The organism is Sphingobacterium humi (assembly GCF_009768885.1).
In the GTDB taxonomy this organism is placed as follows: Bacteria; Bacteroidota; Bacteroidia; order Sphingobacteriales; family Sphingobacteriaceae; genus Sphingobacterium; species Sphingobacterium humi.
Window position 1 is genome coordinate 57,672 of record NZ_WSQA01000009.1, and the last position, 115,343, is coordinate 173,014.

General features: G+C 43.8%; 94 protein-coding genes (2 of these 94 cut by a window edge). 40 read left to right on the top strand and 54 right to left on the bottom strand.

The annotated features are described in order from the left end of the window. The 5 genes from GQF63_RS12600 to GQF63_RS12620 form a co-directional block, all read right to left on the bottom strand. A protein-coding gene (locus tag GQF63_RS12600; protein WP_160369589.1) for an HIT family protein crosses the window boundary here: on the bottom strand, positions 1-33 show its 5' end (the start). 381 nt of this gene lie to the left of the window's left edge; only the first 33 of its 414 coding nucleotides appear in the window; the start codon lies at positions 31-33; its stop codon lies beyond the left edge, outside the window. 178 nt (positions 34-211) lie between these two features. After that, positions 212-685 (bottom strand): transcription elongation factor GreA, encoded by a 474-nt coding sequence (greA, locus tag GQF63_RS12605; protein ID WP_160369590.1) that lies wholly within the window; start codon positions 683-685, stop codon positions 212-214. A gap of 136 nt (positions 686-821) precedes the next feature. Beyond that, on the bottom strand, positions 822-1,532 hold the full coding sequence (locus tag GQF63_RS12610; protein WP_160369591.1) for a response regulator transcription factor: 711 nt from the start codon (positions 1,530-1,532) through the stop codon (positions 822-824). A gap of 16 nt (positions 1,533-1,548) precedes the next feature. After that, a complete protein-coding gene (locus GQF63_RS12615) occupies positions 1,549-3,207 on the bottom strand; it encodes a sensor histidine kinase (RefSeq protein WP_212592569.1) in 1,659 nt (552 codons plus the stop codon). A 7-nt stretch (positions 3,208-3,214) separates the two neighbouring features. Next, positions 3,215-5,089 carry a S9 family peptidase gene (locus GQF63_RS12620; RefSeq protein WP_246163514.1) on the bottom strand — a complete coding sequence of 625 codons (1,875 nt, stop codon included), beginning with the start codon at positions 5,087-5,089 and terminating at the stop codon, positions 3,215-3,217. Positions 5,090-5,195: 106 nt separating this feature from the next. Between GQF63_RS12620 and GQF63_RS12625 the strand changes: the two genes are divergently transcribed. After that, positions 5,196-5,489 (top strand): DUF4286 family protein, encoded by a 294-nt coding sequence (locus GQF63_RS12625; RefSeq protein WP_160369594.1) that lies wholly within the window; start codon positions 5,196-5,198, stop codon positions 5,487-5,489. Positions 5,490-5,528: 39 nt separating this feature from the next. Here the strand turns inward: GQF63_RS12625 and GQF63_RS12630 are convergent, their stop codons facing one another. The 5 genes from GQF63_RS12630 to GQF63_RS12650 form a co-directional block, all read right to left on the bottom strand. Beyond that, the gene (locus tag GQF63_RS12630) at positions 5,529-5,813 is read right to left on the bottom strand and encodes a hypothetical protein (RefSeq protein ID WP_160369595.1); all 285 of its coding nucleotides are present in this window, start codon (positions 5,811-5,813) and stop codon (positions 5,529-5,531) included. A gap of 31 nt (positions 5,814-5,844) precedes the next feature. Beyond that, positions 5,845-6,549, bottom strand: coding sequence for an RluA family pseudouridine synthase (locus GQF63_RS12635; RefSeq protein ID WP_160369596.1), 705 nt, complete (start codon positions 6,547-6,549; stop codon positions 5,845-5,847). Positions 6,550-6,622: 73 nt separating this feature from the next. Continuing rightward, on the bottom strand, positions 6,623-7,621 hold the full coding sequence (locus tag GQF63_RS12640) for an MlaD family protein (protein ID WP_160369597.1): 999 nt from the start codon (positions 7,619-7,621) through the stop codon (positions 6,623-6,625). An 8-nt stretch (positions 7,622-7,629) separates the two neighbouring features. After that, entirely contained in the window at positions 7,630-8,406 is a 777-nt protein-coding gene (locus GQF63_RS12645; RefSeq protein ID WP_160369598.1) for an ABC transporter ATP-binding protein, read from the bottom strand. A 5-nt stretch (positions 8,407-8,411) separates the two neighbouring features. Continuing rightward, a complete protein-coding gene (locus GQF63_RS12650; protein WP_160369599.1) occupies positions 8,412-9,170 on the bottom strand; it encodes an MlaE family ABC transporter permease in 759 nt (252 codons plus the stop codon). A gap of 218 nt (positions 9,171-9,388) precedes the next feature. Between GQF63_RS12650 and GQF63_RS12655 the strand changes: the two genes are divergently transcribed. From GQF63_RS12655 to GQF63_RS12665, 3 genes are all read left to right on the top strand, one after another. Continuing rightward, positions 9,389-10,903, top strand: a complete 1,515-nt coding sequence (locus GQF63_RS12655; RefSeq protein WP_160369600.1) for a DUF6600 domain-containing protein — start codon at positions 9,389-9,391, stop codon at positions 10,901-10,903. 134 nt (positions 10,904-11,037) lie between these two features. Beyond that, positions 11,038-12,216 (top strand): nicotinate phosphoribosyltransferase, encoded by a 1,179-nt coding sequence (gene pncB / locus GQF63_RS12660; RefSeq protein WP_160369601.1) that lies wholly within the window; start codon positions 11,038-11,040, stop codon positions 12,214-12,216. Beyond that, positions 12,209-12,913: a class I SAM-dependent methyltransferase gene (locus GQF63_RS12665; RefSeq protein ID WP_160369602.1), complete on the top strand. Its 705-nt coding sequence runs from the start codon at positions 12,209-12,211 to the stop codon at positions 12,911-12,913. The genes pncB and GQF63_RS12665 overlap by 8 nt, the downstream gene beginning before the upstream one ends. Before the next feature lie 615 nt (positions 12,914-13,528). Here GQF63_RS12665 and serS read toward each other — a convergent pair. Beyond that, a complete protein-coding gene (serS, locus tag GQF63_RS12670) occupies positions 13,529-14,800 on the bottom strand; it encodes a serine--tRNA ligase (RefSeq protein WP_160369603.1) in 1,272 nt (423 codons plus the stop codon). A 114-nt stretch (positions 14,801-14,914) separates the two neighbouring features. Here serS and GQF63_RS12675 point away from each other — a divergent pair, with 114 nt between their 5' ends. Beyond that, positions 14,915-15,457: a hypothetical protein gene (locus GQF63_RS12675; protein ID WP_160369604.1), complete on the top strand. Its 543-nt coding sequence runs from the start codon at positions 14,915-14,917 to the stop codon at positions 15,455-15,457. On the opposite strand, the gene tamL is transcribed toward GQF63_RS12675, so the two are convergent. Continuing rightward, on the bottom strand, positions 15,454-17,802 hold the full coding sequence (gene tamL, locus GQF63_RS12680; protein WP_160369605.1) for a translocation and assembly module lipoprotein TamL: 2,349 nt from the start codon (positions 17,800-17,802) through the stop codon (positions 15,454-15,456). The two genes, GQF63_RS12675 and tamL, sit on opposite strands and share 4 nt — an antisense overlap. A 7-nt stretch (positions 17,803-17,809) precedes the next feature. Between tamL and GQF63_RS12685 the strand changes: the two genes are divergently transcribed. Genes GQF63_RS12685 through GQF63_RS12695 form a run of 3 tightly spaced genes read left to right on the top strand, consistent with a single transcriptional unit; the run spans position 17,810 to position 20,986 of the window. Next, the gene (locus GQF63_RS12685) at positions 17,810-18,565 is read left to right on the top strand and encodes a TrmH family RNA methyltransferase (protein WP_160369606.1); all 756 of its coding nucleotides are present in this window, start codon (positions 17,810-17,812) and stop codon (positions 18,563-18,565) included. Position 18,566: 1 nt separating this feature from the next. Continuing rightward, complete coding sequence (locus GQF63_RS12690) at positions 18,567-19,754, top strand: MFS transporter (protein ID WP_160369607.1); 1,188 nt, start codon at positions 18,567-18,569, stop codon at positions 19,752-19,754. Between the two features lie 5 nt (positions 19,755-19,759). Then, positions 19,760-20,986, top strand: a complete 1,227-nt coding sequence (locus GQF63_RS12695) for an AI-2E family transporter (RefSeq protein WP_160369608.1) — start codon at positions 19,760-19,762, stop codon at positions 20,984-20,986. A gap of 296 nt (positions 20,987-21,282) precedes the next feature. Here GQF63_RS12695 and GQF63_RS12700 read toward each other — a convergent pair whose 3' ends face one another. The 3 genes from GQF63_RS12700 to GQF63_RS12710 all read right to left on the bottom strand — a co-directional run bounded on the left by GQF63_RS12700 (position 21,283) and on the right by GQF63_RS12710 (position 26,336). After that, positions 21,283-24,222: a DNA polymerase III subunit alpha gene (locus GQF63_RS12700; protein ID WP_160369609.1), complete on the bottom strand. Its 2,940-nt coding sequence runs from the start codon at positions 24,220-24,222 to the stop codon at positions 21,283-21,285. Positions 24,223-24,304: 82 nt separating this feature from the next. Further along, positions 24,305-25,294, bottom strand: coding sequence for an endonuclease/exonuclease/phosphatase family protein (locus GQF63_RS12705; RefSeq protein WP_160369610.1), 990 nt, complete (start codon positions 25,292-25,294; stop codon positions 24,305-24,307). Between the two features lie 49 nt (positions 25,295-25,343). Beyond that, on the bottom strand, positions 25,344-26,336 hold the full coding sequence (locus tag GQF63_RS12710; RefSeq protein ID WP_160369611.1) for an endonuclease/exonuclease/phosphatase family protein: 993 nt from the start codon (positions 26,334-26,336) through the stop codon (positions 25,344-25,346). A 207-nt stretch (positions 26,337-26,543) separates the two neighbouring features. Here GQF63_RS12710 and GQF63_RS12715 point away from each other — a divergent pair, with 207 nt between their 5' ends. The 3 genes from GQF63_RS12715 to GQF63_RS12725 are packed head-to-tail and all read left to right on the top strand — an operon-like array spanning position 26,544 to position 29,918. After that, positions 26,544-27,719: a glycosyltransferase family 4 protein gene (locus tag GQF63_RS12715; RefSeq protein ID WP_160369612.1), complete on the top strand. Its 1,176-nt coding sequence runs from the start codon at positions 26,544-26,546 to the stop codon at positions 27,717-27,719. Next, positions 27,704-28,720 (top strand): flippase-like domain-containing protein, encoded by a 1,017-nt coding sequence (locus GQF63_RS12720; RefSeq protein ID WP_212592570.1) that lies wholly within the window; start codon positions 27,704-27,706, stop codon positions 28,718-28,720. The genes GQF63_RS12715 and GQF63_RS12720 overlap by 16 nt, the downstream gene beginning before the upstream one ends. Beyond that, entirely contained in the window at positions 28,701-29,918 is a 1,218-nt protein-coding gene (locus GQF63_RS12725) for a glycosyltransferase family 4 protein (RefSeq protein ID WP_160369614.1), read from the top strand. The genes GQF63_RS12720 and GQF63_RS12725 overlap by 20 nt, the downstream gene beginning before the upstream one ends. On the opposite strand, the gene dinB is transcribed toward GQF63_RS12725, so the two are convergent. Beyond that, on the bottom strand, positions 29,915-31,096 hold the full coding sequence (gene dinB / locus GQF63_RS12730; protein WP_246163518.1) for a DNA polymerase IV: 1,182 nt from the start codon (positions 31,094-31,096) through the stop codon (positions 29,915-29,917). The genes GQF63_RS12725 and dinB overlap by 4 nt on opposite strands. A 233-nt stretch (positions 31,097-31,329) precedes the next feature. On the opposite strand from dinB, the gene GQF63_RS12735 reads away from it, so the two are divergent. After that, positions 31,330-34,002 (top strand): DNA gyrase/topoisomerase IV subunit A, encoded by a 2,673-nt coding sequence (locus tag GQF63_RS12735; RefSeq protein ID WP_160369616.1) that lies wholly within the window; start codon positions 31,330-31,332, stop codon positions 34,000-34,002. A 577-nt stretch (positions 34,003-34,579) separates the two neighbouring features. Here the strand turns inward: GQF63_RS12735 and GQF63_RS12740 are convergent. After that, positions 34,580-35,623 carry a glycosylasparaginase gene (locus tag GQF63_RS12740; RefSeq protein WP_160369617.1) on the bottom strand — a complete coding sequence of 348 codons (1,044 nt, stop codon included), beginning with the start codon at positions 35,621-35,623 and terminating at the stop codon, positions 34,580-34,582. A gap of 235 nt (positions 35,624-35,858) precedes the next feature. Between GQF63_RS12740 and GQF63_RS12745 the strand changes: the two genes are divergently transcribed. From GQF63_RS12745 to GQF63_RS12760, 4 genes are all read left to right on the top strand, one after another. Then, entirely contained in the window at positions 35,859-37,073 is a 1,215-nt protein-coding gene (locus tag GQF63_RS12745) for a C40 family peptidase (protein WP_160369618.1), read from the top strand. 2 nt (positions 37,074-37,075) lie between these two features. After that, entirely contained in the window at positions 37,076-38,125 is a 1,050-nt protein-coding gene (locus GQF63_RS12750; protein ID WP_160369619.1) for a dipeptide epimerase, read from the top strand. A 138-nt stretch (positions 38,126-38,263) separates the two neighbouring features. Beyond that, positions 38,264-41,440 carry a SusC/RagA family TonB-linked outer membrane protein gene (locus tag GQF63_RS12755; RefSeq protein WP_160369620.1) on the top strand — a complete coding sequence of 1,059 codons (3,177 nt, stop codon included), beginning with the start codon at positions 38,264-38,266 and terminating at the stop codon, positions 41,438-41,440. 20 nt (positions 41,441-41,460) lie between these two features. Continuing rightward, positions 41,461-42,912 carry a RagB/SusD family nutrient uptake outer membrane protein gene (locus GQF63_RS12760; protein ID WP_160369621.1) on the top strand — a complete coding sequence of 484 codons (1,452 nt, stop codon included), beginning with the start codon at positions 41,461-41,463 and terminating at the stop codon, positions 42,910-42,912. Positions 42,913-42,990: 78 nt separating this feature from the next. On the opposite strand, the gene GQF63_RS12765 is transcribed toward GQF63_RS12760, so the two are convergent. The 7 genes from GQF63_RS12765 to GQF63_RS12795 form a co-directional block, all read right to left on the bottom strand. After that, entirely contained in the window at positions 42,991-44,502 is a 1,512-nt protein-coding gene (locus tag GQF63_RS12765; protein ID WP_160369622.1) for a M14 family zinc carboxypeptidase, read from the bottom strand. Position 44,503: 1 nt separating this feature from the next. Further along, complete coding sequence (locus tag GQF63_RS12770; RefSeq protein ID WP_160369623.1) at positions 44,504-45,550, bottom strand: S66 peptidase family protein; 1,047 nt, start codon at positions 45,548-45,550, stop codon at positions 44,504-44,506. A 2-nt stretch (positions 45,551-45,552) separates the two neighbouring features. Next, the gene (locus tag GQF63_RS12775; protein WP_160369624.1) at positions 45,553-46,887 is read right to left on the bottom strand and encodes a dihydroorotase; all 1,335 of its coding nucleotides are present in this window, start codon (positions 46,885-46,887) and stop codon (positions 45,553-45,555) included. Positions 46,888-47,041: 154 nt separating this feature from the next. Continuing rightward, positions 47,042-48,163, bottom strand: a complete 1,122-nt coding sequence (locus GQF63_RS12780) for a hypothetical protein (RefSeq protein ID WP_160369625.1) — start codon at positions 48,161-48,163, stop codon at positions 47,042-47,044. Positions 48,164-48,291: 128 nt separating this feature from the next. Further along, positions 48,292-49,089, bottom strand: coding sequence for an SGNH/GDSL hydrolase family protein (locus tag GQF63_RS12785; RefSeq protein WP_160369626.1), 798 nt, complete (start codon positions 49,087-49,089; stop codon positions 48,292-48,294). 61 nt (positions 49,090-49,150) lie between these two features. Next, positions 49,151-50,434 carry an alpha/beta hydrolase family protein gene (locus GQF63_RS12790; protein ID WP_160369627.1) on the bottom strand — a complete coding sequence of 428 codons (1,284 nt, stop codon included), beginning with the start codon at positions 50,432-50,434 and terminating at the stop codon, positions 49,151-49,153. A gap of 169 nt (positions 50,435-50,603) precedes the next feature. Continuing rightward, positions 50,604-51,287: a phosphoribosylaminoimidazolesuccinocarboxamide synthase gene (locus GQF63_RS12795; protein ID WP_160369628.1), complete on the bottom strand. Its 684-nt coding sequence runs from the start codon at positions 51,285-51,287 to the stop codon at positions 50,604-50,606. Between the two features lie 196 nt (positions 51,288-51,483). Here GQF63_RS12795 and GQF63_RS12800 point away from each other — a divergent pair, with 196 nt between their 5' ends. Continuing rightward, positions 51,484-52,743: an acyloxyacyl hydrolase gene (locus tag GQF63_RS12800; protein ID WP_160369629.1), complete on the top strand. Its 1,260-nt coding sequence runs from the start codon at positions 51,484-51,486 to the stop codon at positions 52,741-52,743. Positions 52,744-52,747: 4 nt separating this feature from the next. Here the strand turns inward: GQF63_RS12800 and GQF63_RS12805 are convergent, their stop codons facing one another. The 4 genes from GQF63_RS12805 to GQF63_RS12820 form a co-directional block, all read right to left on the bottom strand. Then, positions 52,748-53,947 (bottom strand): Ca2+-dependent phosphoinositide-specific phospholipase C, encoded by a 1,200-nt coding sequence (locus GQF63_RS12805; RefSeq protein WP_160369630.1) that lies wholly within the window; start codon positions 53,945-53,947, stop codon positions 52,748-52,750. Positions 53,948-53,969: 22 nt separating this feature from the next. Beyond that, positions 53,970-56,822: a TonB-dependent receptor gene (locus GQF63_RS12810; protein ID WP_160369631.1), complete on the bottom strand. Its 2,853-nt coding sequence runs from the start codon at positions 56,820-56,822 to the stop codon at positions 53,970-53,972. A 170-nt stretch (positions 56,823-56,992) separates the two neighbouring features. After that, positions 56,993-57,913 carry an AraC family transcriptional regulator gene (locus GQF63_RS12815; protein WP_160369632.1) on the bottom strand — a complete coding sequence of 307 codons (921 nt, stop codon included), beginning with the start codon at positions 57,911-57,913 and terminating at the stop codon, positions 56,993-56,995. A 237-nt stretch (positions 57,914-58,150) separates the two neighbouring features. Further along, a complete protein-coding gene (locus GQF63_RS12820) occupies positions 58,151-58,786 on the bottom strand; it encodes a hypothetical protein (protein WP_160369633.1) in 636 nt (211 codons plus the stop codon). A gap of 193 nt (positions 58,787-58,979) precedes the next feature. On the opposite strand from GQF63_RS12820, the gene GQF63_RS12825 reads away from it, so the two are divergent. Continuing rightward, positions 58,980-59,846, top strand: coding sequence for an AraC family transcriptional regulator (locus GQF63_RS12825; RefSeq protein WP_160369634.1), 867 nt, complete (start codon positions 58,980-58,982; stop codon positions 59,844-59,846). Between the two features lie 9 nt (positions 59,847-59,855). On the opposite strand, the gene GQF63_RS12830 is transcribed toward GQF63_RS12825, so the two are convergent. The 18 genes from GQF63_RS12830 to GQF63_RS12915 form a co-directional block, all read right to left on the bottom strand. Further along, complete coding sequence (locus tag GQF63_RS12830; protein ID WP_160369635.1) at positions 59,856-60,632, bottom strand: SDR family oxidoreductase; 777 nt, start codon at positions 60,630-60,632, stop codon at positions 59,856-59,858. A 3-nt stretch (positions 60,633-60,635) separates the two neighbouring features. Then, positions 60,636-61,553 carry a Gfo/Idh/MocA family protein gene (locus GQF63_RS12835; RefSeq protein ID WP_160369636.1) on the bottom strand — a complete coding sequence of 306 codons (918 nt, stop codon included), beginning with the start codon at positions 61,551-61,553 and terminating at the stop codon, positions 60,636-60,638. Continuing rightward, on the bottom strand, positions 61,550-62,503 hold the full coding sequence (locus GQF63_RS12840; RefSeq protein WP_212592571.1) for an aldo/keto reductase: 954 nt from the start codon (positions 62,501-62,503) through the stop codon (positions 61,550-61,552). The genes GQF63_RS12835 and GQF63_RS12840 overlap by 4 nt, the downstream gene beginning before the upstream one ends. A gap of 2 nt (positions 62,504-62,505) precedes the next feature. Next, positions 62,506-63,303, bottom strand: coding sequence for an HpcH/HpaI aldolase family protein (locus GQF63_RS12845; RefSeq protein ID WP_160369637.1), 798 nt, complete (start codon positions 63,301-63,303; stop codon positions 62,506-62,508). A 4-nt stretch (positions 63,304-63,307) separates the two neighbouring features. Then, on the bottom strand, positions 63,308-64,540 hold the full coding sequence (locus GQF63_RS12850; RefSeq protein WP_160369638.1) for an MFS transporter: 1,233 nt from the start codon (positions 64,538-64,540) through the stop codon (positions 63,308-63,310). Between the two features lie 137 nt (positions 64,541-64,677). After that, positions 64,678-65,562, bottom strand: coding sequence for a hypothetical protein (locus GQF63_RS12855; RefSeq protein WP_160369639.1), 885 nt, complete (start codon positions 65,560-65,562; stop codon positions 64,678-64,680). 45 nt (positions 65,563-65,607) lie between these two features. Beyond that, the gene (locus tag GQF63_RS12860) at positions 65,608-66,789 is read right to left on the bottom strand and encodes a sialidase family protein (protein WP_160369640.1); all 1,182 of its coding nucleotides are present in this window, start codon (positions 66,787-66,789) and stop codon (positions 65,608-65,610) included. Next, entirely contained in the window at positions 66,790-67,467 is a 678-nt protein-coding gene (locus GQF63_RS12865) for a GDSL-type esterase/lipase family protein (RefSeq protein ID WP_160369641.1), read from the bottom strand. A gap of 9 nt (positions 67,468-67,476) precedes the next feature. Beyond that, complete coding sequence (locus GQF63_RS12870; protein WP_160369642.1) at positions 67,477-68,640, bottom strand: sialidase family protein; 1,164 nt, start codon at positions 68,638-68,640, stop codon at positions 67,477-67,479. Between the two features lie 13 nt (positions 68,641-68,653). Continuing rightward, complete coding sequence (locus tag GQF63_RS12875; RefSeq protein WP_160369643.1) at positions 68,654-70,111, bottom strand: RagB/SusD family nutrient uptake outer membrane protein; 1,458 nt, start codon at positions 70,109-70,111, stop codon at positions 68,654-68,656. Between the two features lie 24 nt (positions 70,112-70,135). Next, complete coding sequence (locus GQF63_RS12880; RefSeq protein ID WP_160369644.1) at positions 70,136-73,387, bottom strand: SusC/RagA family TonB-linked outer membrane protein; 3,252 nt, start codon at positions 73,385-73,387, stop codon at positions 70,136-70,138. 114 nt (positions 73,388-73,501) lie between these two features. After that, entirely contained in the window at positions 73,502-74,602 is a 1,101-nt protein-coding gene (locus GQF63_RS12885; RefSeq protein WP_160369645.1) for an alanine racemase, read from the bottom strand. A gap of 6 nt (positions 74,603-74,608) precedes the next feature. Then, positions 74,609-75,955: a hypothetical protein gene (locus GQF63_RS12890; RefSeq protein WP_160369646.1), complete on the bottom strand. Its 1,347-nt coding sequence runs from the start codon at positions 75,953-75,955 to the stop codon at positions 74,609-74,611. Positions 75,956-75,959: 4 nt separating this feature from the next. After that, positions 75,960-77,039, bottom strand: a complete 1,080-nt coding sequence (locus GQF63_RS12895) for a dipeptidase (RefSeq protein WP_160369647.1) — start codon at positions 77,037-77,039, stop codon at positions 75,960-75,962. Continuing rightward, positions 77,032-77,883 (bottom strand): 3-hydroxyacyl-CoA dehydrogenase family protein, encoded by an 852-nt coding sequence (locus GQF63_RS12900; RefSeq protein WP_160369648.1) that lies wholly within the window; start codon positions 77,881-77,883, stop codon positions 77,032-77,034. Before GQF63_RS12900 ends, GQF63_RS12895 begins: the two co-directional genes overlap by 8 nt. A gap of 19 nt (positions 77,884-77,902) precedes the next feature. Next, on the bottom strand, positions 77,903-79,207 hold the full coding sequence (locus GQF63_RS12905) for an aspartate aminotransferase family protein (RefSeq protein WP_160369649.1): 1,305 nt from the start codon (positions 79,205-79,207) through the stop codon (positions 77,903-77,905). Then, positions 79,197-80,180 (bottom strand): 3-hydroxyacyl-CoA dehydrogenase family protein, encoded by a 984-nt coding sequence (locus GQF63_RS12910; protein ID WP_160369650.1) that lies wholly within the window; start codon positions 80,178-80,180, stop codon positions 79,197-79,199. The genes GQF63_RS12905 and GQF63_RS12910 overlap by 11 nt, the downstream gene beginning before the upstream one ends. Positions 80,181-80,186: 6 nt before the next feature. After that, a complete protein-coding gene (locus GQF63_RS12915; protein ID WP_160369651.1) occupies positions 80,187-80,573 on the bottom strand; it encodes a RidA family protein in 387 nt (128 codons plus the stop codon). 475 nt (positions 80,574-81,048) lie between these two features. On the opposite strand from GQF63_RS12915, the gene GQF63_RS12920 reads away from it, so the two are divergent. The 4 genes from GQF63_RS12920 (at position 81,049) to GQF63_RS12935 (ending at position 86,442) form a co-directional block, all read left to right on the top strand. After that, the gene (locus GQF63_RS12920) at positions 81,049-81,456 is read left to right on the top strand and encodes a cytochrome c maturation protein CcmE domain-containing protein (protein ID WP_160369652.1); all 408 of its coding nucleotides are present in this window, start codon (positions 81,049-81,051) and stop codon (positions 81,454-81,456) included. 15 nt (positions 81,457-81,471) lie between these two features. Next, positions 81,472-83,940 carry a heme lyase CcmF/NrfE family subunit gene (locus tag GQF63_RS12925; RefSeq protein WP_160369653.1) on the top strand — a complete coding sequence of 823 codons (2,469 nt, stop codon included), beginning with the start codon at positions 81,472-81,474 and terminating at the stop codon, positions 83,938-83,940. Further along, entirely contained in the window at positions 83,940-84,698 is a 759-nt protein-coding gene (locus GQF63_RS12930) for a Rossmann-like and DUF2520 domain-containing protein (protein WP_160369654.1), read from the top strand. The genes GQF63_RS12925 and GQF63_RS12930 overlap by 1 nt, the downstream gene beginning before the upstream one ends. A gap of 190 nt (positions 84,699-84,888) precedes the next feature. Next, positions 84,889-86,442 (top strand): FMN-binding glutamate synthase family protein, encoded by a 1,554-nt coding sequence (locus GQF63_RS12935; protein ID WP_160369655.1) that lies wholly within the window; start codon positions 84,889-84,891, stop codon positions 86,440-86,442. Between the two features lie 14 nt (positions 86,443-86,456). On the opposite strand, the gene GQF63_RS12940 is transcribed toward GQF63_RS12935, so the two are convergent. Then, positions 86,457-86,897 (bottom strand): MarR family winged helix-turn-helix transcriptional regulator, encoded by a 441-nt coding sequence (locus GQF63_RS12940; RefSeq protein ID WP_160369656.1) that lies wholly within the window; start codon positions 86,895-86,897, stop codon positions 86,457-86,459. A gap of 120 nt (positions 86,898-87,017) precedes the next feature. Here GQF63_RS12940 and GQF63_RS12945 point away from each other — a divergent pair, with 120 nt between their 5' ends. After that, on the top strand, positions 87,018-87,422 hold the full coding sequence (locus GQF63_RS12945) for a hypothetical protein (RefSeq protein ID WP_160369657.1): 405 nt from the start codon (positions 87,018-87,020) through the stop codon (positions 87,420-87,422). 7 nt (positions 87,423-87,429) lie between these two features. Here GQF63_RS12945 and GQF63_RS12950 read toward each other — a convergent pair whose 3' ends face one another. Both GQF63_RS12950 and GQF63_RS12955 read right to left on the bottom strand, forming a co-directional pair. Further along, positions 87,430-88,206: an amidohydrolase gene (locus tag GQF63_RS12950; protein WP_160369658.1), complete on the bottom strand. Its 777-nt coding sequence runs from the start codon at positions 88,204-88,206 to the stop codon at positions 87,430-87,432. A gap of 71 nt (positions 88,207-88,277) precedes the next feature. After that, a complete protein-coding gene (locus GQF63_RS12955; protein ID WP_160369659.1) occupies positions 88,278-89,255 on the bottom strand; it encodes a polyprenyl synthetase family protein in 978 nt (325 codons plus the stop codon). Positions 89,256-89,359: 104 nt separating this feature from the next. Here GQF63_RS12955 and GQF63_RS12960 point away from each other — a divergent pair, with 104 nt between their 5' ends. Together GQF63_RS12960 and GQF63_RS12965 are read left to right on the top strand one after the other, a co-directional pair. Continuing rightward, positions 89,360-90,526, top strand: coding sequence for a glycosyltransferase family 4 protein (locus GQF63_RS12960; RefSeq protein WP_160369660.1), 1,167 nt, complete (start codon positions 89,360-89,362; stop codon positions 90,524-90,526). 1 nt (position 90,527) lies between these two features. Beyond that, positions 90,528-90,857: an iron-sulfur cluster assembly protein gene (locus tag GQF63_RS12965; protein ID WP_160369661.1), complete on the top strand. Its 330-nt coding sequence runs from the start codon at positions 90,528-90,530 to the stop codon at positions 90,855-90,857. Here the strand turns inward: GQF63_RS12965 and uvrC are convergent. After that, positions 90,849-92,663, bottom strand: coding sequence for an excinuclease ABC subunit UvrC (uvrC, locus tag GQF63_RS12970; RefSeq protein ID WP_160369662.1), 1,815 nt, complete (start codon positions 92,661-92,663; stop codon positions 90,849-90,851). The two genes, GQF63_RS12965 and uvrC, sit on opposite strands and share 9 nt — an antisense overlap. A 69-nt stretch (positions 92,664-92,732) precedes the next feature. After that, the gene (locus GQF63_RS12975; RefSeq protein WP_160369663.1) at positions 92,733-94,994 is read right to left on the bottom strand and encodes a transglycosylase domain-containing protein; all 2,262 of its coding nucleotides are present in this window, start codon (positions 94,992-94,994) and stop codon (positions 92,733-92,735) included. 199 nt (positions 94,995-95,193) lie between these two features. On the opposite strand from GQF63_RS12975, the gene GQF63_RS12980 reads away from it, so the two are divergent. After that, a complete protein-coding gene (locus tag GQF63_RS12980; RefSeq protein WP_160369664.1) occupies positions 95,194-96,417 on the top strand; it encodes a TCR/Tet family MFS transporter in 1,224 nt (407 codons plus the stop codon). Here GQF63_RS12980 and ispF read toward each other — a convergent pair. Further along, the gene (gene ispF, locus GQF63_RS12985) at positions 96,414-96,896 is read right to left on the bottom strand and encodes a 2-C-methyl-D-erythritol 2,4-cyclodiphosphate synthase (protein WP_160369665.1); all 483 of its coding nucleotides are present in this window, start codon (positions 96,894-96,896) and stop codon (positions 96,414-96,416) included. The two genes, GQF63_RS12980 and ispF, sit on opposite strands and share 4 nt — an antisense overlap. Before the next feature lie 174 nt (positions 96,897-97,070). On the opposite strand from ispF, the gene GQF63_RS12990 reads away from it, so the two are divergent. Then, a complete protein-coding gene (locus tag GQF63_RS12990; protein ID WP_246163520.1) occupies positions 97,071-98,597 on the top strand; it encodes an SUMF1/EgtB/PvdO family nonheme iron enzyme in 1,527 nt (508 codons plus the stop codon). An 80-nt stretch (positions 98,598-98,677) separates the two neighbouring features. On the opposite strand, the gene GQF63_RS12995 is transcribed toward GQF63_RS12990, so the two are convergent. Next, positions 98,678-99,499, bottom strand: a complete 822-nt coding sequence (locus tag GQF63_RS12995) for a glycogen/starch synthase (RefSeq protein ID WP_160369666.1) — start codon at positions 99,497-99,499, stop codon at positions 98,678-98,680. 148 nt (positions 99,500-99,647) lie between these two features. Here GQF63_RS12995 and panC point away from each other — a divergent pair, with 148 nt between their 5' ends. The 6 genes from panC to GQF63_RS13025 all read left to right on the top strand — a co-directional run bounded on the left by panC (position 99,648) and on the right by GQF63_RS13025 (position 104,917). Further along, entirely contained in the window at positions 99,648-100,502 is an 855-nt protein-coding gene (gene panC, locus GQF63_RS13000) for a pantoate--beta-alanine ligase (protein ID WP_160369667.1), read from the top strand. A 50-nt stretch (positions 100,503-100,552) separates the two neighbouring features. Next, complete coding sequence (gene panD / locus GQF63_RS13005) at positions 100,553-100,900, top strand: aspartate 1-decarboxylase (RefSeq protein ID WP_160369668.1); 348 nt, start codon at positions 100,553-100,555, stop codon at positions 100,898-100,900. Positions 100,901-100,960: 60 nt separating this feature from the next. Beyond that, the gene (locus tag GQF63_RS13010; RefSeq protein ID WP_160369669.1) at positions 100,961-101,323 is read left to right on the top strand and encodes a hypothetical protein; all 363 of its coding nucleotides are present in this window, start codon (positions 100,961-100,963) and stop codon (positions 101,321-101,323) included. 97 nt (positions 101,324-101,420) lie between these two features. Further along, positions 101,421-103,763, top strand: a complete 2,343-nt coding sequence (locus GQF63_RS13015; protein ID WP_160369670.1) for a TonB-dependent receptor — start codon at positions 101,421-101,423, stop codon at positions 103,761-103,763. Next, entirely contained in the window at positions 103,763-104,236 is a 474-nt protein-coding gene (locus GQF63_RS13020; protein ID WP_160369671.1) for a thioredoxin family protein, read from the top strand. The genes GQF63_RS13015 and GQF63_RS13020 overlap by 1 nt, the downstream gene beginning before the upstream one ends. Before the next feature lie 75 nt (positions 104,237-104,311). Next, complete coding sequence (locus GQF63_RS13025) at positions 104,312-104,917, top strand: FKBP-type peptidyl-prolyl cis-trans isomerase (RefSeq protein ID WP_160369672.1); 606 nt, start codon at positions 104,312-104,314, stop codon at positions 104,915-104,917. A gap of 524 nt (positions 104,918-105,441) precedes the next feature. On the opposite strand, the gene gldB is transcribed toward GQF63_RS13025, so the two are convergent. Then, entirely contained in the window at positions 105,442-106,470 is a 1,029-nt protein-coding gene (gene gldB, locus GQF63_RS13030) for a gliding motility lipoprotein GldB (protein ID WP_160369673.1), read from the bottom strand. Positions 106,471-106,530: 60 nt separating this feature from the next. On the opposite strand from gldB, the gene GQF63_RS13035 reads away from it, so the two are divergent. The 7 genes from GQF63_RS13035 to GQF63_RS13065 all read left to right on the top strand — a co-directional run. Further along, entirely contained in the window at positions 106,531-108,168 is a 1,638-nt protein-coding gene (locus GQF63_RS13035) for an NAD+ synthase (protein ID WP_160369674.1), read from the top strand. A 141-nt stretch (positions 108,169-108,309) separates the two neighbouring features. Continuing rightward, positions 108,310-108,783, top strand: a complete 474-nt coding sequence (locus GQF63_RS13040) for a DUF4136 domain-containing protein (RefSeq protein WP_343031045.1) — start codon at positions 108,310-108,312, stop codon at positions 108,781-108,783. Between the two features lie 258 nt (positions 108,784-109,041). Then, on the top strand, positions 109,042-109,680 hold the full coding sequence (locus GQF63_RS13045) for a hypothetical protein (protein WP_160369676.1): 639 nt from the start codon (positions 109,042-109,044) through the stop codon (positions 109,678-109,680). Positions 109,681-109,684: 4 nt separating this feature from the next. Beyond that, positions 109,685-112,135, top strand: a complete 2,451-nt coding sequence (locus GQF63_RS13050) for a TonB-dependent hemoglobin/transferrin/lactoferrin family receptor (protein ID WP_160369677.1) — start codon at positions 109,685-109,687, stop codon at positions 112,133-112,135. Between the two features lie 23 nt (positions 112,136-112,158). Further along, positions 112,159-113,154 (top strand): hypothetical protein, encoded by a 996-nt coding sequence (locus GQF63_RS13055; protein WP_160369678.1) that lies wholly within the window; start codon positions 112,159-112,161, stop codon positions 113,152-113,154. A gap of 32 nt (positions 113,155-113,186) precedes the next feature. After that, positions 113,187-114,371, top strand: coding sequence for a hypothetical protein (locus GQF63_RS13060; RefSeq protein ID WP_160369679.1), 1,185 nt, complete (start codon positions 113,187-113,189; stop codon positions 114,369-114,371). A 34-nt stretch (positions 114,372-114,405) separates the two neighbouring features. After that, a protein-coding gene (locus tag GQF63_RS13065; RefSeq protein ID WP_160369680.1) for a hypothetical protein crosses the window boundary here: on the top strand, positions 114,406-115,343 show its 5' portion. Its footprint extends 556 nt past the window's final position; 938 of the gene's 1,494 nt are visible here — the first part of the coding sequence; its start codon is at positions 114,406-114,408; the stop codon falls past the right edge of the window.

Here is a 115,343-nt window from a genome sequence, read left to right on the forward strand (position 1 = left end):
TCCAGCAACTATCTTAGAAAATATGGTAGACATAAACTACTTGTATTTTTCGTGAGAAACAAAGATAATAAAATTCTCCACATTTGCATCTTTGAATAATGTCTAAAAGTGGTCATAATTACCGGAAGTAACGCATAAAAAAAGCCCCAAAAAAGGGGCTATATAAGGTAAGGAGTGCGGTTATGGCATACCGCACATAACCTACAATCGATTATCTTGAAATTTCAAGAACTTCCAATTCCATTTGGCCTGCCGGCACTGCAACCGAAGCTACATCACCAACTTGTAAGCCCAATAGCCCCTGTGCGATAGGCGACTTCACCGAAATTCGACCTGCTTTCAGGTCGGCTTCCGTTTCAGACACCAACTGATAGGTCATCACGGCACCGGTCTTTTTGTTCTTGATTTTTACGAAGGATAACGCAAGCACTTTCGATGTGTCTAGATTAGACTCATCAATTACACGTGCTGATGCTAACACTTCTTCTAGTTTTGCGATTTTAGCCTCATGCAAGCCTTGCGCCTCTTTCGCGGCATCATACTCTGCATTCTCGGATAAATCACCTTTATCGCGTGCCTCGGCAATTGCTTTTGCAATATTGGCACGGCCTTCCGTCTTTAGGTATTGAAGTTCTTCCTTCAATTTTACTAATCCTTCTTCGGTGTAATATGTTACTTCTGCCATAATATTAACCTTTACGCTGTTACTATAATTTTAAATTTATAAACAAAAAAAAAGACAAGACCACACTATCCGCAGGGACAACATGGTCTTGTACTTCTTACGAAGTTAAAAAAATTATTTTAATAAAACAAATTTCTTATGATGCGCTTTCTTCCTCTTCCTCACTGATAAAACGATAGCCTAAGCCACGCACAGTTTGCAGGTAATAAGGCTTATCCGGATTGGTTTCTATCTTTTTACGTAGGCGCACAACGTGCATATCTAAGGTACGCGTATTGACATTGGAGCTATAGCCCCACACCACTTCCATCAGCTCTTCACGGGTGATATCTTTCCCTTTATTTTGGAGGAAATGCAAGAGGATTCTATTTTCCAGAATGGTCAATTCGATTTTCTTGCCATCGCGAATCAAGGAGTGCACATTCGGATGATGTTCTGTGTTTCCGAAGTAATACACTTCATTCTGTATCTTCGGCACGAAGAAGCGTACTTTGTTTTCGATCATGGCCACCAGCACGTCCATATTGAAAGGCTTGGTGATGTAATCGGTGACCCCATAGCTGTACGCATCGATTTTATCGATATCCTGCGACTTGGCGGTCATCATGATAATGATATTCTCGAAACCCGACTTTCGGATCGACTCACACACATCGATTCCTTCCTTGCCCGGCAGCATCCAATCTAATAAAACAATATCTGGAGATTGTTCCAATATAATCTTCTCGGCTTCTACGCCGTCACTACATTGGATCACGTTATAATTTTCGGTTTGAAGCCTATGACTTACCAAAAAACGCAAATTATCGTCGTCTTCAACAACTGCAATCGTTATATCTTTATTCATAGTTAAATCCTAAGGGTTATCTTGGAAAGATTAAGGTAAATACGGTTCCTTCACCTTCGTTACTACTTACTTTAATCTCGCCGCCCATAAACTCCGTAATTTCTTTACAAAAGGCCAATCCTAATCCCACACTCCCACTTTGATTGAATTGGTTTTTTACTCTATAAAACTTTTTAAAAATATTCTTTAATTCTGCCTTATTTATTCCGATTCCTTGGTCAGCGAATTGGATCACAAAGCTTTTTTTATTTTGCTCAACACTAATATCAATAAATTTTCTCGAAACTTCGGAATATTTATACGCATTGTCTATCAAATTTTGAAATACCGAATTTAACAAAATTGGATCGGTATACATACTGCTTTCCACCGCAATACGTGAAGTCAGCTTTAAGTCTGGATATTTAATACGTGTTGCATCAAATATTTCTTCACAAAAACTGTTCAAATCCACGTATTCGCCTTTGTATTTTAATGATTTATTTTCTATCTGCGTGAAAGACAGCAATTTATTCATTAAATTATTTAGCTTATCGGCTTCCTGATCCAGAATGCGGCCATACATATGGCGTTCCTGATCGGAAATCTTCTCTGCAGATTTAATATTATTCCCCGCAATTTTAATCACGCTCACAGGTGTTTTAAATTCGTGGGTCAGGTTATTGATAAAATCATACTGCAATTGAAATAACCTGCTGTTAATCGCGATATTCCGGTATATCAGGTATACGATGCACAAAAGAATCGCATACAGCAAAGACAAACCCAACACCACCGGAAAGAACCGTCTATTAATCTCTCCTTGCAAGAACTGTTCCGATGAATCAAATTGCAGCTTATATTCCGATAATGCCCCCGGCAAAGGCATCTCGGTATGAATGTCGCCCTCCTCTTCCATCACGTTCGGATCGGCCACCGCCAAGATCCGGATATTCTCGAACAAACGCGGCTGTACGTTCTCAATCTTGATTTTCAAGGGGTTAATCTTATAGACAAACAAATCCTGATCATATGCAACCGGCAATAAATCCGGATCTTCCATCAGCGCTTTGTAGGCTTTCAAGGTATTAATCCGCGGAATATTCAAATACGTAATCTTCCCCGGCACTGTATTATAAAATATACGATAGATGTCGTTTTCTGTTAAAGAAGTCGAATCATCCAACACATCCAGGAAGTTCACCATCTTAATGGCCATGTTATTGAAGTCGTCCGATGTTGGTCGGGTTTCATTGGCATCAATACGGCTCCGGTGCAGCTTATTGCTATTATCCAGGCTAAAGGCATAGATCGTTTGCGGAAAGATCAGCAGGTTCTGAAAGCGAACCCCGCGCACCGCACTGCTTTGGTTGGTAAACAGCACATCGTAAAACACCACTTCTTCCACAAAAGGATTCTTCCGCAAAATCTTCTCTGCATAGTTTAAGGCATGCACGGAATCCAGATACCCTTGGTAACTGGAAACCTCCGAGATACTATTGTTAAAGAAGTTATTAAAAGGCTTTAGGGTTGCATCGAACACATCCACCTTGCGGTTATTGAATTCCGACTGCACATAATTGGTCATCATTACCCGGCCCAAAAACACCGCAATAATATAGAGAATGGTCAAAAAGGCCACAAAGGCAATCAACAGCCCAATATTCTTCCGATATTTACTCGCCTTTTTCACCATCAAGGGTCTATTTCAAATACTCGGCCAAAAACTGCTCTATTTCTTGGTAATATTCCACGACGTTTTCTTCATTTCTAAAGCGTTTTCCTTCATCTTTTTTGAAGATATAACGTACTGGGATTTGGTTATTTTTTAATTTACCGACGAATTGATTGGCGTCGGTTACTGATGTAAACTTATCTTTTCCACCCTGGAAATACAAAACCGGAATGCGGACCTTATCGGCATGGAAGATCGGCGATATCGCTTGGAACAACTCCGACTCCTTCGCCGGGTTCCCAATAATGCGGTAATACAGCTGCACATAATGCTTTAAGTGCGGTGGAATCTCCCGGAAATAGGTAAACATATTGCTATAACCCGAAGAGGAAATGGCGCAGCGGTATAGCGTTGAATTGAAGGCCGCCGCATACAAGGCCGAATACCCCCCGAAACCGGCACCCATAATCGCAATCCTATCCTTATCGGCAATCCCTTGATGAATCAGCCAGGCCACCCCATCGGTAATGTCCGATTGAATCTTTCCGCCCCATTCTTTAAATCCTGCCGTCCAGAAATCCTTACCATAGCCTACTGAGCCGCGGTAGTTCACCTGAAATACCGTATAGCCCCGATTGGCCAGGAATTGCACCTCCGGATCAAAACCCCATTCCGTACGTCTGTTAGGCCCATCGTGCACCAGGACCACCACCGGACTGTTCTTCCGCTGTTTACTTGGGTAGGTCACATAAGCATGTATGGTTCGGTTATCACGAGAAAGGTAACTCACCTCCTCCATCGGATACATCGCCAAGTCTTTCAACTTCGGATTATCCGCAATCAAAGGTTTCAGCTCCTTGCTGTTTTTGTTGTAATAATAATATTCACCCGGATGCACATCGCTGTAGGCCCGGATGATAAAACCATTCAGGTTGATATCGTTATCCAAAAAGGTGATTTCCATATCCGGAAACTTCTTTTTCAAAACGGCATATACCTCCTTGAGGGTCGGGTTCAATACATTCTTCTGGTTTCTATTGACGAAGGAAGAGGTGTATAACACTTCCTGACGAATGCTGGAATAGCCTTCGAAATTCAAGTCGCCCAATTTATCCTCGTAAATATTCCGTACTTCCTTTCCATTTGCCGCATCGTATTCTACCAAAGAAAGCTTATCGCGGTTATCGTTAGAAAGCGCATAGATATTGGTGTTCGATCCTTTGACAAATCCCATCGGGATAAAGGCCGTTTCAAAATCATTGCGCATCACCTCCTTAAAAGGCGCAGCTTCCGAAGCCCGGTACAGGATAGACTCCTGCACGCTATCGCTGGTTAGTGCCAGGCGTATTTCCCCATCGGGCGATGCAAACCAATTCACCACATTTCCCGGGTTCTTATAAATCATTTGTGTAGGCCTGCCGTCCATATACACGCGGTAGAGGTCAAACAAAGAAGAGTCACGTTTATTCATCCCCAGCACCAAGCTCCCGTTCTGACTGCGCAGCGGTGCTACCCAACGCAACCTCACCTTGGCCGGATCTACTAGTGGATGACGTTCCTCTGTGCCCACATGAATGCGGAACAGCCTCAAGCTATCTGCCGGCGATTGCGTGTTAGAAAACACCAATTGCTCGTCATCAGCCCAAAAGAACCATTGTACGTTATAGTTAGATTGATAGGTTAATTGTTTGGAAGAATCGGGCCTGGCCAAATCCAGGATAAAAATATTCTTACAATGATCGTGAATCCCTAAATACGCAATTTTTGAACCATCGGGCGATAGCTTAAACTGGCTCTTATCGGGCTTCACAAAAAAGTCTTCAATAGGTATAATTTTCTCATGCCCCCCCTGCTGTTTACAGCTCCCTGCAAACACCAAAAGGCCAATAAGAAAAATAAACATTTTTAAATTCATATGAAAACCAACCACTTCATCAAATATTAAAAAAAAATATCGGAAACTACGGTTTGCAACCTTATTTTTACAGCAGTAAATTAATGTTAAGGTTATGTATTTATACAATATTTCTGTTATTATCGAAGATTCCGTTCATGAACCCGTGTTAAGTTGGTTAAAACAACAACTATTAACTAACGCAAACCAAGATTTAAAATTGTTGAAAATGCTTTATTCACCCCATGAAGGTCAAACCTATTGCATACAAGTTGTCGTGGAAGATGAAGCTGCTATCGAGACCATCCGTACGGCCGTTGTGATGCCCCTTCAGGAACATATTGCTCAGCATTTTCAAGAAAAAGCGTTCTTGTTCGATAGTATCATGCAGTATATTTCACATTCCTAAGGGAGGGGCCAAATTAGCCTTCCCTTTTGCGTGAACAACCTACTCCTTCCCCTCTTTGGCGAGCGGAAAAGTAGCAACCGGCTCTTGCTGACGGAATTTCTTATACCATAGGACACCTACGCCCGCGGCAATTAAAAAAGGCATAGCCAGCAAAAATAAAATACCATCGTTTAAGCCCTTACCCTGCGTGTTACCATCCTTTGTGCTGTTTTCTGCATTTAAGGAACACATGGCACATTGAGCCGTGGCGCTCGGCAGGCTACTGCTGTTAAGCAGCAGAAACACAGCCAAAACCATCATTAGAAAGGAATGCTTACGAATCATAAGGCAAAGTTAAGGATTTATATTAATAATCTTAGACCTGATCGTGCAGCAGCACATTGAATTTCTCCCAAAAACCATCCACCGGAAGCGGTGCTTTTATCAGCATATCCTCTTCTTTCACGGGATGCACAAAGGCCAGGGAACGCGAGTGCAGGCAAATGGTACGCTTTAAACTCCCTCGCGGATAGCCATATTTATTATCCCCAACAAGGGGGCAGCCCATATAGGCCAATTGACAACGGATTTGATGCGTACGCCCGGTTACCGGCATCACCTTCAGCAAGTAATAGCCTTCTAAGGTACCTACCACCTCATAATCCAATTCGGCAAAAGAGCCGTTTTTCACTTCCCGATCATAAGCCTTGGTCACCATCTTCTTCCGATCGCGCAACAACCAGTTCTGTAGCTTCCCTTTCATTTGCGCCGGTTTCTCGCGCACCAAAGCCAGGTACGTTTTTTTCACCTTCCGATCGTGAAATAAGCGGTTCATCCGGTCCAATCCCTTACTGGTTTTGGCAAATAGGATCATGCCGGAAACCGGACGATCTAAACGATGGATAACCCCCACAAAGGCAGCATTCGGTTTATTATATTTCTGGGCCAAATACACACTCAACATCTCTTCCATCGATTTGTCGCCTGTATTATCCACCTGCACAATATCCCCACCGCGCTTGTTGATTGCTATATAATGGTTGTCTTCGAAAAGAACATCCTGATCTGTAAACTTCTCCATTTCCTATGCTAAAAATCTTAAATAAAAAAAGCGACCTCAAGGTCACTCTTTTTAAATTGTTTGTGGTCTGCCCTTAGTTGGCTAAGGAATCTTGCGCCTTGGCAGCTTCTTCTTTTGCTTTCTTCTTAAAGAATCCGCGCAGCAAGAAGTTGCTCTGTAAGGCTTCCATATTTTCATCCAGCTTCTCGGTACTCATGTTTAAGTTCCTCAAAATCTGTTTTATCTCATTCGCTGCGTCTGGGTCGTTTGTCAACACCCCGATGGCGTTATTTTTATCGTTCAAACGCGCAGTGGTTTCATTTAAGTTGGTCATTAAGGCCGATGCGGTTTGGGTTACTCCTTGCAGTTGCGCTGCCGACTCGCGTAAGCTAGCAAACACCTGCGTATCGGTAGAAAGGTCGTGAATCAACCCTTGGTCGCTGTTCAACTTCTTCGTTAAAGTCACCAAGTTATTAACCGCAATATTCGCATCGCTCATGGTCGAGTTTAAGGAATTGACAGATTGACGAAGGTTTTTGGCAATGGCCTCATCGGTCATCAAAGCACCCACCGCTCCTTTTCCTTCTACCATCTGTTTAGAAAGGGTAGCAAAGTTCTTGGTAATTTCCAAGAGGTTTTCATTATTCACCTGTAAGGTCGATAGCATAGCTTCCATTCCTCCGGCTAAGCCCGATTTGATCACATCCCCATCTTTTACTGCCGGCAGGCTTTCAGAACCGCCCACCAAACTGATGATGGCATTCCCGATTAAACCGTCTGAACTTAAGGTTGCAATCACATCCTGGCGAATAAACTGACTCGATTTCTCCTCCACGCTCATCACCACACGTACATTTTCTACGCTTTCAAACTTAATTTCTTTGATGATACCCACCTTCACACCGGAAAACCAAACGTTATTCCCCACCTTCAAGCCTTTCACATCCTTAAAGAAGGTGGTCAAGGCCAGGTTCTTGCTAAATTTATTCTGCTGCGTCCCTAACACCAATATCCCCCCAACTAAAATAATCAATCCTATTAAGGTAAATAACCCTACAATAATCGATCGTTTTCTATCTGCTGTTGTTGCCATAAATTGTATTATACAATAAAATTATAATCATAGAAAGGTTTCACCCTTTCATCATCTGTATTAAAAATCTCCGAAAACTTACCGACGCGCTCAAAACGGCCGTCCAATAACATCGCCACGCGGTCGCCTACCATTTTAGCACACGCTAAATCGTGCGTAATAATAATGGAGGAAGTTTTATAGCGCTCCTGAACTTCATTGATCAAGGAGTTGATATCTAAACAGGTAATGGGGTCTAACCCTGCGGTAGGCTCATCATACATCATGATATCTGGCCGCAAAATTAAGGTTCGCGCAATACCGATCCGTTTCCGTTGTCCACCCGAAAGCTCCGATGGCATCTGGTTAATGGCCCGCAAAAGACCTACACCGTCCAACACATCTTCCACTTCCCGGTTAATTTCCGCTCGGGTCAAATTCCGCTTGTTCCGCACTAAAGGAAATTCCAGATTTTCCCGAACCGTCATACTATCATACAAGGCCGAGTTTTGAAAGGAAAAACCAATGCGCAAGCGCAACTTCCGTAATTCTTTCTCGCTAAGCTCGTTCACCACCTCGCCCAACACATGGATATTGCCTGCATCGGGTTTCAATAATCCCGAAATCAATTTAATCAATACGGATTTCCCGGTACCCGAACGCCCTAACACCACCAGGTTTTCCCCGTTGTATAGTTTTAAATCCACATTACGTAAAACATGCAGGTCACCAAATGATTTACTCACCTGATCTACGTGAATCACTACATCTTCGTAATTTATGGGTGCTGCTTTCTTCTGTTCCATAAGGCTTATCCTACTAATGCTAAAATTTGAACAATAAGCAATTCCTCAATAAACACGATAAACATGGAGGCAACTACGGCTGCGTTGGCCGCCTTACCTACACCTTCGGTGCCCTTCGACGAATTATAGCCAACATAGGTACTCACAAAACCAATGGTAAAACCGAACACAATGGCCCGAAACACCATGGCAAAAATATCTTTAGGCGCAATGGCCTCAAACACTTGCGAGATATAACTCAATACGCTAAGCTGATCTTTGGAAATAATACTTAAATAACCCCCTGCCAATCCAATACCGGCAACATAAAAACACAGCACCGGAATCATAAAAGTGGTAGCTAGGATACGGCTGACAATTAAGAATTTAAAAGGATTGGTCCCCGATACTTCCATCGCATCAATCTGCTCGGTCACGTTCATGGAGCTCAACTCGGCACCAATCTGCGAACCTACTTTTCCCGAAGCAATCAATGCTGTTACTAAAGGTGCCAAGGCACGTACAATGGCAATGGAAATTAACGCCGGCAGCCAAGAGGCCGCACCAAATTCTTCAAGAGAAGGTCTGGATTGTTTGGTAAATACGAAACCGACAATAAAACCTGTTAAGCTGATCAATGGAAATGATTTCCAGCCTACTTCATAACACTGTCGAATGATCTCTTTAAACTCATAGGGTGGACTTACTACTTCACGAAAAAAACGCATCAAGAATCGATGCATCTTCGCAAATTCCAGCAGTAAAGATTCAATTTTCCTCGCCATTAAAACGTATTGTTAAAAAACTAAGATGCCGTCTTTCCATAGGCAAATTACCTGCCAAAGGTACAAACTTTTATTTTATACTGTAATTTATCCTGCAATTAATACCTCCAACACAATTTTCAGGGAAAAAGTTTTACAAAAAAATTATACAGTTAAACCTTTGGCAAAAAAATAGCGTCATAAAGAGAAATTGGTTGTAAACATTAAGGTTTAAGGATATGAAAAACATACGGACATACAGCTTACTTACATCGATCTTAGTTATACTATTCGGTGTATTCCAGGCCAAGCAAGCCTCCGCTCAAGGATACGATGATGTCACCTTCGACGACTTCTATGATGAGTTGGAGCCTTATGGCGATTGGGATGATGACCCAGAATATGGAAATGTGTGGTACCCGCAAGCGGAAAGAGATTTCAGACCTTACGGATCCAACGGCTATTGGTCGATGACCGAATATGGCAATACCTGGGTATCAAACTACGATTGGGGATGGGCACCATTCCACTACGGACGTTGGTTTTACCATAAACACCGTGGATGGGGATGGATACCAGGTTACGAATGGGGACCCGCATGGGTAGACTGGCGCTCGGGTGGCGGCTACTACGGTTGGGCACCAATGTCGCCAGGGATATCTGTAAATGTATCCTTTAACTTGCCGATAGACCTGTGGGTATTTATTCCTACCGCACGTATCTACGACCATTATATGCCTCGTTACTGGTCTCATGGTTCTAGATACCGCAACATCTATCACAATACCACCGTTATAAACAATACCTATATCGTGAACAACAACCATTACTATGGTGGTCCCTCACGTCGGGATATTGAGCGCCATACTGGCCGCCGCGTGGAAGTACGCAACATGCGCTTCTCGGATAACCGCGGTTCCGGACGCGCTGACCGTCGCTCGGTATCGGTATTTCGCCCTACCCGTAGCAATATGGAAAAGGTAAGAAACGAACGTGTAAACCGTGGCGACCGTGGCAATAGCAGCAGAAATGCACGTGTAGATAATAACAGAAACGGACGCATCGAAAACCGTAACGACCGTAGTTCACAAGGACGCGTATCCCGCAACAGCGAGCGTAACAGCCGTTCCAATGGCGATTATACCATTCGTCGAAACGCTCAAGGACAACGCGAAATGCATATCGGTGGATCCAATGGCCGTAATAACGACCGTGGAACCGTAAATAGCGATCGTAGCAACCGTAATGATCGTACGCCGGGCAACATCCGCACCGAAAATAGAAACAACCGCAGCTCGCAGGTACAACGCGAAAGACCAACACGGGAAATTAACCGTAGCGAATCACGCACCCCACGCTCTTCAGAGCAGGGTCGTACCGCATGGGATCGTGGTAACTCCTCGCGCACTACGCGCCAATCGGCACCTAGTCAACGCGTGGAACGTAGCCAACCTCAACGCATGGAGCGTAGCCAGCCGCAACGCATGGAACGCAGCCAGCCGCAACGCATGGAGCGTAGCCAACCCCAACGGATGGAACGTCAGCGTCCTAGCCAATCGGCACCGAGAACGCAACAACGCGCTCCTCGCATGGAACAGCAGTCACGTTCACAGAATCGTGTGTTCCAGGCCAGCAACAGCGGCCGCAGTGTAGAGCGTCAATCCAGACCTTCTGTTCAACGCAGTTCCGGACAGGTTAGTCGCCAGTCCTCGGCAAGAGCAGAACGCGGTTCTGGACGCGGGCACAGAGATTAAAATCTATCACTTTGAAATAAATTTGTTTAAGCGGGCTGAATTTTTTCAGCCCGCTTTTGTTGTGTTTGGCATAAAACCTGCACCTTTGTGTTTATAAATTGTTAAATTAACTGCTACACGAAGATTCAGATGCTATGGCAAAACTCATTTCCATACTTGATAACGACTTTTATAAGTTCACCATGCAATATGCCGTGGTCAAATTATTTCCCAAAGCCAAAGCCCGCTATCGCTTTATCAACCGGGGGAAACACCAGTTTCCCGAAGGTTTTGCCGAGCAGTTGCGGGAAGCCATTAACAACATGGCGCAACTGAAATTAACCAAAGCCGAAAAAAGCTTCTTTGCCAAAACTTGCCCCTATATCGACCCGACGTATTTTGATTTCCTTCAAGGCTATCAATACGATCCGGAAGAGGTACACATCAGCCAACAGGGCGGCGAGCTAGAAGTGCATATCGAAGGCTATTGGTATCGCACCATCCTCTGGGAAGTACCTGTCATGGCGCTGATTTGTGAACTGTATTACGAACTTAGTGCTGAAAAACGTGTGGACGATCTGGAAGTAGCCCGTATCGTGGACGATAAAATGGACAAATACGATAAACTCCACATCACCATTGCCGATTTTGGAACCCGCAGACGCCACTCCTACGCGGTGCACGACTTAGTGATTAAAGCGCTGAGCGAGCATCCTTCCAACACCTTTATCGGTACCAGCAATGTGCATTTTGCCATGAAGTATAAAACCAAACCGATTGGCACCCATGCCCACGAATGGTTTATGTTTCATGCCGCCAAGTATGGCTATAAAATGGCGAACCTCCTGGGCTTAGAACATTGGTCGGATGTATACCGTGGCGACTTAGGTATCGCCCTGTCGGATACCTATACTACCGAAGCCTTCTTCCAGCAGTTTGATAAAAAGCTGACGAAATTATTCGATGGGGTGCGTCATGATAGTGGCGACCCGATAGAATTTGCCAAAAAGACCATTAAACATTACGAAAGCAAAGGCATCAACCCCTTAAATAAAACCATCATCTTCTCGGATGGACTCGACTACGAGAAGGTGGAGAAAATCGTTAGCTTCTGTAAAGATAAAATCGGCTTCTCCTTCGGTATAGGAACAGACTTCACCAACGATGTAGGCCTGAAACGCATGAACATCGTTTTAAAAATGACGGAGGCCTATCCGGATGAAGGACAATGGACCCCAGTTATCAAACTATCTGACGAGCCGCTGAAACATACCGGCGATCCGGAAGAAATTAAAATGGCCATGCGCATCTTACATATTCCTGCCCATGCATAGAGATGTTTATGGTGCCGCACTCTTTGATTTTCAAGAAAAAGGCGAACTCGACGAACCCCTATTATTACACAGTAGTTATGGTGATATCGAAGAAATGCCGGTAGAGGTATTCTACCGCGAAGAAGAAGATATCCCCGAATTGGAATACATCGCCCTGCAGCTTTGCGATGGCAAGGTGCTGGACGTTGGCGCCGGAACCGGCGTACATGCCCTATTCCTGCAAGAAAAAGGATTTCAGGTAGATGCCCTGGAGATATCGGAAATCGCCTGCAATATCATGCGTACGCGTGGGGTGCAGCAGGTAATCTGTGCCGATTTCTTTACGTTCCATGAGAAACCTTACGATACCTTGCTGTTCCTGATGAACGGCATCGGCATTGCCGGCACGCTAGAGGGGTTTAAAAACCTCCTGCGCCATGCCAAAACCCTGCTGAGCGATCGCGGACAACTGCTGTTCGATAGCTCGGATATTTCGTACCTCTATGAAGAATACCGCATCCAACGCCCCGAACATTACTTCGGCGAAATAAACTTCCAATACGAATATAAAAAGCAAAAAGGAGAACCCTTTAAATGGCTTTATATCGACCAAAACACCCTGATAAAAATTGCCCACGAAGAAGGTTGGGTCGTGCAAGTGCTCTTTGAGGATGAAAACGACCAGTACCTCGTGCGGATGGAACCCCGCAAAGGGTAAGACTTTCTTCTGATTTCTGTTTTTTGCAAGCTTTTGCAGAGGCTTTGTATAACCCTTTGTAAAGCCTTTGCAAAGGGGTTTGAAAGGGGTGAGAAAGGGGTGAGAAAGGGGTGAGGCTGGTAGGTGGTAGTTGGAAGGTTGTTGGTATAGCAAGTGTTGTCATCGTGCTGTCATCGTGAGCGGAGTCGAACGACTGGTACGTCAATGCAATTAAAAATGCTTAACAAGATTATTAACAATGTGTTACAAAAAAAACATATCATTTGTAGTTGTCATCGGGAGAAGGTAAATGTTTGCAAAATTTATTGGAAGGTGATGACATGAAGTGGCATTGCTTGTTAAGCTTTGCTAGTTAACTGCGGCACGATATGCTAGTAAACTACGGCACGCTTTGTACCGCGTTGTGGCCAGAGTTGTCATGGTAACGGAGTTGAACCATTGATACGTCATTACGGATAAGCAACAAAAAAGATAAAGTAAGTTGTTGATAAACAACGCAATTAGCATTGTTGATTACATTGACGTACCAGTCGTTCGACTCCGCTCACGATGACAGCACGATGACAGCACTTGCCAAAGCGATGTCAAAGTGTTAATAAAAAATCACCAAAAAAACTAGTCTATATACTCAAAACCTACATAAGGCACTAGCACCTCTGGAATTTTAATTCCCTTTTCGGTTTGGTTATTTTCTAATATGGTCGCTACGATACGTGGTAGGGCAAGTGCCGATCCATTTAAGGTATGCGCCAATTGGGTTTTACCGTCTTCGTTTTTGAAGCGTACTTTCAAGCGGTTTGCTTGGTAGGTTTCAAAGTTGGATACGGAAGAAACTTCTAACCATCTTTTTTGTGCGGCACTGTAGGTTTCCATATCATAGGTCATGGCGGATGTAAAGCTCATATCGCCACCACATAAACGCAGTACGCGGTATGGAAGTCCTAATTGCTGCAATAGAGATTGCACATAGCTGCTCATTTCTTCCAACGTAGCATAAGACTGGTCAGGACGAACAATCTGTACCAGCTCTACCTTATCAAATTGGTGCAAGCGGTTTAAGCCACGTACGTGCGCACCATAAGATCCTGCTTCGCGACGGAAACATGGGGTATAACCGCAATGCTTAATCGGGAAATCTTCGGCCTTCACGATGGTATCGCGGTAGATATTGGTAATCGGCACCTCCGCTGTTGGGATAAGGTACATATCGTCGTTCTGCACATGGTACATCTGCCCTTCTTTATCAGGCAACTGGCCGGTAGCATAAGCAGATGCTTCGTTTACCATAATAGGCACCTGCACTTCGCGGTAGCCTCTTTCTGTCGCTTGATCTAAGAAGAAGTTGATCAGTCCGCGTTGCAAACGAGCGCCTTTTCCTTTGTATACCGGGAAACCGGCACCTGTTACTTTGGTTCCTAATTCAAAGTCGATGATATCATATTTTGCGGCAAGCTCCCAATGTGGCAAGGCATTTTCCGCTAAGCTCGGCATAGTGCCATGCTCCAATACCACTTCATTTTCCTCGGGCGTGCTGCCTTTTGGAACTTGGTGGTAAGGTAAGTTTGGCAATTGAACCAGCTTTTGATTTAAATCTTGCTCTACGCGATCTAATTCGTCGGTAAATTCTTTTAACTGCTCTTTATATGATGCCGATTTCGATTTGATAGCTTCAGCTTCTTCCTTCTTCCCTTGGCGCATAAGGTCACCAATTTGCTTTGCAGACGCGTTGGCCTCCGCAGCAATAGAGTCGGACAGATTCTGGATTTTACGACGTTGTTCATCTAATGCGATGATTTGATCGACCAAATCAACATCGTTGAAATTCTTTACTGCAAGCCTTTCAACTACCTGATCCCTGTTTTCACGGATGTAATTTAATTGCAACATATAACTTTGCTTTTGTTAAAATAAAGCACAAAGATAAGGATACCCCGCAAATTAACGAAGGTGAAATTGCCCCTATTCGTTTTTTCAATGCAGGCAATTTTGTATCATTGCAGCATGAAAAACCTGTTTACCTTGATCCTGATCTTAGGCTTAAGTCAACTTCTGCCCCTGCCAAGCTTGGCACAGCAGGCTGCAATTGTTGATTTTGATGTGAAAGAGAACCTTTCGCAGAACGGGAAACTGGCGATTATTGCAGTAGATACGGCTGCAAAAACCAACAATAACATCCAGGGAAGCTATGCTTTCACCATCAATGGCTTTAAACAAGATCTACAGTTTACTGATGGTGTTGCGGTAACCGCTAACCCCATTGAATCCTCAACCTTTGTTTTCTTCAAACATGTGGAGGGCACGAAGGAAATTGGAAAATTGTACTTTCTGCGTGTTACAGACAAAGGAATCAGCCCCTATAAAATCTCTGGCTTTTTATTGATTATTATTCCCCTATTGATCTTATATATTGCCTATAAATTCAAGCGCTTCCTTATTACCCTGTTGGTATTGGCCTTGGTATACCTCTACCTGAACTACAGCAAGGGCCTTGATGTGAAACAATTGATTGAGAGCAGTATTTTGGGCTTAAAAGAATTGATTTAGAAAGGCATACCCACCCCGAAGTTGTATTGGATAAAGTTGTAGCGATCGGGTTTATGCGCATCGTAATAGATTTGCTTAAACTCCTTGGCATTGAAGAGGCGTCGGATCACCCATTGTTCCTTGCCTTTGAACTGCGGATCTTTCACCTTTAAGCCCGCATCTAAACGGATGATAAAATAATCCATATCTACCCGAAGGCCAAAGCCAGTACCGATAGCAATTTGCGACAGGAATTTATTGAATTTGAATTCACCATCCAAGTTGATGTTGTTTTCCTTGAGGTTCCAGATGTTTCCGGCATCCACGAAGGTCGCTCCATTTAATTTGGCCCCAAAGAAGTTATTCAACAGGCGGAAGCGATATTCGGCATTGGTTTCTATTTTTATTTCTCCCAATTGATCGAGGTTCCGCAGGTTGACACGCAGTTCCTCCCGAACCACCTCCCGGTTATAGCCTCCCGGCCCCAAGGTACGGGCTTGCCAGGCACGGATGCCATTCATACCGCCCGCAAAAAAGCTCTTCTCGAAAATCATCAACCTGGAGTTGTTCCCATACGGCAGGGCCAGTCCGGAGTTAAAGCGAAGCACAAATTGCTTATTGCCTCCCAAGAACTTATACCAGCGGTAATCGACCTCCCCCTTCACATATTGCAGGAAGGGCACCCCAAACAAGAGTTTCTCGCCATTGTCATTCTCCTTAAAGTTCACCATATTGCTGATGAGCCCTAAGATGTTCCCCGACATATCGATACCGCCACGGAAATAATTGAAGGTTTCTTTGCGCGTTAAACGCGGTGCATTATAGGTGAACGCATATTGTGCCCCCAAGCCAAAATACTGGCGGTGGTTACTCTCTACATAAAGCTGATAGCCTTCTTCCAATAGCTTCTGCCGGAAATCCTCATTTAAGCGACCATCGCGATACTCAATAACCACCGGCGTTAAGCTGTGCAGCATATTGCTAGACTGGTACCACATGTAGTTGAGGCTATTGATAAAATAGCGGTTGGCGTAGGTTTGATCTTGAAAGAATAATTGCAGGCTGGAGGAAAAAGTGGTACGTGGAATGCCGTAGCGGCCCACACTGCGCACACGGAATGGCGTCAGAATGCGCGGAAAAGACACATTGACCCCAAACTGTAAATCGTTGTTAAAGATTTTATCGGCTAAGCTTCCCGGTAAGCGGGTATCAAACAAGACCCCGTAGCGCAACTTCACCTCAATGGTTTCCGAGCCACCAAAGACATTGCGATGGGAGAAAGTGTTCCCGATATTAAAACCACTCATCCCCGAGGAGAAGGTGTACTCTCCTTCAATCTGGTTACTCATGGCTGCCCGCGGAATCAGGTTATAGTACACATCCAGCTTGGCAGAGTCTTTCTTTTCGTAATTGATCTTCACCGAACGAAAGCCATTGGTTTCGTATAATCTATCGTAAGAAAGTTCTTCGTTCTTGCTGTTATAGAGTTGTCCGGAGCGTAAATAGGCATAGCGCGCCAATGGACGAAGCTTAAACCGCAGCGTTTCATCGGTATATTGCATCTTGAACAGGCTATCGTAGCTTGCTGTTTCATTGCGCTTCAAACCGGGCTCGGCAGCTTCGATGCGGAAGTATACATCATCGATGGTATAGACCTGATGCTTGGCGGAGTCGTCGGGATTGGAAACTTGTAACTTAAGATCGGCTAACTGGGCTTTCCCCAAGGTATCAAGGCCTACCCGCATGTATTGACGCAGGTAATCGTAATAGCCGTTTTCGCGCATTTCATTGTATAGGTTCTCCCGCTCGGCATACAGGTCGGCAGCATCGTATTGCTTGCCTGTGCGCAAGCTGGATTTCGGGACTACCTTATCGTTATAAATGGCTGTAACTTTTGGATCCGCTACCTGCCTGGAGATATCACCAATAACATAGGGTTCCCCTAGGATAGCATCGAAATCGATCTGCGCCTTTTTCTTGCGGATTTCTATACTGGGTTGTACCTTGGCATTGAAATAGCCCTTGGTTTGTAAATAGCGTTGAATCTGATTGGCCGAAAGCTCGACCATGGCCGAGTCTAGGATATGCGGGGCCTCTCCTACGTTCTTGATGCGCTCGGTTTTATAGCGCCCGTCGCGGGTATTGAAGAGGTTGTAAATGGTGAGGTATAGGGGTGAATTGGGCCTGATTTCATTGGCCACATACAGCTGGGTGCTCTCTTTTAACTCCGGTGTCAGCCCATGGATATCGATATCAGTAACTAAAGCCTGATGGTCTTCCAAATACTTTGCTGAACGACAAGAAGCAAAAAATAGCAACAAAAACGTTATACTTGCAAAAAATAAAATACTTCTTTGTTTAGTCATTCATCCTATGTTGTCAAAAGCGCAAATCAGTCTCATAGCATCCTTACAGCATAAAAAATTCCGGAATCAGCATAGTTTGTTTGTGGTGGAAGGTATCAAATCCGTCATGGAGTTTGTTCATTCGACTTACAAGATACAAAAAATCTATGCTACTGCAGATGCCGCTACAAAATTGGGGAAAATACCGCAGAATATAAAACTCGAGGAACTCAACGAGGTTGAATTGGGAAAAATTAGCCAATTGAAGAATCCACAAGGGGCTTTGGCTTTGGTGGAATTGCCAATTACGGGCACTTTTAACCCGGTCGAGCTGAGTGGAAAGCACAGCTTGGTATTGGACGATGTGCAAGATCCGGGAAACCTGGGCACCATCATTCGTACGGCAGAATGGTTCGGCATTACGCATATCATCTGCTCGATTGGAACGGTAGACTGCTACAATCCGAAAGTGGTGCAAGCCACCATGGGTTCTCTATCACGGGTACAAATTCATTACTTGGATATCGAAGGCTTTTTAGCCCAGCAGAAGCTACCGGTATTTGGTGCTTTGCTGAACGGCAACTCCATCTATGAAACCGACTTTCAACAAGAGGGCTTGATTTTGATGGGCAACGAAGGGAACGGCATTCGGGAAAGCCTATTGCCACGTATTGATGCAGCGGTGACTATTCCGCGTATCGGAAAAGCAGAATCATTGAATGTAGCCATTGCAACCACCCTGTTCTGTTCAGAACTGGCGCGGCAGCAATTGCGGAAAGATTAATATGGAAGAACCTAGCGAACAAAAACTCTATACCCTACAATTTGGCTTACTCTGCCTGAGCTCCCTGCTGTTTTCGGCAAGCTTCAACATGATAATTCCGGAACTGCCCAACTACCTTTCCTCCTTGGGTGGAGCCGAACATAAGGGATTGATAATTTCGCTTTTTACCTTAACCGCAGGAATCTCCCGGCCTTTTTCGGGAAGGCTGACTGACAAATGGGGCCGCGTGCCGGTGATGGCCATCGGCTCAATTGTCTGCGTGCTCTGTGGCTTCCTATATCCTATTTTAACCAGTATTTCCGGTTTCTTTCTCCTTCGGCTGGTGCACGGTTTCTCCACAGGTTTTAAACCGACAGCCACCTCGGCCTATATTGCCGATATTATTCCTTCCTCGCGTTGGGGCGAAGCCCTGGGCATGCATGGCCTCTGCTTTAGTATCGGCGGTGCGATAGGTCCGGCAATTGGGAGTTATATCGCCATGCATTACGATTTGAACAGCATGTTCTACAGCTCCTCGGCCTTTGCCTTCTTCTCGATTATTATTGTGATGAACATGAAGGAAACCCTGGCGAATAAGCAACGCTTTACACCGAAGATGCTGCGGATTTCCAGAAGCGATATCATTGAGGTGCGGGTTATTCCGGCAGCTATCGTAACCTTGTTATCCTACTCGGCTTACGGTATTATCTTAACCTTAATTCCCGATTGGAGTGAGTACCTGGGCATTGCCAACAAAGGGATGTTCTTCCTGGCCTATACCCTAGCCTCCATTGCCATCCGCTTTGTGTCGGGCAAAGTAGCCGATCGTTATGGCCGTATTGCGGTAATGAAGGTAGGGCTGATTTTGATTACCATCTCGATATTTTATATCGGATATAGCGATAGTATTCTTAATTTAGTTATCGGTGCCTGTATCTACGGTATCGGTACGGGGATCTTTTCACCGGCGGTGAATGCTTGGACCATCGACCTCTCTCTGCCTCAATACCGCGGGAAAGCCATGGCCACCATGTATATCGCCCTGGAAGTAGGGATCGGGGCTGGCGCATTATTTGCAGGATATATTTTCCATGATCAGATTATGCGCATCCCTTATATTATGTACGGTGATGCAATCGTCGTCTTTATGGCATTCCTATACGTGTTGTATTGGGATAAAAAACGAAAAACCACGATTAACAACAAATAAAACCTATGGAAAATAGCCCATCAAAAAGACCTTATTCCTTTGAACTTGCATCCAGCCTATTGGCTACCGTGCTGATTATTGCACTGATGTATTTTACACAAAGTGTCCTACTTCCTTTACTTTTTTCCATTTTAATATCCATTTCTTTATTCCCTTTAGCCCGCTTCTTTGACCGCCTACACCTGGGGAAAGCATTTTCTTCCATCATGGCTGTGATCGTGGCGATTGCCATTATATCGGGATTGATGTGGTTTATTGTGCATGAAAGTATCATCATCGGCAAGGATGCCTCTTCCATTACGGATAAAGTGCTGTCGGTATTGGAACGTGGACAGGCCTGGATTGAGGATCAGTTCGGCATCCAACGTACCGAAGTGATGGAGCAGCTGCGCGATCAGGGTAACAAAGCCCTGGAGAATGCCGGCGGCGTCATTACAGCAACCTTCGGCTCCATCGGGAATATGATTGCCAGCGCTATTCTGGTGCCTTTATTTAGCTTTTTCTTATTGTATTATCGCGACTTCTTCCGGGAGTTTTTCTTCAAGGCTTTCCGCAATTCCCCGCAGCATAAAGTGAATGAGGTCTTAAATAAAATCTACGAGGTGGTGCAGAGCTACCTAGTTGGCTTAATTACCGTAATGGGTATTGTGGCCGTATTAAATACCGTTGGCCTCATGCTGATGGGCATTGAATACGCCTGGTTCTTCGGATCCCTAGCCTCCCTGCTGATGCTCTTGCCTTATATCGGTATTGCCATCGGCTCTATTCTGCCGGCTTTATTTGCCTTGGCCACAAAAGATAGCGCCTGGTATGCGGTAGGTGTTGTCGCCTGGTTCCAGGTGGTACAGTTTCTGGAAGGAAACATCATTACCCCGAACATCGTGGGCAGTAAAGTCAGCATTAACCCCTTGATGGCCATGATTGGTATCTTATTGGGTGGTATGCTATTTGGTTTGGCAGGCTTAATTCTGGCCCTACCTTTTATTGCGACGCTGAAAGTAATATTCGATGCCAGCCCAGGCATGTCGGCCATCGGATTCCTGATCGGCGAACCGGAGAAAGAACACCTCAAGCGCAATTCCACCCAAGAACTGCTCATGAAATGGGGCATCGTTCGAACCCCTAAAAACAAAAAGAAAATCAAAGTAGAAGTGAAAGTAACAACCGACCCTCCAAAAGGAGAACCCACCACCGAGGTATCTTATAAGGAGGTGAATGATAAATCTTCCTAGAAGAGAGATGTGAGATATGAGATGTGAGATATGAGAGCTGGGTGCATAGGTATGGTATGCTAAAGTTAACTACGAAGCTTCATCAAGCTACTGTATATATGTGACTTGGGAATATCCTAATATTTACAACAAAGCTTCATCCGTCTGCTGTATATATGTGTAACGTTGGAGTATATTAATATTTACAACAAAGCTTCATCAATCTGCTGTATATATGTGTAACGTTGGAGTATACTAATATTTACAACAAAGCTTCATCACGCCTACTCTCATATCTCAAATCTCATATCTCATATCTAATCATTTCCCCTCCCAAACACATAGCCTAGCTTTCGCATACTCAATACCTCCACGCTATACACGTCAAACTCTTCCATAACGCGGCCATGCAGCTCGTAGAAGCCATTGCCGAGAAAAGGATACTGCTTCATGACGGGTGGAAAATGGACGGTATCCAACCAGTCGCCATCGGCATCGAGGAAGGTGCCGAAGCACATGCGTTCCTTCTTGATGGTTCGGGTTTCTTTCAGCGTGACTAGGCGGCCGACGATCTTAATCTGCTGGCCCAGCAGCTGAGGCAGCTCACGCACATAATGGGTGCCATGCAGGTGCTGCGGATCGAGGAGCTCATAATAATCCCCGACAACAAAGCCCAGTAGGTCCATTTCATCTTTCAGGTCCTCCAGTCTGTCGACATCAAACTTAGGTAGGCTGAATTGCACTTCCTCCGATGCGAAGAGATGCGCCGGTTCTTCTACCTCGACGCGCTTGGCGCGGAAGTTAGCTTCCCAGAGTAGGGTCTTCTTATCGAGGCCGGTAAAGCGCAGGGCGCCGATACGAATCAGCAGGTTCAGCTGTTCGGGCTGAGGCTGCAGGCGATGCAACACATCCGATAGGTCTTGGTACGGGCCATGCTGCTGCCGTTCCTCGACGATGCGTTGGCCAAAGCTCTCCTCCAGGCCTTGCAGGTGGATAAAGCCTACATACACCTGGCTGCCCTCGATATTCGTGAGGTAATCGCTGTGGTTCAGGCAGGGCAGCTGCACCTCGCCCCCATTGCGCCGCAGCTCATGAAAGTAAAATTCCGTACGGTAGAAGCCTCCAAAGTTATTGATGACGGCCACATAAAACTCCTGCGGATAGTAGGTTTTCAGGAATAAACTCTGATAGCTCTCCACCGCAAAGGAAGCCGAGTGGCCCTTCGCAAAGGAATAGCCGCCGAAACTTTCCATTTGGCGCCATACCTCTGCGGTGACACTTTCTGCATAACCCTGCGCCTGGCAGTTGGCAAAGAACTTGGCCCGCATCAGTTCAAACTTATTTTCTGAGCGGTATTTACCACTCATGGCACGCCGTAAAATATCGGCTTCCTCCAAGGAGATACCACCAAAATGATGCGCCACCTTAATCACATCCTCCTGATAGACCATCACCCCGAAGGTCTCTTCCAGCAGCTCCTTCATCTTGGGGTGTAAGTATTCGACCTTATTCCGATCGTGATACCGCTCGATATACTGCTTCATCATCCCCGACTGCGCCACCCCCGGTCGGATAATGGAACTGGCCGCCACCAAGGTCAGGTAATCTGAACATTTAAGCTTGCCCAGGAGCTGCCGCATCGCGGGGCTCTCGATATAGAAGCAACCGATGGTATCGGCCTTTCTGATACGCTCGGCCAAGACAGGGTCGCGCAGAAACTGCTTCACCTGATGGATATCGATGGACTTGCCGCGGTTCTTCTCGACCAAAAGCAGGGCATCCTTGATATGTCCCAGACCACGCTGGCTCAGGATATCAAACTTAAAGAGCCCGACCCGATCGGCCTCGAACATATCCATATGCAGGGTATTGAATCCCTTGGGTGGCATCTCTACAACACCGTATTCATGCAGGGGCTTCTCCGAGATCAACACCCCACCGGCATGCACGCTGATGTGGTTGGGAAAGTCGACCAGCATGGCGCCATACTTCTGTATCCAACGCTGGATACCGTCTTCGGGATTCCACTCCCTTTGGTTCGCCAGCACGTCGATCTCCGCCTTCGGCAGCCCGAATACCTTGCCCAGCTCCCGAACAATAGCGCGCCGTTGAAAGGTATTGTACATCCCCAACAGCGACACATGCTGCCGTCCGTAGCGCAGAATCATATACTCGAAGATAAAATCTCGATCTTTCCAGCTGAAGTCGATATCAAAGTCTGGAGGGGAAGTACGGTTCGGATTTAGAAAGCGTTCAAAGTAAAGATCCAATTCCATGGGATCCACATCGGTAATCCGCAGGCAATAGGCCACGACCGAGTTGGCTCCACTCCCCCGCCCTACATGGTAAAATCCCTGCTCATTAGCATAGCGAAGGACATCCCAAACAATCAGAAAGTAAGCGTTGAAGCCAGACTGATTGATGATCTTCAGCTCCTTTTCCACGCGCTCCATGGCCTGTTTGTTCTTGGGGCCATAGCGTTGTCTACAGCCTTCTACTGCCAGCTTCGCCAGCAGTTCCTGATCGCCTTCCACGGAAGCGGTAAAGAATTTCTTATTCTTATCGACATGGAATTCCATATCGATGCTGCATTGCTGCATCACCTGCATGGTTTTACTGATGACCGATGGGAAACGGGCGAAAGCACCGACTAACACCGACTCTTCCAGAAAGGTTTCATTGGGGCCGGCAATATCTTCCTTATTCAATTTAGAGAGCAAGGTATTGTTGGCAATAGCCCTTAAGATGCGATGAAGATTGAAGTTCGCTTTATTCTGATAAGTCACTGGATGCAGAATCACCCAGCAATCGGCATCCAGCTGATCCTGCCAGTCCAGCTTTTGGGTATCCCCAACATCGAGTCCGATCAATTCTTGGCTTCGCAGGTCGGCAATTGGCGGATGCGCGGCATAAGGATAAATCACCCATACCCGATCCAAAGGGAAGTCAGGACGTTCCGGGAAGTCTATTTTTCGTTGCTTAAAATACGATAGAAAGCGGTGGATGGCGTGCAGCCCGGCATTATCTTTCGCCAGCAAGACATAGCATAAACGGTTTCCATTGCGCACTTCCGTCCCGATGATGGGCTTAATCTGGGCCTCCCGACATTTCAACACGAAGTCCCAACAATCGGCGGTAGAGTTAATATTGGTCAGGGCCAGGGTTTTGATACCTAGCAACTCAGCATGCTCTACCAGCGCCTTAGTAGCATACGTGCCATAATGAAAACTGAACCATGTCTTGCAATTCAAAAACATAGTACAAGATTAGTAAAAAGCTTTGATATTTTACTAAAAATATTAGCATTTACTCGAAATAAAGAGAGGCTAAAAGTGGGGGCTACACATAGACTTTCTGCAACTCAGGGAGTTCAAGCTGCTGCGTCACAGCAGCGAGCTGGCCATGCCATTCCCATTCAAACTGCATGGATACCGCCAGATGATCGGATAGCGCCTGATCCATCGCGTTGTTGAACAGCTGCCGCTCGACCTGATAATCGACCGGCTTAAACTTGAGTAACTCACTATCGCGAAAAAAGATCTTGTCCAGGCTCTCTGTATCATTCGTAAGGGAGAGCATGTGCTGGGCTACGAACTTAGGGATTACTTCCGGATAGCTATCCTTGCGGTAGTAATTGATCCAACCATCGGTCAATCCGGTGGCTTCCATAAACTCATAGAGGTTATCGCGTTTGTAGGCATAATGGGCATTAAAGTCGCCCATCACGATCAGGGGTTTCCCTTCCGAATGCGTTTGGATATAGTGCGCCAGCTGTCGGAAGTTCTCCCGTCGGGCGCGGGTGGCTCTCGCCACATCGCTAGAATTGGCATGCACGTTATAGACATCAATCACGATGCCCGGTGCCAATTGGATCTGGGTAAAGCTAAAGCCTTTCACGGTCCAGCAATCCGGGCCGCTGCAATGCCGCCAGGGAATGCGGTGATAGGCTAAAATAGGGTAATGCGACAAGGTATTGAGGCCGTCGCCCACTGGAATCTTCCCTTTATGATTTGTTCTAAAGGGATGTTCATTGCGGGAATAGAAGGCCTGATTATAGTTAAAGTCTTCCTGCACATTAACAATATGAAAGGGTTTTACTTTCTCCCCAATTTCCGCGATACTGTCTTTTCTAGGGGTTTTAGCGGCAGAGATGCCCTGGGGCAGTCCGGCGATATTGTAGGTCAAAACACGCAGCTCACCATGCAAAAGCAGGTTTTCCTCCTCCGTTTGTTGGTTTGGAAAATCAACGGAGATCAACTTATTCTTGAGGTTCTTAAAGAGGAACAACAAGACGATAATTAAAACAACAACAATAAATAGAATCGTCATCAATCAAGGGGTTTAAACAATTTACAATCCGATTGCCCTGTCCTGCCGACTAGTTTATAGCTGGGCTGGCTGCCTCGCGCAGTTGCCAGTCAAAGGCCATAGAAATAGCACAATGGTCGGAAAGAGCGGCTCCATGTTCATCTTGGAAGCGTTCCTTTTCCACTTTATAATCTTTCGGCACAAAGCTTAGTTTATCACTGTTACGGAAATAGATCTTATCGATGCTTTCGCAGTTTTCATGAACCTGCAAGGCATGGCGTGCTTTAAAGTCAGGCTGAAAGGCTGGCAACAGGCCCTGGTTGTTCAGGATAACCCAGGCATCGAGCATACCGCTATGTTGATGAAAGCTGCGGACATGGTCCTCGGCGAAGGCATAATGGGCATTAAAATCACCCATAATCAGCACGGCCTGGCAGGCAGACTGTTCCTGCAGGAAGCTGGCGAACTGTTGCAAGTTCTGCTTGCGCGCTTCTACTGCGGAAGGATTATCCTGCGCCGTAGCATGGATATTATACACATCGATGAAGGCGTCTTTTGCGAGTTGGATACGGGTATAGCTGAACCCTTTGGGAGTGAGGCAATCGGAGCCGCTGCAATGCGTCCAAGCGACGCGCTTCATCTCTACAATCGGGAAGCGAGATAAGGTGCTGAGGCCATCGCCGAACGGCACCCCGCCCATGCTTTCACTGCGATAAGGGTGGTTATTGAGCTGATAGAGTTCGTCGTTGTAATTAAAATCTTCCTGCACATTGACGATATCGAAGGCATCGATGCTTTGACCGATCTGCCGGATACTACGTGCTCGCGGGGTCTTGGCGCTGGAAATAAGCTGCGGCAGCCCGGCCACATTATAGGTTAGCACCTTAAACTCGCCGGATCGGGCGGCACTCAGGGGCGCTGCTTGCAGGTCGCGACTGGGTCGGGAGGCCCGACTTTGCTTGGCGCTAAAGAACAAACTCAGCAGGGCTAAGAGGGCGAGGAGGGTGAAGAACCGGAAGTTCCAGGATTTACTTTTAGGCGGGTAAGGAAGATTAATCAACATATGTATTTCAACGTTGCTCTATTACAAAAGTAGATGTACACTATAACCTGTATTTTGGTAAATCATTAAACATTTGTTTCGAAAAAAAAACCTATTTATTAAGTCGTTACAGTTCCTAAACAGCCCCTTCACCATTCCTTAACAATATCTTATCACCCACTAAATATGAGGGCTTTACCTTTACCCGAGTTGATAAAATCCTACTGTATGAAAAAAGTTGCCTTTTTCTCCGAAATCATGATTGAAGATTTTGATGGTGCCGCTCGAACGATGTTTCAACTGATTAACCGCATAGACAAAAACACCCACACTTATTTCTTTATATACGGCCGCGGGCCATCACAATTCCGAAACTTTCAAAGCCTTCGGGTGCCCACTTTACGCATGCCGATCAATGAGGATTACTGCTTTGCTATTCCACAATTGGCGAAGAGCAAGCTGGATCAGGCCTTGGATGCCTTTGCGCCGGATGTGATCCATATTGCCACGCCCTCCCTGTTGGGATTCTACGCATTAAACTACGCCAAGCGCAAGAAAATACCGGTGATCAGTATTTACCACACGCATTTCATTGCTTATATCGCTTATTATTTACGTCATTTCAACCCCCTGATCAAGCCCACCCAAAACTGGATGCAGGGAGCTATGCAACGCTTTTACAACCAATGCCAGCAGGTATTGGTACCTACGCAGGGAATTATGAAGGAGCTGCAGCAGTTGGGCATTGAAGGCGACCGGTTAGCCTTGTGGCAGCGTGGTATAGACAGCAGACTCTTCCACCCCGACAAGCGAAACCCGGACTATATTCGGGGCATCAGCCAAAACGACAAGCCCAATATCCTGTTTGCCAGCCGCTTGGTTTGGGAGAAAAACATCAGCACCCTAATCGCTATCTATAAACTGCTGGAGCATGAAGGCATGCCCTACAACCTGATTATTGCGGGCGATGGTGCCGCCAAGGGCGATGCGATGCAACAGATGCCGCAGGCTATTTTCATGGGCAAGTTGAACCACCAGGAACTGGCCAGCCTTTATGCATCGGCGGATGCCTTTGTCTTCACCTCCACCTCCGAAACATACGGCAATGTGGTTATCGAAGCCATGGCCTCCGGTCTTCCCTGCGTTATTGCCAATGGCGGTGGCAGCGCCTGTTTGGTCGAGCATGGCCAAACCGGATTTAAATGCACGCCCAATAATGCCAAGGAATACCTACATTTCCTCAAGAAGGTCTTAAGCCAGGCCTCCTTACGTGAGGAGCTGATTAGTGCCGGCCTAGCCTATGTTAAACCCCTGGATTGGGGTCGACTGGCGCAGACCTATTTTGCACAAGTCGATAGCCTTAGCGAAGCGAGCCAGCCAGCATTTGTATGGGCGGCAAGCTAGTTTCGCGACGATCCCTATTGAAGTGGATCCTCTTAAGCATCATCCTGATTTTCATTGGCCTCTTTATTGCCAACACCGATTTCACGGCCACCTGGCAGGCCTTGCGCGGCATTGGCTTTCAATTTCTATACCTCATGGCCATCAGTTATGTGGCCTACTTCTTCGGCACCTGGTCCTGGCATGTGTGCTTAGGCGAGGGTCGGTCGAAGATTAGCCTACTGCAACTCTTCTGCGTGCGCCAGGTTGGGGAAACCGTGGGACAATACAACCCGACCAGCATTATCGGCGGCGACTTGCTGAAAGCCGAGTTGCTGCAGCCCTATCACATTCCACAGCGGCAGGCCCTGCATAGCGTTGCCCTCTCGCGCATCACGACGGTACTTTCTCAAGTATGCTTATTGCTGTTGGCCAGCCTCTGGCTCTTGTTCCAGGCTAGCCATAGCCCCAGCTTAAGCAGCCTTATTCCCTATCTATCCTGCTTTATTGGGCTTTTGATTTTATTTCATATCCTATTCTTTTACTGGTTATTGCGGAAAGCTCCTGCGGTTGCAGGCGGCGCAGCAAGCCAGTCGCAGTCCTTTTGGCGGCGCTGGATGAAACGCCTGCAATTGCTGCTGCAAGACATCCGAAACAGCTACCAAACCAATCCCAAGCTGTTTTGGCAGTCTTACCTGTTGGCGACCATCCATTGGTTAATCGGCAGCTTGGAGTTCTACCTGATCCTCCATTTACTGGGCTACCCCATTCAACTCATGGAAGGTTTACTGCTTGATATGAGTGTTATTGCGTTCAAAAGCTTGGGTGCTTTTATTCCCGGGCAGCTGGGGGTAGAAGAATTAGGCAACAAGCTCTTATTGGGGATGCTTGGCATTGGCTCCGGCACGGTATGGATTACGGTTTCCATACTTCGGCGGGCGCGTCAGCTAGCTTGGATAGGCCTTGGTTTTATCCTTTATTTTTTCCTAAAAAAAGACCTCAAACATGTCCACAACGAAGCCTGAAATTCTCTTTGTCAGCCATAAATATCCCCCGGCTACCGGCGGTATGGAAAAGCAGAGCTACGAGCTTATCCAAGGTGTCTCTGTCTTAAGCAAGGTGCATTACCTGGTCTATAAAAAAGGGAAAGGCAGTCTTTTACGGTTCTTTTGGAGCTTAAACAAGCAGATCCTACAGCTGCTGAAGGCACATCCGGGCATTCAGCTTATCCATTTCAACGATGGGCTGTTGGCTGCTGTGGCACTCTTCCACCGGGGTTATGCCCATATCAAACGGGCTGTCACCATCCACGGATTGGATGTGGTCTTTCCGCTGCCCTATTTTCAACAACATATCCTTCCCAAGTTCAACCGTTACGATCTTATTATTGCGGTTAGCGAGGCCACGGCGCAGGCGGCTATTGCCCGGGGCATACAGCCGGAGAAAGTGCAAGTCATCAACAATGGTGTCGACCGGCAGCTGGCACAGCAGGGCTTATCTCGGGAGCTGCTTGCCCAGCGCTATCCTGTGCTGCAGACCGGCAAGCCCTATATGCTTACGCTGGGACGCCCGGTAAAGCGCAAGGGCTTCTCCTGGTTGCTAGACAAGGTGTGGCGCGATATGCCCGGCGATGTGCTGCTCTTGATGGTTGGCCCCTTTCAGCAAAGGGCGCCATTGTCAGAAAAACTGCTCCAGCTGCTCCCGCGCAGCTGGCGACACCTGCTCAGCTTATTCCTAGGCTATCCTTCCGATGCGCGGGCCATCCGGAAGCTGCTCCGCGATCCGCAGCTTGCCCCAAGGCTGCAGCATTTGGGCAAGGTGCCCTTAGCCGAGCTACAAGCCCTACTGGCACATGCCTCGGCCTTCCTGATGCCCAATATTGAAGTACCCGGCGATATGGAAGGCTTTGGTTTAGTGTGCCTGGAGGCTTCTTTGGCGGGCAGTTTAGTGCTTGCCGCCCGAACGGAGGGCATTTGCGATGCCATTCGCCATCAGCAAAACGGCTTGCTATTGCCCAGTGGCGATGCGCAGGCCTGGAAAGCACAGCTACAGCAGGTATTTGCTGCCCCCGCCTATTATAACCAGCAGCGCCAAGCCTTCCAAGCCTATTCGGCGGCGCATTATAGTTGGGAGGAGATGGCCCAGGCCTACTTGGTGGCCTTCCAAGGCTGTTGCCAGCCCTCCTTGTCTGCTTCCGGCGCAGCAGCACGGCAAGCCATTTAAGAGCCGACGCGTTTCTTCAGCTCGCCCTTGGGCAGGGAGATGGCCCTTTTCACGGCTTCCTCGCCATAGCGCGCGCGCATGGCATCCATGGCTTGGTACAGGCGCACGGCCTCTTCGGTATCTTCGAAGAGGTTAATCTGCTGCGAGCCCTGCACCAGGTGGCTAAAGCGCACCCCAATCAGGCGCACCAGGATCCGTTTTTCATAGAGTTTCAGAAACAGTTCTTTTGTTTTTTTCAGCAGCACCGCATCCGAGGCTGTATAGGGAATCACCATTTGTTTGCTGACGGTATCAAAGTTTGCATAGCGCAATTTCACGGTCACACAGCCCGTTAGGCGCTGTTGTTTCCGCAGCTGAAAGGTTAGCTTTTCCGTCATGCGAATCAGCTCGCTCTGCAAAAACACCATATCGATGGTATCCTGCATAAAGGTTTCTTCGGAACCGATACTTTTTTGTTCGGAATAGGGAATAATAGGCGAAGGGTCGATACCATTGGCCTTGCGGGAGAGTTCTACGCCGTTTTTGCCGAGGAGGTTTTGCATCATGGGCACGGGAATCTCGCTCAGCAGCTTAATGGTGCGCACGCCCATCTGCTGCAAGAGGGTACTGGTTTTCTCGCCAATGCCGGGCATGCGCTGAATGCGCAGGGGTGCCAGGTAAGACTTTTCCAGGCCATGGGCAATTTCCCGCATCCCATCGGGTTTGGCATCATCGGTCGCCACCTTACTGATCAGTTTATTGGAGGCCAGGGCATAGCTGATGGGCAGGCCGCTTTCTTTTTTGATTTTATTTTTAAGCTCCACCATAAATTTGCTGCAGCCAAAAAAGCGATCCACGCCGGTCAGATCCACATAAAACTCATCTACACTGGCTTTCTCCATCAGGGGCACCGTATCGCGCACCACATCGGTCACCAGGCGCGAGTAATAGCTGTAGCTGTCCATATCGCCACGCAGCACAATGGCATGCGGACAAAGGCGCAAGGCCAGCTTCATGGGCATGGCACTATGCACGCCAAAGCGCCTCGTTTCATAGCTGCAGGCCGATACCACGGCCCTATCGCTCATGCCCCCCACAATCAAAGGTCTGCCCTCCAATTCGCTATTCTTTAAACGCTCGACACTTACAAAAAAGGTATCCAGGTCTAAATGGGCAACATACCGCTTATTATCAAGCATTTCCATCCCGTTCCTCCGAAAAAATCCATTCAAAAATACTAATATTTTTAGCAAAACAACGATAAAAAGAAAATATAAACCCCTTCGTTGCTTTCGGTACAGGATGAAATGCAGCGGGCAGCCATACATTCGGGCAGCAAGCGCCAATTGATAGCCTAAAATAAAATGATTTTTGTATTTTTACAGGGTTTGCCAATAAAGGGCAAACCTTTCTAATTTTTACGGAACAGTAAATGAGTGACGAAATCAACAACACAGACGAAGAACAAGAATCCACACAGAACCAAGATGCCCAAAGCAGTACCATTGCTTTATCGGGATTATATGAAAACTGGTTTTTAGATTATGCATCGTATGTTATTTTAGATCGTGCCGTACCGCACATCAACGATGGGTTTAAGCCTGTACAACGCCGCATCCTGCACTCCTTGAAGGAGATGGACGACGGTCGTTACAATAAGGCCGCCAACGTCATCGGTAACACCATGAAGTACCACCCCCACGGGGATGCTTCCATTGGCGATGCGATGGTACAGATTGGGCAGAAAGATCTGCTCATCGATTGCCAGGGAAACTGGGGCGATCCGATTACCGGCGACTCGGCTGCCGCCCCCCGTTATATCGAGGGTCGTCTTTCCAAGTTTGCCAATGAGGTTGTTTTCAACCCCGACACGACGGAATGGCAACTGAGCTACGACGGCCGGAACAAGGAACCTGTTACCCTGCCGGTAAAATTCCCATTGCTATTGGCGCAGGGTGCCGAAGGTATTGCCGTAGGTTTGGCCACCAAGATTATGCCGCACAACTTCAACGAATTGATCGAAGGTTCTATCCAGGTGTTACGTGGCGAGCGCCCATCGATTTATCCGGACTTCCCGACCGGCGGTTTAGCCGACGTATCGGGTTATAATGAAGGGATGCGCGGAGGCAAGATTCGCGTACGTGCGAAAATTGAAGAACGCGATAAAAAAACCTTAGCCATTACGGAGATTCCTTTTGGAACCACCACGGGCAGTTTGATCGATAGTATTGTATCGGCGAACGAAAAAGGGAAAATCAAAATCAAGAAGATTGAAGATAATACGGCCAAGGACGTAGAAATTATGGTGCATTTAGCACCGGGTATTTCTCCCGACGTAACCATTGATGCCTTGTATGCCTTTACGGGTTGTGAAACTTCCATTTCACCGAACACCTGTGTCATCAAGAACAACAAGCCTTACTTCATGAGTGTGAACGATATATTGATCGAGAACACCAAGCAGACAAAGAACCTGCTGAAAATGGAGTTGGAAATTCGCTTGAATGAATTGCAGGAGCGGATTTTCTTCAGTTCCTTGTTGAAGATCTTCATCCAAGAAGGGATGTACAAACACCCGGACTATGAGAATGCGGGCGATTTTGACACCGTTGTTGAAGTGTTGAACCGTTTATTCGAGCCTTTCTTCGATCAGTTCTACCGTCCTATCCTTCCGGAAGACTACAAACGCCTGATCGACAAACCGATGAGTAGCATTACGCGCTTTGACGTGAAGAAGGCCGATGAAATGATGAAGGCCCTGGAAGAAGAGATTAAAGAGGTACGCAAAAACTTGCGTAACCTCACAGAATATGCTATTAAATGGTTCGAATATATCCGCAGCAAATACGGCAAAGACCGCGAGCGCAAGACGGAATTACGGATCTTCGATAAGGTGGAAGCCACACAGGTGGCCTTGGCCAATGCCAAGCTCTATGTGAACCGTGAGGAAGGCTTTATCGGTACCAACATGAAGAAAGACGAGTTGGTAAGCGATTGTTCCGACATCGATGATATTATTGTGTTCCGTGCCGATGGCAAGTATTCTGTCGTAAAAGTGCAGGATAAGGTGTTCGTAGGCAAGGACATTATCCATGTGGCGGTCTTTAAGAAAGGTGACGAGCGCACGGTATACAATGTGATTTATAAAGACGGCGGCACCGGCAACAGCTATATCAAACGTTTCTCAGTGACGGGGGTTACCCGCGACAAGGACTACGATATGGGCAAGGCCAGCAAGGGTTCTAAAATCCTATATTTCACAGCTAATGCCAATGGTGAGGCCGAAGTGGTGAACATCCAATTGAAGCCACACAGCAAGCTGCGGAAGCTAACTTTTGATATGGACTTTGCAGAAATTGCCATCAAGGGTCGTGCTTCACAAGGAAACCTCGTGAGTAAGTTCCCTGTGAAAAAGATCAGTTTCAAGAGTGCCGGCGTTTCTACCCTAGCGGGACGTAAGATTTGGTATGATGAGGTATTGAAGCGCTTAAATGCCGATGAGCGAGGTCGCTTCTTAGGCGAGTTTGATGGCGATGATAAGATCTTATTGGTGATGAACGATGGTAGCTATGAGCTATCGAACTTCGACCTGAACAACCACTTCGACGAGAAGATGATCCGCATGGAGAAATTCTATCCCGAGCAAGTGTATACCGCCATCCACCAAGACGGAAAAACAGGAACCTATTACGTGAAACGCTTTAACTTCGACGATCTGCCGGTGGGCAAGCGCACGAAGTTTATTGGGGAAGAAAGTAAGCTGATTACCCTTACGAATAACGAAGCACCAGTAGTTGCCCTGAATATCCTGAAAGGGAAATCGCAAACCAAAGAGTCTTTCGAGCAGTTACTGACCGAGATTGTGGATGTCAAAGGCATGAAAGCCCAAGGCAATCGTTTATCCTTCCATACCGTGCAAAAGATTAAGCTCTTAACGGAAGAGGTGGATCTATCGCAGAAACAGGAGATAGAGGTTGCGGAAGAAGCTGGAGAAGCTGTAGTTGATAGCGAGGTTGCGTCTACTGATGCGACAGATATCCCTTTGGAAATCACCAATCCTGATGATATTAAATTGGATGACAACGGTCAGATGGGGCTTTTCTAGTTTAGATGTGAGATATGAGATGTGAGATATGAGAGTAGGGCTGTTAGAAAACTGCGGCACGCTTTGTACCGCGTTGTGGCCAAAGTTGTCATGGTGAGCGGAGTCGAACCATTGGTACGTCAATACAATCAGCAACACTAATCAATGATAACTGAAGTGCACTATTGGTAGATTACTACAACAAACGCTTAATAATATTGCGGCCCGTTTTGCATAACAAAACGGGCCGCTTTCTTTATGGTCGTGCCACCCCCTTTTTATTACACAAAACACTATTTATAAACAAATTACACATAATTGATTGCACTGACGTACCAGTCGTTCGTGGTTCGACTCCGCTCACCATGACAACCCCATGACAAACCTATGACAACACTAACTACTAACTACTAACTACTACTGCATCCCCCCCTTACTCCCCCCTTTCTCTCCCCTTTCTCACCCGTATCAAACCCCTTTCAAGAGGGCTAATCAAGGGCAGTGAAAAAGGAAAGAAAAAGCCAAAATAAGCCAGCGTACAAAAGAAAAGACCTGCTCGGTTAGAAGCAGGTCTTTACATACCTTATTTGAGGTCTTTTTATTTTGTTTCTTCGGCTTGGTAGTGGAATTTTCCTTTTTCGATGAGGTCTTGTTTTTCGGCGTGGCATACGGCGAAGGTAAAACCATCTTGCAGGGCATAGGAGCCATACTCGCCTTGTTTGTTTAAGGCTAGGAATCCGACTTGAATATTCTTGGCGATGTCAGGTTTTTTCTTCACGATCCGCATCACGGCTTCTTTACAGGCTTCTTCGGGTGAATAGCCTTGGCGCATCAGTTCAACGACGAGGAAGCTGCCCACGGTACGGATCACCTCTTCGCCCACACCGGTTGATGTAGCGCCACCAACCTCATTGTCTACATACAGGCCGGCGCCTATGATGGGGCTATCTCCTACGCGGCCACGCATCTTAAAGGCCATTCCGCTAGTGGTACAAGCACCAGACAGGTTGCCCTGTTCATCGAGTGCCAACATGCCGATGGTATCGTGGTTATATTCATTGCCGGGCAATTTCTCGGCGGCAAAGGCTTTATTTTCGATGTTCATGACAGGGGAATAGTTTTTCTCTTTTAACCATTCTTTCCATGCTTTTTCGGAGGAAGGAATCAATAGGTTTTCCTTCTGAAAGCCATTCTCCAGGGCGAATTGCAAGGCCCCTTCACCAACCAACATGACGTGTGGTGTTTTCTCCATCACCAAGCGGGCTACCGAAATGGGGTGTGCGATATGCTCTAAGGCGGCTACGGATCCACAATTTCCGGCTTCATCCATGATGCAGGCATCCAGGCTGACATGTCCATCGCGGTCGGGATATCCCCCTTTTCCGACGGTAGGGTTCGAGAGGTCGGCTTCGGCCACTTGCACACCTTTTTCGACGGCATCCAACGCGCGCCCTTGCTTACCCAGGATTTCCCAGGCTGCTTTATTTGCAGCGACACCAAAGTCCCATGTCGAGATCACAATAGGCTTTTTCGGGTTTGCGGCCGATTTATTTTTAGGGTCGCAAGCGACGGCTGCGACCAGCGTTCCGATGGAGGCTGCGCCCAATACGGACTGTTTAATGAAGTTTCTTCTTGAATGCATAAGATACAATATTAAACAATGGCGTAAGTTTTGGCAAATTATTCCAGCATTTGCTAGAACGTTCTAGCTATTATGAAAATGGTAAGAATGACAACGTTTTTTCGTTAAAATGGCATAATAATGCATATTTCCATCAAACTGTGGATAAAATCACGTAAAAAAATGCTTGTTTGACCGGATAAATTCGCATATTTATGCATATTTACCAAAAACAATTTATCAAAATTCTTGAGCAATGCAGAGAAAATTTTTTCATATCGTTTGCTTTTCCTTGTGTGCCATGCAATTTGCGCAGGCACAAACGGATTCAACGGTATACAAACGTGTGCTGGAGCTTGTAAATGAAGCAAAAAAAGAATACGCACCGGATAAACGGACCAAAATTGTGGCCCTCACCCAGGCAGATGCCAAAACCAATCAGTATTATATTGAATCTACTGTTCCGCAGGCCAATGCTTTTATTGAAAGCCAAGCTAAGGGACTTTCCGCCAACCTTCACTTTAATAATCTTCCGGATAGTACCGTTGGCGAAAAAATATACGGTGTTGTCAACCTTTCGGTAGCCAATTTCCGCACACAACCGGGGAATGCTTCCGAAATGGCTACGCAAGCTATCTTAGGAACACAGGTTGATATTTTACAGAAGCTGCAAGGCGATTTACGCGTAAGAACACCTGAAGGCTATATTTCCTATGTGCCGGCTTCCTCTGTAGTTGCAATGGATAAGGCTGCCCTGAACGCTTGGAAAGCCAAGAAAAAAGTAATCTATACGCAAGAATTTGGCAAGTCTTACTCCAAAGCCGACCAAAGCAGTCAGCGGGTTTCCGACTTGGTATACGGAAATATTCTAGCCTTGGAATCGGAAGGGAAATCGTACTACAAAGTTTCCTATCCGGACAAGCGCATTGCCTACCTTCCGAAAACAGAAGCGGTAAGTTTTGAGCAATGGTTAAAAACGCGCAGTTTAAATTCCGATAATGTATTGGCCAGTGCACGCAGCATGATGGGCTTGCCTTATTTATGGGGTGGCACCTCGGTAAAAGGTGTAGATTGTAGTGGTTTCACCAAAACCGCCTTTTACATGAATGGCTACGTCATTCCGCGGGATGCTTCACAGCAGGTGTTGGCGGGAGAAGCTGTGGATATTTTAGGTGCTGACGGGCATTTTGATGCACAAAAAGCCTTAAAAAACTTGAAGCCTGCCGATTTATTATTCTTCGCTGCCGGCAAGAACAACAACCCGAATGCGCGTGTGACGCATGTGGCCATGTATATTGGCAATGGGGAGTTTATCCATGCTGCCGGTACGGTTCGCATCAATTCCATGTTGAAGGATGCCAGCAATTACGATGATTTCCAAACCCGCACGGTTGTTGCCGCCAAGCGCTACATTGGTGCTCAGGACGCGCAGATTCAGAAAATTCAAGAAAACCCTTATTACAAACCATAACGATGAATGCAACTTGGGAAACTAAAAAAATGGGGAAATTTACGCTTCGGTTCCGCCCTTATACGCTGGAACTAAGGCATGTGTTTACCGTAGCCTCTTTTAGCCGTTCGACCACACCCGTGGTATTGACTGAGTTGGAGTATGAAGGCGTGGTAGGCTATGGGGAAGCCAGTATGCCGCCTTATTTGGGCGAATCGCAAGACAGCGTTTGCGACTTTCTACGCAAGGTAGACCTGTCGGGTTTTGATTCTCCCTTTCAAACGGCCGAGATTTTACATACGGTCGATTTAATCGCCGCAAAGAATACCGCAGCAAAAGCTGCGCTTGATATTGCCTTGCACGATTTACTGGGGAAATTGATGCAGCAGCCTTTTTATAAAATCTGGGGTTTAAACCCGGATCTTATTCCGCCGACTTCCTACACCATCGGTATAGATACCGAAGAGATGATTCGGAAGAAGGTTGCCGAGGCTTCCCAATTCAAGATCCTCAAGGTAAAGTTAGGCTTGGATACCGATAAAATGATTATTGATACCATCCGTTCGGTGACCGACGTGCCTTTATGTGCGGACGTGAACCAAGGTTGGAAAAATAAGGAAGAGGCCGTGGAAATGGCACATTGGCTTCATGAGCGCAATGTGGTATTCCTGGAGCAACCCATGCCTAAAGAAATGATGGACGAGAATGCCTATTTAACGGAGCACTCGCCCATTCCAACCATTGCCGATGAGGCTTGCCAACGCTTAGCTGATGTGACGAAGTTACAGGGGGTGTATACGGGAATTAACATCAAGCTGATGAAGTGTACGGGGATGCGCGAAGCCAAGCAAATGGCCGAGCTTGCACGAGCCTTAGACATGAAAGTGATGCTCGGTTGTATGACGGAAACATCCTGTGCTATATCTGCGGCAGCACAATTAGCTCCTTTAGTAGATTGGGCAGATTTGGATGGCGCCTTATTAATTGGCAACGACATTTTCGATGGCATGTATGTAGAAGATGGTCTTTGCAAGCTACCGAATCGCCCGGGGATTGGAATTTTGAAAAATTAAGTACCTTTAAACAAACATAAATTACCTAAGAAAAACAAAAACAACGGCTCGTTTATAGCAACACAATACCTACGAAAAACAAACCCCTGCTTTCACAAGGGCAGGGTATACCTATTGAAATAACAAAAAAACCAAATTATGAAACATCATTTACTCACATCTTTGTGCGTAATGGCTTGCAGCAGCCTGCAAGTAGTTAACGCGCAACAAATTGCGGTAGCTGGTAAAGTTTCAGACCAGAATGGCGTCCCATTATCCGGGGTTACCATTACGGTAAAAGGAACCTCCATCAGCACCTCCAGCAATGACAATGGCTTATTCAGCTTAAATGCGGATCATAAAGCGACCTTAGTGCTTTCTGCTGTGGGCTATCAATCGCAGGAGATCCCCTTGGCTGGTCGAAAAACCCTGAACATTGCCTTAGTTTCCGATGAGGAAAAACTAGACGAGGTCATCGTGGTGGCCTATGGTACTTCGAAGAAAAGCTCGTTCACGGGCTCCGCCAGCCAGATTAACTTTGACAAAGAGGGCGGTGATGTGCCGGTTAACTCCTTCGAACAAGCTTTAACGGGCAAGATTCCGGGGGTGCAGATCAATACGACCACTGGGCAGGCCGGTGCTACTTCCACCATCCGGGTTCGCGGTATTGGTTCGATGAACGCCAGTAATGAACCCTTGTATGTGATTGATGGGGTGCCTTCGCAAAGTGGAAATGCCGGACAGATGCTCTCCGCACTTGCCGGAACTTCAAACAATATTATGGCAACCATCAACCCGAACGATATTGAAAGTATTACGGTGTTGAAGGATGCGGCCGCTTCGTCGCTTTATGGTTCTCGTGCGGCCAATGGGGTGGTATTGATTACTACCAAAAGCGGTAAGGCGGGCAAACCAAAGGTTGACTTCCGAAGCTCCTTAGCAACCACACCTGAATGGGCGGTAGACAACTATAAACCAGGCGATGTTCAGGAGCAGATTCAGTATTTCTATCAGATTTTCCACGATTACCGTACATCCAACGGCTATACTGAAGCCCAGGCGAACCAGTATGCCTTAACCCGGATGAATACGCGCTTCGGCCCGCATGGCTATGAATTCAGCTCGGAAGGGACCGGCTTATACGATAAGATTATTATCAAAGGAAGAACAGACGGCGTCGAAAACCGGGATGGTAAATACTTTGATTGGAACGATGCCTTGTTCCGCACAGGTCGACATCAAACGAATGATTTAAGTTTTAGCGGTGCCAACGATAAAACAAGGTACTATTCGAATTTGAATTATACCAAGGAACTCGGCCGTGCTTACACCAACGAATTTGAGCGTTTTGGTGGTCGCTTAAACCTGACGCAGCAGCTTCATGAGATAGTGGATTTTGGGGCAAACATCAACGTGACCCATACAGGCAAAGAAGGCTATAACGATACCCGGAACACCGGTACCAACTACTTCTATTTAGCGAATAACTTATTGTTTCCATTCTATTGGCCTACAGACTATAAAACAGGAAAGGAATACTCCACCCGCTATAATTCATTAGGCTATAACCCACTTTATTACGATAAACAATGGGAGAACAATTCCAAAACCTTACGGATTATTGCAACTCCTTCCCTAACGGTACGTTTCTTACCGGAATTGACCGGAAAAACCATTTTCTCGTATGATAATGCGGAGGTAAAAGATCATTTATACTTTAGTCCGTTACACTATAACACGACTTATGGTATTACGGCCAATGGTACGGTGATGGAATACAGCACCAACTACCTGACTTTAATGTCTTCCTCGACCTTAACCTATGATAAATCATTTGATGCACACCATTTAAATGTATTGGTAGGTTTTGAAGCTCAGAAAGATAAAACAGATTATCAATATGCCAGCGGTTCCAACTTACCGAACTCGGCCTTACACACGGTGGCAACGGCAGGTATTAAAGATGCCAACGCCTATTCTTGGGGGCATAATATGATGTCTGCCTTCTCGCGTGTGGAATATAACTTCCAAGACACTTACTTCCTATCGGGCTCCTTACGTCGTGATGGTTCCTCGCGTGTAGGTCCGAAGCATCGTTGGAGTAATTTCTGGTCGATTTCCGGAGCGGTTAATCTTAAGAATACCGCCTTCTTACAAGAGGTGCAAGAAGTGGATTTATTGAAACTTAAAGCTTCCTATGGTACCAACGGTACGCTTTCCAGTTCGAACTTTGCTTGGCGTTCTTTGGCCGGATTTGGCATGAACTATATGGGCCAACCGGGCGGTGTGATCAATACTATTGCTGACCCGAACCTTTTGTGGGAGCAAAGCTTTAACTTTAATATTGGTACCGACTTTGGCCTCTTCAACAATAGATTGACGGGTACCATTGAATACTTCAACCGCGATTCCAAAGACTTAATCCAGAATGTAAACATCTCGATGATTACGGGCTTTGGTGGTACGATTCGCAACATTGGGAAAATCAATAACAGTGGGGTAGAAATTTCCTTAGCGGGTGACATCCTTCGCAAGGAAGATTTCCGTTGGTCCGCTAATTTCAACACCTCCTTCCTCTCCTCTAAGGTGAAAGAACTATACGGAGGTCAAGATCAAATCTGGTCAGATCCTACCGGTAGCGATGCCCGTGTATCATTCATCTACCGTGAAAATTCACCAGTTTACTCGTATTACTTGCGGGAATGGGCTGGGGTTGATAAAACCAATGGTAAACCGGTATGGTATGTAAATGATCCGAGCAATCCGGATGGCGACTTTTTATACAACGGTCGTGGTGCCTCTAACTCGGTAGCAAAAGCGAAACAGATTTTAATCGGTTCCCCAATTCCTAAGGCTTATGGTGGCTTCGGTACCGAGGCGGAGTACAAAGGCGTTTCCTTAGGCTTAAGCTTTAACTATAAAATTGGTGGCGATTTATATGATGCAGGTTCCAAAGATGTGGCTGAAGATGGGTACTACTGGGAGCGGATCCGTTCTGCCCATGGTATCCAACAAGTGTGGCGTCCTGACTTTACCGAAGGGGTATTGCCAAAGGTTAGCGGAAATGACCCGGAAGATGGGATCAGCAACTCGACACGACACCTATACGATGCTAGTTTCTTGCGTTTAAAACAAGTAACGCTAGCTTACCGTCTTCCTGAAGCTTTAACGCATCGTGCGAAGATCAGCAATGCGCGTATCTTTTTCAACGGTACGAACCTATTAACTTTCTCGAAATTTAAGTTAGCCGATCCGGAGGTGAATCAGTATGGTTCCCGCGGTTGGGAAACCCCATTTGGGAAAACTTATACCTTCGGTTTAGAGTTTAGTTTATAACCTATCAATTATTTGAAATCATGAAAAAGATCACTTTATTCACTATAGCCCTTGCGAGCATCTCGTTATTTTCTTGTAAGGGATTTCTAGACGTTAAGCCCACCAACTCCATTCCATCCGGAGAAACCATCACGACCTTGGCCGATGCCAAAGTGATGATCAATGGCTTATTACGTTCCATGGCTAGCTCTGGCTATTATGGCCGTAACTTTATGATTTACGCTGATGCCAAAGGTGGAGATGCGACCATTGTATCGCAAGGTCGTGGCTTGGATGCCCTTTATGTATTCAACCATAGCATCACCAGCAATAGCTATGCATCTTTCTGGGCCGAAGGCTACAACTCCTTGTTGCAGGCCAATAACATCATTGAATCGATCGATGAATTAATTGCCAATGGCAGCACCTTAGACTTTTCGAACTATAAGGGGCAGGCCTTAACGCTACGTGCTTTAATTCACTTCGATTTGGTTCGTTTATACGGAAAAACCTATACCGATAATCCGAGCACCTATGGCGTGCCCATTGTGACGAAACGCTTAGGCTACGATGCGCAGGTGTTACGGAGCTCGGTGGCTGATGTGTATAAACAAATCATTGCTGACTTAACGGCTGCAGCACCTTTACTACCTAAAGCAAAAGCCAACGGCTATATCAACTATTACGGACTTAAAGCCTTAGAATCTCGCATCTACCTAACGATGGGTGATTTTGACAAGGCATTTGCCGCAGCTGAGGAAGTTATTGGTAGCAATGCCTATTCGCTATACAAAAATACAGAATGGGTAGGTTCATGGGCGACTTCCTTTGGTAAGGAATCGATTTTTGAAATTGCCTTAGCCAAAGATCAGGGCGACTTGGGATCGAGCTCCTTAGGTTATTATTATTTACGGAGCAAGGATAACAATGCGTTAGGCAATTTTACAGCCTCTGACTATTACCTGAATCGTTTGGGTGAAGATCCTACGGATGTGCGTTGGGGCGTGATGACTACAGATGAGCTGAAACGTAATGCAGCCTGTTATAAATATGTTGGTGGCGTAGATAAAAAGTTGGAAGGCAAAGATGGTTTTACAGCGGTAAACATCAAGGTGATTCGTTTATCGGAGGTGTACCTGATTGCAGCAGAGGCAGCCTTGAAAAAACCCGCAGCCGATAAAGCAAAAGCTGCCACCTACTTGAATTTAATACGTCAGCGTGCGCCAGCCTTGGCTCCTGCCACAGCAGCAACCGTGACAGAGGATATGATTTTGGACGAGAAAAGTAAAGAATTATATGGCGAAGGTCAGCGTTTTTGGGACATGATTCGTACCAATAAAACCATTACGTTTAATGACGAGCATGTGGGTGTAACTATGCAACACCGTACAAAAAGCATCAACCGTTCCTTCAACAAAACGATCTTACCTATTCCTCAAGGCGAGATTGATGCCAATCCGGAAATCGGTAAACAACAGAACCCTGGTTATTAATCGGGATTCAGCGATAAAAAAGGCTCCTGTTCGACATGAACAGGAGCCTTTTTTATGCTTTTTTAGCTGGAATGTATTTTACAAGATTCGGTTTTTCAATAAGCCGACCTCCGCTAGTGGTTTTGAAAGATCGATTAAGTAGCCGTTTAAAATAGCGTATTTTAAGGTTCCATTTGCATCGGCCAGGTAGAAGTTTGCTGTTCCGCCTAAGTCAACAAATGGGGTTGGTGCAAAGTTCGGGTTGGCATACACCTGAATCGGCAATTGATGCAACATGCCTTGCTGCTCAGGCAGCAGGTTTTGCACCTGTACGCCGATAAATCCTTTCTTCAACAAATCATAGGCTACTTCAGGTGTCAATGCGGCTAAGTTCGGCAGCGCTTGTGGGGCCAGTTTTCCTTCTTGGAAGTGAAGACCTTCGGCCTGCACTTCATCATAGCCGAAAGACTCCGGCAAATCGCCGATGTCTTCCACCCTTCCGCGAACAAAATAATCGCCAACCACGGTCTGTTCTCCTCTGCGCAGGGCAATATCGCTCTTTAAAGGGATAGAATCGGAGCCAAAAGATAGGCCACGGATCATCACATCGTGCATTTGGCTGGCATTAAATGGAATGGCTTCATAGCCTTTGGCATCATAGTTTTCATAACTACCTTCGGCAATTTCAATCAAGGCATTCAGGATGATGATAAAATTGAGCTTCCGGATTTGTTGCTTCTCCGGATCACCCTTTAAGCCGCCAGACTCGATCAACACCGTACTGGCTCCCCAAGATTGGAAATTATCGCCAAAGCCTCTTGGGGTATAGGTATCATCGTATTTAGCGACTGCATTGGGCACATACTGTTGCAAGATCTCGTTCATACCGACGATGATCTGCATGGCGCCTTCCCGAACCTCATTGATTTCGCGGGGCTCGTTGAAGGCGGGTGCCAATAGGGAAATGGTGACTGGGTTTTGTGTTCCCGGCACATTATAATAGATATTTTGATCGTGCAGGTTGAAGCCATAGCGAGGTTGGAACTCTTTTGCCCGTTTCTTCAATAAGGCACCTTCTACGGTTTGGTTTGCGCGAGCATCACGGTTTAAATCGATACTCTGGGCATTACGTCGCAAGAAGCGTTCGGCACCATCGGGGTTTAACATGGGAATAAAATGCAGGGTTAGGTTTTCCTGCAAAAGCTGCCGGATCGAATCGAAACCATCGCCTTTTCCTTCCAGAAAGTTAAATAGATCGAATAAGGCCATGGTGGCTGTTGGTTCATCGCCATGCATCTGCGACCATAACATGACTTTCTTGTTTCCTTGGCCATAAGCAAGTTCATAGATGGCGCGGCCTTCTACCGATTTACCAATCTGATCGACCTGCAAGCTGCCTCTCTTTTTATGCAGCTGTATGAGGGAGTCGATATCTTTATGCTTGAATCGACGGTGGAATAGGGCTTGCTCTTTAGATTGGGCATACATGCTATTCCATTGGCTGGTATCGACCTGCATGGCTTCCAGTTTTCCGGTTGTAGAACCGCCGGAGAATGGATTGCTACAGGCTGTGATGGCCAAAAGGCCTAAGGAAACTAAGACTAACTTCATATTAAATCAACGCTTTTTCTAGGATTTCTATTGTTCCTTTATTGGCATCTATCCTTGCCTTTACCCCTACCGGTAAGAGGAACTGATCGTCAATATGTCCAATTACTGCGCCAGAATAGGATGGAATATTCAGGGGTTTGATGTAATCGCGGAGGATTTGATCAAGATTTAAAGAGCCATACCCCGCGGATGGGGAACAGCCGGTACATTTCCCGAAGACAAAGCCTTTGATTTGCGCGAGGATGCCGGCGTTCATTAATTGGCAGAACATACGGTCTACCTTTTCCGGCGATTCGTTTATTTCTTCTAAGAAGAGGATACTGTCTTTAAAGTCGGGTAAGTAAGGGGATCCACATAAGCCCGAGATGAGGGTCAGGTTACCACCTAGGAGCTTGCCTTCGGCAATGCCAGGGTTGATGGTGCTAATGCGGTCTTTATATTGAACGATATTATCGCCTTTTTTATCTGGGTTTGCAAAGGTCACTAACTTATTGTCCATAAACTGGTCGGTAAAAGTTTTAGCGACAAAATTGCTCCAGTTTGAGGTCCCTACAGGGCCATGGAAAGTCACCAAGCCTATTTTGGCCTGAAAGGCCATGATGAGGGCGGTGATGTCGCTATAGCCTAGCAAGGGTTTTGGATTATTGGCAATTAGCTTATAGTCTATTTTGGAGAGTAAACGAGAAGCGCCACTGCCCCCACGGATACACAGGACGCCATGTACCTCTTTATCGGCGAACATGGCGTGGAGGTCTTCCAAGCGCTGCGCATCGGTTCCTGCTAAGTTACCATAGCGCTCGCGGATGTATTTCCCCTCCTTTACGTTTAATCCGAAATAGGTCAATACTTCTTTGGTAAGGGTGATGGCATCTTCATCCCCTAAGGCGCTAGCCGGCGTAATGATACCTACCGTATCGCCTGGTTTTAAAACCTTTCCTTTCAAAAGGGGTTTTACGGTAGCTGCCATATGCATCGCTTCCGAAGTGCCCACGAAAGGGACACTTGCTAATCCTAAACCCAGGGATTTTAAGAAAGAACGTTTATTCATTATTATCTGTTAAAAAGTAAACGATGTCCTGATCCGACCTCTATTAGTTTTCCTTGGCTAAAGGCTAGGTTGCCGGATACCAAGGTATGCTCGATGCTGGCCGAGAAGGTATGATTTTCAAATGGAGACCAGCCACATTTGGAAAGGATATTGGATTTATCGACGGTATAAGGTTTATTCAAATCCACTAAGACCAGGTCGGCCCAGTAGCCTTCACGAATATAACCACGCTGTTCAATTTGGAATAAGGTAGAGGTGTTATGTGCTGTTTTTTGCACCAACTGTTCTAAGGTAAGTTTACCTTGTTTCACCAGGTCTAACAAGGCTTGCAGGGCATGCTGCACCAGCGGGCCGCCCGATGGCGCCTGCAGGTAAGCTTGTTCCTTTTCCTCGATGGTATGCGGGGCATGGTCTGTTGCAATGACATCGATATGCCCATCAAGAACGGCTTGCAGAATAGCATCGCGGTCGTTGGCTGTTTTCACTGCCGGGTTCCATTTGATGTAATTTCCTTTGGTTTTATAATCGGCATCGGAGAACCAAAGGTGATGGATGCAGGCTTCGGCGGTAATGCGTTTTTGTTCCAGAGGAATATGATTCTCAAACAGGGCGGTTTCTTTCGCCGTGGAGATATGCAAGATATGTAAGCGGGTATTATTCTTTTTGGCGAGTGCTACGGCTTTGGAAGAAGAAAGGTAACAAGCCTCGGCCGAGCGAATCAAGGGGTGCATTTCTATGCTGACCTGATCGCCATATTTGTCTTTAAAAGCGGCTAAGTTGGCCTGAATAGTGGCTTCATCTTCACAGTGGGTGGCGATTAAGGTTGGCGCTTGGCTAAAGATAGCTTCCAAAGCTTTTTCATTATCGACCAACATGTTTCCCGTGGAAGAACCCATGAAAACTTTGATGCCACAAACGTCGCGTGGGTTGGTTTTCAGCACTTCTTCCAGGTTATCGTTAGCTGCGCCCATGAAGAAGGAATAATTGGCAAGGGATGAGTCTTGCGCAATATCGTATTTATCTTGTAATAAGCGTTGGGTCAAGGTATTGGGCACGGTATTGGGCATTTCCATAAAGGAGGTGGTACCGCCGGCTACAGCTGCTCTGCTTTCGGTATAGATATTGGCCTTGTGGGTCAGTCCGGGTTCCCGAAAGTGCACCTGGTCATCAATCAAGCCTGGCAGCAGGTGTAAGCCTTCAGCATCGATGACCTGATCAGCAGTTTTGTCTATTGTTGCGGCTATTTTTTCTATTCGCCCATCTTTAATCCATAGATCTTGCGCCTTTATCTCCCCTTCGTTTACTACCTGCGCATTTTTGATAAGTATAGTTGACATGTAATTTTATATTAGGATAAAACAAATATAACAAAACCAAGCGCCTAAACCCATGATTTGCCTATTAATGTCCTATTTTAAGGGATATCAACAGGTCATGGTCTACCTACTTAATCGTAATCAAAAGGGTACAGGAATTGGAGCTATGAATTACTTAGTCTGCCGTAGCTGCATTGCGGGTATCTACGCTTCGTTCCAACACAATAATCTGTTCCTTTTTAGGTTGGGTATTTCCATAGGGGTAGAATAAAACGGCATAGGCGTTCTCCTGACGTGCAACGACTTCAAAAATAATTAACTCCTGCATTTCCATCTCGAAGACCTCGCCTGTAATCAGGTTTTTATAGCCATTTACTCCTTTGGAATAATAGAATTCCACCAGCTCGCGCCCGACCATGGTAAACCAGCCGTTTCCAAATTCATTATTAAACTTAACGACATAGGTATCCGGTCCGACAAGCACGGCCGGCCAGGTATTGTAGAAAGGATCTTGGATATCAAAGAGGAATTGATCTTCGGTGACTCCTTCCGGCGACACAATCTGCATAAAGAGCATACCCTCATTGATTTGCAAGATATGTGATTCCTTTTCGAAAGAAAGACATAGCACCTGTGCAAAAAAACGTTGTGTCGGGTTTATCCATCGCTCGCGGAGGATATTTCCCTTTTCATCGATGCTTCGATGCAGCCATTTCTCTCCTTCTAAGGCCAATAGATGGATCTGCTCGTCTTGAATACGGATTGAATTATTCGTAGGCAAGGGAATTTTCACCTGATTTCTCTTCTTGATGTTCCCATTTTTAAATTCAATCGCCAGCATTTTATCGGGTTTATGGCGATCCCAGGGGTTTACATCATAGAGGATGGCAAAGGTTTTGAAATTGCCGACAAAATCGCCTAGAAATGGACGGCTTCCTTTGCTGGGGCGCTCCACTTCTTCCCTGTTGAACAAGGGGATAGCGATTTCCATATCCTTGTCGGGATCGTACGGTTCGATCGACATAAAGGCCTCCCCTTCCGGGCTTAAAAAAAAGCTAGGCATAATGCCATCTGTTTCTAAGTAAGCATGGTTCGCTCCTTCGGTATCCATGTGTACAAATACGGTAGAAAAGGGATGTTTTTTGTCTTTGATATCGGTTGCAAACAGCACTCCTTCGCGGTAGCCGACCGCAGCTTTTAGGGTTTGTCCAAGCTCCGTGGAAAACGTGGTCACCCGACCAAAGGAGGAATTGACAACCGATATTTTAAAAGGATTTACTGTTCTTAGACTTTCCATAAAACTTGTATTTCTTTCTTTTAAAACCTATTGTTTATGCTTATAAGACAAAACATAAACGTTATCGAAATAATAAAATACAAGAATCATGCTAAAAGTATAAAAGCTCCAAAATCGTTGCCTGAATATTAATGCACGCCTTCGTAATAAGGGCCTCCTCCGGAAGGTTGCTTTGGATCGAAAATTCCTAATTCTTTAAATAGATTAATCGCCATTTCCTTATGTCCCAACCCGTTAGGATGCAAAGGGTCATTCAAAAGCTGCTTGCTCCATTGGTCTTTATATTTGGCTTTTAACTCGGTATTCCAATAGTGCCATTGGTTTACGAAAATAACGCTTCTCTTTTTTGTTATTTCTTCCATTTTGACTACATATTGCTTCAAGTTTTTGCGTTCAACGGCCTCTTCTTCCAAAATTGGGGTAGGCGATAAAAATACGGGAATGGCGCCTAAGGCACGAATCTGATCGACAAATTTCTCGAGGTTTTTTCCGTATTGCTCCACGGAGATATTTCTTTTTTCCGAGGCATCGTTGGTGCCTATCATTAAAAAGACAACCTGTGGCTTGAGGTGGGAAACCCGCCAATCGAAATCTTTTAAAATATCGACTGTTGCATTTCCGGAGACTGCTGTATTGATGATGATGTCGCGCGGTCTTCCCATTTCATAGCGCACGCGCTCAAAGAATATTTCGGAGTAAGTGCGATAGCCATGGGTATGCTTGGCACCCTGGGTAATGCTGTTTCCGGTAAATAGCCAGGTAATGGGAGTTTTGGTTTTTAATAAGTCGGCGATTGCTTGTTTATCGATTTGGACGCTATCGGTTTTTGCGTAAGCTGAAACATGTTCTGGGATAAGCGGTTCATTCGCGAAAGTTGTTGCTGAGCAGCTTAATAAGCTAAATAGTAAAAGGGTTTTAAGGTTCATAGGTTGATTGTTTAGGGCTAAATATACGAAATAAGGGCAGAAAATTAAGGATAAGCCCCAGCTATTGACCCTCAGGTTTAGCAATGACATACTGATCGGCAAAGGCAATATATTGCTGCCAATCGTAAAGGAGGATATTATGTTTTCCGGTTCTTCGGTGGTAATGAACCACATGACCGACAGGTGTATCGGGTGCCGGGAAGCTTACGCCCTGCAAGCCCCTAAGCCCATAACTGTTGTAAATTGGTTCTGTAAGCTGTGCGCTGAGGAACTCGCCTAATGGATCTGCCCATAAATCTTCCGTCGCACTGGCCACATACAAGGGTCTCGGTGCTACTAATGCTAACAGCATATGCTGATCAAAGGGCAACAGATAGGGTCTATTATTGTAAAACTTATACTTTTCAACAAACCAATGTGGAAAGGATGTATTGATTCGATGGATGGTTTCGCCGAACCAACGTCGGGAAAGTGCGGCTCCCCCTTCGCCGGAATTATTGGATATAACCGCTGCAATTCGGGTATCATTGGCGCCAGCCCAAATCGCCGCTTTGCCGAGTCGGGAATGCCCCGTAACCAGAATGCGGGAAGCATCTATCCGATCCTCGGTTTCTAAATAATCAACGATACGGCTGAGCCCCCAAGCCCACACAGAAAGCGCTGCCCAGTCTTGCGGCTTCAGGCCTAGCTCTTTGGAAATTTTACTCCGCAAGCTTTGCTTCCAGCCTTCGGCATGGTCTAGTTCTAGATCGCCATAGTAAGCTGTTGCCACAGCGTATCCTTTGGCCATTGCATGTTCCAACTCCCAACGCTCTGCCTGCGTTCCACGTAGATTCGGGTCTGTTTTTCCATTATCCTTATTGAGGAGCAAAAGATCCTTATTGCGTTTGGATATGATAATATCAGGATCATTATGTATGGTATGATTCCCTTTGAAATTCAAGCCCATAAATACAGGTGCAGGTTGTGCCAGGTGGTTCGGAATATAGATAATCACATCCATATAAACGGAACTATCGGCCTTGGAAAAATAACAGCGAACTTGCTTGGAAGTTGCTTTACCTTGCAAAGCCTGTGGATTGCTATGTTGCAGTTCGATGCGCATGGTTTTAGGTTTTCGCGGGAACTGCCCATACATGTTATCCTTAAATAATTTTAAGAGATAAGCTCTTCGTTTTTTCTCCCAAGTATTGCGCATTTCTTCCTTGTTGGCGGGTTCCTTTTTAAAGAGTGTGGGTAATTCGTAAGGACCTACATTAAATTCAAGTTCATTGTATACGGGCTTCTGCGCAAAGGAAGGAATGCAACAGCTAAGGAGGAAAAGGATAACAAGGCTATTTCTCATGGTTAGGTTAATGGGTTTAAGGTAAAGGTTTCTAAATCCACTACGATACAACAAGTTAGCTATTTTATAGTTTTATTGAAAGGAATACCTGCCTGATTTTAACAACAAAAGCCCCGGCATTGACTGTATCAATACCCGGGCTTTCTTTATTCCCTTGCTTAAATCGGACTTAGCCTAAGAAAATTTTTTCTAAATCTAAAGGTGCAATGTATTTTCCATCTTGGTAAACACGCATATTACCGCCTGAAATCTCGTCGATCAACATGATCTCGCCAGTAGCTTTATCGCGTCCAAATTCTAATTTAATATCGTATAATTCTAAATTCTTGCTGGCTAACTCCACTTTAATGGCGTTGCAGATCGTTTTTGTTAATTCCTTAATGGTTTGATAGTCTTGATTATTAAGGATACCCAACATGACTAAAGCATCTTCAGAAATCGTTGGGTCGCCACGTTCGTCATCTTTAATAGTAATCTCTACAAAGGAATCCAAAGGCTGGCCTTCTTCACAATAAGCGCCATAACGACGTAGAAAACTTCCTACCGCACGGTAGCGGCAGATTACTTCTAATCCTTTCCCGAAGGTTTCGGCTTCTTTTACAACCATACTTACCTCTTCGATATCAGCGGAAACATAATGCGAGTTCACGCCTTGGCTCTTCAACAGCTCAAAAAAGTGCTTGGTCATTTTAAGGCCTGATTTACCGGCACCATCAATGGTTAAGCCTACTGTATTCGCACCTGGATCAAATACCCCATCGGTACCAGTCACATCATCTTTAAACTTTAATAAAACCTGATTATGGTCTAGGCTGTAAACATCTTTTGTTTTACCTTGATAGATTAATTTCATAAGAGTGTATGTTATTGTTTATGCTGAGCACAAAACTACTAGAAATATGCTATAAACGGGAATATCCTCGAAAAGAACAGTAGAAAAATTGTAGGTGCCCTAAAATTCTTCATAAAAACTACCCGCAAAGGGTTAATGTTGTAACTTTCAATTCTTATCCCTAATTTAGAATCTGACCGTTTTTTACCAATGCAGTATGCTTAACCATTTATTACTGAAATCTAAACCTGTTGCTTATTGCTTTATTGGTATTTTATGCGGTTTACTTTCTCTTGGCGAGCTTCAGGCTCAACAAGATTCGATAAACCAGCCCGCTGAGTATCAAACACGCATCAAACTTCCGCAGTTCTTCAGTCTGGAAATTCGTCCGGCCTATAATATTCAAACCGCCCCTTTTTATGTCAGTGGTGAGCATATTAAAATCACCCCTGATTATGGTGTATCAGGACACTTGAAGTATGGCTTTGCGATGCCAACCGGTTCTTTGGGTAGCCAGATATTCTCCAAAACACAGCAAGGCATTGGGCTGGCCTATTATAATTTCGGCAATAAAGAAGAATTGGGAAATCCGACCGTAGCCTACCTCTTCCAAAATGCTGAAATTACCAAACTCTTTCCCGGTGTAGCCTTGGGCTATGAATGGAATTTCGGACTCTCTAGTGGTTGGAAAGTGTACGATCCTGCATTGAACCCTAGGAATGTGATTGTGGGTTCTAAGGTAAATGCCTATATCAACTTAGGGCTATACTTAAAATGGCGTCTTTCTGCACGATTGGGTCTGTTGAGTGGCATAGACCTGACGCATTTTTCCAATGGTAATACCGAGTACCCAAATGCTGGCGTCAATACAGCGGGGCTTAAGTTTGGCTTGCAATACGCTGTAAATAACCCCTTACCGGCGATTAAAACCTTTGAACCGACTTATACAGTTCCTGCATTCAAAAAACATATAAGCTATGAATCGGTGCTCTTTGCATCCTGGCGTCGGAAAGGCGTTGAATTCCTTGGGCATCAGGTGGCCTCGCCACATAAATACCCCGTATTTGGCTTTTACTTTGCTCCCATGTATAATTTCAGCTACCGCTTCCGCACGGGGATATCGCTGGATGGCATCTATGATGGCAGTGCGAATGTGTATACCGAAGACTATATTTCAGGAACAGAGCAGCAATTTTTCAAACCCGAGTGGAAAAGACAAGTTGCTCTTGGGCTTTCCGCTCGGGCTGATTATGTGATGCCTATCTTTACGATTAGCTTCGGATTGGGAGCCAATTTGTTGCATGAAGGTGGAGACCTGAATGGTACTTACCAGAGTTTCGCGCTAAAAATTATGGCTACCCGCAGCTCCTTCCTTCATATAGGCTACAATTTAAAAGACTTTAAAGAGCCTAACTACCTGATGTTGGGTATTGGCTATCGATTCAACAATAAAGTACCATCCTTACTATCTAAGTAGTCTTTTATTTGGCATTTACGGGGTTCTTGCGCACGTCCTTAGCTCCTGGTAGTTTAACCTGATAGCTGGTTCCGTAAGGATTCGGAAGCTTCATAAAGTCTGTCGAAATAACCTGTGCTCCACTGCTAAAGGCAGCCTTCGCACGGGAATAATCGGTTACCTTGGCTTCATAGGTTTCAATATCCGATCGCGTCCGCACAAGAAATCCGTCCCTTACCAATTGCTTAATTTCCTCTTGCCGCAGTATTGCATTATCCATTAAAATGAAAGCGCCGAAGCTATCGGTGCTGGATGCGTTGGCAAACATGGCCTTTCCTTCCAGGTTAGAGGCATCCTTGACATATTGCCCACCGTAGGTACCTAATCCTGCCGTGATTGGTAATAACAAAAACACAAACTTACCCCTGGCATCAGCAAGCTTTGGCCAATTGCCATTACGCACCGCCTCATTTAAGGTAGCATAGCCCCCACGGATATCATCTGGAATAATCAGGTTTTCCCGTCCAATGATGTCAAATACATCTTGATCCAATTGATCAAAGGCCGACTGATCGAATGGCAAAATGGAAGTAGCATGCGGTAGAAATGGAATGCCACTGTCCTTAGTCTCTACCATGATAAAAAGAGGGACATGCTTAGGGTTCTGTGCTGACCAAGCCTTCAAGGTGCTCAAAGCCTCCCTAAAGGTGGGATGGTAGGTTCTGAAGTCAATATCAGCCATATGCAGCACCTTAAAACCGGGTTCTTCTAAACCTCTAGTTTCCATATAATCCAAATTCACCTTTCCTTTTTCGCGTAATAAGCGATATCCTGCAGGGTGGAGGAACTTTCCACCTTGTGGATCATGATAAACATCCAGTTCCAAGCTTCGCATCCCAGAATCTAATTGTTCGGTCAATGGGGGATGATTATAATTCAACATCTCCTCAAAACTTACCGTATTGGGATGAAACTCTTTAAAGCGTTCGAGTTGTTCCTTAGACATTTGCTTCGCTAAATTGCTGTATATATTGGTTGCCAAAGGGGAAACTAAGGCAAGTAATTCCTTATCAACGGGCCTAGCATAGCTATTATGAGTGCCAAGAACTTGAATTTGGTTAATCTTTAAACTATCGATTGGAAGCTCTTGCGCTTGAGCCAGTAAAGTTGAAGCAGCGCCAAGTATAGCCAAAAGAGCTGTAGTAATAATCCGTTGTAATTTCATGCTTTATAACGATTATATGGCCTTACTTAATTTGAAAACTAACCCCTAACTGTCCACGAAAGGAAACATAAGAAATGGTCTCCATGCGTTCGCGCATGCCGTGGTAAAAACGATTCGGTTCATTGGTAATATTATTTAACTCCATAAACAGACGAGCCTTCGGTGTGACAGCATAGGAAGCTGAAAAATCCAAGGTGAAGTTCTTATCGAACCATTGGTAATGATCTGCTCCGGCCTGGCTACGGATGACATTTAAATAGTTTCCTTTATAGTTTCCGGCAATACGAGCCATTACCTTTCCATCCTCGTAAAAGAGTATGCTATTAAAAATATGCTTTGCTTGCTTTGGAAGCGTAGTCGTTAAGACCGATACTTGCTTTCCTTTTTCAAACTGAGGCAGGTCAATTTTAGAATCTACGAAGGAATAGTTCAACTCAACACCTAGCTTTGATAAAAAGGAAGGAAGCTCGGTAAATCGCTTGCTTAATCCCAATTCAAAACCAAGTAAGCTTGCTTTATCCAAATTCTCTGGCGTATTTTTAACATAGGTTTTATTGTTCAAGTTCACGATAGACTGGTTATCGTAGATGATATTGCTTAATTGCTTATAGAAGGTTCCGGCAGAAATCAACCCTACATCGCTTAAATAATATTCAAACATCAAATCTGCATTATTGGACAGTGTTGGCTTTAAGGCAGTATTTCCTTCGGTAATCGTGTTGGTTAATTCATTGATTATTATCCCCGGATTCAAGCTGTTAAAGTCTGCTCGGGCAAAGGAGCGAGTTAAACTCCCCCGTAATACGGCCTGCTCATTGATATTCCATTTTGCATGCAACATGGGAAGTGGCACATGGTAGCGATGAACGCTTTCCACATCTTCTTGACTTACCTTGTCTTTTTCTGTCACCGCCTTTTTTCCCTGAAAACGAACATGGTTGTATTCATTTCGAACCCCTGCTAATACTAAAAAAGCATCGGACACTTGCCAATTAGCCATGATATAGCCGGCATATACATTTTCCTTACCCAGGTAAATTCCAGCGATATTGGAGGCGGCATTGGCACCCTGTACCTGTTGTAATTGGTAATTCTTGATACCTTCTTCGGTGTAAAAAGCATCAATTTGGGTGTTTTTTACTTGGTCTATCAGCACATTGGCATAGGGGTTTCCCAATTCCGATAGAAAACCGCCATTGGCCGGAAAAGGTTCTGTTTGCAAGGACTGCAATAAGGTAGTTTTGGAATCTGCAACGCCAAGACTTGATTTTGGCATCCAAACCAATACACCTGCACGCACGTCTTTTTCTTTATTCAGCCCTTTAAAACCCGCCTTTAATTGCAGTTTATCAGATACCTTATACCCTAAGTCAAACTTAGCGGCATAATCCACTTCGCTATTTCTATTTTGAACTAAGATGATTTGGTTCAGGCGTAATTTTGAAGGATCAACTTTGCTGGCAGGGTGAGGAAGAATTGTTTCATTCGACAAATCACCCTCTGGCCAGTCAACCTTTTGATAGCGTTTTCCATCTGGAGCCAAATGGCTATATTCCATGGGTTGCATAAAGTTGATAATCGGATATCCACGGTCATCTTTCTTGATGTTTTTAGGTGAATTATAGTTAAAGGAAGAGCGTGCAGTATGCAAGGACCAATCTAAGTTCCATTGCTGCCCCAATTTTGAATGGCCTAGCACTTGCAGGTTATACATATCTGTTAAGTAATCCGCATGTCTAGCTTGCAGGCTTACATTCTTCTGCTTGAAAGAGAAATAACTCTCGCGAACGGTCTGTTGATCTAAGTACTGGCTATATAAACCTTTCACAGCAATTGTATTCGATTCATTGATTTTATACTCCATGGCGCCCGTATAGCCCATAGTTCTCCGCCTAGCGACGTAGTCGCGCAGCTGGAATTGATCCATTGCGAAGGATTGTTTGCGATCGGGATTATTGAAATCGAAAATCGTCACATAATTATCTGCCGCCGAAGACCGATCCCACAATACACCTGTAGCCATAAAGCTTAATTTATCTGACAATTTATTCCCATAAACAAAGGAACCATTATAGGATAACTTCTGTGACTGATCGACATAACCTCCGGACACTGTTGCCGAAAAGGTTTCGCGTGCTGTAGCCGCTCGGGTGATAAAATCTATGCTTCCTCCAATGGCATCACCATCCATATCCGGTGTCAAAGCTTTTGCCATTTTCACAAATTGGATAATCTCAGATGGAAAGATGTCCATTTGAAGACCACGGTTTACATTATCAGCACTCGCACTTGGAAGCCTATTTCCATTTAAGGTAGAAGAACTCCATTGGATCGGAGTTCCCCGAACCGACACAGAACGTCCTTCACCCAGATCTCGTTCAATAGAGACCCCTTGAATACGTTGCACCGCTTCCGCGGCATTTCTATCGGGTAATTTACCAATAGCATCTGCAGCTAATGTTTCAACCAGATTTGCTGAGCTTTTTTTCATTTGCAATGCCCTTACCTGCGAAGGCCGGTAGGCTCCAGTCACCAACACTCCTTCTAATTGCTGTCCTGTGCTTGCTGTCAACTTAAGCACCCCAAGGTTTAAAGTCCCCTTTTCTGCTAATTCAAGAGGCAATAGGAGCTCTTGAAATCCTAAATAGTGAATAGTTAATTGATGTTTTCCTTTTAAATCCAACGCCATGGAAAACTGCCCATCATACCCCGTGGTACCTACATAGGACGTTCCTATAATCTTAATCGTGGCACCTTGCAAAGGACCGGTGTTATCTTCCACCCTTCCTGTAATTCTTGTTTGGGCTTGTAGTTGCCAAGCTGCCAATAAAATCAGCAGTATACTACATGAAACTTTGTACATCATTTTTTTCATAACAGATTAATTTTTTCTAAGTCCGGCTAAACTAGAAAGCCCGTTAAAAAACTTTGTCCATCTAAATTAAGCTGTACAAATTCCAGGAAAAACAACGCACAAAACACTGATTAATAATAATTTACAAACATTAAACTTTCGTTACGAACATTTAAAGCAATTATAAACTGCTAAGGCAGGGCACATTTTATCTGTTCTTTAAATTCGGAAGGTGTTACGCCTAATTTGCTTTTGAAATATTTATAGAAAGTCGTTCTGGATTTAAAACCTACCTGAAAGGATAGATCGGAAACATTGCAGCTTGGATTTTCTTGCAATTTCTTTATAAACAGCTCCAATCTGTACGTATTGATAAGCTCGTAGAAGGAGGTTTGCATATGATCCGTGATAACCTGGCTGATCTGATGTTTGGGAGTTTGGATCTGTTCTGCCAGATTAAGTAGTCCATAGTCTTCGGAGGTATAATCTTGCGTTTGATCGAGAAATCCTCGGATGGAGGCTGCTATTTCTTGCATCGTCGCAGGCGTCAGGTTCGAATGCTTATACTTATCTATGGTTTCAGCAACCACAGGCGGATTGGAATGTTCTTTTGCATTTTTTATCCGCAGCACTAAATTTATCAATAAGCCGAATTGAATAAAGAACAGGTAATTGTATACATGACGAATCTTATCGATATCAACGCCTGCCTTATAACTGACATAATAAGCCGTAACACTGACTGCTAGATAGGTGAGAAAGATGTAGTAATGGCGGAAGAAAGGTAATTCTCGATTGGCAAATCGGCATAATTGTAATATTGCAAGAAGGATAAATCCTAACCAATAATAGAAATATCCTTTAAAAATATAATCATAGCCTTGAAGTAACATGGGTTGCACTTCTTTAAACCTGATTAATTGCCAAAAGGCAATAATATTGAGTATAAAAACCACGAAAAATGGAAACAGCAATAGTCGAACGGTTTGCTTCGAAAGGGATTTGCCAATAAAATTCATGCTAATCATAAATAAGATCGGGCCTTTCAAAAAGCGAAAACTACTGGGCAATACATCCAAATAAAGGGTGCTGCCTGAGAAATGATTATACATGAACAACTCATATATAAAATCAAAACAGATGACTAAACAGTAAAGATGAAAAAGGTAAAGCTCATTCTTTCGACGATTATAGATGAGCAAAGTGGAAAGGGTACTTTGGATAATAATAGCTATGTAAACACTCGTCATACGCGAAGCTGCATGGTTTATTGTTCCAATCAGCAAACAAAGTTAAAAAGCAGCTATGAAGAAATGGTTTAGATAGAATTAACTAATATTTAACTTACATTACATCTTTTTAATTTTATTCTTTTCTTTCACTGCTTTTAACTTTTCCTTTAACACAAGATTATAGCTGGGCGAAGATTGCAATGCAACGGTATACATCGCTAAATCATCTAAAACGGCATGATACTTCTCCATAGAATAATTTATTTTAAATGTTTCAATACTCGCAGTAGGAATCAATTTAGCAATTTCATTACCCACTAAAGCACCACCAATCATGGCACCACTAAGTAAAAGTTGCTCGCCAAACGGAGCGGCTTCCTCTTCTAAAACCCGGGTATTTCCTTGCATATCCGTACTTGTTTTTGTGCTGCTGGTTAAATAGGTAGGATCAAACATCATTTCTACAGCTGTTTCCCCCATTTTATCGAAAAAGGGAACTTCCATTTTTTTATCGAACTTAATCTTTAAGGATTTAATGATTTGGGGATGAATTCTTTTTAATCCCTTTGGGGTTAAAATTGCCACTTCCTCAGCCGTTGTATGCTGAAGAATTCCTTTTATTCTACCTTCTGATGTTTTAGCCTGAACTTGATAACAAAAAATTTCACGACGATTTGAGAGTCGGGAATCTTGGCCGAAGGTAAATTGCAGTAAAAAAAAATTTAGTAAGAATAGCAGAATGTATTTTCTCATTTTGCAAAATTATGAAAATTTAATCATTAAGAATAATTATTAACTAAAATTAATTATATGCCATTCCCCTTTACTTGCACTCTTTGAAACTATCTTATTATCTATAAAACTGATACTATTTTTCAGTTTTTATCGATTCTTATTGGAAACACTAGGCATTTCTAGTAAATTAGGATAACCATTTATATCTATTATGAAAGCAATAGAGTATAGACTACCAAAGGAATTCGACAAATCATTTATTGTATTTAATGAAAAAGGCACCCATTTCCCTTGTCCTTGGCACTACCATCCCGAATTTGAATTTGTATTAGTAAACCGCAGTACCGGAAAAAGAATGGTGGGTGACCATATTGGTTATTTTGGAGAGGGAGATCTCGTGCTAATGGGTCCTGAGTTGCCCCACGTATGGGTCAATGATAATTCCTATTTAGAAAAGAAAAGAATGGAGGCAGCCGATGCAACTGTTATCCATTTCTCACCGGATTTTATCGGTCAGGATATCTTTAATATCCCTGAATTCTCCTCCTTAATTGAAATCCTAACCCTATCTTCCAGAGGCATTCACATCAAAGGAAAAGAAAGCACGACAATCGCCGATATCATGAATAACATGTTATTTGAAAGTGGCCTGAAAAGATTAGCATCAATTTTTGAAATCTTTGATATTATCTGTTCTATGAAGGATTATGACCTTTTGGCCAGTCCGAATTTCAACTCCAACAAAAACAGTATTACAAGCAGACATAGTAAAATCAATGATTTCATTCTTCGCAATTATCATAAGCCCATTACCTTAAAAGAAGTTGCCGATGAAGCCAATATGGCCACCACCACCTTTTGCAATTTCTTTAAAGAGCAATACCGAATGACCTTTGTAGAATATGTCACTCAAATCCGGATAGGCCATTTCTGCAAACTGATTTCTGAAGATGACAAATCAATCTTGGAGGCCGCATATACCTGTGGTTTCAACAGCATTGCCAACTTCAACAGGCAGTTTAAAAAGATTAAAGGGATGTCACCTTCAGAGTTTAAAAGAACTGTAGATATCAATTAACCCATACGATTAGGCATTTAAGCCTCCATCCATCAGGATATTCTCACCATTTATATAGGCACCAGCTTGAGAGGCAAGCAGTACAATCAAGCCTTTGATATCATCAGTATTTGCCATACGTCCAAGCGGTACTTTTTCACAATAATTGGTAAGAAATTGCTCCGCCTGATGATTAAATAACCCTCCCGGGGAAATACAATTAAAACGAAGTTGTTTTCCTGCATATTTTTTACACATAAACCTATTGAGGTTAATTAAACCTGCATTATGGAAGAAATAATCCGGAGGAAGATCTCCCATGGACGTACCTTTATAATTTGAATAATCTGGCCCCTTCATGCCCATCATCGAAGCGATATTGATTACCGAACCACCACCTGTATCCGACATCCAAGCAGAAAGCTCACGTAAGAGGTAAAACATTCCGGTTGCATTGACTTCCATAGATTGCCGGAATTGATCGATATCCCCGTGAAATCCCTTCATAGGTCTGGATACTGCATTATTTACAAAAACATCCACTTTGGCATAACGCTGTTTTAATTCCTGCATGAAGGTATCGATACTACTTATCGATTCCTGATCCAGCTCCAAAACCGTTAAAGAATAACCTGGCTGCAGATATTCTGCTAGATCCTGCTTCGCTTGATCCACCCGTCTACTTGTAACCACGACGGTAGCTCCAGCTTCTATTAAGCCTTCTACAATGCATTTCCCATAATTCCCTGCCCCACCGGTCACCAGGGCAACTTTTCCTGATAAATCAAATAATTTAGATACATGCATACCTTAAAGCGTAATTTTAATATTGCCCTGTCTTTTGCTTTCCAAAGCAGCAGCTATTATTTTAATAACTTGAGCAGTTTTATCGAAGTCTAAACTAGGTTTCCCCTGATCAACAGACTTTATAAACTCCAATATATTTTCTTTAAACATGGAATAGGAATTTTTGATATCAATAAGCATCCAATCTTGCACTCCGAATGCTGTCAGCTGAAAGGTTGGAGATATATCTGCAATTAAATGAATACTAGCATAACAATCCGGACTTATTTCTAGCTGAACACTATCGAAATTGTCCTTGCCTATATATTGCACACTCAGTGGCTTTGGATCATCCAACAAACTCATACAAGCTTCTACCATATGCACTCCATACTTTTTCCAATCTTTCTTTCCAACCACCGAAAGGAAATGAACCTTTCCAATTTTAGCCAGATTGGATTTTGCAGCGCGTAATTCTGTTGAATAACGCATCGATGAACAAGACATTAAAAAGGCCCCTTGTTGCCTATAGCTTTCATAAATGCTAAGTTCATCCAGATCAATCGCTAAAGGTTTATCGATGAAAATCGGCACCTTAGCCTCCAAAAAGGGTCGAGCCATCGCCAAATGATTTTCCGGATCATCACGCCCCAATATCACCGCATCTACCTGCCCTATTAAATCTTCCAGACGCGCCACAACATGTGGGATCTCCCCCGACTTCGCAATACTCCTAGCCCGTTCGATATCATCACAGAAAATATGGCTAACCTGCGCGCCTACAATGCCTAAGGTGTCTTGATTCGCAGCCAGATAAGCTGATACCGCCGGAAACCCAACTTGATCGATTTCTTCCTGACTATATTTCCCATTAATTATGGCCGACCAAGAATAGGGATGGGCATTCCCTGCACTCATTCCAATCATTCCAATTTTTATCATAACCAACCGTTTTTATCCCATTGGGCTAAATTTAAAAAGGACTGATCCGGATAGCTCATCGATTTCGCCATTTTTAAATCATTCGCATTTAAATAATCCCCATTAAATATGCTTAAAGCTTCCTGTACAAATTCAACCTTATCAAAACCCACTAATACGGAAGAAACCTCTGGAATAGAGGCCGCAAACTTCATAGCGAGTGAAGCAAGTGTCTGCGAATCATCAGTATACAACTTTCTATAGGTATGCAAGTGTGCTTGAACATCCTTCAAGGCAGGGTGCAACTGAAAAGACTTATCGGTCAATAAGCCCCGCATCAACACCGAACGCACTACAAGGCCTACACCCTGAGCTGAAGCTTGATGAAAATGCTCCCCTTGCTTTTGATCCATTAAATTAAATGGCAATTGGATCACCTTCCAAAAGTCTTTATCTAAGGCCTTTTTTGTTTCCTCAGGTTCATAAACGGAAACCCCTGGATATCGAATCAATCCTTCTTGTTGAAATATTGAAAACAGCTCATAAACCTCCTCCAATTCAAGAATTTCCAAATCCCCATAATGAAGCATATAAACATCAATACAATCGGTCCGCAACTCGCGCAAACTTTCATGCAAAGAGTCTGTCATTATTTTCTTGAGGTCTGAAGCAGCAGGTAAACTCCCATCAGGCAATCGAAAATGCTTACACTTGGACGTTAAGATCACGTCCTGACGCATGCCCGCAAAGGCTTCACCCATAATCGTTTCCGATTCCCCATATAAGCGAGCAGTATCGAAAAAGTTTATCCCACGATCCAATGCATAATGCAATAATTTTATCGCATCATCTTTCTGCATTTTATGGCTTGCCTGCGACATATTCAGTCCATAAGGCATTCCAATTTCCACCCCGCCAAAGGCTACTTCAGAAACTTTTAAACCCGTATTTCCTAAAGATTTATAGTGCATTATTATTTCTCTAAATAGGATTTTGTCTGTTCTTTCTCGGAATCGCCAAATGCAGCAGTAATCGTTTGGCAATAATTCTTCAAGGCAATCACATCCGCACCAATACTTACAAAATGATAACCCATTGCATACAGTTCTTGCAAGTTATCAACCGTTCCTACCGTTGCTGCATATTTACCATACTTGTTGGCAACCTCTGCAATCCGCTTCCTAGTTTCAATGAGTAAAGGGTTGCTGAAATCGCCCGGTGTTCCAATCCCTTGACTAAAGTCGCCAGGACCAAAAAACAACATATCATATCCCTCCAATTGTGCAATCTCCTCCAGTTCTGCTAACGGTTCCGGGTCTTCAATTTGCAATACCACAAAACGCTGCTCATTCGCCTCCGTGATATATTGATTAAAATCCTCTAAGGTATATCCCCCATCGGCATTCCCACCATCAATTGGTCTGCGTCCAATCGGATGAAAGCGCGTCATATGCACAACATCTTTAGCATCTTGCAAACTCATAATATGTGGCACCAATATACCGGTTGCATCAAGCTCTAGCGCACGGATGTATTCACTGTAGCCCCCTCGCGGAACCCGAACCATCAAATCCACATCTTGTGATTTCGAAGCCCATACATGGGCTGATAATACAGACCAATCTTGCCCGATATGTTCTTGATCAACCCATATACAGTCGAAGCCACATTTAGCAGCAATCTCAGTTACTTGGGCATCCTTTAAATTAACCTTAAAACAGCTTGGTTTTTCTCCTTTTCGGAGCTTTTCCAACACCTTACTTCTTCTCATATATTCAAACTTTAGGATTATTTCGAGGGACTAAACTAAATAGGGCAACAGCACAAACGATCATGGTTAAGGCCGCCACCTGAAAAACAGTGCTCAGGTCAATTTGAGCATCCCGCAATGCACCAGCGGCATATATACCAATACCTCCAATGATGCAACTGCAAAAATTTAAGATGCCATAGCCGGTGGCTAGATAACGTTTGTCGATAATACGTTCTAGAATAGGCATCATATTCGCATCGATAAATGGTCGTGTAAAAGCATATAACACAAAGCCAATAACTGTAACCCAAATCAAATCAGTATAACTCGCAATTACAACGCCGGGCACTGCAATCAAAAAACCAATTGCAGGCAATAGAATCCGGGCATTCTTATTTCTTTTAGACCATAAATCGGCCAAAGCCCCACCTAATATCACGCCCAATAACATGGCTGTAAAAAAATAAACCGTAGAATATACGCCTGCTTCTGTTTGGGTGAGGTTAAACTTTTCTTTATAATAGGTCGGCAACCAACCATTGACCATCCAAGACACCGCACCAGCTAGTCCCCAGATGAATAAAACCATATTAAAAGCATAGTTTTTAAAAAGGGATTTGAAAGCATCCCATATATTGACCGTTGATTTAGCAGCGTTATTTTCTCCAGCAGAAACAAGTGTTACTGGCTTATCCTTTAAAAGAAATATTAAGATAATCGCATAAACTACACCGATGATACCAAAGATATGAAAGGCATAATGCCAGCTATGGGTTTCTGCAATCCAACCACCAATAAAGCCTAAACTTTGCCCGATGTATACTCCGCCAATATGTAGTCCTGTCGCAGTCGATTTGGTATTCCCGGGGTGATAATCTACGATGAGCGCTAAGGCTGCAGGAATATAACAGGCTTCACTAATGCCCATCAACGCCCGTGCTAATAACAGTTCTTCAAAATTAGAAGCCTGGGAGGTTAACCAAGTGACTAAAGACCAAATGAATAAGCTTCCAATAATCACCTTACTGCGATTAAATTTATCTGCTAAATAACCGGCGAATGGACTCGCAAATCCATAAATCCATAAAAAAACAGAGGTTAATAGACCGAACTGCGCCTCCGACATGGGAATCTCGGCAATAATGCTGGAACGCATCGTGGTAATCATCATCCTATCCAGGTAATTCAAACAGCCTACTACACATAGCATCGCCACTAATAACCAAGGATAGAAAGACTTTTTATGGATCATCATTTACATTAATTTAGGTTCACTGCTTTTCGTTTTTAAGTTACTCAAATTTATAGCGAGCCGCTAAAATTAAAGCATAAAAATTACCCAAATCCTGATACAATCTTTCAGAATTTGGGTACTTCAGGAAGAACGAATCCTTATTGCAGGAAATTTAGGTAAGCGTAAGCCGCAGTAGCTAGGTGATCTACCTGATAATCTGCACGCGAAGAATCCGCGATCATCTTATAATAGGTGGCTATGAGTTCCGCATTTTCAGCATGCTGCTTATGGGAAAGAGCAAGTATGGCTGTAGGATAATAATTCGCAATCGATTCTAATTTCAACAAGTTTAATTTAGCCGTTGCATATTGATTTGCATCCAAGTCAACATTGCTAAGCAAGGTTGCTAAAAATTGCAATTGAACAGGCTCAGGAAACGCTTGATAATTTATTGCAAGTAGCTGTTCTTCTTCACTTGGAGAAAGTGCTAAAAATCGAAATACATAGGACAGCAAAATCTTATGGACATCCTGTTCCTGTTCATCCTTCAGGATAGAAAGTAGCCTATTAAAAAGATCCACGCGGGGAACCTGTGGATTATAAAACTGATTCCATAACCCATAGATGACCGTTGAGTTTACCTCCTTGTTCTTTAACAGCATCGTATCAAGACTACTATGGTCTACTCGAATAGGCTCTTTTAGTTTAGCAAGTGTTTCCAAAGCATGTAATTGATCAGGCCCTTGTTGGTAGGCATTATGAATCTTTTCAATATACCGCTTTCTTTCTTCCTGATCCGTAGCTGCTTGTGCTAATACCCGCCAAATACCTACGCGGTATTGAGGCACCGTATCATACAGCTTAGCCTCCTTCAAAAACACCTCCCGAACATAAGCCGAATCCTGTTGTTGCCAAATTAGAAACTCCGCCGCATGAACTTTCACCCATTTATCTTGGGTATCTAAAATATGCCTTAAGACATCGACGTATTCAACACCTTTATCTTCAACCGAATCAACGTGTTTATTAGTACATGAGCTCATTAAAATAGTTATTAAAAGCAAAGAAAATATTTTCATGAAACTGAGTTAAAACTTTAATCTGACCAAGGGTTCAGGTTTCGAATAGCTTATATTCACTTTGGATTGTTTTGGAGCATGCGTTTTTATTACTCTTACTGCGCTTTGATTCCCTTCTTCATAATAGGTTATTAATAAGGAATTATCACCTAATTCAACTGTAGAAGCATAAGCTCCCCAAAATTTATCGATTAAATAAGGTCCTTGCCAAGTTTTTCCCTCGTCATAAGAAATCCTTAATCCGGTATAGCCAGAGGATGCTGAAGAATCATCTGTAAATGCCCGATAGGTCAACACAATTGCGCCACTTTTTAAACGGATAAAATGAGGACAGTGCCCTTGAAATCCCGAATCAACTACTTTTCCCCACGATTGCCCTTGGTCTTTGCTTATGGAGAAATGAAGCTTATCATCTCTTTTAATATCTCCACGAAGGGCCGCCAAAATATCACCATTCTTTAAAGTAATGATATCCGTTTCCGCTGGAAGATATTTCACCTCTCCTTTTCCTATATATTTCCCCTCTGACCATTCCCTCCCTTTATTCGTTGAAATATATACAACGCCAAACGCTTCCTCATTACGCTGATGATAGGCTGGATAAATCCAGTTACCATTCCTTAACTGCCGCATAGGAGCAGAACATGCATTTGAATATTCTCCAGTTTGAATCGTATTGATTGCGGACCAAGTCTCCCCATTATCAATCGAGGTAATATAATGGATTCCCCCATTTTTAGTTACCCTTCGCTGCCCTTGATAATGCGCTAAGCTTTTTGTCGTATCGATTTTTGTTTTTTCTATAATTTCACCAAACAAGGTGTTAAAAAAAGTAACAATCACTGTACCGTCATTCATTTGACTTATATGCGGATCCCGATTATCCGCATGATCATCATAAATGGTAATGGGTCTTGACCAACTTTTCCCTTCATCAGTCGACCGAACCATACAAATTCTTCCAGCCTTTGGATATGATTCACTTGGATAAGTTACATGAGATTCTCCAGCATAAAAAACGGCTAATAAATCGCCATTTTTTAATTGAACAACATCAGTAAAAGCTTGATATTCGCCTGCTGTTCCCCCTTTCGAAATGACCTTACTCAGCTCTTTATGATCCTGAGAAAAAGCTAAAAAGGGGATATAAAATCCTGTAAACAGAATCAATAAACGGGTTAATTTCATCATTTAGTTTATTAGTAATTTTTGTTCTTCTAAAATACGAACCCATAGCTCGTATCCAGCGACTGTTAGATGCACTCCATCCCAGGTGTATGCTTTGGGCAATTCATCTTGGTCACCAACAAATGCAGCATAGAGATCTAAATAGTCATGTTGATTTGAAGTGGCCAACGATTTCAAGGCCGCGTTTAATATTGGAATTTTCGCTTTCGCGCCATAATGATTATTTAGTTTACCGAAGGTAGAATTAACAGGCAGTACACTTTGGATAACCAACTTTGTATGAGGACTCGAGCCTCGAACCCTTTGACTTATCCTCTCCACATTCTTTAGAATCACTGCCTCCGGAATTCCCTGAGCCAGATCATTTATGCCTATTAACAAAAAGATTTTTCGTGGTTTACCTTTTAAAATTTGATCCAAGCGTTCCAAAACCCCAAAAGTATTGTCGCCGGGAATACCACGATTCTTTACATTCTTATATTTTGGCAATAATTCCGGCCAATTAGCCCAAAATGTTATACTATTCCCAAGAAATACAATATCTCGACTTGACTGTGAAAATTTGGCATGCATGGCTACCATTTCCGGATAGATTTCTGGACGCTTTAATGAATCAATTTCCTGCGCTTTGACCAGATAAATCTGTAAAAACAAGAATACCAATAAATGTCCAAATCTCATTTTCAAGTCTTATTTTTGAAGTTCTAAAATACTACCTGCAATATGGCGTGTTCCATTATTTAGGTTATAATAATAGCTGACTAAAATCTGATTTTTACCCAGCATAACTGCCCAAGGATAACCTATATCACCACTTCCGCCATCTTCACGAATTACAATTTCCTCGGCAGTCGCAAAATCCGTACATTCCGCATTTAAAATACGTGCTCGGATACCATAGGGCTGATGTCTATAGCCATAGCACACAAACACGCGGTTATCAGGCAATCTCAAGGCTTGCAAGGGATGCCCCTTAAAACCCATACTTTCCCATTTAAAGGTCTTTCCGCCATCTGTAGAGCGGGCTATACAAGCCTGATCGTCAAAATTTGCCGTCCTTAAAAATGCAACTAAATCTCCTTTTGGAGTTTCATAAATAGAGGTCTCGTTAAATGATATTTTAGGATCTTCAGCCACAACGGAAAGATAATGCCAACTTAAGCCTTTATCATCAGAATACATTAAATAATTAGAAGTCTTTTTAATTGCTGAATTATCTGTCGCGGCAACAACCCAAAATATACGTCCTGATTTTGACTCAAACATCGCTCCTCGATTATACACAGGCACTTTTTTACCATACATATCAAAATTAACTTCTTGATCGATGGAAGGTGGATATATCGGTTCACTCCATGATTTTCCATTGTCTGTAGAACGAACAATATAGCCTCCTAAAAATGTTCCATCACCTGCTTGAAAATAAGGCTTTTTTAATTTCTTTAACCCATCATCTCTTAAAAAAGACCAACCGTAACTTGCGCATAAAATGGTTCCATCTTTTAAGGCCAGCAAACAAGGATCCTGAGATCCGCCAAATGGATGTGAATAAATCAACTCAGGGGTGTGTGTCCAATTTTGTCCATCTTTAGATTCCACTTGAACCAAGTAGCTATTTGGATCAACGTGCGTCGTGTGTTTTTCACCGAAAACCCTTCGTTCTGGTGCCCGTCTAAAAGCCAACATATACTTGTTATTCTTCATTTTAATGATAGAGGGGAATGATGAATAAAAAATACTGTCCTGGTAAATAATTAAATCCTTTACTTTCCTAACGCTTGGAGATTGAGCGAATACTGTTGGCAGAGCACACAGTAACATAAGAACTATTCCGAAGATTCTATTTTGTATCATAATTTTCTATATTTTAATAACCACTTGTTTGTTTTACTAAAGGTTCCAAACTAAGTACTTGTTCAGAAATTGGGAAAAATTCTAAATGTTTCAGACTTGATTTACCTTCCAATGTCGGCACCAATTCAAAGGCTTTACCGAATCGAACCAAATCCCACCAACGCTTTCCTTCAAACATTAATTCTAATAAACGCTCTTGCAGAATAGCTGCATCATTTGCTACTTTCGATCCATTTACAAACTTATTTGCCTCATAGTTCGACCCATAGGCGCGCTGGCGTACTTGATTCATTTCCGCAGAAGGATCCTGACCGAGTCCATTTTTTGCTTCGGCCTTCATTAACAAAACGTCTGCATACCGATAAATAACGAAATCACTGGTGAAATAGCGAACCCCTGAAATAACCGTTCCACGACCTTTTAGAATTAAAGTAGGGTAAAATCCAGGAGCAGCCAAGTCAAGAACAGATGCCGCTTTTCTAAGGTCGCCTACCTTGAATTGGTTTTTAGCTAAATCCGTCACTGTCCATACCATACCTCCTGCTGTTTGACCAATAATTTCATTCGTACTTGGATCTACCTCATTAGGTAAACGAGCAGAATACAGATTATAAAAGTAATTGTTCCCCGATTCCAACTCCCGATTTCCAATCGCCATAATCACTTCCTTATTGTTTTTATTGCCATATTTAAACAGATCAGCATAATTTGCCAATAAAGAAACGTCTGCTTTTGCAACTTCATCACAGGCTCCTAAAGCTGTTTGAAAATCGGCAGTACCACCATTCAATCGTTTTGCCGTCCATAAAAACACATCAGCTTTTAAGGCTTGAGCCCCTGCTTTAGACCAATAGTTCCTGCTTTTGATAAACCCATAACTCGCATATAGACTAATCGCTTTTTCAATATCTTCTTTGATCAATTTAAAAACCTCTGTTTGTGGCGACCTTTCTTTCTGGATAACTGAGGGCTCGGCTCCTTCGACAGGCTCTGTCCGAATAGGCACATCGCCCCAGGTACGAACCAAAATGTAGTTTAAAAATGCACGTGAAACATAGGTCTGCGCCAGCAAATTATTTTTATCCGATTCATTTGCAAAGGAAATAGTAGGAACATATTTTAAGATCAAATTCGCATCGTTTATGGCAGAATAGATCGCCTGCCACGATGGACCAGCAGAAACACTACTCAATGTATTTAAGTAATACCGATCATAGTCTAATGTACCACTTACTTTCCCCCATTCCATCACCTCACTACGCGCTTCGCCCCATATAAATAAATTGAGGCTCGCTAGACTACGTTGTTTAACATATAAACTAGTTAACCCCCCTTTGGCATCATCTTCTGTTTTCCAAAAGGAGGCATTTGTGATTACACTTGTTGGATCTAAATCTAAGGATGTATTACATGCAGATTGAACAGTTAAAAATGCTGCAAGTATTCCCATTTTTATAATTGATTTTTTCATTGCTTTTTCTTTTTACAGTCTTACTTAAAATGAAGCCTTAATACCAACAGCAAAATTGCGTGGAATAGGGTAGCGACCTTGATCTAACCCACCGTCCTCTGGATTCATGCCGGTATATTTAGTGAAATAATACAAGTTACTACCTGTCACATTCACTCGGATGTTTTTTAATTTAATACGCTCTGTCCAGGCTGAAGGAAACTGATAAGCCAAGGTAACTTCTCGTAAGGTTAAATAATCCCCTTTCTCATAAAACGCAGAGTTCGTGGAAGAAAGGTGGTAAGCACTTCCTCGCCAATAACTGTAATTGGCTGTTCCAGGAACATATTGGGCGCGTTCGGCAATATCCCCATCTTGTTTCCATCCTTTATCAATCATTTCTTGTGGAATATTTAGGTTTGGAGCCCACATACCGCTTAAAAAGATCTTCGCATAATTGTAAATGGTATGCCCTTTTGTATAATCCATACGTGCATATAGAGAGAATCCTTTATAGTTAACCGAAGTAGAAATACCGCCAGTTAAAGTTGGGAACGGATTTCCTTGATAAGTTAAATCGCGAGTATCTAAGGTATCATTACGGTCTAGGTCGGCATAATTTACATCACCGCCATATTTGGTTTTATTAGCAAATGGCATCGTAAGATCGACCGCTGCATTTGCAGCTTCTGCGTCTGACTTATAAATACCATCTTGTTGCCAAGCATAAAAATCGCCAATACGTCCACCTTCTTGCAGACCTCCCATCCAACGATAGTCAGAAGAAGCATTGTCCCAAACATAAACACCACCAACACGATTATTCAACACCCCATTCTCCGGTAACTTTAAGATTTTTGTTTTAGTAGTAGAAACATTGAAGCCCACATTCCATTGCAATTCGGAAGATCGAGGCATGATGTCCGCATTTAACTCCAATTCAATTCCTTTATTCTGTAAGCTTCCCAAATTGGTGGAAATGCTAGAAAAACCAGTAGAAGGCGGTAAAGTCAAATTAGTAATTAAATCATCTGTACGTCGGTTATAATAATCGAATAAAATATTAAAACGGTTATCCATGAAACCCAAATCTACCCCGAAATCCAACGTTTTAGATTGCTCCCATTTCAAATTCGGATTCGCTAATACAGTATTTTCAACTGCTGATTCCCCTAGATAACGATTTCCAACGGAATAAGATCCTTGCGCGTGAAAATCAGATAACCCGGAAATATTTCCATTCACACCATAACTTGCCCGTAGCTTTAAGGTCGAAAAATAAGGTTTTACATTTTCAAAAAATGGCTCCTTATGCACGTTCCAACCAGCAGAAATACCTGGAAAGAAACCCCAACGATAGTTCGTACCTAAGTTCGATGCACCATCATATCTTGCCGTTATTGAAAGCAGATATTTCTCTAGGTAATTATAATTTAAACGAGAAAAATAGCCTACCAACGCAAATAAGCTTTCATTGCCTCCAACAGCAACAGGGGTAGAAGAAGCATTTAAGGTAGGAATTAAATCCGTAGCAGCACCTTGGCCAGAAGCTGAAATACCAAAAACATAGCGTCTAAAATAGGAGAATCCTACCATAGCATCCAAGGCATGGTTTCCAAAGCTCTTTGTGTAATTAGCCGTTAAATCGGCTTGGGTCTGCATGGTTTTACTATAACCAGCAGAAGCTGGTCTGGTTGTATTCACATTTCCCACACCATTTAGATAGGAATGAATAAATGCATAATTATCGCCCGCAACCTTATATAGTGAAACCTGCGGAGATATTGTTAACCCCTCAATTGGTGTCCAATCTCCAGATAAAGCTAATGTCAAATTCTCATTCGCATTTTTATTGTCTCTCCGATTTAAATAGTAAACAGGGTTTCCCGTGTTTCTTCCTTGGCCAGGAGCTAATGTACCATCCTCAAAAGTATATTTTGCTGTTGGTGCTAAACCTGCTGCTCTAAAAAACAATTCCGTATCACTATACACCGCATTATTAGTAGAATAGGAATACATAACCTTTCCATTAACCGATAATTGATCATTAACTTTTAAATCGGAATTTAAATTAGCCGAGATTCGATCATAAAATGTAGTGATTGCAATTCCGTTATTCTTCATATAGCCTAAACTCGCATTCACTGTTGCACGGTCATTCCCCCCAGATACCGCTAAATGATGATCATTGGTTACACTGTTTTGAAATAAAACATCTTGCCAATTCGTTTCTTGAAAGATAATGGTTTTCGTAGGATCCAATGGATCAGGCATAGACTCCCATCCTTCATTTAGTTTATGTTTATTTGCCTCTGATAAATATTGGGTGGTAAAGCCGGTATTATTTGTTAAATCATTCCCAGTACCGTAGCCTATTGGTTGTGTTAAAGCATTTTTAGAACCTGGAACCTTACGCTCAGCAACCATCGCACCAACGCGTGTATAGTAAATATAATCACGTGCAGAAGCCATATCATATAACTGACCTACTTTCGATGATCCCAAATTATAGGAATATTCAACCTTTGTTCGGTTAGAGTCTCCAGATTTTGTTGTAATAATAACAACACCATTAGATCCGCGTGCTCCGTAAATGGAAGTTGATGCCGCATCCTTTAACACCTGCATAGAAGCAATATCATCTGCATTAATATCGTTCATATTACCCCGAATAACCCCATCAATTATATATAAAGGGCTTGCACCGTTCGGATTGTTAATCGAAGTTCCACCACGAATAATAACACGTGGAGCCGCACCTGGTTGCCCCGATGTACTTTGAACCCGAACCCCCGAAACAGTTCCTTGTAAAGCACTAGCAGGATTGGCAAATGAAACGTTCTCCAACACCTTATCATCCAATTTAGAAATGGAAGTGGTTAAGGTTTCACGCGATTGCTTACCATATCCAACAACTAAAACCTCATCAATATTTTTATCTTCACTATCAAGAGTGATTTCTTGAAGACCTGAACTTGAGGCTTTTAGCTCTATTGTTTTCTTTCCAACCGAACTTAAAACTAAAATACTTTCTGCAGACTTCACCGTAATTCTAAAACGACCATCTTGGTCTGTAGAGGTGCCATTTTGTGTTCCTTTCTCTGTTATTGTAGCTCCAACAATAGGATTACTTTCTTGATCTACAATTTTTCCTGTAATAGCAACCTGCGCAAAGGAGGCAATACTAAAACATAAAAAAACAAGCAATAAAGCCAATCTACGGCATTTATTACTGCAATAACGCGTGTTCTCGAAAACATGGGCGCTATTAAATTTCAATTGGTTATATATTTTCATAGAGGTTAGAAATTATTAACTACACAATAATTCAATTCAAAAATAAACTTAAAGCAAAGCCCTATCTACTACTTTTTTGTAGATAACAGATACAATATTTCAAAAGACTTTTTCTTAATACCGGGCTGCAATTTCCCAGGTACTGCGAATGCCCTCCTCCGCCACAACCCGATAAAACGGATACATAGCCACCGTAGGACAAATATGATATGGAATCACATAAACTTCCGTTCCCACAGCCAAGTTTTCCCATTCCGCTGCCGGCACTTCCAGCACCAAATGTTCTTCACTTTGCATAATAGGTCGCCAGTTTTCATGTTTGGGAATATGAAAACGTTGGGCAATAGGATTCTCCGAAGCAACAGCTTTATAACCCAAATCAAGACAGACATGATTTAAGCTAGGCTTAGAAATAATACGGGTAAACAATACCGCAGCAAAACCAAAATTCTGCTCCGGCAAACTGATATGGTAGCCCCAATCCCACAACATAAAAGTGCCGGGACTACATTCCACAAAGGGATATTGGCTATAGATGGGGAAGGTATTCGACCCACCGAAGACACAAGTTAATTTACGATGAGCTTGTTCTTCAATGCGTTTTAGAACCGCTAAAAACCGGTCAAACACAGCTTTTACAACCTTTGTACGTTCGCCCAGATCGATTTCACGAATATGCCCATCATAGCCGTGGAATCCTATAATTTCAAGATGATCGAAGGCCTTTACCTCCTCATAAAATTCTTCCAATTGATCAATGGCTACACCTGTTCTGCCCATTCCCAGATTTACATCGATAAAAACTGAAACCGACAGGCCATATTGTGCCGCCTTTTCATGAAGTAAACTGGCGGTAGCCACATCATCAATTAAACATTGCAGCTTCGCCTGCGGATGCTTCACCAACAACTGAATAAACTGGTCGAGCTGATAGCCCACCACAGGATAAGCTAACAAAATATCCAACTCTTCCCATTCCAACAATAGCGAAGCTTCTTTTAAGGTGGCACATTTAAACTTCCGAACACCGGCATCGATCAAAAGCTGAATTAACGGTTTCGATTTAATGGTTTTTATATGTGGACGAAGTTTATCCAACTTAACCTTGGTAAGAATTTTAGCTATATTGGCTTGAACAACTTCTGGAAAAACCAACAAACTTGGGCTTGCTAGTTGATCTGTATTTTTAATAACATAAGGGCTCTGCATCATCATATCCATTTAATTGCTTTTTCGGATCATTTCCATTAAACAATCCCTCACTTTTTCTTCTGAATTTTCAGCTAAAAAACTACTGCGGCAGCGCCAGGTTTCGTAGCCTCCATTTTCAAACTCCTCCTTTGGCGGCACATAACCCACATAATCATTGGCCATGCAAATGGTAAAATAAGAATCGGATGCTGCTTTCAGCGCTTTACCACTGGCACTAAAAAACTCCCCGCCGAGGCCACCGATACGAATGCTGCCAATTCGAAAACATTGCACCGGAAACTGAATCTCTTCCGGAACATCCGTTAATAAAACCTGCTCACGCGCATACACCTTATCGTATAAATCGGCATCGGTATACGATACAGCTTCATAATCCGTAAGGCCGACCAGCTTTACAGCCTCCGCTAATAAGCTTGGAGAAATTGCTCTTTTGTTTAAGCTGAGCTCTTCATAAGCTAGCCCCAGGCTGGCATCTTCATCCCATACCAGGCTAGCCAAATTTTCAAAGACAGCCATCGCCAGGTCTTCGCCTATTAATTCACTTTTAGCATGATACTCTTTCGGATAACGATCACCTTCAATAAAATCCCAAATATTAACCTCGCCACTCGTGCCGTTGCTCATCATACAAACCATATCGGGCGCAGCAATTAAGCCAGTTATCTTCCTCGCGAAATAGCCGAAATAATCCGCAGTAATGGTTCCGCGTTCACAATCGCCCACATAATGCAGGTTATAATTTGCCAATAGCCCTACCCAGCGGTTATCCAAATCTTTGAAGCCAACAAAGCATACTTCAGGATCAGGCACTGTTGTCCGTTGCAGAATATGTTCTTCCGCCCCAAAAGGGTTCGTCTTAATCGCATCTACTGTTTTTAATACTGGATTTTGCGGTTGATAGGTATCATCCATCTTATACCGCCTACAGGTGAGGTGCTCCGGTTTTGACACTTTACCAAAAGCCACTTTCAGGGCATGCTCTTGTTGAACCACCTGTTTGGCCAATTCCAGCAGTTGTTTTTCCAAAAAATGCCGATACGCCACATCCACATGACCCATCAATAAATCAGCCACACTTCCGGTCGAATGGGCGTGCGTACTCGCAATTAACTGCTGCGCTGGCGCAATTCCGGTCAGTTGATGGATCTGCTTTTTTATAGGATCTAAAAAATCACGTTTCATCACACAGATATCCACCATGATAAGCAACATCGCTGTGTTCCGATCGTTTAAATAAATTGCCTTCGCAAATAAGCGATCGGCAATTTTACGGGCATACCTGCTGGTAAACTCCCCATTAATGAGGGTTCCCAAGGTCGGCGTAATATCTATTTGAGCTGAATTTCCGAATAACATACAATTACTTCCAATTTTTCCGTAAAAAGCGTAGCCAGTTGCCATGAAAAACGGCATCAATATCGGCATCAGAATAGCCTTTCTTTTTCAATATAGCATCAAATTTTTGCAAATCAGCAATAGTATCTAAGTCCCAGGGTGATTGTTCCGTTCCGAATATCCCGTCCAAATCACTGCCGATGCCGATATGCTTGGCATTCCCTGCTAATTGACAGATATGATCCCAATGATCTACTAGCATTTCCAATTTAATATCCAGTTGCCAAGGATCAGAAACCGTATCGATAAACCGCACATCCATAGCCCAGCAGTCTAGCATACCGCCAATAACGGCATCCCTTTCTATTAAACGCTTTATTTGTGCATCTGTTAATTGCCTTTGGTTGGGCACTATTTTTCGAACATTATGATGGCTAGCCCAAATAGGCCCATCATAAAAATCCAAGGCCTCATCAAAGCCTTCATCGGTCAAATGAGTCACATCCAATATCATGTTCAGCTGACTCATCTCCCGCATCAAATCATAGGCTTTCGCGTCTAGCGGGCCTGTTTTTTTGGTTCCCGGAGCATAGCGTCCCGGCCCAAAATGCGATAAGCCTAGCGCGCGTAAGCCATAGGAATAGGCCTCCTGCAAATAGTCCACATCCACTAAAGAATCGGCGCCTTCCAAACTCAGGATATAGCCAATTGGAAGATCGTTGGTATCCTCTGCTTCTTCCCAAAGTTTCAGGTGGGCTTCTAAACCTGCGAGGTTATGAATCAAACGCAGTTCTCCTTGTTTTTCCATTTCCTGGTACCACACGCGTTGCGCTTGGGTCATGGCCCAAGCCTGTTGCGGCGAATGCCAACCCGGCAAACCACTGCCTAGGGGTGCCACCCGCGAAAGTTGCGTAGCCACCACCAGGCCTATATTGCCTTTGCGCAGCTCCGGAAGACAAACTGTGCCGTTTCCACGATCTGGCTTGTCTGGCTTAAACAGCTCCCTTTGTCTAATTTCATCAATAGGTCTGCTTAAATCCCGGTTCCACTCGATGGCGTTCATCGCCAAATCTAAATGTGCATCGATGATAAGACGATTATTCATAAGTTAATCTTCGTTCGTAATGTTGAATATTCTTCCGGATTAATGCATCAATATCAGCAGAAAAATCGGCAATCACAGCTTCCCATTTTTCCAGGTCACCTTCCGCATAAGCATAAAGCCCACCTTTGGTTTTCATCCCCCACTTGCCCGCCTTCACCTTATCGATAAACCATTGTGGCAATTCTTTACAATTGGCCAATTCCGGGTTCAAATCCTTCATCACCAAGGCATAGGCCATGGTCCCCATTAAATCCATATACAAAAAGTTCCCCGTAAAAGGTAGGTAATAACCGGCATCATTGCGGCAGGCCCGATCGATGCTTTCGATATTTGCATAGCCGTTATCCACCAGGTAAAAGGCCTCTCGCGTCATCGCAGCAATCATATAAGCACGGGCACTGAGGCCATGGTTCACCACATAAGGATCCTTTTTCAACGTATGTTCACCAAAAGATTTAAGCTGCTTTATTTGAGCATCATCGTTCTGCTCGGTTCTAATAATTTCCATGAATGGGGAATGCTGATCTGGAAAATTCAGGTTCATCCCTAATACATCTTGGCGGGTGTTTTTCTGAACATCCGCAAGCTGTATACCATCTAGGTTGATGGTCAATATCCCGCCCTCCTTTAATGCCGGGAGTAGCGGCTGAATGAGTTTTATTTTTTCTTCCAACTGATCGGAAGTAAAGGCAAAAATATAATCTGCTTTAAGATCGGTCGACAAGCCTGAAGGCTCTTGAATATGCTGCACGTTTATAGACTGCGTGTTGAGATACTGCGTCAATGCGGTAGCAATTCGGGAATGACCAGCAATAAGAAAAGTCGTGTCGGCTATAGTTTTCATGAATTCAGGCAATACTAATTTACAATTTTGAAAGGACAATATCCGCAGCACGAAGTGCTTTTTCTACATCTTCCATCCGCGTTGCCGCACTGATGTACCATAAACCTCTACCGATTACGCGAATACCCTCATCGTGCAGTTGACTTATAAACGCATTCAATTTCGCTTTATCGGCCTGTAGCACCTCCCGGTATTCGGTCACATCGGCTAAATCGGTAAAAGAGGTATTTATCATCGGTCCCGGCCCTTGCACCAAGAGGTTCTGCTGATGCTTTTTCGCCAAGGCTTGCAAACCTTCTTTTAACGTATTGCCAAGGCTAAAAAGCCTGTTATAAACCTCTTTATCGGCTTCCAATTCCTGAATCGTAGCTAAGGATGCCGCAACTGTAGGGTTGCTCGCATTCATCGTGCCCGCATGAATCACACGGCCGGAAGAAAGTTCCTCCATCCAATCGCGTAAACCCACAATGGCACTGATCGGATAGCCCGAACCCATGGCCTTTGCAAAGATGGAAAGGTCGGGGGTAATGTTAAAATAACCCTGGGCGCCAGCCAATCCCATTCGAAATCCGGTAATTACCTCGTCAAAAATAAGGGCAATCTGATGCTCGCTGCATAAAGCGCGCATTTTCGATAAAAAGCCATCCTTTGGCAGAATACAACCGTTATTGCACATAATAGGCTCGGTAATCACGGCCGCCAGCTGGTCTTTATGTTTTAAAATCGTTTCTTCCAATAAAGCGGCATCATTCCAAGGAATCAGGATAAATTCATCCGCGCTTTCTTGCGCCAAACCGGCAGACCAAGGACTGCGGTTCGGGTTTTCACGACTTCCAAATCCTTCCGCAGGCACAGAAATACCATAGGCCACATTATCGAGCCAACCGTGATAATGCCCTTCAAACCTTAAAAATAAATTCTTCTTGGTCTTCGACCGGGCCACGCGCAAAGCGGTTTGTACCGCTTCAGAACCATCTAAACAAAAACGCATCAATTCCGCCGATGGAATCAGCTCCTGCATTTTCTCGGCAAGTTCAATTTCCTGCACATGTTGGCCCGCAAATAACTGCCCCTGCCGGGAATAAGCATCCACAGCATCCAACACCCCTTGGTTGGAGTGGCCTAAAATTAACGGGCCTTGACTTAGGGTAAAGTCAACGTATTCATTGCCGTCCACATCGCGAATCATACTCCCCTTCGCATAATCATAAAAAAGGGCGTGTGGATGGTTATATTTCCGAAATTCTGAAGAAACGCCCGAAGCCAATACCTTGCTCGCACGCGCTAATAAAATTTTGGATTGTTGATATCTCTTATTTTCCATTGGTTTCGGTTAGGTTTAACTCTTTTAGCTTTGCGCGATAGCGATCGGCAAGCAGGTATATTTCTTCATTAAAGGCTGCAAAATTATTTTCTAAACTGCTGGCCGATTGCTCGTCATGCGGGTAAAGGCCAATAAGGTTATGGATGCCTCTTCCATTTTCTTTAATAATGGAATCCATAATGGGTGGAACCACATCGGATTGCGTCAGCTTCGGGAAAATTTGTTCAAAAGTGTGCAGGTAATGGTGCAAACCAATATAATCCATGCGTTTAAAAATACCCATGATGGTTATCCAGGATCCGATATCGTATTGAAAACACTTATCCAGCCCCGCCATATCCACAGTATTATTATTAATCAATTCAAAACCCTGTCTATACACGGCATACATCAATCGATTGGTAATAAAGCCGCGTATATCTTTGTATAAGAGGGTTGGTTCTTTCTCCCAGCCTAGGGCCGCCTCTTGCACCATTTCGGCAAGGCGCACCTCAGTTAGTTCGCCACAGGTTATTTCTAAAAATCGGGTCGCATAAGCAGGCTCTGCCCAATGAATTCCCATAAAACGATTGGGACGCTCTAGATAGCGTTGCAGAATATTGATCGGGATAGCCGATGTATTGCTGGCGATGATGCAGTCCGCCGCAACCTCCAGCTCGATCTTATGGTATACTTCCCTTTTAATCGCCTCAACTTCAATAATACACTCAATCACCAACTGACAAGGCTTCAGGTCTTGAAAATCCTTGGAAACCTGTAGCCTTTGCCTATACGAGGGAACATCCTCCGTCAACAATTTCATGCCTGCTGCAAGCTGCAGCTGTTCAATAATTCTATTTTTCCCTTCTTCAAATTCTTCAACTAAAGGAGTTACCGCCACAACTTCGCATCCTGCTTTAAGCAAAGCCACAATGATGCTGCTTCCCATTAAGCCAAGCCCCACCACCCCTATTTTATGTAGCTGTTCCGACATAGGGTATTAGCTTAATTTAGCAATGCAATCAATTTCTACTTTAATACCTTCTGCCAATACCGATTGAACGGTGGTTCGTGCTGGCCTAATGCCAGTGAAATACCCCCCATACACCGCATTAAAAGGATCAAAATCATGTATATCGGAAAGGTGAACCGTACATTTTACCACATCATCCATCCCGGCACCTGCTTCCTTCAAAATAGCGCTAATATTATCCAAGGTGCGTTTAGTTTCTTCTTCGATGCTGCCTAGTACAAAGGCAGAGGTTTGAAAATCAACAGCAGCCTGACCACTTACAAAAATAAAATCTCCAACGATCACCGCATCCGAATAAGCACCCGTCACAAAATTGGGGTCACGATCTGGATGAACTACTTTTTTCTTTTCCATAATACAAATCATTTAATATTCAAAACTAAAGCTTGCCCCAGCCATTCGCCTATGTATTTATCCTAATTCCTAATACTATTTTTCATTCTTTCCCACTAGAGATAGCTAATTGTATATACAACCTGCTCATTCCCCTTTTACCTCCTCATTTTCTATCCTTTTTCTCAAGCCTCTTTCATCCCTTTGCAAAGGGGCTTGAAAGGGAAGTGAAAGGGGTGAGAAAGGGGAGTGAAAGGGAAGTGTCATAAATTTGGGCTTCGTATTTAGTATGGAGTATTTATTAGTTTGACCTAGCGACAACAGTAAACTGCAACAATCCCTTTAAAACTTAAATAACCACCTATCCTACAGAATTTTGCGGACTATCCTACTAATTAATTAGAACTATTCTAAATAAAGCTATTTGTTTGCGAAATTCATTCCTGTGCTGACTAATTCGTAATTTTGTAGCTGGATAATTATATATTAAAACAAGATGAAGAAAAGCTCGATCATTTTAATGGTTATTATTGCGATTGCAATTGCCATGATTCTGGTGATCTATACCGACTCTAGTACCTACTCTACCTTTTCGGAGGCACGAGAAAAAAACACAGAGCTGTATGTGGTGGGAGTTTTAAACAAAGAAAAAGCCTTACACTACGATCCAGTGAAGGATGCCAATCATTTCTCTTTCTACATGTACGATAATGATAGCACCGAATGTCAGGTGGTATTTAAGGGTTCGAAGCCGCAGGATATCGAACGCTCTGAACAGATTGTGCTTACAGGAAAAATGGAAGGACAAGTTTTCCATGCCAGCAAAATCTTAATGAAATGTCCTTCGAAATATAACCAGGACCAAATGGAGGTTATCGAAACTTCCTCAGCATCCCTTAATTAATCTTTTAAACACCTTATGGACGTCAATTTCGTAGGCGAGAGCCTTCTTCCAGGACAAATAGGCCAGTTTTTCGTGGTCCTTTCCTTTGGAGCGGCTTTATTTTCTTGTATTTCTTATTTCTTTGCCAGTAAAAATCCGGAGGAAACATCTTGGAAAACAATGGCACGCGTGGGCTTCTGGCTAAATGCCTTATCCATCGTGGTAATCGGTTCCACCCTCTTTTATATTATCTACAATCACTTATTCGAGTATCACTACGCCTACGCGCACTCCTCGACCAAACTCCCTACCCACTACATTATTTCTGCCTTCTGGGAAGGACAGGAAGGTAGTTTTTGGCTATGGATGTTCTGGCAGATGGTGCTCGGAATCGTCCTATTATTCACCGCCAAAAGCTGGGAAAGCCCGGTTATGACCTTCGTCATGCTGTGTCAGGTATTCTTGGCCTCCATGCTACTGGGCGTTGAAGTATTTGGTTCACGCATCGGAAGTTCACCCTTTATTCTCTTAAGAGAAGCCCTGAACTTTCCGTTTCTTAAAAATGCAAATTACCTCTCCATGATTCCTGACGGGCGTGGCTTAAACCCCTTGCTGCAGAATTACTGGATGGTGATTCACCCACCTACCCTATTCTTAGGCTTTGCCTCCATGATTGTTCCATTCGCCTATGCGGGTTCTGCCTTATGGTTAAAACGCTATAAAGATTGGATCAACCCCGGATTGCCATGGGCTTTATTTGCCGTGATGATCTTAGGAGCCGGTATTATTATGGGTTCATTCTGGGCATATGAAGCACTGAACTTCGGTGGGTTCTGGGCTTGGGATCCGGTGGAAAACGTATCGATTATCCCTTGGCTAACCTTAATTGCCGCTGTGCACGTGATGGTAGCCTATAAAAATACAGGACATGCCTATTTTACGGCTGCCTTCCTATGCTTGATCAGTTTTGTATTGGTGATTTACGCCTCTTACCTTACCCGTTCGGGTATTCTTGGCGAAACATCTGTACACTCCTTCACCAGTTTAGGAATGTCGGGCCAGCTTATCTTGTTTAACCTGACTTTCCTCGCCATTATGGTGGTCTTATTGGTGGCTCGCAAAAAAGAAATGCCGAGCAGCCAAAAAGAAGAAGATATTTATTCCCGCGAATTCTGGTTGTTTATCGGCGCCTTAGTGCTTACCGTAGCCTGTGTGCAAATGATTGCCACCACCTCCATTCCGGTGTTCAACGCTCTATTTGGCACCAAAGTAGCGCCTCCAATCGACCCGATCCCTCATTACAACAAATGGCAAGGAGCCTTCGCCGTTGTAGTGATGATATTAACGGCCTTTACTCAATTTTTGAAATACAAACGCTCGGAGCCTAAGAAATTCTGGGCAGGTACGTTGGCCTCCTTTATATTCGCTTTAGTTATTGCTGCAGCCATTGTATACTTTACCAAAGTGTATGGTAACATCATGTACATCTTGATTACCTTCAGCTCGGTATTCTGTATCTTGGCCAATCTGCAAATATTAGCCGATTCATTTAAAGGAAAATGGCGCCTCGCGGGTTCTGCCGTATCACACATCGGGTTCGGTTTGCTATTGATTGGGGCTCTTATTGCGGCGGCTACCAACGAAGTTATTTCAGTAAACAGCAGTAACTACATCGCTGTGGCTGGATTTGACCAAGTGGAAAAACCTGGGGAAAACCTGTTTTTAACAGAGAATGAACCCGTGCAAATGGGCGAATATAAAATCACCTATATCGGTGATTCTGTAGCGGCACCAAACGTGTTCTACAAAATAAAATACGAACGCATTGACGAGGAAACCGGACAAACCAAAGAGTCCTTTATCTTGTCGCCATTTGCGCAAAACAACCCACAAATGGGTGGTCTAATCGGTACACCGGGAACAAAACACTTCCTGACACACGATATCTATACCTTGATTACCGCTGCAGCCTCGGATTCGCAAGCTAATGTGAACAAAGACGAACAAGCTTCGGAACGTTCCAGTTTTGAGGAATACGAAGAACCGGCAACCTATCAAGTGAATATCGGCGATACCCTACGCTACAGAAACGGATACTATATTATTGAGAACATCAATAAGGAAGCGAAGCTGGAAAACATGCCGAAAGCAGAAGGCGACTTCATGGTGGGCTTACAGATTCGCGTAGTAGCCGCAGATGGTAAAGAATATAAAGCTGAACCGGTCTTCTTGATTAAAGGTGGAAACACCTTCGATTTCCATAAAGATGTGCCAGAACAAGGCTTGCGTTTCCGCTTCTCGAATATTCACCCGGATAAAAATAAATTGGAATTGATGGCTTACCAGAAACCATTGCCGGAGAAGAAATGGGTGGTATTTAAAGCGATTAAATTCCCGTACATCAATTTCTTCTGGTGTGGTACCATCGTGATGACCATCGGTTTCTGCCTGGCCATTTACAGAAGGGTTAAAGATGCACGCATCAGTAAAGTAAAGCCTAACTAATGCAAATTGTAATCCTTGGCAGCGGAAATATAGCAACCCAATGGGGAAAAGCTTTTCTGGCAGCCGGACATCATATTACACAAGTATACAGTAGAACCTTAGCCAATGCAGCAGCATTGGCTAAACTGCTTTCTAGCCAGGCCATCGACAACCTGGCCGACCTCCATCAAGATGCTGATCTCTATGTGCTGGCCCTTGCTGACGCGGCCATTCCAACCCTACTGCCCAGCCTCCCAAAAGTAAAGGGATTAGTGATCCATTGCTCGGGTGCTACAGACATGGCGCTGTTACAGGATTTTGAAAATTACGGCGTGGCCTATCCGGTGCAAAGTTTCTCCAAAGAAGTCGATATTTCCTTTACACAAATCCCTTTTGGCATCGAAGCCAATAGTAAACAAAATGAAACCCTGCTGTTTGATTTATTTGCTAGCCTTTCCAACAAAACCTTCGCCTGTAATTCCGAGCAGCGCTTAGCCATACATGTGGCGGCCGTCTTTGCAAACAACTTCAGTAATGCGCTTTTCCAAGTGGCTAACGAGCTTTTAAGCCAACATAACTTGCCCTTTAACCTCATCCGTCCCATCATCTTGGAGACCGCCGCAAAGGTGCAAAATAAGCTCCCAAAAGACGTGCAAACCGGCCCTGCCAGCAGAAATGACGAAATTACGATAAGAAAGCATTTGCAGTTTATTAGTGACAATAACGAATGGCAACTTATTTACCAACAAATAACTAACCTTATTAAAAAAAGAGGATGAAAGCTGAATAAAATTTAGCAAATCAGCAAATTTTCAGCTAAAAGTCCTTTTCCTTCTTTATCATCGCCGAACTTACTAATTTTGCATTTTAAATAACCAATCCTTCGGACCGCAAAATAAATGGCACATTTATAGCGGAACTAGATGTTGGTCATATAAAGCTAATAGAATATCGATTAAAAGAGCTATCATGCAGGTTAGAAAACTAATTTTAGGGACCATCATCCTAATCAACCTAATCATCATCTCATTTGGCCTCATTTTTACGCCAAAATGGTTCTGGTTGTTGTTAATCCCTTTCCCCCTATTGATTATTGCTTTATACCATAGCTTCCAAACAAGCCATGCTATTTTACGCAATTACCCTATTGTAGGGTACTTTAGGTATTTCTTTGAATCTATCCGTCCGGAATTACGTCAGTATTTCTGGGAATCGGATACCGACGGCCGTCCATTCAACCGTCGCCAGCGTTCCATCGTGTATCAACGCGCGAAAAACCAACGCGAAACCGTGGCCTTCGGGATGCAAACCGACCCACAAACCATTGGTAACGAATGGGCAGCACACAGTATCTTCCCTGTTCACATCGAAGATCATAACTTACGCACCTTGGTGGGGAATGTTCAATGTAAGCAACCCTATAGCTTAAGTGTGTTCAATATTTCAGCAATGAGTTACGGTGCCTTAAGCCGTACCGCCATCACCGCCCTAAATAAAGGAGCCGCCTTACAAAACTTTGCACACAACACCGGTGAAGGTGGTATTTCGCAATACCATATCTCAGGTGGCGATTTAATTTGGCAGGTGGGTACCGGTTATTTCGGTTGTCGCGATGAAAACGGTTACTTCTCGGGTGAATTATTCCGCGAGAAAGCCACCCGTCCATACGTAAAAATGATTGAACTGAAATTATCGCAGGGTGCAAAACCGGGCCATGGGGGTATCCTTCCGGCGGCGAAAAACACGCCTGAAGTTGCGGCCATTCGTCACGTGGTACCTGGAACGGATGTGATGTCGCCACCGGCGCACAGTTCCTTCCGCACACCGATAGAAATGATGGAATTCATCCAGAAACTCCGCGACCTATCCGATGGTAAACCGGTTGGCTTTAAGCTATGTGTGGGCGATAAAAATGAGTTTATCGACATCTGTCAGGCCATGCAGGAAACCCAGATCTTCCCAGACTTTATTTCGGTAGACGGATCGGAAGGTGGAACGGGTGCTGCACCTCTTGAATTCACCGATAACTTAGGGATGCCTTTATACGATGCCTTGGCATTTGTAACTACCACGTTAATTAATTTCGGTTTAAAGAAACACATCAAAATCATTGTTTCTAGCCGTATTGTAACAGGATTTGACATCTTGAAGGTAATTGCCTTAGGAGCCGACGCCTGCTACAGCGCACGTGGAATGATGTTCGCTTTAGGCTGTATTCAAGCTTTAAAATGTAATGAAGACGTATGTCCGGTAGGTGTGGCAACACAGCAACCGCACCTTTACAAAGGACTGGACGTAAATGATAAATATGTGCGCGTAGCACAGTTCCATAGAAACACTTTACGTGCAACCGTAGAAATTATGGAAGCCTGTGGCTTTAAAACCCTCGAAGATGTATCCGCAGATAAATTCTTCCGCAAGGTAGACAGCCAAAATACATTAAGCTTCCACGACATCTACTTTAAAAATACCGGAAAATTAGTGAATAACCGTAGCGATTTTGCGCCGGAAGTATTCGATTAATAGGTAGAATAAACTTATTTTAAGTTATTAAAAACTATCTCTAGCAGTGCCTGTGCCTGACGCATGGATTCCGTATCCACCCCAGACATAGCCTCGGAGATAGTTTTTTCTGCTTGTGCCATACACTTGTCCTTGATGCGATGGCCCTGCGCCGTTAAATAAATCTGATTCATGCGACGGTCCCCCGATCCATTCACACGAACCAACAGCTTCTGCTTCTCTAGGTTAGAGATCAACCGCGAAATACTCGGTTTATCCCGAAAAGTTAAGCGTGCAAGCTCCTGCTGACTGATTCCCTCGGCATTCCATAAGAAGTATAAAACACTCCATTGCTCGGCGGTGATATTCAGTCCGATGAGCTTGAAATTCCGTTGCAGCCGCCTCCCAATGGCTGTGGAAACCCGCCCGGTTAGGAACGAGTAAAACTCGTCATGATACATTTCTGAAACATCCATAATAATGATTTGGTTAATAAGGCTAAAAGTTGTTGATGCAATTAAAAGATAAAAAAACAGAAAAACAAATATAAATTGTTAAAGCTTAATTGATAAAAAAATTTAATTAACTTTATAGATATGGATATGCTAATTACAGTGCTGCTTATTGTCGGTGGAATTTTTTATAAAATTTATGATAATTACCAAAAGGAAATGGAAAGTTCCAAACGCCGCATGGATCAGGTAAGAAGACAAATGCAAGGTCAACAACCGACGCCAAGCCCTGAACATGAGGCTCGCAGACCTGCCGTTGTTCAAAAAGAAAGCAGAAAAGTGCAGATGGAGCCAGCTAGCTACCAGCGGGAAGCCCTGCCGGAAGAAGTACGTCAATTGCAACAGAAAAAACTGGAACGGCAAAAGCTTCAGCAGAAATTAGAGCGCCAAGCAGCCCTGCAAGACCATACTAAAGTGGAGCATCCCGAATTTGATCTTCGCAAAGCTGTTATCCAACAGGCCATTTTGGAAAGACCTTATCAGTACTAAAAGGGAATTAAAGGATTTGAAACTGATCCTGATCGTCTAGAAATGGAAAGCGCGATCGGTTCTCTTCCAGGTCCTTCGGATAGAGAGTAAACGTGTAAAGATCCTCATCCTCGGGCTTATAATACACCACATCGCCATTCGGATTAATACACATCGATCCGCCGGAATAATACACCTCATTACCATCGTGACCTACGCGGTTCACCCCGATAACAAAAGCTTGGTTCTCAATAGCACGTGCTGGGATTAATGCGCGCCAATGTTGCGAGCGTTTATCCGGCCAGCTTGCCGTATAGACCAACAGGTCGTAGGCGGCATTCTGGTTTCTCGACCAGGTCGGGAAGCGAAGATCGTAGCAGATCATCGGGCAGATTTTCCAGCCTTTTAACGGCAAGATAATCCGGGAACTACCAGCCGTAAATACCTGGTCTTCTTGCGCCATACTAAACAGGTGTCGTTTATCGTAATGCGAGAAGGTGCCGTCGGGCGACATCCAGATAAAACGGTTAAAATATTTACCGCCTTCTTCAATAATCAAAGAACCGGCAACTACACAGTCAAACTTCTTCGAGGTTTCGTATAACCAATGCATGGTTTTACCCGACATGGTTTCTGCACATTTCTCCACATTGGTGGTGAAACCGGTATTAAACATCTCAGGCAATATGATCAGATCTGTTTTCTCACGTAAAGAAGATAATCGCAGTCCTAAATTCTGCAAATTCTTATCTACGTTTTCCCAGAATAGATAGGCTTGAAATATGGTAATTTTTAAAGGCTCCATGCGCTAAAATTCGCTTTGACTATATATAGTTAATTTACCCAAAATAGGAAAATCTAGACAAATATCATAATTTACTTAGCGCGGTTCATTAGCATATCGGCTAGGGCAAAAAGCTCGGCCTTGTTCTGCTCGGCCACATCGATGCTGCTTAATTTATTGTAGGCCAATTGCATATATTGCTCCTTTAGCTGGGTACTGTACTCGTCAACGGCCAAAAGACCATATAATTTTTTCATTTCTGCCACCTTCACTTCGTCACTAAGCGCAACAGTGCCTATTAAATTTTCAAAAGATTCGCGTAATGCTCCCGTAGCTAATTCTTCAGTTTTTATGCGTAGGATCGTCTTTTTATCGCAGAGGATATCCCCGCCTACCTGTTTTCCGAAGCTCGAAGGATCACCATACACATCTAAGAAATCATCCTGCAGCTGGAAGGCAATGCCCAAATTCACGCCGAAGTCGTAAATCAGCTGCTGCTGCTCCTCGGATGCATTGGCTAGGATAGCCCCCATCTTCAAAGCGCCGCCCAGTAAAACAGAGGTCTTTAACTTAATCATGTTTAAATAGGCCGCTTCAGAAACCGCATCTTGGTTCTCGAAATCCATATCCATTTGCTGCCCTTCGCATACCTCCAAGGCCACCTGATTGAATACACGCAATAGCGAAGGGATTTTGCCTGCCGGGCTATTGGCCAGTTCCTCATAAGCTTTCACCAACAGGGCATCGCCGGAAAGGATGGCCACATTGTCGTTCCATTGCATGTGTACCGTTGGCTGCCCACGACGAAGCGGCGCCTTGTCCATAATATCATCGTGCAATAAGCTGAAATTGTGGAAATACTCGATAGCACAGCTCGCCGGCAATACATCGTTTAGATCTTCCTTGCCAAATAAACGCGCCGACATCAACACCAACATCGGCCGAATGCGCTTCCCTCCTAGGGAAAGGATGTAGCGGATAGGGTCGTATAAATAAGCCGGTGTAGAGGGGAAGCTGCGTTCCTGTAGGTATTGACTAACTAAAATGCTGTAAGGATGCTTTTCAAACATAATCTTTAAATTACTGCGAAGATAAGGATTTTGTCAGGAATAGGCTGAGCGCAATTTGATATTAAACATACTCTACGTAACTTGCGTAAATTCATAAACGTTCTATGCGGATACTCATCATTCATAATCAATATCAACATATCGGAGGGGAAGATTTTGTGATGCGCCAAGAGATGGACATCCTGTTGAAAAAGCATGAAGTTGAGCTGTATTCCGTAAAAAACGTGAAGGGACTAAAGGGCTACCTGCAATATTTAAGCTACCCTTGGAATGGACAGGAAGCCAAGAAAATCCTCAAGAAAGTGGAGGCCTTTAAGCCGGATCTTATCCATATCCATAACATGCATTATGCCTTGGGGCCACTCTTTATCCTGCACCTTAAAAAGCTGCAGATTCCCATGTTGATGACCCTGCATAATTTCCGCTTGATTTGCCCCTCAGCAACCTTATTCCACGATGGCAATATTTACCTGGAATCGTTAAAAGCAGACTTCCCTTGGGATGCTGTTAAAAAGAAGGTGCTGGAAAATTCGTACCTCAAAACCTTTTGGACGGCACTAACGTACTATATCCATCGAAAACGTGGAACCTTCGACTTGCTGGACAAGGTTATTGTGTTATCCGACTTTGCCAAATCGATCTTCCTGAAATCCAAGGTCGGCATACCGGCAGATAAGTTTATCGTAAAGCCTAATTTTGTGGCGCAAATTACCCCGGAGGAGCTGATTAATGACCAATCCTTCGTATATATTGGCCGCTTATCGGAGGAAAAAGGTATAATTCCTTTGTTGCATGCCTGGAAGGCGACCAACCATCCTTTGAAAATCTTTGGCACAGGGCCTTTACAGCAGGAAGTGGAACAGCTGGCGCAGCATTCGCCTAATATCCAATACATGGGCTTTCAGTCCCGCGAAACCATCAGTAAACACCTGGCTGGTGCCACCGCCTTGGTTGTGCCATCGGTTTGTTATGAATCCATGCCCCTATCGGTGCTAGAAGCATATTCCCTCGGTATCCCGGTGTTGGCTAGCAATATTGGTATTTTAAGCGAAATGGTCGTACCTTTGTATACAGGCTTGCGCTTTGACCCTAATCATCATAGCGATATCATCAAAACCTTGACCGATTGGTTGAACATAAGCCCGGAAAAGAAAAAAGAAATACAAGAAAATTGTCGCCAAGAGTACCTGCATAAATACGAACGCACTTTAGTGATGGAGCAGCTGGAACAGATTTATACCGATACCCTGGCAAAAACGAAAGGAAATTAACATGAATATTATTATAATGGATAGATTGGGTTTGGCGACCCAAATCCAAGAGGCCCTAGCAACAGTCTACGACCCGGAATTAAAACCCGCCAACATCATGGACCTGGGATTGGTTTATGAGATTATTACCAAAGAAAATAAACAGGCGAAAATCGTGATGACCCTAACGGCACCGGGATGCCCTGTGGCTGGAGAAATCATGAGTGAGGTACAACAGAAAGTGGCCGCCATTGAAGGAATCGAGGAAGCCCTAGTAGAATTGACCTTCGACCCGCCTTGGACCAAAGATATGATGACCGAGGAAGCTAAGTTAGAGCTAGGCTTACTTTAAGACCTCCTCACCGGAAAAATAATGTCGAAGTGCTTGCACCTGTTTTAGGTTGAGCACTTTTTTTAGGTCTTCATCTGAAGCTTCCTTGATTTTTTTAACCGATTTAAAGGTTTTCAACAGGTTCTCCACCGATACTTTGCCGATTCCGGGAATATTCTCCAACTCGGAAACAAATGTCTTCCGACTGCGTTGATTCCGGTGAAAGGTAATCCCAAAGCGGTGCGCCTCATCCCGAAGGTGCTGGATGATCTTAAGGGTTTCTGATTTCTTATCCAAATACAAGGGATACTGATCACCGGGATAGTATAACTCTTCCAAACGCTTGGCTATACCAATCACCGTCACTTGCTTTTCAATGCCTAGCAAACGCAAGCTTTTTAAAGCGGCGCCTAACTGCCCTTTACCCCCATCAATCACGATGAGCTGCGGCATCGGCTGATCTTCATCCAGAACACGCTTATAGCGTCGGTATACCGCCTCTTCCATCGTTGCGAAGTCATTCGGCCCCTCCACCGTCTTCACATTGAAATGTCTATAGTCTTTTTTCGATGGTTTTGCATCTTTAAAGACGACGATAGCCGATACCGGGAAATTACCTTGGATGTTCGAGTTATCAAAACATTCGATATGCTTGGGCAGTACGGGAAGACGCAAGTCTTTCTGCATTTGCTTCAGAATACGATCGGTCTTCACTTCAGGATTCAGCTTTTCATATTGCAATAAGCGCTCTTTCTTAAAGTAGGCTACATTCTTCAAGGAGAGGTCCAGTAGCTTTCGTTTTTCACCCAGTTTGGGCACCACGAAGCGCATATCTTCATTGCCCTCGATATCGAGTTCAAAAGGCACGATAATCTCTCGGGAATGGCTTCTAAATCGAGTCCTGATTTCGGGGATAGCAATGGCGAGCAGTTCCGCATCCGTTTCATCCAACCGCTTTTTCATCTCCAAAGTCTGTGTCTGGATAATTACCCCATTCACAACCTTTAGGAAGTTGACAAAAGCGTAATTGTCTTCGGAAGCAATGCTGAACACATCCACATTCGTAATGGAGGAGTTCACCACCGTAGACTTGCTCTGATAATTGGCGAGCTTATCTAACTTCATCTTAAACTTCTGCGCCAATTCAAAATCCATCTGTTGGGCAGCATCCTGCATCTGCTCTTTCAAGCGGTTCGTAACTACCCCTATTTTTCCATTCAGGATATCTTTGATATCGCTGAGGTTCTGGTTGTAATCTTCCTCAGTTTGATAACCCTCGCAAGGGCCTTTGCAATTCCCGATTTGATATTCTAAACAAACCTTGAACTTCCCCTTGGCAATGTTTTCCGGCGTTAAGCTCAGGTTACAGGTACGCAAGGGAAACAGCTCCCGAATCATATCCAAGACGATGTGCATCATCCCTACAGAGGCATAGGGCCCGTAATACCGGGATCCATCCTTGATGTATTTGCGGGTCCAGAAGATACGGGGAAAGCGCTCATGCTTGATGACAATCCAGGGGTAGGTCTTATCATCTTTCAGCATCACATTATAGCGCGGTTGATGCTTTTTAATCAGGTTGTTTTCCAACAACCAAGCGTCGATTTCCGTATCGACAATGGTAAAAGCAATGCGGTTGATTTTCCGAACCAAAACCCGAGTTTTGCTGTTCAATTGATCCGGATTGACAAAGTAAGAACCTACCCTATTTTTAAGATCCTTGGCCTTGCCTACATAAATCAGCGTGCCTTCCTTATCAAAATACTGGTAAACTCCCGGTTTATGGGGAAGCTTGGTCAATTCTTTTCGGTAGTCAAATTCCATCATTGCATAAAAAAACCAGACCTTAATTTACGAAAATTCTCGGTCTGGTAGAGTAACGTTTATTGTAAACGACTAGAATCCTAATCGATCATCTTCTGTAAGTGGGGTTTCGGTTTTACTCGGATCATTACCATAAAACTGCGAGAAGTTTGAACAGTTCATCTCAAAACGGGTAATCCCGCCCGGAGGTAATGGGAAATCATCCTGCGTATAGTGAAGCTCTTTGTCGGCATACACATTCTTCATGTACAAGCCGAAAACTGGCATCGCTGCGGCAGCACCCTGACCGTATTGCATGCTACTGAAGCTGATACCACGATCCTCAGCACCCGTCCAAACACCGGTAACCAGATCTGGCGTAATCCCGATAAACCAAGCATCCGAGTTATCATTCGTCGTACCTGTTTTACCACCAATAGGATTCTTCAGGCCTCCAAAATTCGTATCCCAACGCAAGCGATTACCCGTACCGCCATCCACTACACCTTTCAACATATCCACCATGGCATAGGCCGTTTCGCTGTTCAGCGCTTTCGATACCTTCGGCGCTTTCTCATAAATAGGAGAACCATTTTTATCCTCGATGCGTAAGATCATGGTTGGCTCTACCCATGTACCATGGTTTACAAATGCTGAATAAGCACCCACCATATCAAATAAGGAAGCATCATAAGATCCTAAGGCGATAGAGGACTCATTCGGAATGGTAGTCGTAATACCCATACGCTTAGTCAGCTCCGCAACATTGGCAGCCCCAACTTCATTGATTAGGTATGCTGATGCAAAGTTCTGTGAGTATTTAATAGCATTCTTTAAGGTAATAGGGTCACCACCTTGGGTAGTACCACGTGGTGTCCAATTGCCGTAGGTACGCATATGGTTCGGAACAGAAACACATGGGCCATAGCCATTATCGATCGCATAAGCATACACGAATGGTTTTGCTGTCGATCCAACCTGACGAGTTCCTAACCGCACTTGATCGTATTTGAAATGCTCGAAATTGATACCCCCAACCCAGGCTTTAATATAACCTGTTTTAGGCTCCATGGACATCATTGCATTTCTCAAAAACAACTTGTTGTATTTGATGGAATCCATTGGCGTCATCACGGTATCCACATTACCTTTCCAGGTAAATAAGGTCATCGGAACTTTCTTATCAAATTCCTTCCGGATTTGATCTTCGGATAATCCCTCTTCTTTTAAAACTCTATAGCGATCAGAACGGCGCATCCCTGTTACCAGGAGATTCGCATTCTTACCGGTGAAAGCATTTCTTCGTTTCCATTGCTTATCAAACTCCCGTTGCAAGCGCGTCATCCATTCTTTCTGCGCCGCTTCGGCATGCTGTTGCATTTTATAGTTGATTGGGGTATATACTTTCAGTCCATCACGATCTAAGTCGTAAGGTGTACCGTCAGGCTTGGTAATGGCTAAGCGTTGGAATTCCTTTTTGATTTCCTCTTTTAATACCGCACGGAAATAAGGCGCTAAGCCTTCCCCGTAATTAGAGATGGTTAATTTTAATCCCAATGGCTTTTCCGACGCTTTATCACATTCCTCAGCGGTAATGAAGTTCTGATTACGCATATTCGCTAACACCAGATTTCTACGCTGTAAAGCACGTTCTGCACGACGCACCGGTGAATACTCACCCGGTCCTTTTAACATCCCAACCAATAAAGCTGCCTGCTCGGCAGTTAGCTTATCCGGAGTCGTGTTAAAGTAGGTACGTGCCGCTGATTTGATACCGAATGTATTGTAAGCACCGAAATCTACGGTATTAAAATACATCATGATAATCTCTTCCTTGGTATAGTTTCTTTCCAAACGAACAGCGGTAATCCATTCCTGGAACTTTTGCATAATCCGTTTTAAGGAGTTTCGTGCTCTTTGCTCGCCAAAAAGGTTTAAAGCTAATTGCTGGGTAATTGTACTTCCCCCCTGCTTATTCCCGCTAAGGGTTAATAATACGGTAGAAATTGTTCTGGAATAATCGATCCCTGAGTGTTCATAAAAACGCTTATCCTCGGTAGAGATTAAGGCATGAACTAAGTATGGGGATAGTTCTGAATATTTAACATTGGAACGGTTATGAACGTAATAGGTTCCTAATACACGATTATCATCGGTTATAATTTCAGATGCTAGGTTACTTTTTGGATTTTCAAGGTCCTTAAAGGTGGGTAATTTCCCAAATATCCCTACGCGCACCATCAATAAAAATAGGGCTCCAATCACCACCAGCCCGATCAATATTTTCCAAAAATTACGTGTATACCTTTTTACGTCTTCTTCGGTAAGATTACTACTTTTTGCTTCTCTCTTCATTTGATCATTAATGAAACCACGAAAGCCTCACCTTCTGGGTGATAGTTTCGATTTCCTATACCAACAGTAAGTGTGCCAATTGTGCAAATTCAAGTACAAAAGTACCATATTTTTCCGGACCTTCCAGTATATCGGAAAAATGAACAAAAAAAATATTGTTCTCTTTTTGTTTTGGTTAGAATATTTAACTTCGCAACATATGCTGTCAAAAATCAACACTAAATCCGGTTTATTCTTTATTTTCCTTACGGTAGTTCTTGATTCTATCGGCCTAGGAATTATCATACCGGTGATGCCAGCATTGATTAAAGAACTCATTCACGGCGATTTAAGTCAGGCCTCCTCCTATGGTGGCTGGCTCACGTTTTGCTATGCATTCATGCAGTTCTTTTTTGCGGCCGTATTGGGCAATTTAAGCGATCGTTATGGCCGTCGGCCGGTTCTATTATGCTCCCTATTTGGCTTTGCGATCAACTACATCCTGATCGGTTTTGCACCCAGTATCTTCTGGTTATTTGTCGGACGTATTGTAGCCGGAATAACCGGTGCCAGCCATACCGTGGCGGCCGCCTATATTGCCGATGTCAGTACCCCGCAGAATAAGGCGCAGAACTTCGGATTATTAGGTGCAGCCTTCGGATTAGGCTTTATTATCGGCCCTGTTGTGGGTGGTATTCTTGGTCATTATGGCCCCAGAATTCCATTCTTTGCCGCTGCCGGACTTACCTTTTTAAACTTTCTATACGGCTACTTTATAGTTCCAGAAAGCTTAAAACCCGAAAACAGAAGGCCCTTCAACTGGAAGAATGCCAACCCGATTGGCAGCTTTAAGCATATCGGCCGGTATCCGCAGATCCAACCGCTGGTTATCTGTATCTTTCTGATCAATGTGGCCGCCCATGCGGTGCAGAGTACCTGGTCCTATTATACCATGGAAAGATTTGGCTGGAACGAACGCATGGTAGGCTATTCCCTCGGCTTTATCGGGGTATTATTAACTATTGTGCAAGCCGGCTTAATCCGTATTATTATCCCGAAACTGGGCATTCCCAAGAGTATTATTTTCGGATTGCTCCTGAATAGCGTATCGTTTTTGCTGATGGGCTTCGCCGGATCCACAGCCATGCTGTATGTGGCCAGTGTGTTCTATGTCTTCGCTGGTATTGGAGGCCCGGCCATTCAGAGTTCCATTTCCAATCAAACACCAGCCAATGAGCAAGGACAGATTCAGGGTGGATTAACCTGTATCATCAGCCTAACGGCTATTATAGGCCCGCTATTGATGACCAGTTTATTTAGCTTTTTTACCAAAAAAAACACTACGCTTTATATGCCTAGTGCTCCTTTTTACCTGGGTAGCGGGCTAGCCTTATTGGCCTGCCTCATTGCCCTACAATATTTCCGAAATCGGAGTTCCGATTAATTTTCCTTTTGTATTAAACATACCGCATAAGCCACCACACCTTCCTGACGGCCAATAAAGCCCATGGTTTCATTGGTGGTTGCTTTGATAGAAATATCATCTACCTCGATACCTGCTGCCTTGGCGATATTGATTTTCATCTGCGGGATATACGGTTTAATCTTCGGTGCTTCTAAACATAGCATCGCGTCGATATTTCCCAGGCTATAGCCTTTATCCTGAATCAATGTTACACATTGGCTCAATAAGTCTAAACTGTTTGCGCCTTTCCACCGGTCGTCTGTATTCGGGAAGTGATAACCGATATCCTCCAGGTTAGCGGCTCCTAAAATAGCATCACAAATGGCATGAGCCAATACATCGGCGTCGGAATGTCCGAAAGCACCGGCATGATGATCTAACTTTTCTCCACCCAAAATAAAGGGATGTCCCTCCTTAATTTGGTGCACATCGAATCCAAAACCTACTTTTATTTTCATATTGTTACGAAGATACGGCAATCTAGGCTGTTAAAAAAATGAAAGCAAAGCGTTTTAAACCCAAAAAATTAAGATATTTTTCGACAAATAAGGAAAAAACCTCGTGTACACTATTGTAAACTAGTTTGGGTTAACTTTTATTTATTACTTTTGGATTTTAAATCCTCATAATCTATGACGTATTCGAAAAAAATATTAATGTCTACCCTATGCTTGGCCTTTGGAATATTAATATTTAGCTCGTGTAGTAAAAGCAACAGAAGTAATTTCTCGTCCAAAACTGGCGTTAAGTACAACGATCCATATAATGGCGGGTTGCAAATCAACCGGAAGGTAAAGGAAGCACCGGGCCCCGGACTTGTGGGCATTGAAGGTGGAACCTTTGTAATGGGTGGAAGTTTAAATGAAGACCTCAGCTATTCCCATGACAACCTGAAACGCCGTGTAACTGTTGCCTCCTTTTACATTGATGAAACAGAAGTATCCAATGCCGATTGGTTAGAATACCTACATTGGATTGCCCAGAACTTCCCTGAAGATGGCAAGATGTATTACGATGCCCTTCCAGACTCTTTAGTATGGCGCCATCCGCTATCCTACAACGAGCCTTATGTAAACTTATATTTAAGACACCCTTCTTTCCAAGATTACCCTGTGGTAGGTGTTAGCTGGGAACAAGCCAATGCATATTGCCAATGGCGTACAGACCGTGTCAACGAGCATATCTTAAGACAGTCTGGCGTATTGGTAGATTATAAGACCTTACACGGCCAGCAGGCTAAACCAGATGCTGCCTTCAATACCGAATTATACTTAAACGGACAGATCCGCGGTGCGAATGTAGACGGCAAAAACATGCCGAAAGACAATAGCATCGGTGCAAACAAAGATGCGCGTCGTCCGGTACGCATGGAAGATGGGGTTTTGAAACAACCATACCGCCTTCCTACGGAGGCAGAATGGGAATACGCCGCATTAGGCTTAATCGGCAACTCCTTTAAAGGAAATATCCAATCCTCCAGAACCTATCCATGGGATGGCTTAGGCGTTCGTAGTGCGCGTCATAAATCCCAAGGCAAGATGATGGCTAACTTCAAAATTACCTCCGGTAATAATATGGGTGTAGCCGGCGACTTAAATGATGGTGGTGATATCACCGTTCCGGTGCGCAGCTATATGCCGAACGACTTTGGATTGTATAACATGTCGGGCAACGTGAATGAATGGGTAAGCGATGTTTACCGTCAATTATCATTCGAAGACTTCGAAGATTTCAATCCATACCGTGGACACGTGTTCATGGACAATAAATACGAGGATGCACAAACCCGTACCTTGGCCAAAGACGAATATGGACGTCCGATTAAGGTGCCTGCAAAAGCTGCCCGCAAACAAACCTGGGAAGAATTGCAACAAGCTAAAACCATCGATTCTATTAACATGGGTGCTGCCAACGCTTACGACTACGATGTACGTGGTTATTTAGATGAAGAGCAGAAAGCCCTATTTGGTAAAGTGACTTTAGTAAACGACAAGTCACGTGTTTTCAAAGGAGGATCTTGGAACGATAGAGCTTACTGGTTAAACCCAGCGACTCGTCGCTTTGCACAGCAAGATCAATCCAGCGCCATGATTGGGTTCCGTTGCGCCATGACCATGGTTGGAAACATCTATGGCCCGGCCGCCAATCCGCGCCGCTAATACGCATAATAAAAACCTTTCTATAAAAAAATAGGGCTTTGCAATTGCAAAGCCCTATTTTTTTATGATAGAATTCCGGTTTAAGCGGATACTTCTTCGTTTACAAACTCGTCGTATAACTCGCCGAAGGCATCATAATCTTCGTCTGAACTTGGGGCAAACACGCGGATGTTGTTTTCCTCAACATAGGCCATAATCTCTGGATGGATGTTCTTGTCCGATTTAACCACGACATCCGTAAAAGATAAGGCACCTTTTGTTAAGTCCACAAAACTTCCTGATCCGTAAGCCGCCAACTTGGCCGCTTCGATATCTGTTTGCGCCGCGATCTCCGCGTACTTCGTACCCAAAGATGCATTCTCAAAATCCTCCTCATACAAAGAGTAGAATACTTTCGCATCTTTAAAGGTAGGGTCGTTTTGATACACGGTTTTCAAATACGCTGGAACCATCGCGGTAAACCAACCATGGCAGTGTACTACGTCTGGTGACCAACCGAGTTTCTTCACGGTCTCTAACGCTCCTTTACAGAAAAACAAAGATCGCTCGTTGTTGTCCTCAAAGAATTTGCCGTGCTCATCACGAAACACTTTCTTCCGCTGAAAATACTCCTCATTGTCTAAGAAGTACACCTGCATTCTTGCCGCAGGCAAGGAAGCTACTTTAATAATTAGCGGATTATCATTATTGTCCACCACAATGTTCATTCCCGACAACCTTATCACTTCATGAAGACGATTTCTGCGCTCATTAATATTACCAAAACGCGGCATTAGAATCCGAATTTCGAATCCTTTTTCTTGCATCGCATGAGGTAACTGGCGTGTTATTTCAGAAATTTTACTTAATTCAAGGAAAGGCGACATTTCATGGGTTATAAACAATATCTTCGTTTTTGCCATCTCCAACTGTTTTTTTTATTATTATTGAATAGTAAAATCGGTCTACAAAGGTACTAATAATAAATGAATTTTACAATTCATTAAAAATCATCGTTTTATAATTGAAAGAATTTGCTCACTTTTGTACCTTATTTTTCAAAAGAGCATCGTGCAGATAATTCGTAGTAAAAATGAGCTTAAGACAGCCCTGGCTGAATTAAGAAGCGAGCAGCAACGGGTCACCCTGGTACCCACCATGGGCGCCTTGCATGCCGGGCATATTTCCTTAATCGAGTATGCCAAACCACGTACCGACATCGTGGTCTGTAGCATTTTTGTTAACCCCACACAGTTTAATGATCCTAAGGATTTAGAAAAATACCCAAGGCCTATTGCAGATGATATTGCCTTGCTGGAAGCCGCCGCTTGCGACATCCTTTTTCTTCCCAGCGTGGAAGAAATGTATCCGGAAAACGAAGCGCCTTGGCATATTGACCTAGGCGATTTAGATCGTATTTGGGAAGGAGAACATCGCCCCGGCCATTTCCAGGGTGTAACACAGATTGTCTATAAGTTATTCAATTTAGTGGAACCCGATCAAGCCTGCTTTGGGCAGAAAGATTTTCAACAAGTGATGGTGATTCAGCGTATGATCGAAATCAAGCAATTACCCATAACCTTGTTGATCTGTCCGATTATCCGTGATGCACATGGCCTGGCCCTAAGTTCGCGAAATGCACGCCTATCGGATGCTGGTCGCGTTCAAGCCCTAGTCCTATCGAAAGCATTAGCCCATATCCAAAGTCACTTCCTAACGGAACCCGTTGACAAGTTGTTAGCCGAGGCACGCGCTATCTTAGCCAGCGAGGAAGCGATTGAATTGGAATACCTGGCTATTTGTGAAACCAGCAGCTTAAAAGCCATCAGCGAGCCTGAGCATGGCAAATCCTATGTAGCTATTTTAGCAGCTTGGTTAGCCGGTGTTCGTTTAATTGATAACATGCTGATGCCCGTTAAAGCGTAAGTCAAGCACATCTACCCTATTAAAAAAATAAAAAAGCATAACTTTGTATTATGATGATTGAAGTAATGAAGTCGAAAATTCACCGCGTGCGTGTAACGCAAGCGGAATTGAATTATGTGGGAAGCATCACCATAGATGAGGATTTAATGGATGCTGCCAATATTATTGCGAACGAGAAAGTTCAGATTGTAAACAATAACAATGGTGCCCGTTTAGAAACCTATGTCATCCCCGGACAGCGTGGATCAGGCATTATCTGTTTGAATGGAGCTGCGGCACGTTTGGTGCAGGTAGGCGATATCGTTATTATTATCTCCTATGCACTCATGGATATGGAAAGCGCTAAAAAACACCAACCAAGCACTATTTTTCCCGACGATCACAACAAATTAATTTAGAATATATCCAAATTAGGTTGTAAATAATCTGTATTTTTACAACCTAATTTAATAGCATAAATGACACATTCGCTAACATATCGCACTTGGATTGCCCGCTTCCTGCTGGTTTGGATGTGCGTTATTGTTATTAGTGGTGTTGTCTTTATGCACAAAGAGGTGACCTCCACCGGCGAGATTGTCACCCACATTCACCCCTACAACCTCGGCGAAAAAAAACATCACCATCACCATTCGGATGCGGAGATTCGCTATTTGGATATTGTATTCCAAGGGAGCTACCTCGATTGGGAACCCCTGGTATATAGCCTGCCCATCCCTACGGTTTTAAGTGAAATTCCATACGCCGAACTGCTTGAACAAACCCGGCAACAAGACCTCGTATGCCACCTTGGCCGTGGCCCACCCTCCTTTTTAGCATAATCCGTTTATTTTATTAGGTATCCATTTTTATGCGATGCCCCATGCTTGTTGTAGGCCTAGGCCAGCAAGCTATTGTTAGATTATTAGCTAAAACCCAATGACATTTTTGTACAAACAGTATACACTATGCCTATTCTTTTTAGTAATAGGCTTACCATCGCTTTTTGCCCAGATTAAAGGGCAAATTGTCAACGACAAACAACAACCCATCCCGAACGCTTCCGTACGTATTGAAGGAAGTGGAAGAGGCGTATCCACAGATACCTTGGGGCGTTTTGAGCTTGAATACAAAGGCCAATCTAAGGCCAATCTAAATATTAGTGCCGTGGGTTATCAATCGGCGAAGAAATCGCTGCAAAGCCAACAGCTAGACCAATTTCAAGTGATATCCTTACACGAGGATAATTTGAACTTGCACGAAGTGGTGGTTTCCGCCTCCCGATATGGGATGGAGCGCAAAAAAGCACCCGTTATCGTGAATGTATTGAGCCCCAAACTGTTCAATGCCACCCAATCGGTAGCCATGTCAGAAACCCTAAACTACCAACCAGGGGTACGGGTTGAAAACAACTGCCAAAACTGTGGCTTCTCGCAGGTACGCCTAAATGGTATGGAGGGTGCCTATTCCCAAATCCTGATCAATAGCCGCTCCGTTTTCAGTGCGCTGAATTCCGTATATGGATTAGACCAAATCCCGACCAGTATGATCGACCGTATTGAAGTGGTGCGCAGTGGTGGTTCCGCACTTTTTGGTGCCAATGCCATCGCCGGAACCATCAATATTATCACCAAAGATCCGGTAGAGAACGATTGGCAGGTTAAATCGACCAACTCCCTTATCAACGGTAAATCTTGGGATAACACCATCGATTTCAACACTTCTTATGTAGATAACGACCTGAAGGCCGGCGCTACCTTTTATGGAATGCACCGCAACCGGGAAGCCTACGATGCCAATGGCGATGGATTCTCTGAAATGACGAAGTTGAAAAACCTGACCTTCGGTACCAAGGCTTTCTTCAAACCCAGCGAATACAATAAGATTACCCTAGATTTAAGTGTACTCAATGAGTTTCGTCGTGGCGGCGACCGCTTGGATGTTTCCCCGCACTTTACCGATGTAACCGAACAATTGCATACCAACTCCTTGATCGGCGGTTTAACCTTCGATCAGTATTCGAAGGATTTTAAACATAAAATATCCCTGTATGCATCGGCGCAAAAAACAGCCCGCGATAGTTATTACGGTGGTTTAGGCGGTAATCGCGAGCATCAGGACTCTTTGTTGGCGGCCAATTCTTACGGTACTACCGACGACTTTGCCATGGTAGCCGGAACCCAGTATACTTATACCTTCGAGCGCGATGTGGTGACAGCTGGGGTAGAATACTCAGGCAATAAAACGGAAGACCAGATTCCGGGCTATAAACGTACCATCGATCAGAAAACACATGGCGTAGGAGCCTACTTCCAATACGAATGGAATATCCTTTCGAACTTGAAGTCCTTACTCGGTGCCCGTTACGATTATACCTATGTGGATGGCAAATACAGCTTAGCCGATTTTACACGGAATTCCTCGGAAAGCTTCGGCACGTTTAGCCCACGCGTAACCTTGTTATACGATATCACCGACTACCTGCAATTCCGCGGAGGCTATGCACGTGGTTTTAGAGCACCACAAGCCTTTAACGAAGATATGCACGTATCTTCTGTAGGTGGCGAGCAGATGTTCGTTCTAATTGGCGAAAACTTAGATACCGAATATTCCAACGCCTACACCGGATCCTTAAACTTCACGAAGAATTTCGGATCTACCCAAACCAGCTTATTGGTTGAAGGCTTTTATACCGATCTTAAAAATCCGTTTACCACGGTTAGAACATCGGAAGGTGATAACCTGATTATCGAGGAAATGCGCAACGGTACGGGTGCCAAAGTGTACGGAACGAATATCGAACTGAATATTGCACCTTCATCCAGCTTTAGCGTGCAGGCCGGCGGAACTATTCAGCGTTCTACCTTCAAAGATGCTCAGTTGCTATTTGAAGGCGCAACAGAAAGCGAGAACATCAGCTCCAAACGCTTTGTGCGCACGCCAAATGCTTACGGTTATCTGAACACCAACTACAAACCGATCAGTGCCCTAAGCCTTGATATTACCGGTGTATACACAGGCAGCATGTTAGTGCCGCATACCATTGGCGATGATTTCTTATTGAAAGATACACGCGACTTTATGGAGTTAAATGCACGTGTGGGCTATACCCTACCTTTAAAAGAAACTTTTAGCATCGAATTATTTGCCGGCGTGCAAAACATGTTCAATGCCTTCCAAAAAGACTTCGATAAAGGAGCAACGCGCGACTCCCAATATATCTACGGTCCGTCTAGACCACGTACCGTTAACTTTGGTATTAAAATAGGACACTTCCATTAATGAAAAAATTCCAACTTATCCTTTGGAATCTCCTATTGACGATTTCCCTTTCACAGGCTCAAGAGCCTGTGAAACAGGAAATAAATTGGATTAGTTTCGAAGAACTCAACCAAGCCTTGGAAGTAGACCCCAAGCCTGTCTTGCTGTTCTTCCATACCGAATGGTGCGGCTATTGTAAAAAGATGCTACGGGAAACTTTTAACGAGCCCCGGGTTATCGAGAAGGTCAATGCCGATTACTATGCCGTTCAGTTTGATGCAGAGTCTGTGGAAGCCGTAAATTTCGACGGCTTAACCTTTCATAATCACAGCAAACAAAAAAGAACCGGAAAATATCATGAGTTGGCCAAATTACTTTTAGGACAACCGAAAAGCTATGTTTTCCCCACCCTACTGCTCTTCAACCAAGATTTTAAGCTAAAAAATAGGCAAGCCAAATGCCTAAGTATTAAGGAAATATTAAATATTTTATAATTTTTTTTACTTTTGTGTAGCAGGTTGCAATAAGTAACCGTTTACCTTAACATTGTTAAGACATTAAAACACATTATGAAAACATTTAAAACTATTCTTATTGCTTTATTAGCCGTGGTGAGTGTGAGTTCTTGTATGAAAGACGACAATACCTACGATGATTCTTATGAAAAAGAAATTGCACGTAGAGATTCTGTCTTTAAAGCTCAAAAAGATGATTTAGAAGCGTATGCTGCAGAACACTTCGGAGAAAATAAAAAATTCGATGAGAAAACTGGGATTTGGTATGAAATTTTAGCGCCAGCTACTGAACCAGCTGATTTTGAATATACTATTCGCGCAAATTCTTTTGTTCCTGTTACTGCTACGGTAAAGTACAAAGGAACTTTAATGGATGGAACGCCATTTGATGAAAAATTAACTGATCCAGTTTCAATGGATATTTACAGCACAAATACGTCTTCTATTTTCGCTTGTTGGATTTATGCTTTCTACCCTAAAACCACCGATGCAAACATGCAATTCTCCGGTTTAATAGAAAAAGGCTTAAGAGCAGGTAATAAAATCAGATTTATCTCTTCTTCCATTTGGGCACAAGACAATAAAGGAAATGAAAAACTTCCAGCAAACGTTCCAGTTGTTTTCGAAATTACGGTAAACAAGGTAGCAAACGCAATGTAACGCTCTCTATTGAAACAAACATATTTACAAGAAAGCAGCCTTCCTATGAAGGCTGCTTTTTTATGCGCTTTATAGAAGCAATAGCTTCTTCCGGGTTTGGTATTGTCAATGCATTTTCTCTTCCATTTTTGAGCCTTTGTATAAGCCTTTGCAAAGGGGATTGATACGGGTGAGAAAGGGGAGTGAAAGGGAAGTAAAAGGGGTGATTGTGGAAGGTGGAGTTGGAAAGGGCGTGTGGTGGGGGGGGGACGTGTGTGGTGTGGTGTTTGGGTGCTGTCATCGTGAGCTGTCATCGTTTTGTCATCGTGAGCGGAGTCGAACGACTGGTACGTCAGTACAATTAATAAACATAAAGCTTATGATAACCCATCAATTACAAAAGCAATCCAATGGGTAGTAAGCACATTAGCCATTGATGATTGCATTGACGTACCAGTCGTTCGTCCTTCGACTCCGCTCAGGATGACATCTCAAATCTCAAATCTCAAATCTCATATCTCAAATCTAATATCTCACATCTAACCTCACCCCTTAAACTTCGAATCACTTAGCAGTTCTTGCGCGTTATTATGTTCAAAGAGTTCTTTCAAGCCAAGGTCAGGGTGTTTTTCCATGAATTTACGCACGATTTGCCAGCCGATAAAACTTCCTAGCTTGGGTGCTGATTCGTTGTTTTCGCCTAGCTCAGGGCTGAATGGTGCTTCGGTAAAATATTTTTGGGTGCGTAGGTAGTCGGTATTGTAGAGCAGGTCTTCATCGAGGAACCATTTCCATACATCCTTTTGGTAATGCTGTGCCCATTCCATCTGTTTGCCGGTATAGCCAATTTTCAAACTATCAGGGGCATCCAGTATAAGATCCATGGCATAGAGCACCTTGCCGTGATAAACCATCTGTTGCAGGGTATTTACATCGGCATCTTTCTCCGGGAAGAGTTCTTCCCGAATAACAGCTTCTACGACGCGTGGGGTAATGTTTTCTGGGGTAAATCGTCGGGAAATATACAGGGGAATGGAATTGATTAGTGCCGGATAAAAAGGGGATTCTTGGCCGAGAAACATATCCAGGCCGATTCCAATATAATCTTCGCCTAGGGGTACTTGCACTTCAAAGCCCGAGAAAAAGCTAATCAACCTGGGGATTTTATAATCAGGAAAATAATAATGGATATAGCGAAAAGCCTGGGTCAGCTCCTGTTCCTGTTTTTTTAAATCGGGGAATTTCTTCTGCACAGCTGCTGCCAGGTCGATAAAGTCCTTTTTTTGAACCACCTTACTCAGGATGTCTTGCAGGTAAATGGAATCTTGGGGATCGCCTACCTTTAGCATATAGCGCATATAATCGGTATAGAACAAACCATACTCGGCTTGCCATTGTTTATTTTTATTGAGGATAGCAGCAGGTTTCAGCTGGGCGATTTCTTGATCAAAGCGTTCGATCTTCATGTGGACAGGGCTATCGGAAACATCGGGTTTCTGTTTGTCGGATTGACAGCTTTGAAAGATAAAAAGGGCAATAAGAAATGGAAATAGCTTGATAAATATATGTCTCATGAAGGTATCCTCTGGTGATAGACAAAATTAATTATTAATTTTACAATAAAAGTCAGGCACATGAAAATTGCGTTATCACAACTAAACTATCATATCGGTAACTTCGAGGAAAACACAGCAAAAATAATCCAAAGCATAGCAGAGGCCAAGGCGGCCGGTGCAGATTTGGTGGTTTTTGCTGAATTGGCCATTGGTGGCTACCCAGCCAAAGATCTGTTGCGCAATGCCGCTTTTTTAAATGCTTGCGAGCAGTCGCTAGCAGAGATTGCAAGCCAGTGTAAAGGTATTGCTTGTATCATCGGGGCGCCGGTTCGCAACCAAGATCCCGAAGGTAAAGCCCTGTATAATGCGGCTTTGTTATTGGCTGAAGGGCAAGTGCAGCAGCTGGTGAAGAAAAGCCTATTGCCTGATTACGATGTTTTTGATGAGTATCGCTATTTCGAGCCGAATAAGCAGGTAAATTGCATCCCCTTTCAAGGAAAAACCATCGCCTTAACGGTGTGTGAAGACCTGTGGGATGATGATGGCCCGAACTCTTATGTTGGCGATATTATGCAGGAGTTGGCGAAGGAAAACCCCGATATCATTATCAATATTGCGGCCTCTCCTTTTTCCTACACGCATTTTGAGAGCCGTAAAAATGTGCTGAGCAGAAATGTGATCAAAGCCAATGCGCCTTTGATTTATGTAAACCAGGTGGGTGCACATGCCGATATTATTTTCGATGGCCGATCTTTAGCCCTAAACAAAAAAGGCGACATTATTGCGGAACTACACTCCTTTGCGGAGGACTTGCAATACGTGGAATTGCAAAAAGACCTGGGCAGTGCGCAAGCTGTAGCGGTTAAAAACAGCAGCGAAATGGCCTTGATTCACGATGCTTTAATCTTAGGCTTACGCGATTATTTTCGGAAATCGGGCTTTAAGAAAGCGATTCTTGGTCTTTCCGGCGGTCTAGATTCGGCTGTAGTGGCGGCCCTAGCCTGCGAGGCACTGGGCGCAGAAAATGTGTTGGCGGTATTAATGCCGTCGATTTATTCTTCTGATCATTCCCTGAAAGACGCGTTAGATTTGGTTGAAAACACAGGCTGCGCGCATCATATTGTACCGATTAAGGATATTGCACAGGCTTTTGAAACCGGCTTAGCGCCGGCATTCGAGGGGAAAGCCGCGGATACCACTGAAGAGAATATTCAAGCGCGAACCCGGGGTACGATTTTAATGGCGATATCCAACAAGCATGGCCATATTTTGCTGAACACCTCTAATAAGAGCGAGGCTGCCGTAGGTTATGGCACCTTATATGGCGACATGGCCGGTTCCATCTCCGTTATTGGCGATGTCTATAAAACCCAGGCTTATCAATTAGCGAACTACATCAACCGCGACCGGGAAATTATCCCGGTGAATACAATTGTTAAACCGCCATCCGCCGAGCTTCGCCCCGACCAAAAGGACTCCGATTCACTACCGCCATACGATGTATTAGATTCGATTTTGTTTCAGCTGATCGAAAAGGAAAAATCGGGCAGCGAGTTGGTGAAATTAGGTTTTGAAGAAGTCTTAGTTCAACGGATCAGTAGATTAGTAAACAACGCAGAATTTAAACGCTTTCAGTCGCCGCCGATTTTACGGGTCAGTCCGAAAGCTTTTGGACCAGGGCGCACGATGCCTTTGGTTGCAAAATATCCTTTTTAACAATTGGGCATTAAACCTTTAGAAAGAAACCTTGTCAAACACTAAAATATTGCAAATATGAAATCGCTTTGGTTATATCTTATGCTTGGAATCGGACTTTTGTTCGCTTCCTGTTCATCCTATAAGTACAATACAACTAGGGTGCAAAATTTAGATTTCTCTCAATATAAAACCTACGGCTGGTTGCAGCCGGTAGATTCCTTATCGAAGAATTATTTCACGAATGATATTTCCAGAAGTAACATCCTCGCGGCAGCAAACAAAGAGTTGGAAGCACGCGGACTACGTTATTCGAAGGAAAATCCGGATATCTTGTTCCGTTATGTCGCCATTGTGAATAACAAAAGCCGCATGGTCTACAGCAGCCCCTATGGTTGGGGTGGCTATTACCGTCCGTGGGGCTGGGGATATGGCTGGTACGGAGGTGGTCCATCTTACCCCGTGGGTAAAGAGAAATACCGCTATGCCCATTTAATCATTGAAGCGGTAGATCGTAAATCGAATTCGGTGGTGTGGCAAGCACGCGGCTCTGGAGAAATTAGAACGCCGGAAAAAGCCATCAATAACCTCCCGAAAGTGGTGAACGGTATTTTTAAAGAATACCCACTTAAATAAGCATAATTTTTAGGTTTAGAATATAATTATTAAGACAGTTAAATGAGAAAGGTTGCCCCAGGGCAACCTTTTCTTGTTGCTAATGTTTGGAAAGTGGGGATGTTATTTCCGTAATCACTTCTATAAATTGCTCCCGTTTTGGTTGTTTTTTCTCCCATTTTGGGTATCTAGCAGCCCGAGGATTATTCTATTTTTACGTCGTTTAAGTTTATTTAGTTTCCTTCTAAATAAACAAGTTGCACACGACATAATATTAATATGAATAGAACTGTACTTTTCCCCAGCCAATGTAGAAGGCATATTTTCCCCTTTTGCTTTTGTTTCCTCCTACTTGTTTTTAGCGGCTGCCGACGTGAATTAAATCAACATCCGGATTTCAAGCGGCAGGAACTTACGCCCATCCTGAGTAATAATGACCTATTATTTAACAAGATCTTTCAGTTTAGCAACGATAATACCCACCTGTGGTTTGACCTTAGGAATGAAATTGCGAATTTTTCGCGGCCCCAGCTTGAACTTAGGTATGCTAAATATTTGGAAAACCAACCTCAAAACCAAGTTACCAAACTGGCAATTATAGATTTACGAGGCTACCAGTATCAATACGATAAGGAAAAGGAGGAATTGACAATATTGGATTTTCCATTGGACTGGATTAGCCTCCAAGAAAGCCCGGCAGATTTAGTCTTTAGTTTTTCTCAAAAACCTATAGGGGGATGTGCGGCAATTCCTGATCCAAAGCAAAAGAACCGATGTGAGCGCACCTATACCCTACGTTTAAAACAAATTGACTTCAAAAAAGAAAAACTCCAATTAGAAACGGATATTCCTGCTATTCATCAGGCCGTATCTTATCAATTACAAGAATTCAGCACAGAACTATTATTAACGAACTAATACGATGACCAATAGACTCCTCTTTTTTTTACTCTTTGCCCTACCTACTTGCTTTTCACAGCAACTTTTTGGTCAACAAAAAGATACCCTCACACAAAAAATAGATACCAGTAAAACCCAACAACTGAGAGAAGTTGAAATAATAAGACAACGCAATAGAACGGTAGGAAGCAGTTTGATTGGACAAAAGCAGTTGGCCAAGGAAATGACATCTGATATGCGGGATTTAATTCGATATACACCGGGTGTAGGTATTTCCTATTCAGGAGGCCGTGCAGGCAATCGGGGCTTTGCTATCCGTGGTGTAGAAGCGAATCGCGTTGCCATTAGTGTTGATGGTATCCAGCAGCCCGAAATACACGAAAATCTAGTATTCAGTGCCTATGGGCTATCGAACGCCTCTCGAATTGAATTTGACCCCTATTTTGTTTCCAGTATTGTTATTCAAAAAGGCGCAAGCTCCTTTTCTGCAGGTTCAGGCGCATTAGGTGGCGCAGTAAACTATCAAAGTAAACAGGCTAGCGATTTAATTGCTGAAGGCCGTAACTATGGCGCACAAGCCCAAGTAAACTATAATGGAAAAGATAATCTGCGGATGTATTTGGCGGGCATAGCGCTAAAAAAAGGCAATTGGGAAGGCTTGTTCATGTTTGCAGACCGAAAAGCTAATGAGCTTAAAAACTTTAGTTATGGTTCCCTCAATCGAAATGTCACTTCTACGCAAATTGATCCAATGACCCATAAACAGCAAAGTTTGTTGGGAAAACTGGCTTTTCAAGCGCACAAGGATCATCGTATTGACTTATCCTATTACCTATTGAATAAGCGGGTAAATGCGGAAATATGGTCACAAGAGCCTATGGATATCTTTACGGCAGCAAACAGACCTTATTATTATGCTAATGATCAGAGCCTAAGTCATTCCTATTCCCTTTCCTATCAATTCCAATCAGCAACGCATTGGATCCAAGAAGCGTCATTACGCGCCAACCTACAAGATAGCTACCTTGATGCCAGCACCTGGTCGGCTTATTTTCAGCCCAATTTCGATGGGAAAGGTGATTACGAACTTTTCTATGAGGGACGACGCGATAAGTTTCGTGGACAGGAAATTAAAGATAAATCGCTACAGGGGAGCATCAATTTTAGCCCAATAAACGCGGCGTTTTGGGGGATGCACCATCTCTCGTTAACGGCTTATGCTCAAGAAAAAGGGAACGACAGCCGAAATGTAGATATGGAAAACCCGGTAGCTGCCAACATAAAAGATGGCTATACCGTTCGTTTTGGCAAACGGTATGCCCTTGGTGAGTCCATTGGAAAAATAACCCATGCCTACGCTTTCCAACGCCCTATTTACCGCAGGAACTACGGTGCCAGCCTGTTGGACATGATACAGCTTGATGCCCACTTAAGCCTTCAACTCGGCCTTCGATACGATCGCTTTCAAACCCAAGATCGCCAGACTCAGGCCTATACCGACGGCTATTACCTGGATTATTTGATGCGAGGGATGCAAAACATTTCTTTATCAAATACAGCGATTCGAGATAACGACCAGGGTCTATCCTATTTGGTAAGTGCAGCTTATCGGTTTCGCGATGACTTAAATCTCAGCTATAAGTTTTCTACGGGCTATCGTGTTCCCACAACGGAGGAGCGCTATTTTCAATATTTCAATTACTGGCCCTCCTTTTTGGTACTTTCTAACCGAGAATTAAAACCAGAAACTTCCCACAACCATGAAGTAGAATTGGCGGGCAGTGGAAATTTCGGTACCTATGTTGTGAATTTCTATCGTTCCGATTATAAAAACTTTATTGAAGTGGAACGGGGAACCATGGCCGTGCAAAGTAGCATAGACCATAGCAATAAAAACATTGCCTATGTTAAACATGTGAACAGGAGCGCGGCTAAGTTGATGGGCATGGATGTAAAAATGCATTTGCAGCTGGATGTCTTCCACCATTATGCGGAAGGATTTGAGCTAAACATGGCAGCAAGCTATGCTAAAGGAGAAACTGACTATGGTACCAGCCTTTTGGCAGCACAGCCGCTAACAGGCTTCGCCGGGATAGAATACCTATCCTTAGATCAAAAATGGCAAGCTAATTTTGTGGGGAATTATTTCAAAGCGAAGAACAAAGCGCAGACTCGTTTTGTAGAAAACACAGCGCAACAGGAAGTACAAAGGCAATTCCCAGGCCTATTCTTTGAAGATGCTTATAGCTTTGATCTTTTCGGTTCTTACCAGCTTAATCGGCATGCACTTATTCGAGCCGGCGTTTACAATCTTTTCAACCAAAAATATTGGCGTTGGGACGATTTACGACAACTGACCAACCCAGCTTTACTGCCGCACATTGACAGTTTCTTCCGAGAAGGAAATAAAACTATTTCCCGCTTCTCCCAACCCAATCGCTATTTCAGCATCAATTTAACTTATAACCTCTAATGCTTGCCCGAACTTCCTTAGTCATGAGAAAAATAAACAGCTATTTGCTAATCCTAAGTACGCTTAGCATCCTTAACATTGTAGGCTGCAGTACGAAACTGCAATTGGACGACGATGTTCGTATTCAATTAGCAAAACAGGAAAAAATAAAAAAACTAAATGAATTGTTTGAGCTTGCTTTTGTAGATGCTCCCCAAGCAGCGCAGGCTTATGACCAATACGTTAAAGAAGCGTTATTTACCCCCAATCAGAACTTCATGGTAGATAATGATATTCGGATGCACGCTACTTTTACAGATTTGGCCATCCGCTTGCAGCAGAACTTTGAGCGTGTTAAGTCAACAGTTTCTAGCACTTCCCTATTCGATATCTATAAAGAAAAATATGAAAACAATTTATTTAACAGAAGCCTGTTAGGTGAAATTCCGCAACAGCTGCGAAAAGGAGAGAAACTTTTGAAATTTGAAAGCCGCGCAGCCAGCTTTGCGGCATTTTTCGACGATAAGGTTGCTAGTTTTCGGAAGGCACATTCCCCAGTTTCAGAAGCTTTAGGAAAAGAATGGGCTGCTGAGCAGGTAGTCTACACGCCTGATTTTAGCTATGCCGCAGTGGTGAAATATGACTTTCAATTTGAGGCGCAAGGTCAATTAGCCATCAATGAATTTTTCCCTATTCCTGTATTCACCATGAAAGGCCTTTCAAAGGTGGAAGAACCTACTGAATTTAAAGAAAAGCTAAAAGCATTGCTTCGTGAGCCAGTTTCGTATACCTTTTATGGGGACAAGCTTTTATGCTGGATGAGTCTTGCTCAGGATCCTACACCCGGCGTTAACAAGTTCAACCGAGAGTATTGTTATGAATTTACTTATAGCTTGAAAGAAGGATCTTTAGTCTTATCCAATCCGCATATTATGCTCTATATGCACCCTTTACTGTATATAACAGGCTATGGAGAACCCGATTACGAGTTGAATTACTTCGAATCCTTACGGGAACCCTTTTACTTAATGGCAAAATAAATTAAATCCGAGTATTCAAATCCTAAAAACGCATGAAATTTACTATCCTATCGCTATTCTTCCTGGTGTTTTGTTTGCTTACAGGCTGCAAAAAAGAGAAGATTACGCTCTATAATATCCTCAATAGCCCCAATTTAACGAATCCTATTATCCAAAAAATATCAAATCAAGTTTGGTACAAGGACAATGAAGGTTTTTCAGAGACTTGGAGCACACAGAACAATATATTTAAACCTTCTGATTACGTGTCTTCGATGCTTTATCAAGCAGCCTGGACTAGCTTAACCCTTTATCGTGATGGCACCTCGAATATGCTTTTTATGCCGCCTTACCAACAAGGTGCTGCCATTCATTGCAAAGGCAATTGGTCTGTGGCAACTGATGAGGAGAACACCCTCATCTTGAGCACAAAAACACCCGTATCCAGTGTTACGGGCAAGATTAAAATCTTAAATATGGAAAACAAGGGAAACGTGAATACCTTAAAGCTAGCGATAGATTTTGGCGATCGCGTATTAGAAACTCAGTTTTCTAACCGCAACCCAAATACCTACAGCATGGAAAGTGCAGCCTATGTTGCAGCCATAGATAATAACTGGTTTGCGAGCCAGCCTATACAAACATCGGCATTGAAAGCAGAAGAATTTATTGGAGCCTGGGTTTCGCCTCATAGCTTCAGCAACAACGGACAGTCTATCAGCAGCCCTGATTTTCCTTTAGAAGGGGTCATGCGAATTACTTACATCGAAGATTTACTGATGAATACGCCTGCATTTTTTAATGGCGTACTCTTTAATTTACAGGATGGTGGCAAGGCGCAAATTGCCTATCCGTTTCTGTTTTCAAGCTTTTACAAGAGCTTTCTAAACAATTCAAAAGATATTGTTTCAAATGCCCGTTGGACAACAAAAGGAAATAAATTGTTGATAGAAACCGATGAGGATTTATTCCTTTCTTTGGGTGAGGGACTCTTTGGACTAAAGCCTCATGCTGGTGAACAGATCTATATTGGCGAACGTGCCGACAGCCAGCTTTATACCAATGCTCAAGCGATTCGCATTCTTCCAAAACAGATCTACATTATCGAATTAATTCGTAAAACAGATAAAGGCTTTTGGGCACGAATAAGCACTAAAAATGCCATATTCTATGCGTTCCTTTCGAAAACCACCTTTGATAGCTCAAATACTATTAATATTCGCGAATCGCATCGATAACTAGCGTAGACCATTCCATCTAACACTTCCCATCATGAAAAAAACAACAGCCATTTTAGTTTTAACGGGCTTACTCGCCTTCGCTGGCTGCAGCAAAGAATCCTTGGTATCCATCAATGAACCATTGGAAATTGACGAAAATTCCCGACAATACCAAGAATATTTGGCCGAACGAGCCATCAACTATATACAATTATTCCGTTTCGATAAACTGGGGAATCTGATAACCCGCATAAAAGACCCTGCCATTAAAGCCCAAGTTCAGGTGCTTTATTCCACCTATCGGTTGCAGGCAGAAAATCAAGCCTTATTTTATGTGACCCCAGCGAACGACAGTTTATTTTTCCTACCATCGGCAAACAAGGAAGATAGCGATATTCGTATCAATTTCGAGCCTTCCGCTTCGGATGTGGATAATCAGGGTAATATTATCAATGCTGAAGGCACCTTACAAGGCTTTAAGAATTTTCCGAATGTTGAATCCTTATACGGCACAAATAGCTTAGCAACAGGATTAAAAGATCTGGAAAAGATGCCTCTCCTGCGTTCATTTACCTGGACCATAGATCCTGCATGGATGCAGCAAAAACATCCAAACAAAATATTAGCACCCCTAAAATTAGCCGCAGATTTCGGGAACAACCCTCAACTACAGCAAATTGACCTTGAATACATTGATCTGCAAAACATTAAACACCCTAAGCATGTGCTAAAGGAATTCAACCTTAAGTTTGGTAGTTTTAACAGTAATGAGAATCTGGATCAACTGGCAGCCAATAAGGTATCTATCCATGGTACCGCGGCTAGACCTCAAATGCTGATTAAGGCTCAACAAATAGACAGCCTGAATATCCGAAACCTGGAAGCCTTAGATGTGAGCCCTTCTAAATTACTTAGTTTGCATACGCAAGAGGTGAAACGATTAATACTTAATCAGGGGCTTCAGAAATTGAATTTGAATGCCTGTTTATT

What these genes read in the sequence shown, in the direction of transcription:
- greA (WP_160369590.1), bottom strand. Translation starts at nt 685, where the DNA reads ATGGCAGAAGTAACATATTACACCGAAGAAGGATTAGTAAAATTGAAG.
- GQF63_RS12610 (WP_160369591.1), bottom strand. Translation starts at nt 1,532, where the DNA reads ATGAATAAAGATATAACGATTGCAGTTGTTGAAGACGACGATAATTTG.
- GQF63_RS12615 (WP_212592569.1), bottom strand. Translation starts at nt 3,207, where the DNA reads ATGGTGAAAAAGGCGAGTAAATATCGGAAGAATATTGGGCTGTTGATT.
- GQF63_RS12620 (WP_246163514.1), bottom strand. Translation starts at nt 5,089, where the DNA reads ATGTTTATTTTTCTTATTGGCCTTTTGGTGTTTGCAGGGAGCTGTAAA.
- GQF63_RS12625 (WP_160369594.1), top strand. Translation starts at nt 5,196, where the DNA reads ATGTATTTATACAATATTTCTGTTATTATCGAAGATTCCGTTCATGAA.
- GQF63_RS12630 (WP_160369595.1), bottom strand. Translation starts at nt 5,813, where the DNA reads ATGATTCGTAAGCATTCCTTTCTAATGATGGTTTTGGCTGTGTTTCTG.
- GQF63_RS12635 (WP_160369596.1), bottom strand. Translation starts at nt 6,549, where the DNA reads ATGGAGAAGTTTACAGATCAGGATGTTCTTTTCGAAGACAACCATTAT.
- GQF63_RS12640 (WP_160369597.1), bottom strand. Translation starts at nt 7,621, where the DNA reads ATGGCAACAACAGCAGATAGAAAACGATCGATTATTGTAGGGTTATTT.
- GQF63_RS12645 (WP_160369598.1), bottom strand. Translation starts at nt 8,406, where the DNA reads ATGGAACAGAAGAAAGCAGCACCCATAAATTACGAAGATGTAGTGATT.
- GQF63_RS12650 (WP_160369599.1), bottom strand. Translation starts at nt 9,170, where the DNA reads ATGGCGAGGAAAATTGAATCTTTACTGCTGGAATTTGCGAAGATGCAT.
- GQF63_RS12655 (WP_160369600.1), top strand. Translation starts at nt 9,389, where the DNA reads ATGAAAAACATACGGACATACAGCTTACTTACATCGATCTTAGTTATA.
- pncB (WP_160369601.1), top strand. Translation starts at nt 11,038, where the DNA reads ATGGCAAAACTCATTTCCATACTTGATAACGACTTTTATAAGTTCACC.
- GQF63_RS12665 (WP_160369602.1), top strand. Translation starts at nt 12,209, where the DNA reads ATGCATAGAGATGTTTATGGTGCCGCACTCTTTGATTTTCAAGAAAAA.
- serS (WP_160369603.1), bottom strand. Translation starts at nt 14,800, where the DNA reads ATGTTGCAATTAAATTACATCCGTGAAAACAGGGATCAGGTAGTTGAA.
- GQF63_RS12675 (WP_160369604.1), top strand. Translation starts at nt 14,915, where the DNA reads ATGAAAAACCTGTTTACCTTGATCCTGATCTTAGGCTTAAGTCAACTT.
- tamL (WP_160369605.1), bottom strand. Translation starts at nt 17,802, where the DNA reads ATGACTAAACAAAGAAGTATTTTATTTTTTGCAAGTATAACGTTTTTG.
- GQF63_RS12685 (WP_160369606.1), top strand. Translation starts at nt 17,810, where the DNA reads ATGTTGTCAAAAGCGCAAATCAGTCTCATAGCATCCTTACAGCATAAA.
- GQF63_RS12690 (WP_160369607.1), top strand. Translation starts at nt 18,567, where the DNA reads ATGGAAGAACCTAGCGAACAAAAACTCTATACCCTACAATTTGGCTTA.
- GQF63_RS12695 (WP_160369608.1), top strand. Translation starts at nt 19,760, where the DNA reads ATGGAAAATAGCCCATCAAAAAGACCTTATTCCTTTGAACTTGCATCC.
- GQF63_RS12700 (WP_160369609.1), bottom strand. Translation starts at nt 24,222, where the DNA reads ATGTTTTTGAATTGCAAGACATGGTTCAGTTTTCATTATGGCACGTAT.
- GQF63_RS12705 (WP_160369610.1), bottom strand. Translation starts at nt 25,294, where the DNA reads ATGACGATTCTATTTATTGTTGTTGTTTTAATTATCGTCTTGTTGTTC.
- GQF63_RS12710 (WP_160369611.1), bottom strand. Translation starts at nt 26,336, where the DNA reads ATGTTGATTAATCTTCCTTACCCGCCTAAAAGTAAATCCTGGAACTTC.
- GQF63_RS12715 (WP_160369612.1), top strand. Translation starts at nt 26,544, where the DNA reads ATGAAAAAAGTTGCCTTTTTCTCCGAAATCATGATTGAAGATTTTGAT.
- GQF63_RS12720 (WP_212592570.1), top strand. Translation starts at nt 27,704, where the DNA reads ATGGGCGGCAAGCTAGTTTCGCGACGATCCCTATTGAAGTGGATCCTC.
- GQF63_RS12725 (WP_160369614.1), top strand. Translation starts at nt 28,701, where the DNA reads ATGTCCACAACGAAGCCTGAAATTCTCTTTGTCAGCCATAAATATCCC.
- dinB (WP_246163518.1), bottom strand. Translation starts at nt 31,096, where the DNA reads ATGCTTGATAATAAGCGGTATGTTGCCCATTTAGACCTGGATACCTTT.
- GQF63_RS12735 (WP_160369616.1), top strand. Translation starts at nt 31,330, where the DNA reads ATGAGTGACGAAATCAACAACACAGACGAAGAACAAGAATCCACACAG.
- GQF63_RS12740 (WP_160369617.1), bottom strand. Translation starts at nt 35,623, where the DNA reads ATGCATTCAAGAAGAAACTTCATTAAACAGTCCGTATTGGGCGCAGCC.
- GQF63_RS12745 (WP_160369618.1), top strand. Translation starts at nt 35,859, where the DNA reads ATGCAGAGAAAATTTTTTCATATCGTTTGCTTTTCCTTGTGTGCCATG.
- GQF63_RS12750 (WP_160369619.1), top strand. Translation starts at nt 37,076, where the DNA reads ATGAATGCAACTTGGGAAACTAAAAAAATGGGGAAATTTACGCTTCGG.
- GQF63_RS12755 (WP_160369620.1), top strand. Translation starts at nt 38,264, where the DNA reads ATGAAACATCATTTACTCACATCTTTGTGCGTAATGGCTTGCAGCAGC.
- GQF63_RS12760 (WP_160369621.1), top strand. Translation starts at nt 41,461, where the DNA reads ATGAAAAAGATCACTTTATTCACTATAGCCCTTGCGAGCATCTCGTTA.
- GQF63_RS12765 (WP_160369622.1), bottom strand. Translation starts at nt 44,502, where the DNA reads ATGAAGTTAGTCTTAGTTTCCTTAGGCCTTTTGGCCATCACAGCCTGT.
- GQF63_RS12770 (WP_160369623.1), bottom strand. Translation starts at nt 45,550, where the DNA reads ATGAATAAACGTTCTTTCTTAAAATCCCTGGGTTTAGGATTAGCAAGT.
- GQF63_RS12775 (WP_160369624.1), bottom strand. Translation starts at nt 46,887, where the DNA reads ATGTCAACTATACTTATCAAAAATGCGCAGGTAGTAAACGAAGGGGAG.
- GQF63_RS12780 (WP_160369625.1), bottom strand. Translation starts at nt 48,163, where the DNA reads ATGGAAAGTCTAAGAACAGTAAATCCTTTTAAAATATCGGTTGTCAAT.
- GQF63_RS12785 (WP_160369626.1), bottom strand. Translation starts at nt 49,089, where the DNA reads ATGAACCTTAAAACCCTTTTACTATTTAGCTTATTAAGCTGCTCAGCA.
- GQF63_RS12790 (WP_160369627.1), bottom strand. Translation starts at nt 50,434, where the DNA reads ATGAGAAATAGCCTTGTTATCCTTTTCCTCCTTAGCTGTTGCATTCCT.
- GQF63_RS12795 (WP_160369628.1), bottom strand. Translation starts at nt 51,287, where the DNA reads ATGAAATTAATCTATCAAGGTAAAACAAAAGATGTTTACAGCCTAGAC.
- GQF63_RS12800 (WP_160369629.1), top strand. Translation starts at nt 51,484, where the DNA reads ATGCTTAACCATTTATTACTGAAATCTAAACCTGTTGCTTATTGCTTT.
- GQF63_RS12805 (WP_160369630.1), bottom strand. Translation starts at nt 53,947, where the DNA reads ATGAAATTACAACGGATTATTACTACAGCTCTTTTGGCTATACTTGGC.
- GQF63_RS12810 (WP_160369631.1), bottom strand. Translation starts at nt 56,822, where the DNA reads ATGAAAAAAATGATGTACAAAGTTTCATGTAGTATACTGCTGATTTTA.
- GQF63_RS12815 (WP_160369632.1), bottom strand. Translation starts at nt 57,913, where the DNA reads ATGTATAATCATTTCTCAGGCAGCACCCTTTATTTGGATGTATTGCCC.
- GQF63_RS12820 (WP_160369633.1), bottom strand. Translation starts at nt 58,786, where the DNA reads ATGAGAAAATACATTCTGCTATTCTTACTAAATTTTTTTTTACTGCAA.
- GQF63_RS12825 (WP_160369634.1), top strand. Translation starts at nt 58,980, where the DNA reads ATGAAAGCAATAGAGTATAGACTACCAAAGGAATTCGACAAATCATTT.
- GQF63_RS12830 (WP_160369635.1), bottom strand. Translation starts at nt 60,632, where the DNA reads ATGCATGTATCTAAATTATTTGATTTATCAGGAAAAGTTGCCCTGGTG.
- GQF63_RS12835 (WP_160369636.1), bottom strand. Translation starts at nt 61,553, where the DNA reads ATGATAAAAATTGGAATGATTGGAATGAGTGCAGGGAATGCCCATCCC.
- GQF63_RS12840 (WP_212592571.1), bottom strand. Translation starts at nt 62,503, where the DNA reads ATGCACTATAAATCTTTAGGAAATACGGGTTTAAAAGTTTCTGAAGTA.
- GQF63_RS12845 (WP_160369637.1), bottom strand. Translation starts at nt 63,303, where the DNA reads ATGAGAAGAAGTAAGGTGTTGGAAAAGCTCCGAAAAGGAGAAAAACCA.
- GQF63_RS12850 (WP_160369638.1), bottom strand. Translation starts at nt 64,540, where the DNA reads ATGATGATCCATAAAAAGTCTTTCTATCCTTGGTTATTAGTGGCGATG.
- GQF63_RS12855 (WP_160369639.1), bottom strand. Translation starts at nt 65,562, where the DNA reads ATGAGCTCATGTACTAATAAACACGTTGATTCGGTTGAAGATAAAGGT.
- GQF63_RS12860 (WP_160369640.1), bottom strand. Translation starts at nt 66,789, where the DNA reads ATGATGAAATTAACCCGTTTATTGATTCTGTTTACAGGATTTTATATC.
- GQF63_RS12865 (WP_160369641.1), bottom strand. Translation starts at nt 67,467, where the DNA reads ATGAGATTTGGACATTTATTGGTATTCTTGTTTTTACAGATTTATCTG.
- GQF63_RS12870 (WP_160369642.1), bottom strand. Translation starts at nt 68,640, where the DNA reads ATGATACAAAATAGAATCTTCGGAATAGTTCTTATGTTACTGTGTGCT.
- GQF63_RS12875 (WP_160369643.1), bottom strand. Translation starts at nt 70,111, where the DNA reads ATGAAAAAATCAATTATAAAAATGGGAATACTTGCAGCATTTTTAACT.
- GQF63_RS12880 (WP_160369644.1), bottom strand. Translation starts at nt 73,387, where the DNA reads ATGAAAATATATAACCAATTGAAATTTAATAGCGCCCATGTTTTCGAG.
- GQF63_RS12885 (WP_160369645.1), bottom strand. Translation starts at nt 74,602, where the DNA reads ATGATGATGCAGAGCCCTTATGTTATTAAAAATACAGATCAACTAGCA.
- GQF63_RS12890 (WP_160369646.1), bottom strand. Translation starts at nt 75,955, where the DNA reads ATGTTATTCGGAAATTCAGCTCAAATAGATATTACGCCGACCTTGGGA.
- GQF63_RS12895 (WP_160369647.1), bottom strand. Translation starts at nt 77,039, where the DNA reads ATGAATAATCGTCTTATCATCGATGCACATTTAGATTTGGCGATGAAC.
- GQF63_RS12900 (WP_160369648.1), bottom strand. Translation starts at nt 77,883, where the DNA reads ATGAAAACTATAGCCGACACGACTTTTCTTATTGCTGGTCATTCCCGA.
- GQF63_RS12905 (WP_160369649.1), bottom strand. Translation starts at nt 79,207, where the DNA reads ATGGAAAATAAGAGATATCAACAATCCAAAATTTTATTAGCGCGTGCG.
- GQF63_RS12910 (WP_160369650.1), bottom strand. Translation starts at nt 80,180, where the DNA reads ATGTCGGAACAGCTACATAAAATAGGGGTGGTGGGGCTTGGCTTAATG.
- GQF63_RS12915 (WP_160369651.1), bottom strand. Translation starts at nt 80,573, where the DNA reads ATGGAAAAGAAAAAAGTAGTTCATCCAGATCGTGACCCCAATTTTGTG.
- GQF63_RS12920 (WP_160369652.1), top strand. Translation starts at nt 81,049, where the DNA reads ATGAAGAAAAGCTCGATCATTTTAATGGTTATTATTGCGATTGCAATT.
- GQF63_RS12925 (WP_160369653.1), top strand. Translation starts at nt 81,472, where the DNA reads ATGGACGTCAATTTCGTAGGCGAGAGCCTTCTTCCAGGACAAATAGGC.
- GQF63_RS12930 (WP_160369654.1), top strand. Translation starts at nt 83,940, where the DNA reads ATGCAAATTGTAATCCTTGGCAGCGGAAATATAGCAACCCAATGGGGA.
- GQF63_RS12935 (WP_160369655.1), top strand. Translation starts at nt 84,889, where the DNA reads ATGCAGGTTAGAAAACTAATTTTAGGGACCATCATCCTAATCAACCTA.
- GQF63_RS12940 (WP_160369656.1), bottom strand. Translation starts at nt 86,897, where the DNA reads ATGGATGTTTCAGAAATGTATCATGACGAGTTTTACTCGTTCCTAACC.
- GQF63_RS12945 (WP_160369657.1), top strand. Translation starts at nt 87,018, where the DNA reads ATGGATATGCTAATTACAGTGCTGCTTATTGTCGGTGGAATTTTTTAT.
- GQF63_RS12950 (WP_160369658.1), bottom strand. Translation starts at nt 88,206, where the DNA reads ATGGAGCCTTTAAAAATTACCATATTTCAAGCCTATCTATTCTGGGAA.
- GQF63_RS12955 (WP_160369659.1), bottom strand. Translation starts at nt 89,255, where the DNA reads ATGTTTGAAAAGCATCCTTACAGCATTTTAGTTAGTCAATACCTACAG.
- GQF63_RS12960 (WP_160369660.1), top strand. Translation starts at nt 89,360, where the DNA reads ATGCGGATACTCATCATTCATAATCAATATCAACATATCGGAGGGGAA.
- GQF63_RS12965 (WP_160369661.1), top strand. Translation starts at nt 90,528, where the DNA reads ATGAATATTATTATAATGGATAGATTGGGTTTGGCGACCCAAATCCAA.
- uvrC (WP_160369662.1), bottom strand. Translation starts at nt 92,663, where the DNA reads ATGATGGAATTTGACTACCGAAAAGAATTGACCAAGCTTCCCCATAAA.
- GQF63_RS12975 (WP_160369663.1), bottom strand. Translation starts at nt 94,994, where the DNA reads ATGAAGAGAGAAGCAAAAAGTAGTAATCTTACCGAAGAAGACGTAAAA.
- GQF63_RS12980 (WP_160369664.1), top strand. Translation starts at nt 95,194, where the DNA reads ATGCTGTCAAAAATCAACACTAAATCCGGTTTATTCTTTATTTTCCTT.
- ispF (WP_160369665.1), bottom strand. Translation starts at nt 96,896, where the DNA reads ATGAAAATAAAAGTAGGTTTTGGATTCGATGTGCACCAAATTAAGGAG.
- GQF63_RS12990 (WP_246163520.1), top strand. Translation starts at nt 97,071, where the DNA reads ATGACGTATTCGAAAAAAATATTAATGTCTACCCTATGCTTGGCCTTT.
- GQF63_RS12995 (WP_160369666.1), bottom strand. Translation starts at nt 99,499, where the DNA reads ATGGCAAAAACGAAGATATTGTTTATAACCCATGAAATGTCGCCTTTC.
- panD (WP_160369668.1), top strand. Translation starts at nt 100,553, where the DNA reads ATGATGATTGAAGTAATGAAGTCGAAAATTCACCGCGTGCGTGTAACG.
- GQF63_RS13010 (WP_160369669.1), top strand. Translation starts at nt 100,961, where the DNA reads ATGACACATTCGCTAACATATCGCACTTGGATTGCCCGCTTCCTGCTG.
- GQF63_RS13015 (WP_160369670.1), top strand. Translation starts at nt 101,421, where the DNA reads ATGACATTTTTGTACAAACAGTATACACTATGCCTATTCTTTTTAGTA.
- GQF63_RS13020 (WP_160369671.1), top strand. Translation starts at nt 103,763, where the DNA reads ATGAAAAAATTCCAACTTATCCTTTGGAATCTCCTATTGACGATTTCC.
- GQF63_RS13025 (WP_160369672.1), top strand. Translation starts at nt 104,312, where the DNA reads ATGAAAACATTTAAAACTATTCTTATTGCTTTATTAGCCGTGGTGAGT.
- gldB (WP_160369673.1), bottom strand. Translation starts at nt 106,470, where the DNA reads ATGAGACATATATTTATCAAGCTATTTCCATTTCTTATTGCCCTTTTT.
- GQF63_RS13035 (WP_160369674.1), top strand. Translation starts at nt 106,531, where the DNA reads ATGAAAATTGCGTTATCACAACTAAACTATCATATCGGTAACTTCGAG.
- GQF63_RS13045 (WP_160369676.1), top strand. Translation starts at nt 109,042, where the DNA reads ATGAATAGAACTGTACTTTTCCCCAGCCAATGTAGAAGGCATATTTTC.
- GQF63_RS13050 (WP_160369677.1), top strand. Translation starts at nt 109,685, where the DNA reads ATGACCAATAGACTCCTCTTTTTTTTACTCTTTGCCCTACCTACTTGC.
- GQF63_RS13055 (WP_160369678.1), top strand. Translation starts at nt 112,159, where the DNA reads ATGAGAAAAATAAACAGCTATTTGCTAATCCTAAGTACGCTTAGCATC.
- GQF63_RS13060 (WP_160369679.1), top strand. Translation starts at nt 113,187, where the DNA reads ATGAAATTTACTATCCTATCGCTATTCTTCCTGGTGTTTTGTTTGCTT.